This window comes from Agathobaculum sp. LCP25S3_E8 (genome assembly GCF_052117165.1).
Taxonomy (GTDB): Bacteria; Bacillota; Clostridia; order Oscillospirales; family Butyricicoccaceae; genus Agathobaculum.
This window is the reverse complement of record NZ_JBQKJR010000007.1, coordinates 1-99,774: the sequence shown is the minus strand read 5'-3', so window position 1 is coordinate 99,774 and position 99,774 is coordinate 1. Positions and strand designations below refer to the sequence as shown.

At 53.8% G+C, this 99,774-nt stretch carries 103 protein-coding genes, 6 tRNA genes and 1 rRNA gene; 74 read left to right on the top strand and 36 right to left on the bottom strand.

Going from position 1 to position 99,774, the window contains the following annotated elements; translation table 11 throughout:
* Window positions 1-117 precede the first annotated feature (117 nt).
* From ACTQ34_RS04735 to ACTQ34_RS04705, 7 genes are all read left to right on the top strand, one after another.
* A tRNA-Lys gene (locus tag ACTQ34_RS04735) sits at window positions 118-193 on the top strand.
* Between the two features lie 76 nt (window positions 194-269).
* Window positions 270-344 (top strand) — tRNA-Glu (locus ACTQ34_RS04730).
* Between the two features lie 74 nt (window positions 345-418).
* Window positions 419-535 (top strand): 5S ribosomal RNA (rrf, locus tag ACTQ34_RS04725).
* Window positions 536-565: 30 nt separating this feature from the next.
* Window positions 566-641 (top strand) — tRNA-Asn (locus ACTQ34_RS04720).
* A 62-nt stretch (window positions 642-703) separates the two neighbouring features.
* A tRNA-Ile gene (locus tag ACTQ34_RS04715) sits at window positions 704-780 on the top strand.
* A gap of 12 nt (window positions 781-792) precedes the next feature.
* Window positions 793-869: transfer RNA gene (locus ACTQ34_RS04710), tRNA-Asp, on the top strand.
* A gap of 33 nt (window positions 870-902) precedes the next feature.
* Window positions 903-978, top strand: a tRNA-Thr gene (locus tag ACTQ34_RS04705).
* 134 nt (window positions 979-1,112) lie between these two features.
* Here the strand turns inward: ACTQ34_RS04705 and ACTQ34_RS04700 are convergent.
* From ACTQ34_RS04700 to cysK (ACTQ34_RS04690), 3 genes are all read right to left on the bottom strand, one after another.
* Window positions 1,113-1,424, bottom strand: a complete 312-nt coding sequence (locus ACTQ34_RS04700) for a GRAM domain-containing protein (RefSeq protein ID WP_441362738.1) — start codon at window positions 1,422-1,424, stop codon at window positions 1,113-1,115.
* A 166-nt stretch (window positions 1,425-1,590) separates the two neighbouring features.
* Window positions 1,591-2,187, bottom strand: a complete 597-nt coding sequence (locus ACTQ34_RS04695) for a hypothetical protein (protein ID WP_441362737.1) — start codon at window positions 2,185-2,187, stop codon at window positions 1,591-1,593.
* A gap of 139 nt (window positions 2,188-2,326) precedes the next feature.
* Window positions 2,327-3,259, bottom strand: coding sequence for a cysteine synthase A (gene cysK / locus ACTQ34_RS04690; RefSeq protein WP_441362736.1), 933 nt, complete (start codon window positions 3,257-3,259; stop codon window positions 2,327-2,329).
* A gap of 322 nt (window positions 3,260-3,581) precedes the next feature.
* Between cysK (ACTQ34_RS04690) and ACTQ34_RS04685 the strand changes: the two genes are divergently transcribed.
* Window positions 3,582-3,881 carry a DUF6809 family protein gene (locus ACTQ34_RS04685; protein ID WP_441362735.1) on the top strand — a complete coding sequence of 100 codons (300 nt, stop codon included), beginning with the start codon at window positions 3,582-3,584 and terminating at the stop codon, window positions 3,879-3,881.
* A gap of 26 nt (window positions 3,882-3,907) precedes the next feature.
* Here ACTQ34_RS04685 and ACTQ34_RS04680 read toward each other — a convergent pair whose 3' ends face one another.
* From ACTQ34_RS04680 to ACTQ34_RS04650, 7 genes are all read right to left on the bottom strand, one after another.
* Entirely contained in the window at window positions 3,908-4,588 is a 681-nt protein-coding gene (locus tag ACTQ34_RS04680) for a hypothetical protein (RefSeq protein ID WP_441362734.1), read from the bottom strand.
* An 85-nt stretch (window positions 4,589-4,673) separates the two neighbouring features.
* On the bottom strand, window positions 4,674-5,306 hold the full coding sequence (locus ACTQ34_RS04675; RefSeq protein ID WP_441362733.1) for a hypothetical protein: 633 nt from the start codon (window positions 5,304-5,306) through the stop codon (window positions 4,674-4,676).
* A gap of 45 nt (window positions 5,307-5,351) precedes the next feature.
* Complete coding sequence (locus ACTQ34_RS04670; RefSeq protein WP_441362732.1) at window positions 5,352-5,810, bottom strand: hypothetical protein; 459 nt, start codon at window positions 5,808-5,810, stop codon at window positions 5,352-5,354.
* A 30-nt stretch (window positions 5,811-5,840) separates the two neighbouring features.
* On the bottom strand, window positions 5,841-6,407 hold the full coding sequence (locus tag ACTQ34_RS04665) for a hypothetical protein (RefSeq protein WP_441362731.1): 567 nt from the start codon (window positions 6,405-6,407) through the stop codon (window positions 5,841-5,843).
* A 110-nt stretch (window positions 6,408-6,517) separates the two neighbouring features.
* Window positions 6,518-7,621 (bottom strand): hypothetical protein, encoded by a 1,104-nt coding sequence (locus tag ACTQ34_RS04660; protein WP_441362730.1) that lies wholly within the window; start codon window positions 7,619-7,621, stop codon window positions 6,518-6,520.
* A gap of 159 nt (window positions 7,622-7,780) precedes the next feature.
* Window positions 7,781-8,347 carry a hypothetical protein gene (locus tag ACTQ34_RS04655; protein WP_441362729.1) on the bottom strand — a complete coding sequence of 189 codons (567 nt, stop codon included), beginning with the start codon at window positions 8,345-8,347 and terminating at the stop codon, window positions 7,781-7,783.
* A gap of 85 nt (window positions 8,348-8,432) precedes the next feature.
* Window positions 8,433-8,999, bottom strand: a complete 567-nt coding sequence (locus ACTQ34_RS04650) for a hypothetical protein (RefSeq protein WP_441362728.1) — start codon at window positions 8,997-8,999, stop codon at window positions 8,433-8,435.
* Window positions 9,000-9,197: 198 nt separating this feature from the next.
* Between ACTQ34_RS04650 and istA the strand changes: the two genes are divergently transcribed.
* From istA to ACTQ34_RS04635, 3 genes are read left to right on the top strand one after another with little or no spacing between them, the layout of a single operon-like run.
* On the top strand, window positions 9,198-10,814 hold the full coding sequence (gene istA, locus ACTQ34_RS04645; RefSeq protein ID WP_441362727.1) for an IS21 family transposase: 1,617 nt from the start codon (window positions 9,198-9,200) through the stop codon (window positions 10,812-10,814).
* A complete protein-coding gene (locus tag ACTQ34_RS04640; RefSeq protein WP_441362726.1) occupies window positions 10,814-11,560 on the top strand; it encodes an ATP-binding protein in 747 nt (248 codons plus the stop codon). Before istA ends, ACTQ34_RS04640 begins: the two co-directional genes overlap by 1 nt.
* A gap of 35 nt (window positions 11,561-11,595) precedes the next feature.
* Window positions 11,596-11,808: a hypothetical protein gene (locus tag ACTQ34_RS04635; RefSeq protein WP_441362725.1), complete on the top strand. Its 213-nt coding sequence runs from the start codon at window positions 11,596-11,598 to the stop codon at window positions 11,806-11,808.
* Window positions 11,809-11,915: 107 nt separating this feature from the next.
* On the opposite strand, the gene ACTQ34_RS04630 is transcribed toward ACTQ34_RS04635, so the two are convergent.
* Both ACTQ34_RS04630 and ACTQ34_RS04625 read right to left on the bottom strand, forming a co-directional pair.
* Window positions 11,916-12,794 (bottom strand): hypothetical protein, encoded by an 879-nt coding sequence (locus ACTQ34_RS04630; protein ID WP_441362724.1) that lies wholly within the window; start codon window positions 12,792-12,794, stop codon window positions 11,916-11,918.
* Window positions 12,784-15,813 (bottom strand): RNA dependent RNA polymerase, encoded by a 3,030-nt coding sequence (locus tag ACTQ34_RS04625; RefSeq protein WP_441362723.1) that lies wholly within the window; start codon window positions 15,811-15,813, stop codon window positions 12,784-12,786. Before ACTQ34_RS04625 ends, ACTQ34_RS04630 begins: the two co-directional genes overlap by 11 nt.
* 122 nt (window positions 15,814-15,935) lie before the next feature.
* Here ACTQ34_RS04625 and ACTQ34_RS04620 point away from each other — a divergent pair, with 122 nt between their 5' ends.
* The 5 genes from ACTQ34_RS04620 to ACTQ34_RS04600 all read left to right on the top strand — a co-directional run bounded on the left by ACTQ34_RS04620 (window position 15,936) and on the right by ACTQ34_RS04600 (window position 19,672).
* Window positions 15,936-17,012 (top strand): AAA family ATPase, encoded by a 1,077-nt coding sequence (locus tag ACTQ34_RS04620; protein WP_441362722.1) that lies wholly within the window; start codon window positions 15,936-15,938, stop codon window positions 17,010-17,012.
* A gap of 201 nt (window positions 17,013-17,213) precedes the next feature.
* A complete protein-coding gene (locus tag ACTQ34_RS04615) occupies window positions 17,214-17,525 on the top strand; it encodes a plasmid mobilization protein (protein WP_441362721.1) in 312 nt (103 codons plus the stop codon).
* Between the two features lie 3 nt (window positions 17,526-17,528).
* Window positions 17,529-18,896, top strand: a complete 1,368-nt coding sequence (locus ACTQ34_RS04610) for a relaxase/mobilization nuclease domain-containing protein (RefSeq protein ID WP_441362720.1) — start codon at window positions 17,529-17,531, stop codon at window positions 18,894-18,896.
* A 49-nt stretch (window positions 18,897-18,945) separates the two neighbouring features.
* A complete protein-coding gene (locus tag ACTQ34_RS04605; RefSeq protein WP_441362719.1) occupies window positions 18,946-19,230 on the top strand; it encodes a hypothetical protein in 285 nt (94 codons plus the stop codon).
* An 85-nt stretch (window positions 19,231-19,315) separates the two neighbouring features.
* A complete protein-coding gene (locus ACTQ34_RS04600) occupies window positions 19,316-19,672 on the top strand; it encodes a recombinase family protein (protein WP_441362718.1) in 357 nt (118 codons plus the stop codon).
* A gap of 479 nt (window positions 19,673-20,151) precedes the next feature.
* On the opposite strand, the gene ACTQ34_RS04595 is transcribed toward ACTQ34_RS04600, so the two are convergent.
* The 4 genes from ACTQ34_RS04595 to ACTQ34_RS04580 all read right to left on the bottom strand — a co-directional run bounded on the left by ACTQ34_RS04595 (window position 20,152) and on the right by ACTQ34_RS04580 (window position 23,006).
* Entirely contained in the window at window positions 20,152-20,802 is a 651-nt protein-coding gene (locus ACTQ34_RS04595; protein WP_195279874.1) for a WG repeat-containing protein, read from the bottom strand.
* Entirely contained in the window at window positions 20,799-21,521 is a 723-nt protein-coding gene (locus tag ACTQ34_RS04590) for a hypothetical protein (RefSeq protein WP_441362717.1), read from the bottom strand. The genes ACTQ34_RS04595 and ACTQ34_RS04590 overlap by 4 nt, the downstream gene beginning before the upstream one ends.
* 17 nt (window positions 21,522-21,538) lie before the next feature.
* The gene (locus ACTQ34_RS04585) at window positions 21,539-22,120 is read right to left on the bottom strand and encodes an HTH domain-containing protein (RefSeq protein ID WP_195279872.1); all 582 of its coding nucleotides are present in this window, start codon (window positions 22,118-22,120) and stop codon (window positions 21,539-21,541) included.
* A gap of 82 nt (window positions 22,121-22,202) precedes the next feature.
* Window positions 22,203-23,006: a helix-turn-helix domain-containing protein gene (locus tag ACTQ34_RS04580; protein ID WP_195279871.1), complete on the bottom strand. Its 804-nt coding sequence runs from the start codon at window positions 23,004-23,006 to the stop codon at window positions 22,203-22,205.
* Window positions 23,007-23,367: 361 nt separating this feature from the next.
* Between ACTQ34_RS04580 and ACTQ34_RS04575 the strand changes: the two genes are divergently transcribed.
* The 6 genes from ACTQ34_RS04575 to ACTQ34_RS04550 all read left to right on the top strand — a co-directional run bounded on the left by ACTQ34_RS04575 (window position 23,368) and on the right by ACTQ34_RS04550 (window position 28,671).
* Entirely contained in the window at window positions 23,368-23,781 is a 414-nt protein-coding gene (locus tag ACTQ34_RS04575) for a cysteine-rich VLP domain-containing protein (RefSeq protein ID WP_195279870.1), read from the top strand.
* 111 nt (window positions 23,782-23,892) lie between these two features.
* Entirely contained in the window at window positions 23,893-24,288 is a 396-nt protein-coding gene (locus tag ACTQ34_RS04570) for a replication initiator protein A (protein WP_195279869.1), read from the top strand.
* Between the two features lie 184 nt (window positions 24,289-24,472).
* Entirely contained in the window at window positions 24,473-25,417 is a 945-nt protein-coding gene (gene mobV, locus ACTQ34_RS04565) for a MobV family relaxase (protein ID WP_195279868.1), read from the top strand.
* The gene (locus ACTQ34_RS04560) at window positions 25,401-25,616 is read left to right on the top strand and encodes a hypothetical protein (RefSeq protein ID WP_195279867.1); all 216 of its coding nucleotides are present in this window, start codon (window positions 25,401-25,403) and stop codon (window positions 25,614-25,616) included. Before mobV ends, ACTQ34_RS04560 begins: the two co-directional genes overlap by 17 nt.
* Window positions 25,617-25,710: 94 nt before the next feature.
* Window positions 25,711-27,222, top strand: a complete 1,512-nt coding sequence (locus tag ACTQ34_RS04555; RefSeq protein WP_195279866.1) for a recombinase family protein — start codon at window positions 25,711-25,713, stop codon at window positions 27,220-27,222.
* Window positions 27,223-27,336: 114 nt separating this feature from the next.
* On the top strand, window positions 27,337-28,671 hold the full coding sequence (locus ACTQ34_RS04550; RefSeq protein ID WP_441362716.1) for a recombinase family protein: 1,335 nt from the start codon (window positions 27,337-27,339) through the stop codon (window positions 28,669-28,671).
* A gap of 109 nt (window positions 28,672-28,780) precedes the next feature.
* Here the strand turns inward: ACTQ34_RS04550 and ACTQ34_RS04545 are convergent, their stop codons facing one another.
* Window positions 28,781-29,011, bottom strand: coding sequence for a hypothetical protein (locus ACTQ34_RS04545; protein ID WP_441362715.1), 231 nt, complete (start codon window positions 29,009-29,011; stop codon window positions 28,781-28,783).
* A 73-nt stretch (window positions 29,012-29,084) separates the two neighbouring features.
* On the bottom strand, window positions 29,085-30,224 hold the full coding sequence (locus ACTQ34_RS04540; RefSeq protein WP_441362714.1) for a glycoside hydrolase family 3 N-terminal domain-containing protein: 1,140 nt from the start codon (window positions 30,222-30,224) through the stop codon (window positions 29,085-29,087).
* A 105-nt stretch (window positions 30,225-30,329) separates the two neighbouring features.
* Between ACTQ34_RS04540 and gluQRS the strand changes: the two genes are divergently transcribed.
* From gluQRS to ACTQ34_RS04515, 5 genes are all read left to right on the top strand, one after another.
* Window positions 30,330-31,250 (top strand): tRNA glutamyl-Q(34) synthetase GluQRS, encoded by a 921-nt coding sequence (gene gluQRS, locus ACTQ34_RS04535; RefSeq protein WP_441362713.1) that lies wholly within the window; start codon window positions 30,330-30,332, stop codon window positions 31,248-31,250.
* A 106-nt stretch (window positions 31,251-31,356) separates the two neighbouring features.
* On the top strand, window positions 31,357-32,382 hold the full coding sequence (locus tag ACTQ34_RS04530) for an SPFH domain-containing protein (RefSeq protein WP_441362712.1): 1,026 nt from the start codon (window positions 31,357-31,359) through the stop codon (window positions 32,380-32,382).
* Between the two features lie 28 nt (window positions 32,383-32,410).
* Complete coding sequence (locus tag ACTQ34_RS04525) at window positions 32,411-32,671, top strand: hypothetical protein (RefSeq protein ID WP_441362711.1); 261 nt, start codon at window positions 32,411-32,413, stop codon at window positions 32,669-32,671.
* A gap of 25 nt (window positions 32,672-32,696) precedes the next feature.
* Window positions 32,697-32,867, top strand: coding sequence for a TA system antitoxin ParD family protein (locus ACTQ34_RS04520; protein ID WP_441362710.1), 171 nt, complete (start codon window positions 32,697-32,699; stop codon window positions 32,865-32,867).
* Window positions 32,868-32,972: 105 nt separating this feature from the next.
* Window positions 32,973-33,572: a GerMN domain-containing protein gene (locus tag ACTQ34_RS04515; RefSeq protein ID WP_441362709.1), complete on the top strand. Its 600-nt coding sequence runs from the start codon at window positions 32,973-32,975 to the stop codon at window positions 33,570-33,572.
* A 62-nt stretch (window positions 33,573-33,634) separates the two neighbouring features.
* Here ACTQ34_RS04515 and rbr read toward each other — a convergent pair whose 3' ends face one another.
* From rbr to ACTQ34_RS04495, 4 genes are all read right to left on the bottom strand, one after another.
* The gene (gene rbr / locus ACTQ34_RS04510) at window positions 33,635-34,171 is read right to left on the bottom strand and encodes a rubrerythrin (RefSeq protein WP_297275803.1); all 537 of its coding nucleotides are present in this window, start codon (window positions 34,169-34,171) and stop codon (window positions 33,635-33,637) included.
* A 54-nt stretch (window positions 34,172-34,225) separates the two neighbouring features.
* The gene (locus ACTQ34_RS04505; RefSeq protein ID WP_441362708.1) at window positions 34,226-34,615 is read right to left on the bottom strand and encodes a Fur family transcriptional regulator; all 390 of its coding nucleotides are present in this window, start codon (window positions 34,613-34,615) and stop codon (window positions 34,226-34,228) included.
* A 98-nt stretch (window positions 34,616-34,713) separates the two neighbouring features.
* Complete coding sequence (gene trhA, locus ACTQ34_RS04500; RefSeq protein WP_441362707.1) at window positions 34,714-35,367, bottom strand: PAQR family membrane homeostasis protein TrhA; 654 nt, start codon at window positions 35,365-35,367, stop codon at window positions 34,714-34,716.
* 159 nt (window positions 35,368-35,526) lie between these two features.
* Window positions 35,527-36,741, bottom strand: coding sequence for a polysaccharide deacetylase family protein (locus ACTQ34_RS04495; RefSeq protein WP_441362706.1), 1,215 nt, complete (start codon window positions 36,739-36,741; stop codon window positions 35,527-35,529).
* A 151-nt stretch (window positions 36,742-36,892) separates the two neighbouring features.
* On the opposite strand from ACTQ34_RS04495, the gene ACTQ34_RS04490 reads away from it, so the two are divergent.
* The 4 genes from ACTQ34_RS04490 to thiE are packed head-to-tail and all read left to right on the top strand — an operon-like array spanning window position 36,893 to window position 39,257.
* Window positions 36,893-37,423, top strand: a complete 531-nt coding sequence (locus tag ACTQ34_RS04490; RefSeq protein ID WP_441362705.1) for a DUF1836 domain-containing protein — start codon at window positions 36,893-36,895, stop codon at window positions 37,421-37,423.
* A gap of 2 nt (window positions 37,424-37,425) precedes the next feature.
* Complete coding sequence (locus ACTQ34_RS04485) at window positions 37,426-37,899, top strand: YbaK/EbsC family protein (protein WP_441362704.1); 474 nt, start codon at window positions 37,426-37,428, stop codon at window positions 37,897-37,899.
* Complete coding sequence (locus ACTQ34_RS04480) at window positions 37,887-38,612, top strand: nitrilase-related carbon-nitrogen hydrolase (RefSeq protein WP_441362703.1); 726 nt, start codon at window positions 37,887-37,889, stop codon at window positions 38,610-38,612. The genes ACTQ34_RS04485 and ACTQ34_RS04480 overlap by 13 nt, the downstream gene beginning before the upstream one ends.
* A gap of 12 nt (window positions 38,613-38,624) precedes the next feature.
* Window positions 38,625-39,257, top strand: coding sequence for a thiamine phosphate synthase (gene thiE / locus ACTQ34_RS04475; RefSeq protein WP_441362702.1), 633 nt, complete (start codon window positions 38,625-38,627; stop codon window positions 39,255-39,257).
* A gap of 70 nt (window positions 39,258-39,327) precedes the next feature.
* On the opposite strand, the gene cysK (ACTQ34_RS04470) is transcribed toward thiE, so the two are convergent.
* On the bottom strand, window positions 39,328-40,257 hold the full coding sequence (gene cysK / locus ACTQ34_RS04470; protein WP_441362701.1) for a cysteine synthase A: 930 nt from the start codon (window positions 40,255-40,257) through the stop codon (window positions 39,328-39,330).
* A 135-nt stretch (window positions 40,258-40,392) separates the two neighbouring features.
* On the opposite strand from cysK (ACTQ34_RS04470), the gene ACTQ34_RS04465 reads away from it, so the two are divergent.
* Window positions 40,393-41,112, top strand: a complete 720-nt coding sequence (locus tag ACTQ34_RS04465; RefSeq protein ID WP_441362700.1) for a peptidoglycan recognition protein family protein — start codon at window positions 40,393-40,395, stop codon at window positions 41,110-41,112.
* A gap of 64 nt (window positions 41,113-41,176) precedes the next feature.
* Here ACTQ34_RS04465 and ACTQ34_RS04460 read toward each other — a convergent pair whose 3' ends face one another.
* A complete protein-coding gene (locus tag ACTQ34_RS04460; protein ID WP_441362699.1) occupies window positions 41,177-42,268 on the bottom strand; it encodes a dipeptide epimerase in 1,092 nt (363 codons plus the stop codon).
* Window positions 42,269-42,303: 35 nt separating this feature from the next.
* On the bottom strand, window positions 42,304-43,668 hold the full coding sequence (gene pepV, locus ACTQ34_RS04455) for a dipeptidase PepV (protein WP_441362698.1): 1,365 nt from the start codon (window positions 43,666-43,668) through the stop codon (window positions 42,304-42,306).
* 205 nt (window positions 43,669-43,873) lie between these two features.
* On the opposite strand from pepV, the gene ACTQ34_RS04450 reads away from it, so the two are divergent.
* The 5 genes from ACTQ34_RS04450 to ACTQ34_RS04430 all read left to right on the top strand — a co-directional run bounded on the left by ACTQ34_RS04450 (window position 43,874) and on the right by ACTQ34_RS04430 (window position 47,348).
* Complete coding sequence (locus tag ACTQ34_RS04450) at window positions 43,874-45,061, top strand: DUF819 family protein (RefSeq protein ID WP_441362697.1); 1,188 nt, start codon at window positions 43,874-43,876, stop codon at window positions 45,059-45,061.
* 149 nt (window positions 45,062-45,210) lie between these two features.
* Complete coding sequence (locus ACTQ34_RS04445) at window positions 45,211-45,918, top strand: 4Fe-4S binding protein (protein ID WP_441362696.1); 708 nt, start codon at window positions 45,211-45,213, stop codon at window positions 45,916-45,918.
* A 60-nt stretch (window positions 45,919-45,978) separates the two neighbouring features.
* On the top strand, window positions 45,979-46,527 hold the full coding sequence (locus ACTQ34_RS04440; RefSeq protein ID WP_441362695.1) for a tRNA (mnm(5)s(2)U34)-methyltransferase: 549 nt from the start codon (window positions 45,979-45,981) through the stop codon (window positions 46,525-46,527).
* Between the two features lie 40 nt (window positions 46,528-46,567).
* A complete protein-coding gene (locus tag ACTQ34_RS04435) occupies window positions 46,568-47,095 on the top strand; it encodes a hypothetical protein (RefSeq protein ID WP_441362694.1) in 528 nt (175 codons plus the stop codon).
* A 13-nt stretch (window positions 47,096-47,108) separates the two neighbouring features.
* Window positions 47,109-47,348, top strand: a complete 240-nt coding sequence (locus ACTQ34_RS04430) for a hypothetical protein (protein WP_441362693.1) — start codon at window positions 47,109-47,111, stop codon at window positions 47,346-47,348.
* A gap of 52 nt (window positions 47,349-47,400) precedes the next feature.
* Here ACTQ34_RS04430 and ACTQ34_RS04425 read toward each other — a convergent pair whose 3' ends face one another.
* The 8 genes from ACTQ34_RS04425 to proB form a co-directional block, all read right to left on the bottom strand.
* The gene (locus tag ACTQ34_RS04425; protein WP_441362692.1) at window positions 47,401-48,666 is read right to left on the bottom strand and encodes a diaminopimelate decarboxylase; all 1,266 of its coding nucleotides are present in this window, start codon (window positions 48,664-48,666) and stop codon (window positions 47,401-47,403) included.
* Between the two features lie 28 nt (window positions 48,667-48,694).
* The gene (locus ACTQ34_RS04420) at window positions 48,695-48,928 is read right to left on the bottom strand and encodes a DUF3006 domain-containing protein (protein WP_441362691.1); all 234 of its coding nucleotides are present in this window, start codon (window positions 48,926-48,928) and stop codon (window positions 48,695-48,697) included.
* A complete protein-coding gene (locus ACTQ34_RS04415; protein ID WP_441362690.1) occupies window positions 48,925-49,797 on the bottom strand; it encodes a ComEC/Rec2 family competence protein in 873 nt (290 codons plus the stop codon). Before ACTQ34_RS04415 ends, ACTQ34_RS04420 begins: the two co-directional genes overlap by 4 nt.
* Window positions 49,797-51,293 carry a sodium/proline symporter PutP gene (putP, locus tag ACTQ34_RS04410; protein ID WP_373163549.1) on the bottom strand — a complete coding sequence of 499 codons (1,497 nt, stop codon included), beginning with the start codon at window positions 51,291-51,293 and terminating at the stop codon, window positions 49,797-49,799. The genes ACTQ34_RS04415 and putP overlap by 1 nt, the downstream gene beginning before the upstream one ends.
* Window positions 51,294-51,509: 216 nt before the next feature.
* A complete protein-coding gene (locus ACTQ34_RS04405; protein ID WP_441362689.1) occupies window positions 51,510-52,115 on the bottom strand; it encodes a CYTH domain-containing protein in 606 nt (201 codons plus the stop codon).
* Window positions 52,115-53,362 (bottom strand): glutamate-5-semialdehyde dehydrogenase, encoded by a 1,248-nt coding sequence (locus ACTQ34_RS04400; RefSeq protein ID WP_441362688.1) that lies wholly within the window; start codon window positions 53,360-53,362, stop codon window positions 52,115-52,117. Before ACTQ34_RS04400 ends, ACTQ34_RS04405 begins: the two co-directional genes overlap by 1 nt.
* A gap of 50 nt (window positions 53,363-53,412) precedes the next feature.
* Entirely contained in the window at window positions 53,413-53,565 is a 153-nt protein-coding gene (locus ACTQ34_RS04395; protein ID WP_441362687.1) for a hypothetical protein, read from the bottom strand.
* On the bottom strand, window positions 53,562-54,371 hold the full coding sequence (gene proB / locus ACTQ34_RS04390; RefSeq protein ID WP_373163545.1) for a glutamate 5-kinase: 810 nt from the start codon (window positions 54,369-54,371) through the stop codon (window positions 53,562-53,564). The genes ACTQ34_RS04395 and proB overlap by 4 nt, the downstream gene beginning before the upstream one ends.
* A 258-nt stretch (window positions 54,372-54,629) precedes the next feature.
* On the opposite strand from proB, the gene ACTQ34_RS04385 reads away from it, so the two are divergent.
* The 13 genes from ACTQ34_RS04385 (at window position 54,630) to ACTQ34_RS04325 (ending at window position 70,606) form a co-directional block, all read left to right on the top strand.
* Window positions 54,630-54,941, top strand: coding sequence for a cell division protein ZapA (locus ACTQ34_RS04385; RefSeq protein WP_441362686.1), 312 nt, complete (start codon window positions 54,630-54,632; stop codon window positions 54,939-54,941).
* Window positions 54,938-56,968 carry a DUF3656 domain-containing U32 family peptidase gene (locus tag ACTQ34_RS04380; RefSeq protein ID WP_441362685.1) on the top strand — a complete coding sequence of 677 codons (2,031 nt, stop codon included), beginning with the start codon at window positions 54,938-54,940 and terminating at the stop codon, window positions 56,966-56,968. The genes ACTQ34_RS04385 and ACTQ34_RS04380 overlap by 4 nt, the downstream gene beginning before the upstream one ends.
* Window positions 56,968-57,537 (top strand): Maf family protein, encoded by a 570-nt coding sequence (locus tag ACTQ34_RS04375; RefSeq protein ID WP_441362684.1) that lies wholly within the window; start codon window positions 56,968-56,970, stop codon window positions 57,535-57,537. Before ACTQ34_RS04380 ends, ACTQ34_RS04375 begins: the two co-directional genes overlap by 1 nt.
* A 40-nt stretch (window positions 57,538-57,577) precedes the next feature.
* Window positions 57,578-58,423 carry a rod shape-determining protein MreC gene (mreC, locus tag ACTQ34_RS04370; RefSeq protein WP_373163541.1) on the top strand — a complete coding sequence of 282 codons (846 nt, stop codon included), beginning with the start codon at window positions 57,578-57,580 and terminating at the stop codon, window positions 58,421-58,423.
* Window positions 58,424-58,427: 4 nt separating this feature from the next.
* Window positions 58,428-58,937 (top strand): rod shape-determining protein MreD, encoded by a 510-nt coding sequence (gene mreD / locus ACTQ34_RS04365; protein WP_441362683.1) that lies wholly within the window; start codon window positions 58,428-58,430, stop codon window positions 58,935-58,937.
* A gap of 21 nt (window positions 58,938-58,958) precedes the next feature.
* Window positions 58,959-61,256, top strand: a complete 2,298-nt coding sequence (locus ACTQ34_RS04360; protein WP_441362682.1) for a penicillin-binding transpeptidase domain-containing protein — start codon at window positions 58,959-58,961, stop codon at window positions 61,254-61,256.
* A 100-nt stretch (window positions 61,257-61,356) separates the two neighbouring features.
* Window positions 61,357-62,100, top strand: coding sequence for a nucleotide-binding protein (locus ACTQ34_RS04355; RefSeq protein WP_441362681.1), 744 nt, complete (start codon window positions 61,357-61,359; stop codon window positions 62,098-62,100).
* Window positions 62,101-62,224: 124 nt separating this feature from the next.
* Window positions 62,225-62,635, top strand: coding sequence for a methylglyoxal synthase (locus ACTQ34_RS04350; RefSeq protein ID WP_441362680.1), 411 nt, complete (start codon window positions 62,225-62,227; stop codon window positions 62,633-62,635).
* 77 nt (window positions 62,636-62,712) lie between these two features.
* Complete coding sequence (gene hisS / locus ACTQ34_RS04345) at window positions 62,713-64,071, top strand: histidine--tRNA ligase (RefSeq protein WP_441362679.1); 1,359 nt, start codon at window positions 62,713-62,715, stop codon at window positions 64,069-64,071.
* A gap of 37 nt (window positions 64,072-64,108) precedes the next feature.
* Entirely contained in the window at window positions 64,109-65,920 is a 1,812-nt protein-coding gene (gene aspS / locus ACTQ34_RS04340) for an aspartate--tRNA ligase (protein ID WP_441362678.1), read from the top strand.
* Window positions 65,921-65,992: 72 nt separating this feature from the next.
* Window positions 65,993-67,936 (top strand): LTA synthase family protein, encoded by a 1,944-nt coding sequence (locus tag ACTQ34_RS04335; RefSeq protein ID WP_441362677.1) that lies wholly within the window; start codon window positions 65,993-65,995, stop codon window positions 67,934-67,936.
* A gap of 415 nt (window positions 67,937-68,351) precedes the next feature.
* Window positions 68,352-70,073: a solute:sodium symporter family transporter gene (locus ACTQ34_RS04330; RefSeq protein WP_441362676.1), complete on the top strand. Its 1,722-nt coding sequence runs from the start codon at window positions 68,352-68,354 to the stop codon at window positions 70,071-70,073.
* 128 nt (window positions 70,074-70,201) lie between these two features.
* Window positions 70,202-70,606 (top strand): VOC family protein, encoded by a 405-nt coding sequence (locus ACTQ34_RS04325; protein ID WP_441362675.1) that lies wholly within the window; start codon window positions 70,202-70,204, stop codon window positions 70,604-70,606.
* Window positions 70,607-70,699: 93 nt separating this feature from the next.
* Here ACTQ34_RS04325 and iolD read toward each other — a convergent pair whose 3' ends face one another.
* Together iolD and ACTQ34_RS04315 are read right to left on the bottom strand one after the other, a co-directional pair.
* A complete protein-coding gene (gene iolD / locus ACTQ34_RS04320; RefSeq protein WP_441362740.1) occupies window positions 70,700-72,661 on the bottom strand; it encodes a 3D-(3,5/4)-trihydroxycyclohexane-1,2-dione acylhydrolase (decyclizing) in 1,962 nt (653 codons plus the stop codon).
* Window positions 72,662-72,726: 65 nt separating this feature from the next.
* Window positions 72,727-73,533 (bottom strand): 5-deoxy-glucuronate isomerase, encoded by an 807-nt coding sequence (locus ACTQ34_RS04315; RefSeq protein ID WP_441362674.1) that lies wholly within the window; start codon window positions 73,531-73,533, stop codon window positions 72,727-72,729.
* Window positions 73,534-73,871: 338 nt separating this feature from the next.
* On the opposite strand from ACTQ34_RS04315, the gene ACTQ34_RS04310 reads away from it, so the two are divergent.
* Window positions 73,872-74,753 carry an AraC family transcriptional regulator gene (locus ACTQ34_RS04310; RefSeq protein WP_441362673.1) on the top strand — a complete coding sequence of 294 codons (882 nt, stop codon included), beginning with the start codon at window positions 73,872-73,874 and terminating at the stop codon, window positions 74,751-74,753.
* Between the two features lie 88 nt (window positions 74,754-74,841).
* Here ACTQ34_RS04310 and ACTQ34_RS04305 read toward each other — a convergent pair whose 3' ends face one another.
* Window positions 74,842-75,597, bottom strand: coding sequence for a DeoR/GlpR family DNA-binding transcription regulator (locus ACTQ34_RS04305; protein WP_441362672.1), 756 nt, complete (start codon window positions 75,595-75,597; stop codon window positions 74,842-74,844).
* A gap of 547 nt (window positions 75,598-76,144) precedes the next feature.
* Here ACTQ34_RS04305 and ACTQ34_RS04300 point away from each other — a divergent pair.
* From ACTQ34_RS04300 to ACTQ34_RS04190, 23 genes are all read left to right on the top strand, one after another.
* Window positions 76,145-76,996: a transketolase gene (locus tag ACTQ34_RS04300; protein ID WP_441362671.1), complete on the top strand. Its 852-nt coding sequence runs from the start codon at window positions 76,145-76,147 to the stop codon at window positions 76,994-76,996.
* A gap of 14 nt (window positions 76,997-77,010) precedes the next feature.
* Complete coding sequence (locus tag ACTQ34_RS04295) at window positions 77,011-77,976, top strand: transketolase family protein (protein WP_441362670.1); 966 nt, start codon at window positions 77,011-77,013, stop codon at window positions 77,974-77,976.
* Window positions 77,977-78,121: 145 nt separating this feature from the next.
* Window positions 78,122-79,294 (top strand): NAD(P)-dependent malic enzyme, encoded by a 1,173-nt coding sequence (locus ACTQ34_RS04290; protein WP_441362669.1) that lies wholly within the window; start codon window positions 78,122-78,124, stop codon window positions 79,292-79,294.
* Window positions 79,295-79,490: 196 nt separating this feature from the next.
* Window positions 79,491-80,426, top strand: a complete 936-nt coding sequence (gene iolE / locus ACTQ34_RS04285) for a myo-inosose-2 dehydratase (RefSeq protein WP_441362668.1) — start codon at window positions 79,491-79,493, stop codon at window positions 80,424-80,426.
* Between the two features lie 206 nt (window positions 80,427-80,632).
* Entirely contained in the window at window positions 80,633-81,358 is a 726-nt protein-coding gene (pyrH, locus tag ACTQ34_RS04280; protein ID WP_441362667.1) for a UMP kinase, read from the top strand.
* Window positions 81,352-81,909: a ribosome recycling factor gene (gene frr / locus ACTQ34_RS04275; RefSeq protein ID WP_441362739.1), complete on the top strand. Its 558-nt coding sequence runs from the start codon at window positions 81,352-81,354 to the stop codon at window positions 81,907-81,909. The genes pyrH and frr overlap by 7 nt, the downstream gene beginning before the upstream one ends.
* Before the next feature lie 83 nt (window positions 81,910-81,992).
* Entirely contained in the window at window positions 81,993-82,742 is a 750-nt protein-coding gene (locus tag ACTQ34_RS04270; RefSeq protein WP_441362666.1) for an isoprenyl transferase, read from the top strand.
* Between the two features lie 24 nt (window positions 82,743-82,766).
* On the top strand, window positions 82,767-83,609 hold the full coding sequence (locus ACTQ34_RS04265; RefSeq protein ID WP_441362665.1) for a phosphatidate cytidylyltransferase: 843 nt from the start codon (window positions 82,767-82,769) through the stop codon (window positions 83,607-83,609).
* A gap of 11 nt (window positions 83,610-83,620) precedes the next feature.
* Window positions 83,621-84,754: a 1-deoxy-D-xylulose-5-phosphate reductoisomerase gene (locus ACTQ34_RS04260; RefSeq protein ID WP_441362664.1), complete on the top strand. Its 1,134-nt coding sequence runs from the start codon at window positions 83,621-83,623 to the stop codon at window positions 84,752-84,754.
* Window positions 84,755-84,790: 36 nt separating this feature from the next.
* Window positions 84,791-85,831 (top strand): RIP metalloprotease RseP, encoded by a 1,041-nt coding sequence (rseP, locus tag ACTQ34_RS04255; RefSeq protein WP_441362663.1) that lies wholly within the window; start codon window positions 84,791-84,793, stop codon window positions 85,829-85,831.
* A complete protein-coding gene (ispG, locus tag ACTQ34_RS04250; RefSeq protein ID WP_441362662.1) occupies window positions 85,828-86,886 on the top strand; it encodes a flavodoxin-dependent (E)-4-hydroxy-3-methylbut-2-enyl-diphosphate synthase in 1,059 nt (352 codons plus the stop codon). The genes rseP and ispG overlap by 4 nt, the downstream gene beginning before the upstream one ends.
* Window positions 86,887-86,904: 18 nt before the next feature.
* Window positions 86,905-91,281 (top strand): PolC-type DNA polymerase III, encoded by a 4,377-nt coding sequence (locus ACTQ34_RS04245; RefSeq protein WP_441362661.1) that lies wholly within the window; start codon window positions 86,905-86,907, stop codon window positions 91,279-91,281.
* A gap of 30 nt (window positions 91,282-91,311) precedes the next feature.
* A complete protein-coding gene (locus ACTQ34_RS04240) occupies window positions 91,312-91,656 on the top strand; it encodes a DUF6054 family protein (protein WP_441362660.1) in 345 nt (114 codons plus the stop codon).
* A gap of 2 nt (window positions 91,657-91,658) precedes the next feature.
* A complete protein-coding gene (locus tag ACTQ34_RS04235) occupies window positions 91,659-92,624 on the top strand; it encodes a DUF1835 domain-containing protein (RefSeq protein WP_441362659.1) in 966 nt (321 codons plus the stop codon).
* A 62-nt stretch (window positions 92,625-92,686) separates the two neighbouring features.
* Window positions 92,687-94,321: an ATP phosphoribosyltransferase regulatory subunit gene (hisZ, locus tag ACTQ34_RS04230; RefSeq protein WP_441362658.1), complete on the top strand. Its 1,635-nt coding sequence runs from the start codon at window positions 92,687-92,689 to the stop codon at window positions 94,319-94,321.
* Window position 94,322: 1 nt separating this feature from the next.
* The gene (gene hisD / locus ACTQ34_RS04225; protein ID WP_441362657.1) at window positions 94,323-95,624 is read left to right on the top strand and encodes a histidinol dehydrogenase; all 1,302 of its coding nucleotides are present in this window, start codon (window positions 94,323-94,325) and stop codon (window positions 95,622-95,624) included.
* Window positions 95,611-96,186, top strand: a complete 576-nt coding sequence (gene hisB / locus ACTQ34_RS04220) for an imidazoleglycerol-phosphate dehydratase HisB (protein WP_441362656.1) — start codon at window positions 95,611-95,613, stop codon at window positions 96,184-96,186. The genes hisD and hisB overlap by 14 nt, the downstream gene beginning before the upstream one ends.
* Window positions 96,186-96,803 carry an imidazole glycerol phosphate synthase subunit HisH gene (gene hisH, locus ACTQ34_RS04215; RefSeq protein WP_441362655.1) on the top strand — a complete coding sequence of 206 codons (618 nt, stop codon included), beginning with the start codon at window positions 96,186-96,188 and terminating at the stop codon, window positions 96,801-96,803. Before hisB ends, hisH begins: the two co-directional genes overlap by 1 nt.
* Complete coding sequence (hisA, locus tag ACTQ34_RS04210; RefSeq protein ID WP_441362654.1) at window positions 96,800-97,513, top strand: 1-(5-phosphoribosyl)-5-[(5-phosphoribosylamino)methylideneamino]imidazole-4-carboxamide isomerase; 714 nt, start codon at window positions 96,800-96,802, stop codon at window positions 97,511-97,513. The genes hisH and hisA overlap by 4 nt, the downstream gene beginning before the upstream one ends.
* Entirely contained in the window at window positions 97,513-98,277 is a 765-nt protein-coding gene (hisF, locus tag ACTQ34_RS04205) for an imidazole glycerol phosphate synthase subunit HisF (RefSeq protein WP_441362653.1), read from the top strand. The genes hisA and hisF overlap by 1 nt, the downstream gene beginning before the upstream one ends.
* A 3-nt stretch (window positions 98,278-98,280) precedes the next feature.
* Window positions 98,281-98,613: a phosphoribosyl-AMP cyclohydrolase gene (hisI, locus tag ACTQ34_RS04200; RefSeq protein WP_441362652.1), complete on the top strand. Its 333-nt coding sequence runs from the start codon at window positions 98,281-98,283 to the stop codon at window positions 98,611-98,613.
* A gap of 132 nt (window positions 98,614-98,745) precedes the next feature.
* Window positions 98,746-99,069: a phosphoribosyl-ATP diphosphatase gene (gene hisE, locus ACTQ34_RS04195; protein ID WP_441362651.1), complete on the top strand. Its 324-nt coding sequence runs from the start codon at window positions 98,746-98,748 to the stop codon at window positions 99,067-99,069.
* Between the two features lie 76 nt (window positions 99,070-99,145).
* Window positions 99,146-99,625, top strand: a complete 480-nt coding sequence (locus tag ACTQ34_RS04190) for a pyridoxamine 5'-phosphate oxidase family protein (protein WP_441362650.1) — start codon at window positions 99,146-99,148, stop codon at window positions 99,623-99,625.
* The last annotated feature ends 149 nt before the right edge of the window (window positions 99,626-99,774 follow it).

Here is a 99,774-nt window from a genome sequence, read left to right as displayed (position 1 = left end):
GCGGACTGATACTAATAGGCCGAGGGCTTGACCTAAAAAATTAGAGGCAATCTCAGAACATACTCTTAGCTTGCCGGTAGTTATTGTTCAGTTTTGAAGGTGTAAATCTTCAAAGAAGCACCATTAGCTCAGTTGGTAGAGCAACTGACTCTTAATCAGTGGGTCCACGGTTCGAGCCCGTGATGGTGTACCAGAATGGTGCGCTGTGGGATTGGACGGAAAGTGCAGTCCCGCAGTGGTGCCAGGCATACCGGGAAGCCGGCTGTAATGGCCCGTTGGTCAAGCGGTTAAGACGGCGGCCTCTCACGCCGCAAACGGGGGTTCGATTCCCCCACGGGTCACCATCTTTTCCTTGACAAGATGGTATGCGGTATGGTATGTTAATAAAGCGAGTAAGCGCAAAAGCGTTTCTCATATAGTGCGTGTCAATGGTGACGAGGGTACACCTGTTCCCATTCCGAACACAGTAGTTAAGCTCGTTTACGGTGACAATACTTGGCTGGCGACGGCCCGGGAAGATAACTCGACGCGCACATCAAGCGAATCACTTCGGTTCGCTCGATATTCCTCAATAGCTCAGTTGGTAGAGCATGCGGCTGTTAACCGCAGGGTCGTTGGTTCGAGTCCAACTTGAGGAGCCATTAGATAAGGCTTTGCCGCCACTATATATCGTGGCGGCAAAGTACTGTCAATCCCTTGATATGGGCCTTTAGCTCAGTTGGTTAGAGCAACCGGCTCATAACCGGTCGGTCCCGGGTTCGAGTCCCCGAAGGCCCACCAAATTTCATATTCGGCCCGGTAGCTCAGTTGGTTAGAGCGCCAGCCTGTCACGCTGGAGGCCGTGGGTTCAAGTCCCATCCGGGTCGCCAATACAACGGCGACATTGTTCGCCGTTTGTTTTTGCTGCTGTAGCTCAGTAGGTAGAGTGCATCCTTGGTAAGGATGAGGTCACCGGTTCAAATCCGGTCAGCAGCTCCACAAAACCGCTTTTTTCTTTTGAAAAGGGCGGTTTTTTACTTTTTGCTTTGGTGAGAATAAGGTGACTAGTTTAAATCTGATTTGCTGTTATATAAAACCTCGAAAACCAAAGTTTCCGAGGTTTTGTAGTGATGTTACGCTTTGTTTAGTCCAGCCTGCTCCAAAGCTCGACTGAGTTTTTTATTGAACATGCCTGTGATTTTGTGGGTCTTGCCATCCGTCGTCATCAACGTGATGGTGTTGGCCATTCCTACAGAGAACGAGCTTATCTGAGCCAGCGGATATTCAAAGAAGAGAGTCAGAGCATCGGTAAATATGACGCGATGGTTGGTAATATGCAGCTTACCAGGATTGGGCTTGGGTAGAACCCCCATACGCTTGGTCACATAAGATGCGGATGCTTCTTCCAGTATCTGTTCATTTTCGTGTAAGTTCCATTTTGCCATTTTTCTATCTCTCGGTTTCATCTAGTCTATTTTGTATTGTATTGATTTGTTTTACTGAAATATAACACTAAATGCATCACAGGATTTCCAGAAAGGAAGATAAGCATTTGCCAGGGAACAGCAGTTTTCTGGATAAGGTGAAACGGTGCAGCACCGTGCAGTTATCTCACTCTTCAGCATCCCATACAAAACTGTCCACTATGGTTTGGGCAGCCTGATATGCACTGTCAGAACCAGTGAAATTGGTAAGCTGCACTAAGCAAAATTCGTAATCCTTTACAATGTAATATTGCTTTGTTACAGCGGCACCATCATCGATGGTGAAGGTGTAAACGACGTCACCCTGTTCTGTATTGCTGCCGCTCCCTTCCAGCTGGGCATCCGTACCGTTTAATTGCATCTGAAGCTGCTTCATGATGGCATCTTTGAACTTTGTGTGTTCTTCTGCGCTGTATCGATTTGCACCGACGCTGATGGAAATATTATCAGGCAATTCATCCTCCTCGTGCCCTTCTTCTACATAGAAAACCATATTTGCCGAAGAATGTTCATCAGATTTCACCCATCCGTCCGGCACAGTATAGCTGCCCGGAATGGCAGTTTCCTGCTCGGGTTTTGCTGTATTGGCCTGACTGTTCTCCTGCTGGTTCACCGAAGCGCTTTCTGAAGAATTGTCCACATCGTTCTTCTGTTCGGCTTTGCCACTGCTGCAGCCAGCCAGCAATAACATTACCATCAACACAGCCCCTATTTCTTTTCGCATTTCTCTTGCCTCCTTTGTTCCAATAATAGGATACTAAAAATTTGCATTTCCGTCAATGCGATGTCATGACGACATTTCTGACTGACATCTGTCCAAAACAGAAAAGCCTGTCGTGAGACAGGCTTTCCAAAAGATTGATTTAGTCGCTGACGAGCGGAGTGGATAGATAGCGGTCGCCAGTATCGGGCAGCAGTGCCACAATGGTTTTGCCCTTGTTTTCCGGACGCTGAGACAGCGCAACAGCAGCATGAAGCGCTGCACCGGAGGAAATACCGATAAACAGACCTTCACTGTGTGTGAAAGTGCGTGCGGTAGAAAAGGCATCTTCGCCCTTTACGCGGATAACTTCGTCGAATACGCCGGTATTGAGAACCTCCGGTACGAAACCGGCGCCAATGCCCTGAATCTTGTGCGGACCGCCCTTGCCGGTAGACAGCACAGGGGATTCGTCCGGCTCCACGGCAATGACCTTGATATTGGGGTTCTGCTCTTTCAGGTAGGAGCCAACACCGGTAATCGTGCCGCCTGTGCCAACACCTGCAACAAAAATGTCGATTTTGCCGTCGGTCTGGGACCAGAGCTCAGGACCTGTTGTTGCATAGTGTGCTGCGGGATTGGCGGGATTGACAAACTGTCCCGGAATAAAGCTGTTCTCAATTTCTGCCGCCAGTTCGTCAGCCTTTGCAATCGCGCCGGACATGCCCTTGGTGCCGTCAGTGAGCACCAGTTCCGCACCGTATGCCTTGAGCATATTGCGGCGCTCGACACTCATGGTCTCAGGCATGGTGAGGATGATGCGATAGCCCTTGGCCGCGGCAACCGCCGCAAGGCCGATGCCGGTGTTGCCACTGGTCGGCTCAATGATGGTCGCGCCCGGCTTGAGCGCGCCGCTCTCCTCGGCCTTGGTAATCATTGCGTTGGCAACGCGGTCCTTGACCGAGCCTGCCGGATTGAAGTATTCGAGCTTGGCAAGAATTTGCGCCTGCGCGCCGGATTTTTCTGCAAATTTATCTGCCGCGTACAGCGGGGTGTTGCCGATTAAATCGGCAAAGCTATGCTTGATATCTGACATGTGGTGTGCCACCTTTCATATTCCCTTAATTCATAGGTGTTTTATATGAATTAAGCATACAGGGAAAAAACGGATTTGTCAAGAGGAAATTAAAAAAACGCCCATGTGACGGGTTAAGCCCCATAGGTACACAATGTGAACCTATGGGGCTTAATGCCGTGTATGGGGAAAATTAGGGCATGTGGAGCACCACATGCCCTAATTTTATATTCTGTGCTCCCTTTCCCGATATCCTCTTTTGCAGATTACAGAAGCTCAAATATTATAGTGGCTTTTTCAGATGACCTGTGGTATGGTGTCTTGCTACGAGGAGGTAGGACACATGAATGACATACTGAAACAGCTCTACAACAGATTTTACACGCCACTGCCCATGACGGAGGCTGAGCAGGAAATTGAAGATTGTCACAAGCAGCTCATCGAGCGATTGGAAAAACCAGAGAGAAAACTGGTGCTGCGGATCATGGATACCCAGAATCTAATGGCAGAGGAACGCTCTATGGACAGTTTCCTCTGTGGATTTCACCTGGCTTTAAAAATGGCAAACGAATTGAATTACTATAAACAAAACAGGCAGCCATCGTCAGCTGAAGAAGCTGAGGCAGATGCCTGTTCTGTATGATTGTAACAGGATGCATTCCGCACATCTCACCTGTGCGACACCATCTCTTGTAGGATGGCGTCAAGCCGCTGGAACGCCTGCGCCTTACGGGTCGGAAGCCATTCCGAGCGTTCCTGATCATAATAGCGAAATGCTGCCTCCCACGCAGATATTGCAAGCACATCGCAATACGCCTTACTGGAGGAAAAGCCAACAGGCTGTCCCCCAGGAAAATCGGTGTTGTTGGTCAGCGATGCAATGCAATGGCCACTCAGCAGCTCCGGGGATACCGGCGAAAGATGGATGCCGCCTATATTTGTGCAAGAGGAATGTCTATCCTCGCAAACGGAGAGCAGTTCCAACTTCTCATCGTTGAGCAGACCTGCGTCGTGCAATTCATTCAGAAGCGCAGTATATTCCTGCTGTGTCATGTTGGACGGATCATACTTCTGGTTAAGGCTCTCCCATTCCTCATCTGTCAATACAGTGGAAAGGTCAGGCATGGGCTGATTGTTCTCGGAGGAAAGCGCAGGAGCGCTCGAAAAAACATTGGAGAAATACGCCTGCATGGCAGTTCGATCCTCCGAACTGCTGCACACTACAAAGCTGGCGCTTGGAACGGTACCAGCCATAACATCCGCCCAGCTGACGGTGGGAACGCTGGATGCCCTTGCCCTTTTGGCATGATTGGTTACAGCCTTTTCAGCGTATTGGACTCCACAAACCATAGAAATCCTCTATCCTTTCACAAACTAAGCGATATCGTAACCTGTGTAATAACTTAACTGTCTGTTCTGCCAGCAATCAGGGCCATTATACGGTCTGGATTCGCTCGTTCTTGACGCGGTCAATGGTCAGTTGAATACTGCTTAAATCCATCATCAAAGGCGATGTAGTTGCCCCGCTCCCTGTGGTCCCTCTCACCGCATTCATTTGGTTTAGGATCTCCAGCACTTTGGAATAGGTGCCTTGCCTGATTTGCAAACTGCTGTCAGGCACTGCCCACTGGGACATGATCTGCGCAAACTGAAGTGCGTTTCCACTCACATCACGCAGGGAACGGACACTGGATCCCATACTGGAAGATGAGGTCCAGATGTAGGCAGGCTCAAAATACCCCGGCACAATCGTGATACGGGACATTCCCAAGTCACTGGTTTCCAATCGGCTCAGGACGCCTTTTTTCTCCAAGTATCGGATGAATTCGTCATACTCCGTTTGTGACATGTTTTGCGGATCATACTTTTCCGCAAGCGCTTGGATTTCCGCCTCCGACAGCGTTTGATTGCCCAACTCAGGTGGATTCCCTTGTGCTTGCTCGACCTGTTTTTGAAATTTTTCCATGAGAGCCGTGTAGTTATAAGTACCAATCTCCGCTTTTTGGGTCGTGGGATTCAGCCAAATGCAGGGCAAATAAATCGCCTCAGCTCCTCCTGTCACATTCACACAAACATCTCCTTCACAAACAGTACGCTGTTCAAGACAAAACCGTTACGCCTTTACATCAATTCCCCGCTGGTATTCCTCCAAAATGCTGGTATCGAATGCCTGCCCCGGCTGCCAGCCGGGAACACGGGATTTGACAAAGGCATTGATTTTGTCCACTTCATCAAAGTGGATCTGGTCTATTGTGTAGGCCGCATCCCTCCGGTCTTTGGAAGGGATGGACATTAGATAGCTATGCACCATTTCTCCATATTCATTGCCTGTCCCAGTCATGCCATAGCGGTACTTCATATTCTCAAATACTCTGTCTCGCACCTTCTGTTCGATCTCCTTGGATACAGGGATGGTATGAAAGTCTGCCGCAGTCATCCCGGTAATATCCATCCCGTCATCCGGCGTATCAGGGTGCGCTACCGCAGCGCCGTTTGGATATTTCGGCTGTTTGACTCCACGCTGATACTGATCTGAGGTCATCATCATACGGGCAATATCTGTGATCGTCATTGTGTTACACCCTTTCCTAAAAATTTGCTGTCATGCCCGAATATCCACGGTAGCTGCGTCGGCAGGTGACTGCCCCTGGGCAGCAGCCTTCATTTCTGCACGAGCTTCTTTATAGGCATGGTAATATATCATGGTTGTCTCGCCTTTGAATGCTAATTCTGCCTTGGTCTGTATTTTTGTCCATCCGCCGCCAAAGCTGTTATAGCTTGCAATGACCTCTCCATCTGGAGAGTAAATCTCGGATGTTTGACCAATAGAATCACTCTGGACTTTGGCTGAACAATTCCCCATTAAACGCTCCAGAAATACCTTTACTCGTTCCTGCTCCTTAGCAAGATCCCGCATTATGGAGTTGACCTGAGACATTGGGCCAGCGCGATCCGGTGACACATACTGCTCCATACGAGCACGCCGCATCTGCAGAAATTCTGTATCCATGTAGATGCCCTTTTCCGCATCCTCTCGGGCCAGTGTTTGAATCTGCTTTACAAAGCCATCTGTGATCGCATTTTCAACAGTCTTTTTTGCTGTTTTTTGGATTTGCGAAGTTCCACCCAGCGTAGCGGTATTGTTGGTTCCTAAACCACCAATTTGCATGGATACTCCCTCCCAACATCATTTGGAATGCGGTACACTTTCCGTCCAGGGATCGTAATTTTTCGAGTATTCGAAATCAGCGTTCGTCCAACCATCCAGCTTGGGGACCATTATACCTTAAAGTCTACCCCTCTACGCCCGTACATCGAATCTGTGCTATGTCGCTGAAAGTATCCATTAGAATACAGTTGTAGTGTGTTCAAAAAATCATTTAGCTTATCTGCCTGCTCTGAATCTTGTGTAGTAAATTTGAGCAAATCAGAAACTGTGAATAAATCATCCCTGCTACCATTAAACCGAAAATCTTTACTGATGAAAGCCTCTTTCCCATCTGCATCTTTATAGCGTACCCATGTTGTGCCTTTCGTTGGGTCGGTTGGGTCAAATTCATCTGTTTTGTACTTAATGACCTCTTCAGTACCATCAGGATTTCGGATGGTTAAAGAGTCCATTGTCAAAACACCATGGTTTCTGTTACCGCCCTGCTCAAAAAACCATTCAAAATTTTCCGGGGGAACAGCGTCATAATCAGTGATATACTGCTGGGAAGTATCAAAATTATTGCTCCAAGCCGAATTGAAATTATAGTACAAATTCAATCCCTCGGCCTTATAGTCTGGAACCTCAAAAGAAAATCCTCGTTCTTGTGCTGCGCTTTCTGCCCCATCTGTAATTGCAGCAATCGCTTTTTCGCTGGCATAATAGTAATCAGAGTTATAATACTTCCAGCTTCGCTGCGAATTCATTTCGCCCGTAATATACTGCTCACCCTCTGCATTGTTGCGCTGAACCGCTACGTTCAACAACTTCTGCCGAAAGGTATTGTAGAACTTGTCCGCCGCTACCTTTTGGCTTTCAGCAGATGCGCCTGACTCGCAAACCTGGTTCAGATAATCACCTAACAGGCATTCGTACTCTGCCTGTAGATCATCCTCCGACAGACTTCCGTCAAAAAACTGATTAGCACAGCGCTCCATTTCAGTCAAAACAGAATCCCTGACAGCTCGATTACCTTCCAGAACAGGCGCACTTGTGCCTGTAAGAAGTTTTTCCTCTTGGATTGAGCCTTTGGTATCCTCATATCGTACGAACCGATCCATCTGTATCTGATCGGCAGAAGTACGTTTTACCATACCCTCGGTTTTCAACACATCCTTGGAATTAATCCTATCATAAATCCATGCCGGGCTTTTTCCGGCGGAAAAAACATTCATTTTCTACTCCACCTTGTTATTCTTGTGCAAGTATCGGAAAGCTATAGAATAAACACATGAAATATTGACGGGATAGTGAGCGATTGTCTGTCAAATTCTTGTGTTACTTTACGATATGAGTATCTGCAGGGGATATTAAATTATCGTATTCTTCTATCTTTACGCCTTTACATCAACGCCCCGCTGATGTTTCTCTAAAATGCTGATATCCAATGCCTGCTCCGGCTGCCAGGGGAGGGACGTCGCCCCGTCGCACGCCTCCTGCTCTGTGCCCTCCGGCCTCTGCCCAGCTTTGCAGGCGGGCTGCATCCGCTGGACGGCGGCCAGCACGGCAAGCCCGGAGGAATCTTTTTGGGCAAACCGGGTGAGCGCCTGCGTCCGCACTTGCTCGTACACCTGCTCGGCCTCCTCCTGGGTGTCACAGGTGCGGAGTTGCTCCTCGACTATTTCAATCTCCCGCTGGATCCGCTCCGCCTTGGCCGCAGCTTCCGGGTAATGCTGGCGCAGAAAGCGCATTTCCGCCGTAGTCAGTCGCCTGCCTGTATGCATCTTGCGGATGATCTCCTCATACTTCCGATAACGTGCCCGGCTCTCTTCCATTTCCCGGACCTCCTCTTCGGGAAAGAGGGACGTGGCCGTCAGCTCCACTTTACGCTTTTCTCCGATTGGAAGAGCCTGCTTTTGGAGACTGAAAGGGTGACTGCCGCCAATGCCATTCATCGCCATAGAAGGAACCTCCTTACCTTAATGGTTTTGTGGCCGCTGCCAGCTCTGGCCATCCATGCCAGCGGAAATTGCTTATCTTTTGCAGTTATGCACGGATATTCAGGGTAGCTGTGTCAGCAGGAGCTTGTCCTTGGACAGCAGCATTCATCTCCGCACGAGCTTCTCGAAATGCCTGCAAATAAATCATATCCGTCTCGGTAATAAAATTGAATTCCGCTTTCGTCTGATGCATAGTCCATTGGCCATAAAAGCTGCTATAGCTTGCAATCAGTTCTCCCTCTGGTGAATAGACTTCGGCTGTCCGAAATGTCGAATCACCTTTGATTTTGGCAGAATAGTCGCCGAAAAGACGCTCCAAATAGACCTTGATCCGCTCCTGTTCTTTTTCCAATGTTTTCATAACAGAATTTATTTTGGCCATTGGGCCAGCACGATCAGGAGAGACGTACTGCTCCATTCGAGCACGCCGAAGTTGACTAAATTCCTTGTCCATATAGATGCCTTTTTCCGCATCCTCTCGGGCCAGTGTTTGAATCTGCTTTACAAAGCCATCTGTGATCGCGTTCTTAACGGCCTTTTTTGCCGATGTTTGAATATTCGACGCACCGCCCAACTTGGCCGTATTGCTGGCTCCCAAGCCGCCAATTTGCATGGATACTCCCTCCCAACATCAATAAAATAGATTCTGTGTGCATACGGCGGTGGCCAGCGGCCACGGTTGCGGAGCACAGCGGCCGCTGTGCGGCCTAACGGCCACCCCAATATAGACAGCTAATTGAAGTAGTCCGGAAATTCTCCATAATGATGGTATCCGCAACAGCGGAAATCTACATTTTATGGAGGGTAATGTATGTTGGACTATAAAGACATCATTATCAAGCATTACGCTCTCGGCATGAGTGGTCGAGAGATTGCCAGGACACTCTCGGTCAGCAAAACTGGTGTCAACAGCTTTCTGAATGCATTCAAAGAGTGCAAAACGCTCAGCTATCCTCTGCCGGAAGGCATCACCAACTACGGCATTGCTTCAGCAGTTTACGGTTCGCACACCACGGTAAGCGGACGTGATCTTACCTATGAATTGCCGGACTATGAGGCAGTTGCCAAGGATATGTCGTCTCGGAAGAACATGACCCTTGTGGTTCTCTGGAACCGGTACGCCAAGAATTGCCGGGATTGTGGGCTGAAGTTTTACTCGTATCGGCAGTTCTGTGAAAACTATACCAAATGGTGCGAGGAAAATAAGGAGACGCTGCATTTCAACGCCGTCATTGGCCAGAAGATGGAAGTGGATTTCGCCGGCAAGACCTTTCAGATGGTAGATCCGCTCACCGGTGAGGTTTTGGAGATCGTTGTCTTCGTAGCTGTTCTTCCTTATTCCCAGTACATTTACGCAGAAGGAATGCTCTCCACCAAGGAACCACAGTGGATCGCTGTAAACAACAATGCTCTGGCGTATTTTGGTGGTGTACCAGCGCTGGTCGTCTGCGATAACTGCAAGCAGGCTGTCATTGCCAACCGGGACTGGATCGCCCCGGAACTGAACAAGGATTATGCGGAATGGGCCGAGCACAACCATACGGTCATTCTTCCGGCCAGGGTCAGGAAGCCTAAGTACAAGAGTTCTGTAGAGAATGCCGTTGGTATCTTGGAAAAGGGCCTCTTCCATGACATGGAGGAAATGGACTATTTCAGCCTGGAACAATTCAATCGTGACCTTTGGAAGCATCTGGACAAGCTCAACAATGCACCGTTTACCAAGAAGCCGCACAGTCGGCGCTACTACTGGGATGAGGAGCGCCGGGAACTTATGCCGCTGCCTCCTGTTCCGTATGAATACATGGAGCGCCGGACAGCCAAGGTGTCCTCGGATTACCATGTTCGCTTCGACAACGCCTATTACAGTGTGGACCGGGCATATCTGCATAAAGAGGTGCTTATCCGGGCTTCTGCCTCTACCGTGAAGATTTTCTCCAAAGAGGGGATCTTTATCTGTGAATGGCCCAGAGCCACTGCAAAGAGCCAGTGGTCTACGGATCCGAACCATCTTCCGGCAAGCTACAGGGAAATGTCGGAATGGAACGGTACATACTTCACCCGAAAAGCTATGACCATTGGCCCCAACACCGGAGAGGTTATTAAGCGCATCCTTTCCAGCCGCAAACTGGAGGTGCAGACCTACCGAATGTGCCAGGGAGTCCTGAACTTTACCAGGAAATACAGCAAACAGGCGCTGGAAGAGACCTGCCGCCAGGCTTTGGAGCTGGGAAAGGTAAATTACACGTTCATTAAAAACACGATCCCGGTGGTTGCGGAAGATTTGGGGACCTCTGGCTACAACACCGCTGCTAACGAAGAACGCAACAAAGGCGCTTTCGTTATGGACGCGGAATCCATGGACATTAACAGACTTCTCTCACGCAGCAAAAGCCTGGCCCAGAGCAAGGGGAAAGGCGGTGATAAATAATGCTCACCGGAAAAGCTCTTTTTAACACCCTTCTGGCTGAACTGAACGAAATGGGTCTGCCCGGGATGTCTGCCACACTGGATGATATGTACCGATCTCCGAATTTCCTGGAGCTGGATCCATTGATGGCAATAGCAAATCTTGTGGAGCCGGAATACCAGAAGAAGATGAACAAACGCATCCTGAGCCGTTTGCGCAGCGCACATCTGCGTGGGTGTCCGCAGGAGCTTTCCAATTGCGTTGATTCAGTCGAGCGTGAGTACCTGCCCCGGGGGATTACCGAAACGCTGTCTACGCTGGACTTCATTGACTCTGGCCTTAATGTGTGTATCCTGGGTCCGTCTGACAGTGGCAAGTCCTATCTGGCAAAGGCTATTGGCATTGTTGCCTGCAACAACTACAAGGTAGAGTACCACCACTGTGAGACCCTTCTGGAGGAGCTGGTGGCACTCAAGGCCGCAGACTACTCCAAGTACCAGAAGCGGCTGAAGAAAACCTGTGGTGCAGCCCTACTCATCTTGGATGACTTCCTGCTGCACACAATTACTGATGAGCGTGAGGTAAAAATCCTTTTTGAGATGTTGGAAAAGCGATGCGAAATTAGCCTGAGCACCATTATCTGTTCACAGCGGGAACCGGCCAGCTGGAGCTCCATGATTCTCAATGACGAGGTCTCCGCTAACGCCATCCTGAAGCGTGCCACAAAGCACTACACCGTGGTGATTAAACCTAAAATGACCACCTAATTACGGGTGGCCGCTGCGCCGCAAGGTGGCCGCTGGTGACCGCACCGGTGGCCGCCGAGCGCCGCAGAATGCATTCTGTGTTAAACCATAAAATCCATATTGCGGGAAACCGTCAGGAAACGGTCAAAATACCAAGCTGCTGGAACAAATATCCTTTATTATTTTATCGACCATCTGGCGAGGAAAATTTAGATTGTTCTCCCGGCATGATGAAAGAAATGTGTGAAAGACTTCGAAACGGTGCGTAACCACCCGGAATAAATGGTTTAATATCTTGCCACATTCTTTTGGATAGGATGCCAATGGATCCATTTATCTTGAGAAAAGAAAAATGAAATGTATGGATCATCTTCATTTATATTTGTTTGCCATTCAATCCTGGGTCCAACCGATATCGGCAAAGTCCAAAGCCGGTCTCCGAGCGTTCCATGATGGCCTCTGGGATCTGTTTGAGATACTTCCGCCCAAAGCTGGTGGTGCCAAAGTACGCGTCAAAGTTGGCCACCGGCAGCACTACCCAGTCGGAGTCCTGCGGCTTGTTGGCAAGATAGTAGGCCACCAGCGTCTCAACCACCTCCACAGGAACGCCCTTGGGCGTGAGGCTGCGAAGTCGCTCCACCAGCGCAGGCGAAAGTTCCGGATCTTCGCTGCGAAGCGGCCCAAGTTCCAGCGCCTGGGCCAGAAAACTGTCAAACCGCAGGCCCCACTGCCCCTTGGTGGTGGGGGCGAACAGGGGAATCTGCATCTGGATCACCTTGTCCTGCCAGGTATGGTCAAAGCCTTTCTCAATGGCAGCACACTTCTTCTGGGCGCTGCTGGATACCTGCTCGGGATTTTCCCGCACGAAATCCACCACTCGATGTACATGGCGGTGAAACCATCCGCTGCCGTTTTCCTCCACAAGGCCGGGAAAATCCCTATGGAGTTTCCCAAAATCACTGCCAAACTGCCACGCCTCCCGGGGCGTGGCTTTTTTGCTGTCCGGCACACTGCACCAGGCGCATAAGCCCCGCTTGGCATAGTCGATGCGTTCCCGGGGTGCTTCGGCGGGGCTGCCATTCTCGTTATGAAACAGAAACCCTCTTGCCAGGATGGTCAATACCCGGTTGAGTCCCTCGAAATCCAGGATGGTGTCGAAGGTAAAACGGCCCAGGTAGGTGGTGTCCTGCTTGTTCCGGGCAGTGTAGTTTACCACACCGGTGTAGTCCTGAAACTCCTTCCACTCATTCAGCATGGTCCACCTCCAGAACATGTTCCTCGATGTGGTCCGGCAGCAGATCCCACAGCAGGTTCCGCTTGCCAATGGCCACCACATAGGGTGCCGCCAGGCTGGGACGGATAATCTTATTCAACAGCTTGCGGCAGACCTTGGACACCACGGCCCGCTCATTGCCGCTGAAAGGGGCAGCCAGATAGGTCTCCATCATCTTCTGGAAGGCCGGGGAATCTGCCGGGCGGCGGAGCTGCTTCCGCTCCCGGGCAGACTCCAGATCATCGATGTCGCAGACCAGATCCCCCAACATGCGGAATCCGCCGTGGCGGAAGTCGGTCAGCAGATCGTAGTAGTACGCCGCCTCCGGCAGATGCTCCCGCAGAAATGTTTCTCTCTGTTTTTCTGTCATCAGGTGCCACTGCTGTTCTACGATTTCCTTTCGCAGAGCGGTGATACGCTCCGTGGAAAGCTGCTGGAAGAAGGCGTACAGCTCGTCGCTGTCGTAGAGTTCCTCTTGTCCTCTGGCATAGAGAATACGGTCAATGTCCGTTTTCCGCTGCTGTCCCTTGGCGGGGGCGCGGCAGGCCCGAATGCGGGAGAGGCAGTGCTCGTAGTCCCACAGCAAGGCAGAGACAGAAGAAAGAATGTTCTCATTCAGCTGTTTCTTCCAACTTCGTTCCTGGGCGAAGGTGAATAGTTCGCTATCCTTCGCTGGTTTCTCCTGAATCTTGGGTGTGTTGCGCTCCAGCTGGCGGGCCAGCCAGGGCAATCGCTCCACCGGGGAGTCCACCGTGTCCCAGTCGATCCCAGCAAAGAAGGTCTCCAGTCGCTCTCGGTGGGTGGGCTCGTACCAGGCGCGGCGGCGCTCCTCCGCACGCTCCAACAGATATTTGTACTGCAGGAAGGGAGTGCGTTTCACCTTTCGTCCGCCCAGAAATTCATCCAAGTTAGGACGCACACCGGTCTTGGCCGCGTCAATTTCCAACCCGCTGTAGATGGCCAGGGCTTCCAAGTCACAGCGGCACCGCTTGCGCTCCTCCGGGTCGGCGTGGTCGTTGTAGGCGATGACGCTGCGGTCCAGGGCGGCGTTGCAGATCTGTCCGATGCGGGCGGCAAAGGTGTTCTCCACCGTCTGGAAACGAGCCTGCCAGTCGTTGGCGTCGGACTTGGGTGCGGAGAGGGCGGGGATCTTCAGCAGAGGCAGATTGGCGTTGTTGGAGAGCTGCTGGTGGACATCGTAGTCATAGTTCCGCTTGACGCAGCGGTTCAGAATGGGATCGGCGATGGTCTTGATGAGGTCGCCGTCGTAGTCCGCTCCGCCCAGCCGCTCCGCCGCCAGACTGTCAGCAGACACCATAACCACATCGGTGAGGTGGCCCAGGTAGTGCTGGCGCAGTGCATCTCCCCCCGGATACACCGACAGCTGTAATTCCTCGTTCCGGGCGATGTGGGGATTGCGGAGAAGGGTGCAGCTGTCCTCATGGTCATAGGCCGCACCGGGTGCAAAGAAGCTGTCCTCCGCAAAGAAGGCTCCCATCACCTGATTGCAGAAGTCCCGCTCACCGGGCAATTGGAACACACGGGGCGCGATCAGCTGCCGCAGCAGTTCCAGCAGGTCACCTGAGAGGAAACGGTTGTCCCCTGGCACCAGAAGTCGCCCAACGGCGTAACCTCGGAGAATCTTCCGGGCCTGTCCGTCCAGCTGTTCCGCATAGATAGATTCCCGAATAAACTTCGGGTTCTTCTCCAGCACCCGGGCCATGATGTTCGCCCGGCTTCCTCTGGGTTGGCTTAGTCCCTGATGGAAATACGCCAGACGGTAGCGTTCGTTGGCTCGAAAGTTGAAATAGGTTGTCTCAGTGGCCTTGGTCAGCCACTGGCGAGGATCATCCTGCGGACTGTGGTCCCAGCCTTCCGGTAGATCGGCGGGGCGGAACTCCTCTGGCTGAATGAAGAGGGTGGAGAGGAATTGGTAGTTTAGTTCCACCAGCTCCTCCGGCTCCGTCTTGCTCAGATTGGTGATGTACAGGGCGTGGTTGTAGTCCCGAAAGGCGTCCCAGTAGTCCTCCCAGGTCATACCGTTCTCCCGCAGCCATCCGTATGCCTTGAACTGACTGCGGGTGAGGATAATGTCTACACTGCGGACGGGGTGTGCCTTGCCAAAGATGTCCACGATAGTCTGGGTGCCGCTTCTCTTCAAGAAGTCCTTGAAATCCACCTGATGGAGCATCCCCTTGATGTAGGGCATACGGATCTGGAAGGAGGTGTGGGTGTGGCTGCCGCTACAGGCCTTGTCCACCACCTGGGCGTACTCTTTGGAGATGAGGCCCACGCCGTCAAAGCAGGTGATGTCCAGATCTTCCAGTGTATCTGTCCGGTAAAAGGTTCCCGGCTCTCTGCCTTCCCGCAGGGTGATGACAGGGGCTCGCTCCACTCTCTTAGATGGATTGTCTATGACGATGACCCGGTGAGGTTTGTCAATGCGGATGCCGTCCACCCGGGTTCCGCTGGAGAACATGAGACCGTTGTAGGCGTAGAGTTTACTGAGCTGGCAGCGATCCAGTTCCATGTTCAGCATGATACGATGGCGCATGGGCTCATACAGATCTGCCCGGATAAAGGAGAGACGAGATTGACGGCTCATACTGGCTGAGCGCTCAAAAGCCACATAGCGGTGTGGGCCGCTGCCGAAGTCCAGAGTGATTCCCTTGGGACGGAACATGTCTCTGGCCTTCTCCCGGCGGGCCTGCTGCGTCCTTCCGGTTCCACGTCGGTCAAAGATCCCGGCGAAGTCCATATAGAACAGCACATCGGAAAGCGCTGTGACTTTCTCCTCACCACGCTCCCGCCAGCCCTTCCCGTGGAGTTGGTACATCAGCTGGTGGAACATGGCGCAGCTGTCCTGCTCGTGCCTGGCACCCGGTACCTTGCAGTGTTCGGTGGCGCTGCGGTTCAGGGTAAAGGTGTAAACGCCGTCTTGCTCCGCGGCATAACTCATCACCGCCCGGGCAGAGAGTTCGTAGATCTGATAGGTCGCCATTGGCTCACCTCCGTTTGCTCTATTCTACCACAAACCATTTCAAAATCAAAATGAATACTACTCCCACTTCTTTTGAGGTGGGAGTTTTTTGTATTCAAATTCTTGAAATGGAGGTACCAAACATGAACAACAAAATGAACCATCCCCTGATCACAGTAGACGGCAGAACCCTGATGGACCGTCCGCTGGAGCCGCCCAATTTTGTGGTGGACACCCTGATCTCTCAGGGCCTGCACATCCTGGCAGGCTCCCCGAAAGTGGGCAAGTCCTGGCTTGCTCTATGGCTGGCGGTGACAGTTGCCAAGGGAGAACCGGTCTGGAACATGACCACCAAGCAGGGCACCACACTGTACCTCTGTCTGGAGGATTCCGTCCTCCGCATCCAGAATCGACTCTTTGAAATCACTGAGGACGCACCAGACAGCGTCCACTTCTGCACGGAGTGCGCCCTCATCGGCCAAGGGTTGGAGGAACAGGTGGACGCATTTGTCGCCGCACACCCCGACACCGTGCTGGTCATCATTGACACCCTGCAGATGGTTCGTCCGATCCACGACGCCACCTACGCCAATGACTACCGGGATCTGTCTGTGCTTAAGCGGCTGGCGGACAAGCACGGCATTGCCATCCTGCTCATCCATCATCTGCGGAAAGAAAAGGCGGAAGATGTGTTCCACCGGATCTCCGGGACCACTGCCATCAGCGGCGCAGTGGATTCCAGCTTCACACTGGTGGAAGAAAAGCGGGGCAGCGGCAGAGCCAGACTGACCTGCGTGGGCCGGGACATCGAATACCGGGAGCTGGAGCTTCGACGCAGCGAGGAAAATGTGTGGGAGTTGGTTTCGGACAGCAGAGAAGAACCCGTGCTGCGTGAGGATCGGATCGTCGTTCTCCTCTCTGCATTTATGAGCACAAGAACAATATTTATCGGCACTCCCACGGAACTCTCCGAAAAGATCGACCCTGATAAGTCTGAAGGGGTAACGCCCAAAAAGATTTCAAGGATGATCCTGCAAAGCGTTGAGGCCCTAAGGAAGAACGGAATTGCTGCAGTGATCCGCCGAAGCAACGGAAAGCGAGTGATTGAGCTGCGCCGTGCCGATAGTGTCGATTTGGAGGGTGCCGGAGAAATCGTCCCTATCGACCCTGTCGAGGCGCTGTGCGGTGATTTGCGAGCGGTTTCCAGGTGCGGCGAGTAAACTCCCGCAAAGCAAAAGAAACGCCGTGTTGGGCCGCTTGTGGCCGAAGGAGGAGCGCGGGTGTTCGGCGCGGGAGAATCACCTCCTTGGAGGTGGCCAGCATCGCGTTTGTCTGGTCACCGGCAAAGCCGCCGCCCGCCTTCCGCATAATTTCCGGGCAGAAGCCCGGACCCACTTTATCTGTGATTTGGAGGAAACGACATGAAAAAAGATATCAAGTTCAGTACCCGGATGGCATCCAAAGACCGGGAGGACATCAAGGAATTAGCAAAACGCTCCGGGATGTCCATGAGCGATTATGTGACAGCCTGCTGTCTGGGAAAGCAGGTTGTGGTCGTCGATGGACTAAAAGAAGTGCTCAAGGAGCTGAAGTCCATCGGCAGAAATCTGAATCAGCTTGTCACCCTGGCGCACATGGGACGCGCCACGGTGATCAACCTGGACGGTGTACGCCAGGCGTTCTCTGAACTCTGCGCTGCTGTCCGGCTGATCCTGGAACGAAAGCGGTGGTGAAAAATGGCGATCATCAGCTTCACTAACTACAAGTGTGGTCAGAGCACCGGATGCATGGGAGCCGTGATGCGGTACACCATGCAGAACAAGAAAACCGAGTGTGACGGTCAACAGTTGGTCACAGGCATCAACTGCCAGCCGGAATCTGTCTATGCGGACTTCATGACCACCAAGCGGCTGCATCACAAAACCGACGGCGTGCTGTTCTACCACATGGTGCAGAGCTTTCCGAAAGGCGAAGCAGTCGATCCGCTCACCGCCCATGCAGCGGCACTGAAGCTGGCTGAGTACTATGAGGGATATGAAGTCTTGGTCTGCACCCATACAGACCGGGAACACATCCATTCCCACTTCCTCATCAACTCCGTCAACTTCGATACGGGAAAGAAACTGCACATCGCAAAGGAGCAGCTCCAGGAATTGCGGCAGCGCAACGATCAGGTATGTATGGAGTTTTCTCTCCCTGTGTTCCAGCCCAAGGATAGGAAGCAGAAAACGAAAACTATGATGGTTGGCGAGTATCATACGGCCGCCCGTGGCCAGAGCAAAAAACTGCAGCTCATGAATATCATCAACGACTGTATGCGCCACGCCTCTAATCGTGCGGAGTTTATTGCGCTGATGGAGAGCGAGGGCTACAAGGTGCGCTGGGAAGCGTCCCGGCGGAATATCACCTACACCACACCCAGCGGCTGGCAGTGCCGCGACCGTCTGCTGTTCGGGGACAAATACCTAAAGGAGAATATGGAATATGAATTCAGGATCAGAGAAGAAGTTATCTATGGACGAGCTGTTGGAGAAGAACCGACCTGCGCAGATGGTACAGACCACGCCGCAGCCTCCGGCGCAGGAACTGACACCGCCTCCCGGAGTGCATCCCACAAGAGCGGAATGGGAGGAACTGCTGAGCAGCCTCTACACACTGGGGTACCACACCGAGAGACAGACTGGCTATCTGAAGAAAGTCAGCGAACTGCTGGCGCAGCTCCCGACGCGGACGCAGATGGAGGAGCTGCTGAAAGCGGTGAAGCATCTGGAGCAGATGAGCGAACAGGCTGGGAAACAGAAAGAGAAGCGTTTTTCTCCGCCCAGCATCAGGCTGCCCAGACCGAGTCTGTCGTACATTCCATGGACCAGTTTGCTGTTGGGACTGGTGGCCCTGGCGCTGACTGGGCTGGTGCTGTGGGTGGTGTGGTCCAGCTTGGACACGCTCTGGAGCGCGGCCAGGGGCCTGCTCCTGTGATGGACGCTACCACTACGCACCACCACACCGACAGCAAGGCCCTCCGGAAAGAACGACAAAAGAAAATCGCCCAAGGCCACGCCGAGGACGATCACGAAGAAGAACAGACTTGGCAGCAGACTATGTGACGGTCTGCTATTTTTGTTATCTGGATTATGTCTGGAGGAAAGGAGTTCTATGAGAAGAGAATACGAGAAATACCGTGACACCGGCATGCTGGGCGGATACGATCCAGGCAGAGCACTGCTGCAGGAAACAGAAAGCGGAGAGGTGCTGACCAGTTTTCGTGACACCTGCTACCAGTACCAGGGCGATCACAATATCAATCAAAGGGAGATGCTTATTGGAGGGAAGGTCTTTCATGTGACCTCTGTGTTCCCGATGGATGCCACAGCGACCCCCACAGACAAGCTGCTCTCGCTCATTGACACAGACCTAAAGAAGGAAGCCCACAGCGCGTAAGGTTTCCGTGGACTTGTGCAGGCCGGTGGGGTATACTGTCCGTACCCCATACCGGCTTGCCCCAGTAAAAGGAGGTTACAGAGATATGGCAAGCCAAAAATACAACATCTTATACGGAAGACTCAGTCAGGAGGATGAGCGGCAGAGGGATGACCGGCAGAAAGAGTCCAATTCCATCCACAATCAGAAACTCTTCCTGGAGCAGTACGCGGCGGATCATGGATTTGAAAACACACTGTTCCTGGCGGACGATGGCTACTCCGGTACAAACTTTGACCGTCCGGCTTGGAAGAAAATCATAGAAATGGTAGAACGGGACGAGGTGGAGACCATCATCGTCAAGGATCTCAGCCGCCTGGGACGAGAATACCTTCAGGTGGGACAGTACACGGAAACATTATGGACAAGGACACAAAAGGCAGACCGTGAAACGGGCTGCTGACAACAAATAAAGGCTGAATATCAGGCACCGGGAAAGTGCGGGATATTCAGCCTGTTTTGTTGTCCGGGGTTTCCAAAGGGGCTTGCCCCTTGGCACACGACTTTGCTTGCAAAGTGTAGTGTGTTATACCTGTCGGCGCGGCTGACGGGGGAAACGGGGGGCGGTGCTTTTTGCGCCCCGTTTGCTCCGGCAGGAAAACAGGCGGAGATTTTGCGAATGGCGATAAGCAAAAAATCAGGCTGTTTTCAGAAAGCGGCGGCAGGTATATGGAAGCCCCCGTCCCTCGTCCTGCGCTCCCGTTTGTGGCCGCACTCCCGTAAAAATGGAAATGGGCGGGAAGCCATTTTGTGGCTTTCCCGCCTTGATTACCCATCAGCAAGGACGGGCGGGGCTGTCAACGGCGGCGCATGAAATGCGCCGTTCATTTTAACCGTTGACCGGCTCGACCGGCTTTGCTATCGCCCACGCATGATATTATCTCATTTCTCCATCATGGATAGTTTTACAATCCCCCACTTGCCGTCTTTTTTAACGCAAATCACCCCAGTATCGCTTTCCTTCATATCGGAGTAAATAGGTGGTAAAATCTCATATCCACTGTGGTGTAACAATCCCCATCTTCCTTTTAGCTTTATTCTTATCAGCTTACCATAAATCGGATAGGCTTGTTGATAGCTTATATCGACAAGGAGTTCACCTGTTATTTCGGAAACAACGCCCCATTTTCCGGAGACCCTCACAGCACATAAATCGTCATAGCCGCACCATATTTCATCAAACCAATCTTCGGTGATATGCGTTCCGGTCATATTCAGCAAGCAGTATTTTCCGTCTTTTTTACCCCATAAATTCTTTGAGCGAAAATGAAATTCTTCTTCATAAATGCAGGGGATAAGAACATTTCCTTTTATATCAAGAAGTCCATACAGTCCGTTTTTCTCAACGCATATCAGGCCATTATTGGACAGAGATACTGTATCATATTCAATAGGAATTGCAATCGTTCCATTTTCGCTTATAAAGCCCCACATTCCATCCTTTGAAACTTTAATCAGTCCGTTTTCGCTGTGCCAGACCTCATCATAATCCAATTCACATGGAACTTGAATAGCAGCTTCAATACAAGTCACTTTGAACACACTCCTTTGCTTTGACATATAAGTGCTTGCTGATAACTTCCTATCAGCCCGTAATAATTCATTATATCTGGATAACGATTTGACGGATGATAATAGTCCAGCACAATGACATCGTGACCATTCAGCCGTGTGAAATAGTAAAGGTTAGAGTTTTGTCTATCTTTAATGTTATATCCCATAATGACATTGAGAGATGTTATGGTATATCCGCACACAATAATAGTTGGGTCAATCAATTCGATTTCACGGCGCAATTCTGTGCGATCATACTCTGCATATTGCAAAATATTGTCTTTCTCGGAGTCTTTCGCTCCGTCACTTTTCTTCACATTGACAACGGCAATCTGGCGGAGCTGCTCATTTCCAAAATAGTGCATAGCCACTTCATCTCTAAACGGGCATAAATCGGTGGCTGATGTATGTAGTAGTCCTTGCGTCCATTGAGATACCCTTTTCCATGTAATGTGCTTTCCCATTTTTGCTTCGGTTAGAAGGTGCTCCTTTATTAAATCCCAGTCACTTGTTCCGTGATATGCTTCTTTGAGCAGATATAGGGGCCGCACTTTTTGGGAAAACCACTGCTCCGGGCATACAATACCATCTCGAATGAACACATTTGGACTGTGGTTAATATCATCAGATGGTGCTTTATTTTTCCATTCTTGAAATAGCAATTCAATATCGTTTATATATTTATCTGCACGTTCCATTCTAATCCTCCTGATTTTTAGAAATCATCCCATAAAACTGATTTGCCAACACTCAATTTCCAGCCCTTTGATGCTGCGTCGTACTCAATCCATTCTCCCGCAATCCGAAGTGTTTCAATGTATCGTTGCACAGAACGTTCTGATACCTCCAACTTTTCAGCCAATTTCTTTGTGGAAATCCCCGGTGTTTTTCTGATTGCGCTCAACACAAACAGGGTATTTGCCACAACAACGCTGAAATTTTGGTGCTTTTTCTGTTTGCGCTGTGCGTCCATAAATATAAATCGGATTTGCTGCTTCATCAATTCAAAGCAGGAAAACACCTTGATTTTATGGCGCAAATTGACTGGCAGGGAGATTTCTCCTATTAGAATTACCACCTCGGAAAAATCTCCAATTTCGCGGAAAAAATCAAGGAGCATATCTCGTTCATTGACAGACAGTTTGCCAATCCTTACTACAATTCCACTAACAGGCGTTGCAATTATGTCGGTAAAACATTCTGTGACAAATGCAGAATAATTTAGCGGGATATTTTTTTGTAGCTGATTTGTTTCCTCAGCGGTCAATCCGTATGTTAAAATATCATAACTCTGCATTTGTTCCACCACCTTATTTCATTTTATTGCATTACGGCGACAACAGTATGGCACCGAATGATAATTTTTTCGGTAGCTTGTCTTATCGCCTTTTACCTCTCTGTTGAATATGCGACTTCATAAAATCTGATTTTGAGCCTATCCGTATCAACCACTGCTTTTCTTCTTCCGTCAGCTTGTGATAAGGCAGTCTGTTTTGCTTACAGTAAATCAGCAGCCATTGTTCCAGTCTGCTTCCCTTGAAGTTTGCTACTTCATCCAAATCTTTCTTCAGTTCGGTGACAACGGAGTTTTTAGGGGCACTTTCTGCCCGTCCCCGGTGGGCTTCCTTAATGTCCTCCATAATGCCATCTATATCGTCATGCACCCGGCGGCTGAAATACTCGCCCTCCTGCACATGGCTTGCTTTCAGCAGATAGGCGGTTTTGTCATGCTCTCCCGGCTGATATTTCTCCATGATTTCCGCCCTTGCTACGTCAACCCATGCGTTCAGGTTTTGGATTTGCCCAGCGGCAACACCGTTCACGTAGATTTCTATATCTGCCAACAGTTTCACAAAGTCCCTGTGCGTGGCTAACTCACAAAACAAGGCAGTATCAATCCGCCCGTTTTTCAACAGGTCTATCATATCATCACTCAAACGCAGGTCTGCAAGATCGGCGTTTGGGTGATTTTTTGTTTCGGTCAATCCCAGCAAATAATCGGCGGTCACTCCGTAAAACTTCGCCAGCTTGATAAGGGCATAGTGGCTGATGTCCTTATACTCATCCGCTTCGTAGCTGCCCAGCGCAGACTTGGAGAGGTGCGTCTGCTCCGCAAGCTGTTCCAGCGTCAAACCACGCTCTACACGCAGGTCTTTTAGGCGTTCTTGAATGGTTAAGGCCACTATCCAGCCCCCCTTTTCTCTATGATAGTTTCATTTTACCACAATTCCGAGAGCGTGGAAATAGGGAGTTTTTCAGTCGGATTTCCCACCTTTCGGATATACGGGACGGGCGGTCATTTAGGTGTAGACTTATCTTAGTTCATCGATGGACAGTACCTTGACAATCGAATGACCGTCCGAAAAGGAATATCCGGCGGGGGAAGCACCGCAAGGAGCCAACTTCTGGACAAAGTGTCCAGAGGTCGCTTCGGGACAAGTTGGCCCGAAGCTGTGGGGAGCGTGCCAACGCCGGAACACGCCGCAGGAATGGGGCAGGAAAACTTTTCGGGGAGAACGGCAAAATCGGAAAACGGAGGGACGCATGATAGAAAATCCATATAAACGCTTGCCGCCCATAGAGCGCAGGCCGGACAATTCCCTTTACCGCATGACCCCGGCACAGCGAAAACAGGCCAATGCCTTGATACGGCGGGAGTGCTGTAACTGTGAGGACGGCAACTGTATTGTCCTTGACGATGGGGACGCCTGCACCTGCCCGCAGACAATTTCTTTCTCAGTCTGCTGCAAGTGGTTCCGCTGGGCGGTCTTGCCGCTGGACGGGGCATTGGAAGCAGAGTTTTTCCGGGATAAGGACTTGAAACGCTGTGCAGTCTGCGGCGGCGTATTCGTCCCCAAATCCAACCGGGCTAAATACTGCCCCGGCTGTGCCGCCAAAGTTCACAGGCGGCAGAAAACAGAAAGCGAACGGAAAAGGAGGTCTTGTGTGGACAGTTAGGAGTGAAAAAAGCCTTGATTTATCAGGCTTTGCAAGCCCCAAACCGGGGCGGGTAGTATAAATTATCGCCCACCCCGGAAAACGGGCTTCTAACCGTCCACAAAACACGCTATGACAAACACGATTTACATTCATCAGCCGGAACAGGCGTTCAGCTTCACCCGGCTCCCCAATTTTCTCTTTGAAGCCCCTACATTCCAGCCCCTGTCCAACGAGGCAAAGCTGCTGTATGCCTTTATCCTGCGCCGGACGGAGTTATCCCGGAAAAACGGGTGGGCGGACGAGTACGGGCGCATTTACCTGTACTATCCCATCTGCGAGGTGGTGGACTTGCTCCACTGTGGGCGGCAAAAGGCGGTGAATACCCTGCGGGAACTGCAATACGCCGGGCTGGTGGAGATCCAGAAGCAGGGCTGTGGAAAACCCAACCGCATTTACCCAAAATCCTATGAAGCGGTTTCAAACACCGACTTCAAGAAATCCGGTTATGGTACGCCGGAGGATTGAAAACCGTACCCATGAAGTACGGAAATCACCCCTCTGAAGTACGGAAACCGGACGGTATATAGAAATACAAAGATTAAGAGACTGATTTAGATTCTATCCATTCCAATCCTATCCGAGCTATTTTCTGCGGGATTTTCCCTGTGGAAAACCCGCCGGAAAGGAATGGAACGGGGAAAGGAGCAGAATGGCACAACACGCAATTTTGCGTTTTGAGAAGCACAAGGGCAACCCGGCAAGACCGCTGGAAGCCCATCACGAAAGGCAGAAAGAGCAATACGCCAGTAATCCCGATATTGACACGGCAAAGAGCAAATACAACTTCCACATTGTCAAGCCGGAGGGCAGGTACTACCACTTCATTCAAAACCGCATTGAACAGGCAGGGTGCCGCACCCGCAAGGACAGCACCCGGTTTGTGGATACGCTCATCACCGCCAGCCCGGAGTTTTTCAAGAAGAAGTCCCCAAAGGAGATACAGGCGTTTTTCCAGAGGGCGGCGGACTTCCTCATCGGGCGGGTAGGCCGGGAGAATATCGTGTCGGCGGTGGTACACATGGACGAGAAAACGCCCCACCTGCACTTGACCTTTGTGCCGCTGACAAAAGACAACCGCCTGTGCGCAAAGGAGATTATCGGGAACAGAGCCAACCTCACAAAATGGCAGGACGATTTTCACGCCTATATGGTGGAGAAATATCCCGACTTGGAGCGTGGCGAAAGCGCAAGCAAGACAGGCCGGAAGCATATCCCCACCCGGCTGTTCAAGCAGGCGGTCAATCTCTCCAAACAGGCCAGAGCCATTGAAGCCGCCCTTGACGGCATTAACCCGCTGAACGCCGGAAAGAAGAAAGAGGAAGCCCTCTCTATGCTGAAAAAGTGGTTTCCGCAGATGGAGAATTTCTCCGGGCAACTGAAAAAGTACAAGGTCACAATCAATGACCTGTTAGCGGAAAATGAGAAGCTGGAAACCAGGGCAAAGGCCAGCGAAAAAGGCAAGATGAAAGATACCATGGAACGGGCAAAGCTGAAAAGCGAACTGGACGATATGCGGCGGCTGGTTGACCGTATCCCGCCGGAGATTTTGGCGGAACTGAAACGGCAGCAGCGGCAGCATGGAAAGGAAAGGTGATTTTATAAGTACGAATATCAGATACAAAAAGGAAACAGAGGTCGTGACTTTTCAGGGGAAAGAAATCATGCTGGAAAACCTCTCTCCGGTGTTCACGCCGGAGCAGGAAGCGGCCAAACGCCGGGAACTGGAACAGCAGCTTTATGAGGTGTTCCGCAAGTACGCCGAAAAGCGGAAAAGCGAGGACGCCGGGGCGTAAGGTTTCCCAAAGCCACCATTGATTTGCGGGGCTGCTGGCGGTATAATAAAGCTGTCAGCAGCTCCGTTTCTTTTTTAAGAAAAGGAGCGACAATATGAATAACAGGATAGACGCAATCTATGCAAGGCAATCGGTAGACAAAAAGGACAGCATTTCCATTGAAAGCCAGATTGAGTTTTGCAAATACGAACTGAAAGGCGGGAACTGTAAAGAGTACAAAGACAAAGGGTATTCCGGGAAAAATACGGAGCGTCCAGAGTTTCAGCAGCTTATGCGTGATATTGAAAGCGGCCTTGTGCGAAAAGTAGTTGTCTACAAACTTGACCGTATCAGCCGTTCCATACTGGACTTTGCGAAGATGATGGACTTCTTCCAAAAGTACGAAGTGGAGTTTGTGTCCTCTACGGAAAAGTTTGATACCTCCACTCCGATGGGGCGTGCTATGCTGAACATCTGTATCGTGTTCGCCCAGCTGGAACGGGAAACGATACAGAAGCGGGTGCAGGACGCATGGCACTCCCGCTGCCAGCGTGGTTTCAAGATGGGCGGCAAAACGCCCTATGGTTTTCGGACAGAGCCGTATGTGATGGACGGGGTGCGCACAAAGAAGCTGGTGGTTGAGCCAACCGAAGCGGCCTTTGTCCGGCAGATGTATGAGATGTACGCTGACCCGCAGGTATCGCTGCACGACATCACAAGAAAGCTGACAGCGGACGGTATGCGCACTTATCACGGCAGGCCGCTGTCAAGGGCGACTTTGAGCGTCATTCTCCGCAACCCGATTTATGTTATGGCTGACCTTGATATATACGAGTTTTTCAAGAGCCAGGGGACGGATATTTACAATGACGCCGCCGACTTTGCGGGGACAAACGGCTGCTATTACTATCAGGGCAAGGGCAACACGGAGGACAAGCATAAGCACCTGCAAGGGCAGACGCTGGTGCTTGCGCCCAGCGAGGGGTTTATCCCGTCTGAACTGTGGCTGAAATGCAGAAAGAAGCTGCTTGCCAGCCATACTTACCAGCCCGCAAGGAAAGCCCGGAATACATGGATGGCGGGAAAAATCAAATGCGGGAAATGCGGCTATGCGCTCATGTCGGCGCACTCCAACGGTATTTTTTATATGCGCTGCACCGTCCATGCGGACAGCGGGGCCTGTCCCGGCTGCGGCTGTGTAAAGCTGCACGAACTGGAAGCGGTGGTCTATGGGGCTATGGTAAAGAAGCTGAAAGATTTTAAGACGCTGACAGGCCGGAAAAAAGCGGCGAAAATCTCCCCGAAGCTGGCGGCAAAGCGGCTGGAACTGGCGCAGGTGGAAAGCGAGATTGAAAAGCTGCTTGACACGCTGACGGGCGCAACCCCGGTCTTGCTCTCCTACGCAAACAGCCGGATTGAGGAACTGGACGCAAGGCGGCAGGACATTTCCAATGAGATTGCGAAGCTGTCTGCGGACGCTGTGCCAGCCGAAAGGATAGAAAGCATTTCCGGCTATCTGGATGACTGGGAGAATATCGGCTTCGAGGACAAGCGGCAGGTGGTGGACGCATTGATAACCGTTATCCGGGCGACAAACGAAAAGGTAGAAATCGAATGGAAAATCTGACGGGCTGCCCCCGTCATACGCTATCCCTTTTGTGCCCTTGTCTATATTAGTGAGATCTACTTTCCGGAAAAGGGTGTCCGCTTTATCGCGGTCAATGATGGCGTGGATTCCCTGGTGGAGAGCAGCAACGACTTCAACCCCATCCGAAACTGGGCCAACGAACTCCACGCCAAGGACACCAGCAAGAAGGTGCGTGCTATCAAGAAAATGCAGGCGGAGCGCGGAGAACGACTGGGCGGCAAACCGCCTTATGGCTACAAGAAGAAGGACAAGGACTCCAAGGAGATCATTCCCGATGAGGAAACCGCTCCCATCGTGCGTCGGATCTTTGACCTGTGCGCTGCGGGGAAAGGACCGAACCAGATCGCCAGAATTTTGACCAGAGAGCAGGTACTGAATCCCACCAACCAGTACTACCAGGCCACCGGCACTGCCTGCACCAATCTGGATACCACCCGTCCCTACACCTGGTCCGGCAGAACCGTGGCTAAAATCCTGGAAAACAAGGTTTACATCGGGCACACGCTTAACATGAGGAAAACAACGCTCTCCTATAAAAACAAAAAGCAGATCCAGAAACCGGAGAGCGAGCAGATCCTTGTGGAGAACACCCATGAGCCACTCATCTCAATGGAAATCTGGGAGATCGTGCAGGATGTGCGGGAGCACAAGCGGCGACCGCCCAAGCACATGGAGGAACCCAATCTGTTCTCTGGATTGGTCTACTGTGCTGACTGTGGCAAATACATGGTGCTCTGCCGGACTGAGAAGATGCGGGAGGATCAGTACTATTTCCGGTGCTCTACTTACAGCAAGCGAGGGAAAAACGCCTGCTCACCTCATCAGATCCGTGAGGCGGACCTGAAAGCCATTGTGCTGGATGACCTGCGCAGGGTCACGCACTTCGCACGGATGAAGGAGCGGCAGTTTGCCCAGTACATCAACCAGAGGAACACCGCAGAACTGCGCCGGGAAATCAACCGCCTGCAGAGGGAACTGGATTCCATGCATCGGAGATACAATGAGTTGTCCGCACTGTTCAAGCGACTCTATGAGGACAATGTCCTGGGGCGAGTGAGCGATGAACAGTTCCGCATGCTGTCCGCAGACTACAACGCCGAGCAAAAAAATCTGTCTGCAACCATTCCGGCCAAGGAGGAGCAGCTGGAGAAACTGAAAGCCTCAGCCGCCAATGTGGACGCCTTCATTGAGAAAGCCAAACGGTATACTACCATTGACCAACTGACGCCGGAACTGCTGCGGCTCTTCATCCAGCGGATCGAGGTAGGTGAACGGAGCCAAAAGTATTCCCGCTCTGCGGGACAGAGTGTCAAGATCGTATACAGGGACATCGGCAGAGTGGACAGCCCTATGCAGGAGGGAGAGCACACACCGCATATTACAAAACAGATTACAGATATTGAAGAAATCAAGCGATTGCTGGCATAAAACACAACAGGCGGACAGCTTCCGCTGTCCGCCTGTGTGCCTGACAATTCAGTGGGTTCAAAAAGTGTACCTGTGGGAACTATCAGACAGCACGGGCGCTTTTTTCATATTATGGAGCGACAATCCAAATGCGATTGGTATGGCCTTTATCAAATTTCCATTCATCATTCCGGCGTATCCGCGTGGCGCACAGTCGAATATCCAGCGCACGCTGCAATGACCGAATCAGCTTTTTCTCATTCATATCGCATTCGTCAACCTTTCTCTCTATTGATACGGCCGCTGCGCGCTGCCCCGTACATTCATAGATATGGGGAGAAGCGGACTTTGGTTGCACCAATATGAAAAAATCTCCCGTAAGGGAGATTTTTTACAGCGCTTTCAGAAAAGCATGGCGACATCTCTACAAAGGATTACGAATCAATCAATCCCAGCGCAATTTTCCATCGCAATACCCGCACGGCGGAATCGCGGATGGCAGTTTCACGGATGGTTCCGTTTTGCACGGCGGCCAGTACCGCATTATACTGTGTGACAAAATCTGACGAAATCAGCATGTCATTTCCTGCCTGCACGGCGAGTACGGCTGCATCCGCGTCGCCTGTGTAGTCTGTAATCGCCTGCATGACCAGGTCGTCGGTCATTATCACGCCGTCAAAGCCAAGCTCATCACGCAGTACTTCATGTACTGCCGGAGAGAGGGAGGCGGGTAGTGTACCATCCATGCAGGAAACAATATTGTGGCAGACGAGAATCGCCTGTGCGCCGGCTTCAATGCCCGCAGTAAAGGGCAGGAAATCCGACGAGCGGAATTGTTCGAGTGGTCGATTGTCCTGCGCGATGCCGGTGTGTGTGTCGACGTTATTGCCGTAGCCGGGAAAGTGCTTGAGCACCATGCCCATGCCGTCCGTTTGCATCTGTTCTACCACGGTGCGGACATAGTCGCTGGTGGCTTGCGCGTCTTGTCCGAATGCACGGGCATTGATGAAGTCAGACGGGCTGGTCGATACATCGCATACGGGCGCGAGATTGACGTTGATGCCAAGTGAAGAAAGCAGGGTATCTTTTTCCTTGGTGTCGCTTTGGATGCGCTCCAGACCGCCCTCAGCGAAAAGCGCCTGTGGGGACTGGAACCGATCCGCGCGGAAGGCGGGATATGCACTGACGCGCACGACTGTGCCGCCCTCCTCGTCTACGCCGATGAGCATAGGCGTTGCGGCGGCTTGCTGGTAGGATGCAATCGTCTCGCGCAGACTGTCCGGTGTTTGATTTTCAAAGTCGCGGCCGAACAGGATATAGCCGCCGATATCATACTGCGCGGCGAGTTCCGCGGCTTGCACATCGGGACAACGCGCAAAGAACAACTGCGCGACCTGTTGCTCCAGTGTGAGGGAATCCGCATATACTTCGGCGGGATCGGGCTGTGGAGGTTCGGGAGTGGGTTCGGACGCAGTTTGCGCAGTCGTCGTATCTGCGCTGGGCTTCTCGTTACAGGCAGTCAACCCAAGCGGCAAGACGAGTGTAAGCAGCAGGCAGAGCAGGCGTTTTTTCATAGTCAGCACCTTCCTTCTTTGATTCCATTATACAGGAGTGAGCGGGTCGTTGCAAAGCCTATTGTGTTTGTGGTAAGATAAGGAGACGGAAAGGGGAGAGACAGGATGCAGACCATCGGACGCTTCGCGCCCAGCCCGAGCGGGCGCATGCATCTGGGCAATGTGTTGTGTGCACTGCTGGCCTATTTGAGTGCGCGGCGGCAGAATGGACAATTCCTGCTGCGCATTGAGGATTTGGATGCGATGCGTTGTCCGCGGAGCTTCGCCGACCTGATTATGGATGATTTGCGCTGGCTGGGATTGGAGTGGGACGGCGAGGTGCCGTATCAGTCCGCACGTGCGGCGATTTATGAGCGGTATGAGGCCATTTTGCGCGACAAGGGGTTGCTCTATCCTTGCTTTTGCTCACGTGCGGCGCTGCATGCGGCATCTGCGCCGCATCTGTCGGATGGGCGTGTGATCTATGCGGGCACCTGCCGCGATCTGACACCCGAACAGGTAGAGGAAAAACGGAAAACACGTGCACCAGCCACGCGTGTGCGTGTACCGGATGCGGTTGTGCGGTTTACCGATGCGGTTTGGGGTGAGTACGCAGAAAATCTTGCAGACGAGTGCGGGGATTTCATCGTTCGGCGTTCGGACGGCGTGTTTGCTTATCAGCTTGCGGTTGTAGTGGACGATGCGCTGACCGGTGTCAATGAGGTGGTGCGCGGCGCGGATCTGATTTCCAGCACACCGCGCCAAATCTGGCTGTACCGTCAGTTTGGCTTTACGCCGCCGCGGTTTGCCCATCTGCCGCTGTTGTGCGATCATGATGGTCGCCGCCTGTCCAAGCGGGACGAGGATCTCGACCTCGGTCTGTTGCGTGAACGTTTCACGCCGGAGCAGGTGACCGGCGCGTTGGCCTGCGCTGCGGGTCTGATCGACCGACCCGAGCCGGTTTCGGCGCGCGAATTGGTTTCCTCCTTCGATTGGGGCAAAGTTCCGCGGCATGATTTGTTTTTACCAGATATATTTCGCTCATGAAGCGCCCAAACGGGCGCTTCTCTTTTTGTCAAAAATTCTCTTGACAGAGCGGTGCACCGGTTGTATTATAATGATATCAAATTGATATGATTGTGAGGGATAGGATATGAACACAAATCAAATGGAGTATCAGGAGAAAATCCTGCGCGCACCGAACGGTCTGGGGATTCTGCTGCTCAACATCGTGCTGATGCTTGCGGCTGTAGCCGGAATCGTGTATAGCGCGGTGCAGCTGGACAATGGTGCTGGTGGTGCAATGGTCGCGTTGCTGGTTGTGTGCATCTTTTACTGGTGTCTGCCGTGCTGGCTGCTGTTTGCGGGTGTGAAGGTGCTGCGTCCAAACGAAGCGCTTGTGCTGACGCTGTTCGGCCAGTACATCGGCACGCTCAAAGGGGAGGGCATCTTCTTTGTCAATCCGTTCTGCTCCGCGGTTAATCCAGCGGCTGAGCTCGCGTTTGTTAAAGCGGCCGAGGACGCGGCGGACTCGGCTAAGGCGGGCAGCAAGCTGTCATCCGGCCGTATTTCAGCTGGTTCGGGTCGCGGCAAGCGGCTGTCGCTTAAGACCATGACGCTCAACAACGACAAGCAGAAAATAAACGATCTGCTCGGTAATCCGATCATCATTGGCATTGCGGTCATTTGGCACATTGAGGATACGGCCAAGGCAGTGTTCGCGGTGGACAATTATCAGGAATTCCTGTCCATCCAGTCGGATGCAGCGCTGCGCAACACTGTGCGTCTGTATCCATATGACGTGTCCGAAGGCGGCGACGAAAAGAGCCTGCGCGGCTCTTCGCAGGAGATTGCGGGCGTGCTGGCCGAGGAGATCCAGAAACGCGTGGAATGCGCTGGTTTGAAGATCGAGGAAGCGCGCATCACCACGCTGGCTTACGCACCGGAAATTGCGGCGGCAATGCTCCAGCGTCAGCAGGCCAGCGCGGTTGTGGACGCACGAAAGATGATCGTTGAAGGTGCGGTCGGTATGGTGGAGATGGCGCTGGACGAACTGAGCCGCAAGCAAGTGGTCGAGCTGGATGATGAGCGCAAGGCGCAGATGGTTTCCAACCTGATGGTGGTTTTGTGCGCAGGGAAAGACGCGCAGCCAGTTGTCAATTCCGGTTCGATCTATTAAAATAGAAGCAGGTAAGGCGGTGGGAGCAATGATTGTTGATTTTTTGCTCAGCCTAATAGCGGATGGCGCGGTAGCTGGTGCGCAGTCCCGGCGCGTCCCCAAACCGCTTCGGGTGATTTTTGCGGTGCTGATCACGCTGTTTCTATGTGCGGTAGGCGGGTTTATGCTGCTGTGTGCGGTGGCGATGGACGCCGGGCTTGATCTGCGGCTGGTTTGTGGGGCACTTGCTGCGGGGTGTTTGGGTTATCTGGTGTTTTTTATCCGTAAAGTGTGGCGTGCCATGCGGTAACAAATCGGGAGAAGGAGGTGCAGTCGTGGCAGACAAGGAAAAAGCAAAAAAGCAGGTGCCGCTGCGGCTGTCTGCCTCGCTTTATGATGAGATTGCCCGCTGGGCGGAGGATGAGTTTCGCTCTGTCAATGGACAAATTGAGTATCTGCTGACCGAGGCGGTGCGCCGTCGGAAAAAACAAGATCCGAAGGAATGAACTTGCCGCCGCATAGGTATTCCCACTTGCGCTTCAGTGTGGTATAATGACGGCAAACCAGCCGCATTCTTTATGAAACTGCGGCGGAAGAAAGGAGAATATGCCATGAGCAAACGGACAAAAACGGTTGTGGCAGCGGTCATTGTGATTATTGTGCTGATTGCTGCTGCGTGCATTTACGGATATATGTCCGGACGGCAGACACCGGAGCAGAATGGGCAGCCGAATCAGACAGTCGAGCCGGATACGCCGAATGAACAAGACACGCCGGATGACCAGCAGACTCCGGACGAAACCAAGGAAAACCCGGTGCAGCCGGAAAATCCCAATCCGTCGGGCGGGGAATCCGTAGTCGTATACGTGCCGGATGAGCAGGGAGAAACGCTGACACCAGTTGGAACCGATGCGGTGGACGACTCGGATCAGGCGCTGGTTGATGCGCTGATCACAGCGGGATCGCTTCCTGAAGGGGCAGCAGTGCAGTCCTCCTCAACGGCGGACGGCGTTCTGACGCTGGATATGAATGCGGTATATGGCGATGCCGTGCGCTCTTCCGGTACCACGGGGGAGAGCCTGCTCATCTATTCGCTTGTCAATACTTTCGTGCAGGCACGCGGCGTAAATAGTGTGCTTATCACAGTGGATGGTGCTCCGCTTGAAAGCGGGCATGAAATTTACGATTATCCGCTGGAACCGACAAATTAAGAATGCAAAAAGGCTTCGGAACTTTCGTTCCGAAGCCTTTTTTAGGGTGGTAATGGAATGAATCAATAGTTTTCGGCCTTAATTTCAAAGTAAGCCTGCGGATGTGCGCATACCGGGCATACTTCGGGGGCCTGCTTGCCAACAACGATGTGGCCGCAGTTAGAGCACTGCCAGATGCAGTCGCCGTCGCGGGAGAAGACCAGATTGCCTTCCACATTGGAGAGCAGCTTGAGGTAACGAGCTTCATGCTCCTTCTCAATCGCACCGACCTTTTCAAAGAGGAATGCAATGTCCTCGAAGCCCTCTTCGTGCGCTTCCTTGGCAAAGGTCGCGTACATATCCGTCCACTCGTAATTTTCGCCGGCTGCCGCTGCCTTGAGGTTTTCCGCCGTGCTGCCGATACCTTCCAGCAGTTTGAACCAGATTTTTGCGTGTTCCTTTTCGTTATTCGCCGTCTCCTCGAAGATCTTGGAGATCTGCACATAGCCATCTTTCTTGGCTTTGGAGGCGTAGTAGGTATACTTATTGCGTGCCATAGATTCGCCTGCAAATGCGGTCTGGAGGTTTGCTTCCGTCTTGCTTCCCTTCAAATTTGCCATAATCACATACTCCTCACATTGTAATATTTTTCAGACAGCTCCTGCTGTCGGAAATCACGCTTCTTGTGCTTGACAATTCTGGCAGATACCCTCGAACAGAATATCATATCGCCGTACTTCCACGCCGGAGGAATCCTCAACCTGCTCGATCAGGTTATTAATGTGCGGCATATGCACGTCATATACCGCGCCGCATTTCTCGCAACGCACATGATAATGCTCACTGGTGTTAAAATCAAACCGATCGGCACCATTCGGCACAGGCACACGGCGAATTTCACCTTGTGAAGCCAGCTGGTTCAGATTGCGGTATACAGTAGCCTTGCTGATAGAAGGATGTTCCGCCGCGACGGCAGCATACACGTTGTCCGCAGTGGGATGATCGTGCATGTGCAGAACGGTTTGCAAAACGATTTGACGCTGCACTGTATTTCTGGTCTGCATGCTGTCACCTACTCCCTAATAGTATAAATTATTATTTAGAGTATATACCTGATTTATGGAGTTGTCAAGCATTTTGCGGAAAATCCTACAGGATTATCTCACAGAACATAGAGAAAAACCATCAGATAGTGGCATATACTGCCTGCTATAACGAACAAATGAAAGATTTCATGAAACCCAAACAACGCAGTAGGGTTCGGATGTTTGGCAATATAGATCACACCGCCAATTGTGTAGAAGATGCCGCCTGCGGCTAGAAGGGCAATTGCGTGTGCGGGCATAGAGAGGACAACATCAAAATCCAATACGATTGCCCAACCCAGTGCCAGATACAAGGCGGTTCCTAAAAAGCGTGGTGCATCGATCCAGATCAGCTTGACAGCGATACCTGCTGCGGCAATCAACCAGATAAAGGTAAGGAAAATATAATTTTGTGGCGGGCGCATGTAACAAAGCACAATAGGGGTATAGCTGCCTGCAATGAGCACGTAAATCATGCTGTGGTCAAGTTTTTTGAGCTTGCGCAGGATTGGTTCATCCCGGCAGGAATAATGGTATACGCTGCTGGCAGAATACAGTCCGATGAGGGAAAGACAAAAAATAATGACCGAAGCCGATATTTGACCGTTGGCGGCATCGGTGGTCAGCATACGGAGCAGCATGGCAAACAGTCCGATTCCGCTCAGTACCGCTCCAATAAAATGTGAATAGCTGGAAAATGGTTCCCGTGCCTTGAGGAAAACACGCGGCATATAGATTCCTCCCTACTTTAATATAGTATTTATAACTACGTTGCATTTAATATAATACTACATATGCGAGAAAATGCAATAGTCTTTCTGTGAATTTATTGTGTCCTAGGGACAAAAAAATACACCTGCAATCCTGCAGGTGTATTGATATGATGTAACTTATGCGGTTATCATAACGGTCTGGGAGGCACCGTCCCAATCGACCACAAATCCACACAAATCGCCCAAACTTCTGAGCTTATAGTAGGTATACCCATCTACATTGTATGCTGCAATCATATGCAGTGTGCCATCAGCAGCAGTCGGCTCAGTCAGAGATTGCACGGTGCGTCTCTCGCTGGACATCGGTTTGTTTTCCGTTCCGTTCGGCGTGTAGGGCGAAAAAGATTTAAGCTCGACTTGTTGCAAATCCTTATTCCACTGTACGTCAAAACTGCTTGGTGTATCCTTGAGTAAAACAGCGACATCTCGTACGCGCACATAGTTGTTGCCGCCAATATTATACGCCGGCAGCACAGTAGTGTGGCCGTTGACCGACACATTGGCAACCGCAGGATAGGCAACAGATGTTTGCCGCAGCAGGGAGGAGACCGACTGCTGCATGGTGATGCGATAGCGTGGCATCTTATGGAGAGAGACAAAGGGATTGGCTTTTCCAGCGTTGGTCAGCGTGCTGACCAATATGCCGTTTTCATTCAAAAGCGTTTGCATCCAACTGTCGTAGGCTCCAAAGGGATAGGAAAAATAAAGCACTTTCTGCTGCCCGGTGTGCTGCGTTATCAACTGGATGCTGGTTTGCAGGTCGCTGCCGACACGCAGGCGATAGGCGGCTTCCGATTCTCCGGCTAGACGCATGACACCGTTGATACCGTTCGGTGCGCTATTGCCGAGGTACTGGGGATTATGCAGATTATAGGTATGCGAACCGATTTCCACGATACCGCTGGAGACCATTTCTTCAATCTCTTCCCAGGTTAGAGAAGTAGACAGCGCATCGGTTGTGGTTGCCAAATGAATGTTGTTAGCAACCACGGCAATGGCCGCTTTCATGCCGGTGCTTTGTAAAATCGGATAGGCATATTCGTAATTGGAGTGATAGCCATCATCAAAAGTAATCATAATGGGCTTTTCCGGTAGGGACTGCTTGCTCTGCGTAATTGCGACCAGTTCGGCCGGAAGCAACGGCGTAAACCCGAATTCTTGAAGGAATTCCATATCCAGCCGGAAACGATCTGCCGTAATGGTCATGCTGTTGGTGCGTCCAGGATCGGTTGTTAGATCATGGTACATTAAAATAGTTAAACTGTTATTGGCCGGTGCGGCACCAGCCGTTCCCAGCGTAGACATGGTCACCATGCAAATGCATGCAATCATTATTGCAGCTCTTTTGATAAACGCCATTCTCATCTTATCCGCCTACCCTTTCCACAGCATTATACCATTTTTTTTCAATGCTGTCCACTTTTCCGCCCCTTGCATGCTGATGCTGGAAGGATTATAATGAGGAGGAAATGAGGTGAATATCATGCCTGATTTTGGAAATATCATTGCTCGGGTCTTTTCCGATCAGGATATTATGCCTGCGGATGTGCCGCAGCTTGATTTATATATGGATCAGGTTTTATCGCTGTTTGATCAGCATCTGTTTGCGGATAAGCGGAATCCTTCTGATAAGCTGCTGACTAAAACGATGGTGAATAATTATGTAAAAGAGGGGTTGATGACCCCGGTTCGCGGCAAAAAATATACCCGGCAGCAAATTATGCAGCTGCTTTGTGTATATCATTTGAAGCAAAATCTGCGCCTGAGCGATGTAAAGGCACTGACCGGACTCGATGACGTCGATTTTGGGGCCTGTTATGCGCATCTGCTGGAGGACAAAATGAAGATACGCGAAAGCGTTCCGCCGATGCTGGATGCGTTCCTGCCTTATGATTCAGACGATCCCAACGGAAGGCTGATGCTGTGTCTTGCGCTCAGTGAAATTGCTTCTTATTTGCGTCGTTTATGCGAAAGTGTAATTGATGCAATTGACGAACAGACCGGAGGAAAATGAAAATGTCCATTGAAAAAGCAAAAAATTGGCTGCGGCAATTTGGGGTAGAGGGCCGTGTACGGGAATTTGATACCTCTTCAGCTACGGTTGAACTGGCAGCACAGGCGGTCGGTTGTGCGCCGGCGCGAATTGCAAAAACCCTGTCCTTTCGCACTGGAGACGGCGTCATTCTGATTGTTGCTGCGGGCGACGCCAAAATTGACAATCCGAAATATAAAGCTCGTTTTGGTTGTAAGGCGAAAATGCTTGCCTTTGAAGAAGTCGAGCCGGAAATCGGTCATGCAGTCGGTGGGGTGTGCCCCTTTGGTATCAATGAAGGCGTAACGGTTTTTTTGGATGAATCGCTTCACCGTTTTGAGACCGTGTTTCCTGCCTGCGGTTCTGACAATTCCGCAATTGAATTGACTATTCCGGAACTGGAGAAATTTTCCGGATACAAAGCATGGGTGGATGTGTGCAAGGGATGGCGGGAGTAACCGTTTCGCTGGCGCAGTTCGGTGCCTGTGAGGACAAGCAAAACAATTTGCGCAGGATACAAGACTTCGTACAGGAAGCAAAAGAATTTGGAGCATCCATGCTGTTTCTGCCAGAATACAGCATGTTTTATGCAAAAATGAACAGGCGGTCACTAAATATTCGGGCGGCGGAGTCTCTGGATGGTCCGTTCGTTTCTGCGCTGTCACAGATGGCCCGGCAGTACGGCCTGTGGATCACCGCAGGCATGTATGAGCGGTCGGACGGCCTGCCGTACAATGCCGTTGTGGTCATGGATAAAGACGGTACCCTGCGTGGCGTACATCGTAAGCAGCGGCTGTATGATGCCTTCGGCTATCGGGAGTCGGACGAATGCCGGGCAGGGGAAAGTCCATTCTGTCCAGTGGATACGCCGGTTGGTAGGCTGGGGCTGATTACCTGCTATGAGCTGCGTTTTCCGGCGTTGGCCGCTGCGCAGAAGCAGGGCGGAGCAGAGGTGCTGCTGGTTCCTGCGGGTTGGGCGGCCGGTGCAAATAAGGTGCTGCATTGGCGCACGCTGCTTTGCGCGCGCGCGATTGAAAACAGCATGGCTGTGTTCGGTGTGGACCAGTATGCGCATGATTGCTTTATCGGCTACAGCGCAGCGTTCGCATCGGACGGCAGTACGCTCGGCGCGCTGGAAGACGGAGACGGCCTGCTGACCATCACAATTTAAAGGAGAACGATTATGCAATTTGATCCTACGTTATATGTTATTACGGACAGCACTTACCATACGACAGAGACTTTGCTGCACGCGGTTGATCAAGCCTGTGCGGGCGGCGCAACGCTCATCCAGCTGCGCGAAAAGGACACAGGCGGACGGGACTATCTGTCGCTTGCGCAGCAGGTAAAGGCAGTCACTGACCGCTGGAATGTGCCGCTTATCATTGATGACCGCGTGGATGTGGCCATTGCCTGCGATGCAGCAGGGGTGCATGTCGGTGCAAGCGACCTGCCGGTGGCCGTGTGCCGCAAGCTGCTGGGGCCGGATAAAATCGTCGGTGCGACCGCAAAAACCGTGGAGGCCGCACAGACGGCCTATGCGGACGGTGCGGATTACCTTGGTACAGGTGCGATTTATCCGACTACCACGCATGTCACGACCAAGCTCACGCCAGTCTCTACGCTGAATGAAATTTGCCGAGCTGTACCTATTCCAGTGGTTGCGATTGGTGGTTTGAATGCGGACAATATGGATGTGCTGGCAAACAGCCCGATTGCAGGCATTGCAGTGGTTTCCGCAGTGATGAAAGCCGAGGACCCGCGCGCGGCGACGGCACACATCAAAGAAAAGTTTTTGGCGATGCAGAATCATTGATTAGATGGTATAGTAAAAGGCTTCGGAACGAATGTTCCGAAGCCTTTTTTGCGTATGGAGGAAATGGAATTCAATCTTCAAACAGCGGCGTAGAGAAATAGCGCTCAGCTGTATCGGGAAGGACGGTGACCACGGTTTTGCCGGGACCAAGTTTTTTTGCAAGCTGGATAGCGGCAGCAACATTGGTACCGCTCGAAATGCCACACATAAGCCCTTCCATGCGCGCAAGATCTTTGGCGGTTTGAATCGCTTCGTCATCAGTTACGATGTAAAGGTGGTCGTAAATCTTGGTGTTCAGGTTTTTGGGGATGATACCGTCACCAATACCCATCTGCAGATGGGTGCCGATCGAACCACCCGACAGGATGGCCGCGTTTTCCGGTTCAACCGCCCAGATTTCCAACTGGGGATTTTGTGCCTTGAGCACTTCACCGATGCCGCTGATCGTGCCGCCGGTGCCAAAACCGGAGCAGAAGCCGTCGATTGGGCCGCCGACCTGCTCGAGAATTTCGGTGGCGGTGTGGTGGCGATGAACAGAGGGATTCGCCGGGTTGTCGAACTGTCCCGGAACAAAGACCTTAGGGTCATTTTTAGCCATTTCGTCTGCAATTCGCTGGCATTCTGCAATACAATCGCCAATATTGCCGGCATCGTGTACCAGAATTACTTCAGCACCATAATGCTTCACCAGTTTGCGACGCTCCTCGGAAACGGAATCCGGCATAATGATTTTAACCTTGTAGCCCTTGACCGCACCGCAAAGCGCAAGGCCAATACCCTGATTGCCGCTGGTGGGTTCCACAATAATGGTGTCCGGTCCGATTAGGCCGCGCTGCTCAGCGTCCTCCACCATATTGAGCGCCGTACGCGTTTTGATAGAGCCGCCGACGTTTAAGCCCTCAAATTTGACGAGCACCTCGGCGCAGCCTGCGGGAACCATGCGGTTCAGACGTACCATCGGCGTATGGCCGACTGCTTCCAGGATGTTGCTGCATATCATCGAAAAATCTTCCTCTCAAACGTGTCTGACATACATTATAGCACAACTTTTTGCATAAGGATAGAACAGATTGACCAAATTGTGTCAATCTAACCTTCTTTTTTTGGAGTTTATGCAGGGAGGAGGTGAAATGTGATGGAAATTCGTTTTCAGCAGGCCAATGCGGGTAATTATCTATCCGCTGCACGCGGGAAGGAGCAAATCAGCTATCTGGTAATCCATTTCACAGCAAATGACGGTGATACTGCCAAAAACAATGTGGATTACTTCACAAATTCCAATATTTCGACCTCAGCACATTATTTTGTGGATGAAAAAGAAGTATGGCAGTCTGTGCGTGAAGCGGATATTGCGTGGCATTGCGGCACCAAAGGTACTTACTTTCATCCGTATTGCCGTAATGCCAACAGCATCGGTATCGAGTTGTGCAGCTGCATCAAGAACGGCAAATACTATTTTCAGCCGGGAACGGTGGAAAACGCGGTACAGCTGGTGCGTATGTTGATGCAGAAGTATGATATTGCACCGGACCATGTGGTGCGGCACTATGATGTGACGCATAAAAACTGTCCGGCGCCGTTTGTAGAAAATGCAGCGGCATGGCAGGACTTCAAGCGCAGATTGACAGAGGAGGTGGATGATATGACAGCAGATGAGGTAAAGAATCTGATTGCACAAAGCAAAACGGTATACAACACCGTAGCGTCTGTACCCGAGTGGGGCCGTGCGACGGTGGAAAAGCTGGAGCAAAAAGGGTGGCTCAAAGGTGAAGGCGGCAGCGCGGGACTCAACCTTCCGGAAGAAATGCTGCGTGTGCTTGTGATAAATGACCGGGCAGGCATTTATGGAGATTAAGTGACAAAAAACGGCGAAAGCACTTTGCTTTCGCCGTTTTTCTCTTCTGTTTGTAAAAGTTAGCTTAATCCAGATAAATGACTTTTTCAATGCCCTTGATGCCGAGACCCGGCTCGTCGGATACAGTAATGTCCTTTTCGTGGAATACTGCACCGCCGAGAATGGGGTCCTCAGTGCAAAGCACTGGTCCGTCCAAATCAATCTTGGTGATGATTTGCTTAGCGCAGGCAAGGTGAATGGCTGCGTTAACGCTGATTTTTGCTTCAAGCATGCAGCCGAGCATGCATTCAACACCGTATACCTCGGCGGCCGAGGCGATTTTCAGTGCATTGTACAAGCCGCCTGCCTTCATGAGTTTGATGTTGACCAGATCGGCTGCACGCATCTGCATGATGGTCAGCGCGTCCGCCGCATTCTGCACGCTTTCATCCGCCATGACCGGAATCGTCACATTATCGGTGACATATTTTAGGCCGGTCAAATCGTGCTGCGCAACCGGCTGCTCGACAAACTCAATGTCCAGCCCCGCATCCTCCATCTGGCTGAGAATGCGCACCGCTTCCTTGGGCTTCCAGCCCTGATTGGCGTCAATGCGGATTTTCACATCGTGACCGACTTCAGCGCGGATGGCCTGCAGGCGGCGCAAGTCGAGCGGCGCGTCCTTACCCACTTTGCACTTGAGACAGTCGTAGCCGCGGTCAATGGCATTGCGCGCGTCGCGCGCCATCTCTTCCGGATCGTTGACGCTGATGGTGATGTCGGTCACAATCTTGCTTCGACTGCCACCGAGCATTTTGTACACCGGAATACGGTAAAGCTGACCGTACAGGTCCCAAAGCGCCATATCGACCGCCGCTTTGGCGCTGGTATTCTTGAGGATACAGCCCTGCAAGGAGAGCATCAGGTTTTCAAAGTCATCCACCTCGCGGCCAAGGAGGGTCGGAGCAATGTGGTCTTGAATGGCGCCAATGATTGCGCCTGCGGTGTCTCCCGTGACCGCGCCGGTCGGGGGCGCTTCGCTGTAGCCGATTGCGCCGGTGTCGGTGTGAATTTCTACAATTACGTCCTCGACAGAAGAAACCGAGCGCACCGCGGTCTTAAACGGTACACGCAGCGGCACGGAAATGCGGCCCAGACGGATTTGAGTAATTTTCATCAGTTGTCAGCTCCTTGTTGCAAGATGCGTTACGATTATTTTGCCAGTTCGTAAATTGCCGCCGCCAGAATTTCCGCGTTCTGCAGCAGCCGCTCCACTTCCATATATTCATCCGGCTTGTGTTCGCGGATTTCGTCGCCTGGAAAGACCGGGCCGAATGCGACCAGATTCGGGATGGATTTGGCATAGGTGCCGCCGCCAATAGATTTGAGCACCGCTTTTTCGCCGGTCTGCTCCTCGTACACTTTGGACAGCTTGCGGATGAGTTCGCTCTCAGGCGGCATATAGATGGCAGCCTTGTGCTTCATCTGGGTTTCTTGGAAGCCGCCGAGCGAGAACGCGCGCTCCAGGCGCGGATGGGCTTCGTCATAGGCCTTGGTGACGGGGTATCGCACAGACAGGGTGAGGGAAAGCGTGTCCTCTGCAAATGCCGCAACGCCAAGATTGACCGTCAGGTCGCCCGAAAGGTCATCGCGCATGGCAAGGCCCAGCGATTCGCCGCGCGTCTCCAATCCGATTCGGTCAGCAAGGAACGCCATGCAGTCGGCAAGCTCGCCCTCCAGAGGAAGCTGGGTCAGCGCGAGTGCCAGTCGGCCAATTGCGTTTTCGCCCTGTTCTGGAGTGGAGCCGTGCGCGGATACGCCTTCCGCCTCCACGCGGATGCCGCCGTCAATTGGCGTGGCCGTGACCTTGTCCAGCGTGATGCGATCCGCAGCCTCTGCGGGGCATGCAAGTTCCGCCACGGCATACGCGGGGGAGACATTGGAGGCAGTGCCGCCTTCAAAACGGGTCAGGCGGTACGCACCGGTTTGGTTCAGTTTGCGGGCATATACGCAGTTCATAATGCCTTTTTCACCGTTAATGATGGGGTATTCACCGTCCGGCGTGAAGCCCATGACCGGCACTTCGCCGCCGTGTTCGAGATACCATACCATATCCTGACAGCCGGTTTCCTCATTCGTGCCGAACAGGATGCGGATGCGGCGGGACGGAGCAAAACCTGCGTCCTTGAGTGCGGCCAGTGCGTACAGCGCCGCAACCGTCGGTCCTTTGTCATCCATCGTGCCGCGGCCATAGATGCGGCCGTCCTTGACATCGCCCGAAAACGGCTCAGCGGCCTGCCAGCCGTCGCCTGCGGGCACAACATCCAGATGGCCGAGTACGGCAACCATTTCGTCGCCCTCGCCGTATTCGCACCAGCCCACCCGGTTATCCATGTTGACCGTGCGGAAGCCCAGCTTTTCGCACAGCGCAAGCGTTTCATGCAGACAGCGCGCGACCTCACTTCCATAAGGCGCGTCCGGTGTGGGTTCGCCCTCCACACTTGGGATCTGAATCAGTGATGCTAAATCTTTGAGTAAATCATCCGCGTGTGCGCGGATATAGGTTTTTAATTCCATCGTAGTCCCTCCTTAACGGGTTCTGAACATTCCCATATCATATTGTACAGGATGAACGACCGATTTGCAAACCATTCTGTGCAAATTGCTTGCAAGACCTTGCAAAAAAATTGGTATTCCTGTATACTAAAAAGCAGCCCGATGTTGCGGCATACGGGAACCGGGACAGAGGGAAAGAGAATGAAAAAGTGAGGGATGAAAACACATGATTACCAATGGCTTTACCTATATTGCGGTGCTGGTATTTCTGGCCGGTATTCTGGTAGGTGCGGAAAAGCTGACCAAATGGAAGTTTTTCAAGTTCGTGCCGCCGGTGGTGCTGCTGTACCTGCTGACCATGCTGCTTTGCACCGTGGGAGCATGGGATATGGAGGCGACCAAGGGCGCATACAGTGCTTTGAAAAATAATATTCTGTACGCGATGCTCTGCCTGATGCTGCTGCGCTGCGATATTCGCAAGGTGCTTAAGCTCGGCCCGCGTATGCTGGGCGGCTTCTTTGCGGCCAGCATTTCGATTGCTATCGGCTTTATCGCAACCTATGCGATCATGAATGGTGTGCTCGGTTCCGATGCATGGAAGGCGCTTGGCGCTCTGTGCGGCAGCTGGATGGGTGGATCGGGCAATATGGTCGCGGTGCAGGAAGCGCTCCATATTTCGGAAGCGGATATGGGCTATGCGCTTGTGATCGATTCGATCGACTATTCGATTTGGGTTATGTTCCTGCTCTGGGCGATTTCGTTTGCACCGCAGTTTAACAAATGGACCAAGGCATCCACGACTACGCTGGATGAGGTTTGCGCTCGTCTGGAGAAGGAGATGCAGGAGGAAGACAAGCACATGACTTTCCCCGGTCTGCTGTTCCTGGTCGGTGGTGCGCTGCTGGTTTCCGCCCTGTCGCAGAATGCGGGCAATGCGATTTTTGAATGGACGAAGACGCTGATCGGCGGCAATACGCCGTGGGTCGATTCCGCGACGTGGACGGTGCTGGTTGTTACGATTATTGCGCTGGTCGCAGCGGTCACGCCGATCGGCAAGATCGCCGGTGCGGCAGAGTTGTCTAACGTCATGCTTTATATCGTCATCGCGTTGCTTGCTTCCCGTGCAAGCCTTCTGGAGATGACCGATGCTCCGGCGTGGATCGTTTCCGGCTTTATGATTCTGGCAATCCACGGCATTATTCTGGTCATCATTGCAAAGCTCTTCAAGCTCGATATGTTCACTTGTGGCGTGGCATCGCTGGCGAACATCGGAGGTACGGCGTCTGCGCCGGTGCTTGCGGCATCCTATTCGGGCGCACTGGTTCCGGTTGGTGTGCTGATGGCGCTGATGGGCTATATCATCGGTACCGGCGGCGGTATCCTCACAGCGAATATCATGCGATTGTTTGCGTGAGTATGTTTGGATAAAAAAGGCTGTCTCTCACAGAGAGGCAGCCTTTTTTCGTACATAGGAAAATTTGTGGTTATGTTGTTGCAACAACATACAGCGGATGAGGATTTCGTTATACTGAGGACAATTGAAATACATGGGAGGATACCGCGATGATGCGTAAAATTATTGAGATTGATGAAGCAAAGTGCAACGGCTGCGGCCTGTGTGCAAATGCATGCCACGAGGGCGCAATCGGCATGGTAGACGGCAAGGCCAAGCTGCTGCGTGACGACTACTGTGATGGACTGGGTAACTGCTTGCCGGTGTGCCCGACCGGAGCGATCACCTTTGTCGAGCGGGAGGCAGCGGCTTACGACGAAGCGGCGGTGCAGGCCAACATGCGCGCCAAGCAGCAGGCACAGCAGCCGCTGGCTTGTGGTTGTCCGGGCAGTCAGGCGCGCGCAATTGAGCGCACGGCAGCCGCACCGGTCGCTTCGGCTGCGCCGGCAGCATCTGAGCTGCGTCAGTGGCCGGTACAGATCAAGCTGGTTCCGGTGAATGCGCCGTATTTTGATGGGGCGCACCTGCTTGTTGCGGCGGATTGCACAGCTTACGCTTATGCAGGCTTTCATCAGGATTTTATCCGGAATAAGATAACGCTTATCGGCTGTCCCAAGCTGGACGAGGGCGATTACAGCGAAAAGCTAACCGAAATCATCCGGAACAACAACATTAAAAGCGTCACGGTGGTGCGCATGGAGGTGCCGTGCTGCGGCGGTATCGAGCATGCGGTGCGCACGGCGTTGCAGGCGAGCGGTAAGTTCCTGCCGTGGCAGGTGGTTGTCATCTCGACCGACGGAAAGATTCTCGAACAGTAAGCAGGTAGGCAAACCCCTCCGTTTGTGGTACAATGGGTAACACAAACGGAGGGGTTATGTATGAATACACTGGATGTGGTGCATGATTTTCTGCGGCGGCAGGTCAAGCCCGGTGCGTTCTGCATCGACGCGACCGCAGGCAAGGGACGCGATACGGCGTTGCTTTGCCGTCTTGCCGGAACGGAGGGGTGTGTGCTTGCGTTCGATGTGCAGCAGGAGGCGGTCGCACAGACGCGCGCGCTGCTGGACACGGAGGGACTGACTGCTGAGGTTGTGTTGGACAGCCACGCGAACATGGCGCGCTATGCCGCGCCGGGAAGCGTGGACTGCATCGTGTTCAACTTCGGCCGGCTGCCGGGCGGCGATCCGAAAATCTTCACTACCGCAGCGTCCTCTATCCCGGCAATAGACGCGGGGCTGTCGTTGCTGCGCTCAGGCGGTGTCATGGCGCTTGCGCTCTATTACGGAAAAGAAAACGGATATGAGGAGAAAAATGCGGTTTTACAGCACTTGAAGACGCTAGATGACCGAGTATTTACTGTTCTGGCCTGTGACTGGCTCAACCGGAAGCATGATCCGCCGCTGCCGATTTTTATCTGGAAAGACTAGTCCGGATATGCTATAATCGGCAGGTAAGGAGGGATGCATCATGCCTTGGTGTCCCAAGTGTAAAGCAGAATACCGGGAAGGATTCGCAGAGTGCAGCACTTGTCAAGTGCCGCTGGTGGATAGCTTGCCTGAAGAAAATGAAGTGTCGGAGCGTGAGAAGTTTGTTTTGCCGGACGGCATGGAAAAGCCAATCGTGGTGTACACCGCAAAAAACCGTTTGGAGGCCACGACGATCTGTGATATGTTGCATGAAAACGATGTGGTGGCGTACGACCGTCCGGCATCCTTCGGTCAAATTGTAGATTATACCGGCGCAGATTCCCGCTTTGGTTTGTCAATTATCGTGGATGTGAGCCAAACCGCCCGGGCGCGGGAACTGATCGACGAGATGCACCGTAATCTTTCGGAAACGCCAATTGATGAGAACGAGCTGGCGCGTCTGGCCGAGGAACAGGCAATGGAAACGCCCGAGCAGCCGATGGAGGACAATGCTTCGTTTAAGCTGCTGCCGGTGGTGGCGGGCATCATCGTGGTGGCGTTGGTGCTGCTGTATTTTGTGAGCAACTGAAGGAGGCGAATCTATGCCGTGGTGCCCAAAGTGCGGGGCAGAGTTTCGTAAGGGGTTTACTGCCTGCAATACCTGTCATGTCAAGCTAATCGATCATAAGCCGGACGGCACGGAGACGATAGAAGAGATTTCGCCGCCGCCTCAAGGCTGGGAACGTGAAAGCCCGAAAAAGCAGCGTATATTACGCATTCTGCGTGCGCTGACCGTTGTCCTGCTGGCGCTTGCGGCGGCTTTGCTGCTGCAAAATCTGTGAATGCAGAAAAAAGCGTGTACTCATTAGAGTACACGCTTTTTGTTTGGTGGAATTAAAGGATGCCATCGAACAGGCCGGTGAAGTCCAGCGTAGCGAAGTAATCCTTGGGAGTTTCCGCGCGGCGGATCAGTTCCACCGAGCCGTCTTCGTGCAGCAGAAGTTCTGCCGAGCGCAGCTTGCCGTTGTAGTTATAGCCCATCGAGAAGCCGTGCGCACCTGTATCGTGGATGTAGATATAATCACCGATATCAATGCGGGGCAGATTGCGGTCGATGGCAAACTTATCGTTGTTTTCGCACAGGCCGCCGGTCACATCATAGGTGCGGTCGTGCAGGGCGTTTTCCTTGCCCAGTACGGTGATGTGGTGGTATGCGCCGTACATCGCAGGACGCATCAGGTTGGCCGCGCATGCATCCAGACCGGCATATTCCTTATAAGTGTGCTTGTGGTGGATGCACTTGGCAACCAGCGCGCCGTACGGCCCAAGAATGAAGCGTCCCATCTCGGTGTAAATGGAAACGTCGTCCATGCCTGCCGGGCACAGGACTTCCTCATACGCGCGACGTACACCTTCGCCGATGGCCATGATGTCGTTCGGCTCCTGCCACGGCTTGTAGGGGATGCCAACACCGCCGGACAAGTTGATAAACGCGATGTGTACGCCGGTTTCCTTGCGAACCTCAACCGCCAGCTTGAACAGGATGCGGGCAAGGGCGGGATAATACTCATTGGCTACCGTGTTGGAAGCGAGGAACGCATGAATGCCGAAGTGCTTAACGCCCTTGGCTTTCATGTACTTAAATGCCTCGATGAGCTGCTCGCGGGTCATGCCGTACTTGGCTTCCTGCGGGGTGTCCATGATTTCGTTCTCCAGCACGAAGTCGCCGCCGGGATTAAAGCGGCAGGACATGGTTTCCTTCCACTCACCGACCTTATCGTAATAGTCGAGGTGGGTGATGTCATCAAAATTGACGATGGCATCCAAGTCGCTGGCCAGCTTGAAATCCTCGTTCGGGGTGACGTTGGAGGAGAACATAATGTCGTGGCCGGTGATGCCGCAAGCCTTGCTCAGCAGCAGCTCAGTGTAGCTTGAGCAGTCGCAGCCGAAGCCTTCCTCGTGCAGCAGCTGTACCAGACGGGGATTGGGCGTGGCCTTGACGGCAAAGTACTCCTTAAAGCCCGGATTCCATGCAAATGCCTCCTTGACCTTGCGCGCATTTTCGCGGATGGCCTTCTCGTCATAGATGTGGAACGGGGTGGGGTAAGTCTTTGCAATCTCCTGTACCTGTTCGAGTGTCAAAAAGGGTTTCTTTTCCATTGGTTTTGTTCGCCTTTCCTTTTAGGGTTTATTCATCGGATTGTTTGCCGAGGATGCGCTCAAAACGGCGGCGCATATCGTCCTCGAGACGTTGGGTTTCAATTTGGTCGATTTCTGCAATACGGCCATCACGTATGATGACGACCATGCCTTCGCCCAGCATAGCGGGAGCATCGGCGCGAGAAAAATTGACCATCTTTCCACCGATTTCAACAACCACATCATCGCCTTCAAAGCGATCGACAATACCGGTCTGTTTCATGCAGCATTCTCCTTGCTTGATGACGGTGGGTGAAGCGGGAGGATTACGGTGCCGCATTCCGCTGTAATGCGGACATCGTTTACTCCCGCAAGGGACAGATTTTGCAGCGTTTGCGGGTCGGGGTGGCCGTAGTCGTTGTCTACGCCGCAGGAGATGACGGCAACGGATGGTTGAACGGTTTGCAGAAAGGGCAGAGAGGACGAGGTCGCTCCGCCGTGGTGTCCTACCTTGAGTACATCACAGCGTAAGGATGGATAGTGCGTCAAAAGCGACTGTTCGGCGGCAGCTTCCGCATCGCCCATCAACAGCACTTTCTGCTCATCGGCCTGAAACAGCGTGATGAGCGAGCGGTCGTTTAGGTTACTGCTCGGTACATCGTCCGCAGGGCCGAGGAAGGTGAGCGAAGCGCCGGAGTCAAACGCCAGCGTATCGCCCGGTGCGGGAATGGTAGGCTGAACATCCTGTGTTTGCAGTGCGTCCAGCAGTTCTGAAAAAGAAGAAGTGTTCTGCGTTTCCGGCCCCATGTAGAAATGATCGACCGGAAACGTCTGGAGAACCTGTGCCATGCCGCCGATATGGTCGGCATGCGGATGGGTAACAACCGCGGCATATAGTCGGGTTACACCCAAATCCTCCAGATAGCGAACCACCGCCGCGCCGCTTTCCGCAGTGCCTGCGTCTATCAGCACGGCCTGCCCGCCGGAAAGCAAGAGCACAGAATCGCCCTGACCGACGTCAATAAAATGTACGGCAGTTTCATCTGTCAGCTTCTGATGCGGGAGTAAGTGATCGGCGGTTTGGAGGATGCCGCTCAGCACGAATGCAACGGCAGCCGCGCACCAGAGGAACAGCCGAAGTTTTCGTTTCATTATTCCTCACAGGTGCGGTAGGAATCGAACTGGTCGGTGACTTCCTTGGACGGTGCGGGGGTCAGCAAGCTGACCACGAAAATGGCGATCATGCCACAGACAAAGCCGGGAACAATCTCATACAGTTCGAAGATGCCGCCGGACAGCTGCGCCCATACCAGATCAACCACGCCGCCGACGATGATGCCGGCATATGCACCGTACTTATTGGTGCGGCGCCAGAACAGCGAGCAGAGTACGAGCGGACCGAAGGCGGAGCCAAAGCCGGCCCATGCGTATTCTACCAGACCGAGCACGGTGCTGTTCTGATTGGTGGCGATGAAAACCGCGATCAGCGCGACCGCGATAACGCAGATGCGGGAAACCCACATCAGCTCGGACGGAGAAGCGTTCGGACGGATCTTGTTATGATAAAAGTCCTCGGTGATGGCCGAAGCGGTAACCAGCAGCTGGCTGTCCGCCGTGGACATGATGGCTGCCAGAATTGCAGACAGAAAAATGCCTGCGATAAACACCGGGAAGATGCGGCTGACCATGTTGATGTAAATGGTTTCCTCGTTGCCGGCGGTGACCAGCAGGCCGTCGCCCAGGAACATGCGGCCGGAAACACCGATGAGCACGGCGGCCGTCAGCGAAATGAGCACCCAGATAGAGGCGATGCGGCGGGATTTTTTAATCGCGCCGGGCGAAGAGATGCCCATGAAGCGCACCAGAATATGCGGCTGGCCGAAGTAGCCCAGACCCCAGGCGAGCAGAGAAGCAATGCCGAGCGCCGTGTAAGGGGTGTTGGTTTCGCCGTCGACGAACATGTTCAGGAAGTTGGGATTAAAGGCTTCCACCTGTGCCAAAAAGTCGGACGGGCCGCCGAGCGAGCCAATCGCAATTGAGGGTACGGCGATAACGCAGAAGAACATCAGCAGGCCCTGGAAAAAGTCGGTCCAGCACACGGCAAAGAAGCCGCCTGCGAAGGTATAGGAAATGACGACAACTGCACCCACCAGCAGCGACACCATATACGGGATGCCGAACACGGAGGAGAACAGCTTGGCGCAGGACACAAAGCCGGAAGCGGTATAAAACAGGAAAAATACCAGAATAAATACGGCTGCAATGACCGAGATCATGCCGCTTTCATCATGGAAGCGGTTTTTAAAAAATTGCGGAAGCGTGATGGCATCGTTTGCAACCTTGGTATACTGGCGCAGAGGCTTAGCAACCAGCAGCCAGTTCAGATAAGTACCCACGGCAAGGCCGATGGCGATCCAGCCGGCGGAAATGCCGGACAGATAAGCGGCGCCGGGCAGGCCCATCAGCAGCCAGCCGGACATATCTGACGCCTGAGCGCTCATCGAGGTGACCCAGGAGCCGAGCTTGCGGCCGCCAAGGAAATAATCGGTCGTCGTTCGGCTTTTGCCCATGAAGTACATGCCGATACAGATCATGAAGATCAGGTATACGCCAAAAGCGGCGATCGTAATGATGCTGTCAAAGTTCATGTGTATTTACCCTCCCAAAATTCATGTTTATTATACATGGAAACTGCTTTTTTTGCAAGAACACGGGGAGAGAATTGCGCGGTTGGATAAAAATATACGCTTTGCACAATTTTATGCATATTTCTCTTGCACCAGTTATTAGAAACGTCTGCCTGCAGGCTGCAAGGTAAAAGGAAAGAGGCTGCGTGTACGCAGCCTCTTTGCAGCAAAGTTCCGTTATAATTGCATGGCCCGTGCCAGCTTGCTTTCCGGTTCCGGCACAAGCGAAAGATGCTCGGCAAGTTCGGCGGCAAGCGCATGGAACGCATCCTCGCTGCCGGCGACATATTCCAGCTCAATTTCGCACAGTGGCGCGGTTTTGTCTCCGTGCCGCAGCGTGCCTTGGTCGAGCGCCAGCTCACATACGGTGTTGCCCTGCTGCAGCAGAATGGCGCAGCGCCGGAAATTCACCGTGCAGATGACCTCCAGCGGGGCGGCGAGCGCCTGCGCGCAAAGCGTCAGCGGCGCGCCCTTTTTGGGCAGGATGGAAAGTCCCTCGGCAACCGTCTGCGCCATGCACTCGTATTCCTCATGCGCGCGCATACCATCCGGTGAGTTTTCGTTGCGCAGTTTCAAGCAGCAGACACTGCGGTCGTTTTCTTTTCGCATGCGCAGCGCGGCTTGCTGCCCGCGCAGCAAACCGTCCGCCGTGTCGAAATACTGCGACTGCATATGCAGCGTTCGGCTTTGCGTGCCGATGCGGGAGGAGGCCCATAAAAGCGCCTGCCCCAATAGACCTTCACTCGCGCGCCACTTATATTCCTTCTCCATGGTTTTGTTCATCAGCGCACCTGTCCGTTTCCGTAAATGATATATTTGGTGGTGGTCAGCGCGGTCAGGCCCATCGGACCGCGCGCATGCAGTTTTTGGGTAGAAATACCGATTTCCGCACCAAAACCGAATTCAAAGCCGTCGGTGAAGCGAGTGGAGGCGTTGACGTAGACCGCTGCCGCGTCCACTTCATCGAGGAAACGCTGCGAAGCGGCATAATCGCGGGTGACAATGCATTCGGAGTGGCCGGTGTTGAAGCGGTTGATGTGGTCGATGGCCTCGCCCAGCGAGTCCACTACCTTACAGGAAATTTCATATCCGAGATATTCGCGGCCGTAGTCCTCGTCGGTTGCGGGCAGCACCGCGTTTCCGAGGATTTCCATGGTGCGCGGGCAACCGTGTAATACGACGCCGTCGGGCGCGAGGCCCTCGGCCGCCATGGGTAGGAACTGCGCGGCCACATCCTTGTGCACCAGAAGGCTTTCGGCGGCGTTGCACACGCTCGGCCGCTGGCACTTGGCGTTGACCAGAATGCGCTGCGCCATGTCGAGGTCGGCGGAGGCATCGACATACACGTGGCAGTTGCCCGTGCCGGTTTCAATGACCGGAACGGTCGCGTTCTGCACGACCGCGCGAATCAGCCCCGCGCCGCCGCGCGGGATGAGCACATCCAGATAACCGTTCAGTTTCATCATCTGGTTTGCACTCTCGCGCGAGGTGTCCTCAACCAGATTGATTGCGTCTGCAGGTAGCCCCTCGGCTTCGAGCGCCGCACGCATGAGCTGAGTCAGGCGCATCGAGGAATGAAACGCTTCTTTGCCGCCGCGCAGGATACAGGCCGAACCTGCCTTGAAGCACAGTGCGGCGGCATCAACGGTGACGTTGGGACGCGCCTCGTAAATGATGCCGATGACACCCATCGGCACACGCTTCTGTCCGATCAGCAGGCCGTTGGGACGCTTGTGCATGCCCAGCACCTCACCGACCGGGTCGGGCAGCGCGGCAACCTGACGGCAGCCTTCCGCGATGCCTGCGATGCGCTTTTCGTCCAGCATCAAACGGTCGATTAACCCGTCCGCCAGACCGGCGGCACGGCCGTTGTCGATGTCGATGCGGTTGGCGGCGATGATTTCGTCTGCGTGTGCGCACAGCGCGTCCGCAATGGCGAGCAGGCCGCGATTTTTATCGTTTGTGCCGAGTTTTGCCACCGCGTGCTTGACGCGTCGTGCATCCTCAGCGATTTCCAGCAGTTGCCGCATGGTGTTTCACTCCGTTTATCTAAAATATCGGTATCGGGAACCGGTAAGCCTCAACCCAGCCAGCCGTTGCAGTATGCCTGCACACCAAGAAACGCGCCGATGGCTGCGCCAATGAGCGCCGCGATAACCTGCGCTTTGGAAAAAACGCGCAGATTTCCACCGCAGAGTACATCAGTCAGCCGGTGAAAGTGAAATTTTGTCATACGCGTTCCTCCTCCCGTGCAAACAGCGTGCCAACCGGTCTGCCGTCCACAATGTCATACAGGATATCGTCCTTGTCGCCGTTGGCCACCAGCATGGGAATGCCGGCATCCATGCACAATTCGGCGGCGGTGATTTTGGTGGCCATGCCGCCCGTGCCGTGTGCCGAGCCTGCGCCGCCCGCCATGCGGCGGATTTTTGCATCGATTTTGGCCACGTGTCCGATGAGTTTGGCCTGTGGGTTTTTGCGCGGGTCAGAATCATACAGCCCGTCGATGTCCGAGAAGATGACCAAAAGGTCTGCGTCGCACATGCGCGCAACCACAGCGGACAGGGTGTCGTTGTCACCGAAGTTTTCGATGTGCTTGAGCTCCGCGGTGGCGACTGTGTCATTTTCGTTGACAATCGGTACAACGCCCGTGCGCATGAGCGCGGTGAAGGTGTTGTGAATGTTTTCGCGCTGGTCGTCGTCGATGATGTTTTCGCGCGTGAGCAGAATCTGCGCGACGTTGATGCCGTATTCGAGGAACATTTTGTCGTAAATATGCATCAGCTCGCACTGGCCGACCGCGGCGGCGGCCTGCTTCATCGCAAGCTCGCGGGGCCGCCCGCCAAGCCCCAGCTTGGCAGCGCCCACGCCCACCGCGCCTGAGGAGACGAGCACCATGTCGAACCCGCGGTTTTGCAGGTCGCTGATGGTGCGTACCAGCCGTTCAATGCGGCGGATATTGAGCTTTCCGTTTTCGTATGTCAGCGTCGAGGTACCCACCTTGACCACGATGCGGCGGACCTCGTTGATATGCAGCATAAATCTCACCTGATGTCTGTCCGGCGTCTTATCCGGACGGAATAATTCATTTTTATTTTAGCACAGTGCAGCGTATCACACAAGGCAAACAAAAATCTTTTACAAATTTATGCACCGGTATCGTTGTGTACAAAAAACGGAAAGCAGAGTGCGCATCTTTGCACAGATTTTTTGTTCCAAAAGGGAATGGGTTGTGGTATACTATATTTTATCAAATTATGCCTTTTGAGCGACTATTTTGCGAAAGGAAGGATTTGCATGGCAAACCGTGTAACCATACAGATTGCAGGACAGCAGTACACCATGCTGGCGGATGAATCTGTAGAATATATGAATGAGGTGGCGGATCTGGCGCAGCAGACCATCGCGCAGTGCGGCGGTTCAGCGTCGTTTGCGTCCACGCGGGCGCTGGCGTTGGCAACGGTCAACCTTGCTGACGAGTATATCAAGGCCAAGACGGCTGCCGAGGCTGCCGAAGCCAAGTGCCGCGCGCTCGAAGCGGAAAACACTGCGCTGCGGCAGCAGGTCAATCGCAACAGCACGAGCCATCCGGGGAATCGTCATAAATGAGTAAGATAGAATTGCTTGCGCCTGCCGGTTCGCCGGAGGGGGTGCGCGCGGCTGTGCAGTCGGGTGCGGGCGCGGTGTATATGGGCTTTGGTACGTTCAATGCGCGTCGTAATGCACAGGGCTTTTCGGCCGACGAGATGGCTGACGCTATTGCTTACTGCCGCGCACGAGGGGTTAAAACCAATATCACGCTGAATATCCTTGCAGGCGACCGCGAACTGGACACCGCGCTGCATGACGCAAAGTTTTTGTACGAGGCAGGTGCGGATGCGCTCATTGTGCAGGATTTGGGACTGGCGCGCCTGATTCATGCGCACGCGCCGGATTTTGCGCTGCACGCCTCCACACAGATGACCATTCATACGCTTGACGGCGCAAAACAGGCGCGTGACCTTGGCTTTTCGCGCGTGGTGCTCAGTCGTGAGTGCACGCGGGACGAGGTGCGCCTGATTACCGAGCAGGCAGGCGTCGAAACCGAGGTATTTGTGCACGGCGCGCTGTGCATGTGCTATTCGGGACAGTGCTACCTGTCCGCGGTCATCGGGCAGCGCTCGGGCAACCGCGGCTTGTGCGCGCAGCCCTGCCGCCTGCCGTATAACGGGGGTTATCCGCTCTCGCTCAAGGATTTGGCGCTGGCGGGTCATGTGGCGGAGCTTGCCGACCTTGGCGTGTCCTCGCTCAAGATTGAAGGCCGTATGAAGCGGCCGGAATACACCGCAATCGTTACGAAGATTTACGCTGATTTGCTGCGCGAACATCGGAACCCGACACCGGAGGAGCGCGACACGCTGCGGCGCGTCTTTTCGCGCGACGGATTTACCGACGGTTACTACACCGGGAAAAAGGGCGATGCGATGTTCGGCACCAAGACCGATGTGCCGCTGCATGAGGTGCAGTCGCTGTACGACGAGGCAGCGCATCGTTTTGCCGAGGGAAAAGAAGCACCGCTTGTGCCGGTTTCGCTGTGCTTTACCGCACGCGAGGACACGGGCGCGGTGCTCAGCGCGGACGGGGTTTCGTCTGCCGCAGCCGTCGAGCGGGCGCGTACCCGCCCGACCACACCGGAAATGGTGGAAAAATCTCTGCGTAAGACGGGCGGTACGCCATTTTATATCAAAAACTTACGCATTGAGATGGAGGACGGCTTGGCGTTGCCTGCATCTACCGTCAACGCGATGCGGCGCGATGCGCTCGCACTGCTGCTGGCCAAACGCGCGGCCCCGCCGTCGCGGGACTGGCTGGAAGGCCCGCTGCTTGCGCGTGACGATGACAGCCGCCCGCGCACCGGTTTTTGCGGGTATACCGCGTCTGTCCGGACCAAAGCGCAGGCGGACGCGCTGCGTGACTTGGGACTGGAAACCATCTATGTGCCGCTGGATGTTGCAGCGCAGACCGGTCTGCCTGCCGTACTGCCGCGCATCTTTTCGGATGCGGAGCAGCCCGAAATTGAAATGCTGCTGGGCGAGGCGATGAGCCGTGGCACGAAAACCGTGTTGGCGGGCAATCTCGGCCATATCGCGCTGGCGCGGCGTCTTGGCTTTGCCGTGCATGGCGACTTTGGCTTGAATGCATTCAACAGCAAAACGCTGTATGCACTGGCTGAAATGGGCGTGCAGCGGCAGACGCTGTCGTTTGAGGCGCGGCTGGCGCAGATTCGAGACATGCGCGGACCACTGGAAACCGAAATGATTGTTTACGGCCATCTGCCGCTGATGATTTTTGAAAACTGTGCGATTCGCCGTCAGCACGGCGGTAAGTGCAGCTGCGAAAACGGCGTCACTTATCTGACCGACCGCCGAGGTGAGCGCTTTGCGCTGCTGCCTGAATACGGCTGCCGCAATACGCTGCTGGGCAACTGGGCGCTTTGCCTGCGCGAGGATGTGCGGCCGCTCGGAGTACAGACTGCGCGGCTGCTGTTTACGATTGAAACGCCCGAAGAGTGTGCACGCATTACCTGCGCGTTTCTGGAAGGCAACCCCATGGAGGGGGAATTCACCAACGGACTGTACAAAAGAGGAGTCGAATAATGCAAATCGTTCTGGCGTCCGCATCGCCGCGCAGGCGTGAGCTGCTGGCGCTGATTACCGAGAATTTTACCGTCTGTCCGGCGGATGCAGATGAAACGCTGCGTCCCGGCGCGCCGCTGGAAGAGGAGGTTGTGCGTCTGTCGCAGCTCAAAGCGCAGGCAGCGCAACAGCTGCATCCGGATGCGGTGTGCATCGGGTCGGACACGATGGTCACGATAGACGGCCTGCCGCTGGGCAAGCCTGCGGATGAGGCACAGGCAGCGGATATGCTGCGCCGCTTGCGTGGGCGCACCCATGAGGTGCTGACCGGGCTGGCCGTGCTGCCGCCTGCGGGAGAGGCACGCACGTTGTGCACTCGCACGCGGGTGACCTTCCGCGCGTTCGATGAGGATGAGCTTGCCGCCTATCTTGCCACGGGCGAACCGCTGGATAAGGCGGGCGCCTATGGCATACAGGGGCACGGCGCGCTGCTCATCGAAGGAATCGAGGGCGATTATTACAGCGTGATGGGCCTGCCGGTGGCTGGACTGCATGTGATTCTGCGGGAAATGACGCAGGAAATGTGCTGAAATCGGCGCGTTTTGGAATATTGAAAGGAGTTTAGAGCTTTTGCGAAGACGTAACAGAGTGGGGTCGCGTTTTGTGGTCGGCGTGGTGATTGTGATTGTGCTGTGCATCCTGTCCGCGCTGTACAGCGGCGTGACCGGCAAACCGTCTCCGGTGACCCGTTTGGTCAGCTTTGTGACCACGCCTGTCCAGCGGCTGGCTTCCGGTGTGACCGGTGCGCTGGGGAAGGGCTTTGGATACTTCACCGAATTTGATGACCTGAAAGCAGAAAACGAGGAACTGAAAAAGCAGATTCGCGATATGGAGCAGACTGTGCGCGATGCGGAGCTGGCGATTGAGGAAAACAACCAGCTGCGTGCCGCGGCGGGTCAGCCCGAACGCACGCGCGAGTTGACGACTATTAACGCCGAGGTTATTGCCCGCAATCCGGGCGACTGGGCGATGACGCTGAGCTTGGACAAGGGTTCTTCCCACGGCGTGGAAGTGGGCGATTTGGTTACCACGGTGGACGGTATGGTGGGATACGTCAGCGAGGTGTATTCCAACACTTGTGAGGTTACGACCGTAATCGATGTTGAGATGCAATGCGGCGCCCTGATCACCCGCACCCGCGAAACCGCTATTGCCGAGGGCAATTATGACCTGATGGCGGAAGGAAATCTGCGGCTGAGCTACCTGACCGAGGATTCGAGCGTTGTCATTGGCGATACGGTGGAGACCTCCGGCCGCGGCGGTTTGTTCCCCAAGGGCGTGATGATTGGCACGGTCGAGAGTGTGCTGCCCGAGGAAAACGGCATTTCCTATTATGCGGTCATCAAGCCTTTTGCGAATGTGGATACGGTATCGAGCGTTTCCATTGTCACCGACTTTACGGATACTACGGAGTGAGTACATGCAGAGAGAACAATTATCCATCCCGAAGGTCGTGCTGTACATCCTGTTTGCACTGCTGATTTATGTGCTACAGACCAGTTTGTTCGGCACATGGTCCATTCGCGGCTATCACCTGGATCTGCTGCCCGCGCTTGTGGCCGCGGCTGCGCTGCTGGATGGTCCGGTGGAAGGCGTGATTATCGGTATCACGGTAGGCCTGTTTTATGATTTGGGCTTTATCGGCATTGACGGCCTGTATCCGCTGTTTTTCCTGATATTCGGTTTTATTGCGGGTGAGATGAGTCGTCTGACGCTCAGCGGAAGCTACGTATCGATGGTGCTCATGACGGCGTTTGAAATGATCGTGCTGGGACTGCTGCGGTATTTTGCCTATCTGCTGCCGCAGGCCGGTGCATCCTTTGGCCTGGTTCTGCGTCAGATTATCGGCGGGACCCTGCTGGCCTGCCTGTTTTGCTTTATCGTATACTGGCCGATGCAGAAAATCAGCCGTAAATTCGCCAACCGATGAGAAGCGAAAAGAGGAACCCCTATGGTAAATAAAACACAACTGCTGCGCCGTCTGCTGGTATTGGGCTGTCTGCTGCTGCTTTGCGTGGGACTCGCGGGCGGGCAGTTGCTTCAGCTGCAGCTGATTAACGGAGAAAGCTATGTGCGTCGTTCGGCGAGCTTCTTGACGACAACGTCCACCGTATCGGCTGCGCGCGGCGAAATCCTGGACCGCTATGGTCGGGCAATGGTGACCAACCAGACCGGTTTTTCCCTAGTGCTGATCTATTCCTCCTTTTGGGAGGACAAGGAAGACCGCTTTGAGGTCTTGCTGGACTTGGCTAATCGGGTTAAGGCGGACGGAACTGCGGCCGCAGCCGCGAACACAGATGGCGGCGGTGAGACCGGGGACGGCACCGAAACCAATACGGATACAACGGAAGAAACAAGCGCTGCGGTGCTCAATGATGTAATACCTATTACAGATACTGCACCGTATGAATATGTCGGCGCAGAGGGAGATTCCGAGCGCAAAGCGTTGTCTGATTATATTAAGCAAAGTGCGGATACGCTTGGCCTAAAGGCCGTGCAGGATGCCAAAGCGGCTGCAAATACAGCGAATGAGGAAAACCCGCAGTATGATGCGGACGGCAATAAAATCGATCAGGTGTCGCAGATTGATGCGACCACACTGGTATCTGCCTCCGAGTTTATCAGCGCTATGCGCACCTATATGGAGAATAATCTGGGGATGCAGACCGGGTTGTCCGATGCGGATGCGCGCACACTGGTCGGCCTGTATTACAGCATGCGGCGTGTTGGCTTTAACAATAACGCGACCTTTACGCTGGCGGATAATGTTTCCATGGATTTGATTGCCTATATCAAGGAGCACCACCAGCAATATACCGGTGTTGATGTGCAGAGCGAAGCCATCCGCAAGTATGACACGACGTATGCTGCGCATTTGTTGGGAACAGTTGGCCCGATGTTCACAGAGGAATGGACGGGCACGAAAAACGGTGGTCCGTATCAGAATAAGGCGGGCTATACCATGAATGACACCATCGGCAAAAGCGGATTAGAGTCTGCGCTGGAGTCCTATCTGCACGGCACAGCTGGATCGCGCACGGTGGAAACTGATTTGGGCGGCGACAGCATAACCGATCATGCCAATTCGTATGCGCCGCAACCGGGCGACAATGTCATCACTACCATTGATCTGGAATTGCAGGAAGTCGCAGAAAAGTCGCTGGCAAATTACCTTTCCGACTATCAGCGCGGCGGCGCGGCAGTTGCGCTCGACCCGGATACGGGTGAGGTGCTGGTTATGGCGTCCTACCCGACCTATAATCTGGAGAATTACAACAAGGATTACGACCAGATTTCCAGTGATTCGAGAAGTCCGGAGTTGAACCGTGCCACGCTGGGTTTGTATCCGCCTGGTTCGACCTTTAAGGTGCTGACAGCGATTGCGGCACTTGAGGAAGGGATTATTGACGCCAACACCACGTATGTTTGCGACGGCAAGTTCGAATATGGCGGTGTGACATTTCCCTGTAACAACCACGATCAGCCCATGACGTTGGACGTAACACAGGCCATCAAATATTCCTGCAACGTATTTTTCTACAATGTTGGTCAGCAGCTCACCGGCGCGCATCTGGAAAACTGGTGCGATAAATTCGGTTTGGGCAATGTGACCGGCGTAGAGATTGCAGAATATGCCGGTCAGGCGGCCGGCCCGACCGAGCGTGAGGCAAATCGCAAAAACGACCCCACGCTGCGCGAGTGGCAGGGCGGCGACGATGTTAACGCTGCGATTGGTCAGTCTGATAATTTGTTTACCCCGTTGCAGCTGGCAAACTATATGGCGGCGGTGGTCAACGGCGGTACGCTGTATCAGCCGACGATGGTCAAGAGCATCAAAACCTATGATTATTCCGATGTGGTCGAGGAAGAGCAGCCGAAGGTCATCGATACCATTGAGTTTTCGGATGCAACGCGCGATTTGGTGATGAAGGGCATGAGCGAGGTTACTGCCGAGGGCGGTACCGCAGCGACTACCTTTGCCGATTATCCGATTAAGGTCGGCGGCAAAACCGGTTCTGCCGAAATGACCGAAAGGAAGAACGGCGTTGAGACCAACTACACCAATGGCTTGTTTGTCGCTTTTGCACCGTTTGACGACCCGGAAATTGTTGTTTGCGTGGTTGGTGAAGGTGCGGGACATGGTTCCGCGGTTGCGCCGATTGTGCGGGATATCCTTGACGCGTACTTCGCGGAGGAGGAGCCGGATACGGTGGAGTCGGTGCAGAGCGAAAACACCATGGTTCCCTGACGGAATGTTTCAGCGCAATAAAAACTTTGCACAAATGCTTGTAAATTGACGGTTGGTAGTTTATAATACAATATATAAGTTTTTCTATTTCGGAGGCGGTATGTTGAAGGTGATTCTGGTTGCGTCCGGTAAGGGCGGCACAGGGAAAACCTCCTTTACGGCGGGCGTGGGCGCTGCGTTGGCGCAGATTGGCCACCGCGTGCTCCTGATCGACGGCGACTGCGGCCTTCGGAATCTGGATATCGTGCTGGGCATGTCGGACAGGGTAGTTTACTCCTTTGCAGATGTGGCGGGCGGCGCTGTGCCGCTCGGAGACGCCATGGCGCGGCATCCGGAGTATCAGAGCCTGTACTTACTGACAGCGCCGGTGGCACTGCCTGCGCTCAGCGAGCGTGGCATGGAGCAGCTGGCCGTACAGGCGGAGGAAGCTGCGTTTGATTACCTGCTGATAGACGGTCCTGCCGGACTGCCTGCGGAGCTTTCTTTTCTGGCGCATATTGCGACGCAGGCGGTTGTCGTTACGGCAACCGACCGTGCCTGCATCCGCGGGGCGGAGCGGTGTGCGCGCAAACTGGAGGAAGAATATTGTATCCAGCGCATTCGTATGGTACTCAATCGGGTGCGTCCGCAGCTCATCTGCCGCGGCAAGTCGGGCAATATCGATGACGCGATGGATGAAGCGGGTCTGCCGCTTTTGGGCGTTGTGCCGGAGGATGAGGATTTGATATCCTGCGGTAACAGCGGCAAGAGCATTTTGTCTGTTAAGCATGCGGGTGCTGCGCGCGCCTTTCAAAACATTGCGCGCCGGCTGGACGGCGAACGGGTACCGCTCATTCGTATTTAAACAGCGCAAATATAATCGCAAAGCATCTTCTCTGCAAAACATCAGCAACCAAGCAGCGTTGCTTGACGCAACAAGAGAGTGGAAACAGCATATATGTGGTACGTGGAAAGGGGATGTTTCGGAAATGAACATAGCACTTATCGCACACGACCGGAAAAAGGAGCTGATGGTTCAGTTCTGTATGGCGTATTGTGGTATTTTGGCAAAGCATGATATTTGTGCAACCGGCACAACGGGAAAATTCGTGGAAGAGGCAACTGGCCTGAAGATTGATAAGTGTCTTGCAGGCATGCAGGGCGGCGAGGAGCAGATAGCGTCCCGCGTTGCGTATAACGAAATCGACCTTGTTTTGTTTTTCCGTGATCCCATGTCCAATTCACAGTACGAGCCGGATGTGCATGCCATTGTCCGTCTGTGCGATATGCATAATATCCCGATTGCAACCAATTCCGCAACGGCCGAAATGCTCATCCTTGGTCTTGACCGCGGTGATCTGGATTGGCGTAATATCGTCAACCCCAAGAATAAAAAATAAATGACAGGAAGCAATGCACCGGATGGGCAGATGGGCCTATTCGGTGCAATCGTCTGTCTTGAGGAGAATCAAAAAGTATGGAAAAAGTGAAACCCAGAACCCTGTCCGGCTTTATGGAGCTGCTGCCCGCTCCGCAGGTGCAGATGGAGCGGATCATGCAGGTGCTGCGTGAAACCTATGCCTTGTACGGCTTTTATCCGTTGGACACGCCGCTGATTGAATCCTCCGAAGTGCTGCTTGCCAAGGGCGGTGGAGAGACGGAGAAGCAGATTTATCGCTTTACAAAAGGAGACAGCGACCTGTCGCTGCGCTTTGATCTCACGGTGCCGCTGGCAAAATATGTCGCGCAGCATTATGGCGAGCTGACTTTCCCGTTCCGTCGCTTCCAGATTGGCAAGGTGTACCGCGGTGAGCGCGCACAGCGCGGCCGTTTCCGTGAGTTTTATCAGGCGGATATCGACGTTATCGGCGATGGCAAGCTGGACATCATCAACGAAGCTGAAGTGCCCAGCATCATCTATAAAACTTTCACTTCCCTCGGCTTGGAACGTTTCAAGATTCGCATCAATAACCGCAAGGTGCTGAATGGCTTTTTTGACATCCTTGGCCTGACCGAAAAGGCGGGCGATGTGATGCGCACGATTGATAAGCTGGAAAAAATCGGCGCGGAAAAGGTAAAAGCCATTCTGGTGGATGATTTTGGTGTGGCTGCGGACACGGCAGATGAGCTGCTGGCGTTTATTGCAACACCGGGCGGTACGCAGGGGATTCTTGCAGCGCTGGAAGGCTATAAGGGCAAAAACGATGTATTCGATCAGGGGGCGGACGAACTCAAAACGGTCGCACAGTATATGACCGCTTTTGGTGTGCCGGACGATCACTTCGAAATCGATCTGACGATTGCGCGCGGTCTGGATTATTACACCGGCACAGTATATGAGACGGCGATGCTGGATCATCCGGAGATTGGCTCCATCTGTTCGGGCGGCCGGTATGATAACCTTGCAGAGTATTATACCGATAAGCAGCTGCCGGGTGTCGGCATTTCGATTGGTCTGACTCGTCTGTTCTATGTGCTGGGAGAGCAGGGCTATCTGAATGACAGACAGAATTGCGCGCCTGCCGATGTGCTCATCCTGCCGATGACGGACGATATGGGGGCGGCCATTACGCTCGCGACCAGCCTGCGTGAGGCAGGTATCCGCACGCAGCTTTATAGTGAGCAGAAGAAGTTTAAGCATAAGATTGGCTATGCCGACAAGTTGGGTATCCCGTATGTCATCTTCCTCGGTGAGGATGAGATTCAGGAAAACGTTGTTACAGTCAAGGATATGGACTCCGGCGAGCAAGTTAAGGTGTCACTTGCCGATGCGATTACCCGCATCCGGGACGGCCTTGCGGCCAAAAATCAGGGCAAGGTCATCTGTGATAAGTGAATAGTATTTGAAAAATCATAAATGAGGACTGATACACATGAATAACACATCGATTGCGGGCATGAAGCGCACGCATATGTGCGGCGACCTGCGCCTTTCCGACGCGGGCCAGACGGTCACGATCAACGGCTGGGTGGACCGTGTGCGCGATAACGGCGGCGTACTGTTCCTGCTGGTGCGTGACCGCGCGGGCATCGTGCAGTGCACGTTCGATAAGTCGGTCAACGCCGGGCTGTTCAATATTGCGTTTACCTGCCGCACGGAGTTTGTCGTTGCGGTGCGCGGCAAGCTGGTTGCGCGCGACGAGGCCGCCATCAACAAAAAGATGCCGACCGGTGAGGTCGAAATCATTGCCGAGGACATCCGCATCCTGTCCAAGGCGGAGACCACGCCGTTTGAGATTGACGATACCAAGGAGGTCGGCGATCAGGTGCGCCTGAAGTACCGCTACCTCGATCTGCGTCGTCCTTCCATGCAGAAGAATCTGATGCTGCGCCATCGTGTGACCCAGGTGGCTCGCAATTATTTTGACGAGCAAGGCTTCATCGAGATTGAAACCCCGATGCTCACCAAGTCCACGCCCGAGGGCGCGCGAGATTACCTTGTGCCGTCCCGTGTGCATCCGGGCAAGTTCTATGCGCTGCCGCAGTCTCCGCAGCAGTATAAGCAGCTCCTGATGCTGTCGGGTATGGACCGTTATATCCAGATCACCCGCTGTTTCCGCGACGAGGATCTGCGTGCCGACCGTCAGCCTGAGTTTACCCAAATCGACCTCGAGATGAGCTTTGTCGAGCAGGATGATGTTATCGCGGTCAATGAGGGCTTCCTAAAGCGGGTGTTTAAGGAAGTGCTGGATATTGATATTCAGCTGCCGCTGCCGCGCCTGACCTGGCGCGAGGCAATGGACCGCTTCGGTTCGGATAAGCCGGATACCCGCTTTGGCTTTGAGATCAAGGATATCTCGGATATTGCGGCAAACTGCGGCTTCGGTGTGTTTAAGGGCGCAGTTGAGGCCGGCGGCACCGTACGGCTGATTAACATCAACGGCTATGCCGACAAGTTCCCGCGCAAGGAAATTGACAAGCTGGCAGATTTCGTCAAGACCTATCGTGCAAAGGGCCTTGCGTGGATGAAGGTTGCCGCAGACGGTTCGATGACCTCGTCCTTTGCCAAGTTCCTGACCGAGGAAGAAATCGCAGCCATCAAGGAGCGCGCGGACATGCATGAGAATGACGTGCTGTTTGTGGTTGCAGACGCCTCCGAGGAAACGGCGCTCGTTTCGCTGGGTGCGCTGCGCTGCGAGTTGGCAAAGCGTCTGGGCCTTGCCAAGAAGGATGACTTCAAGCTCCTGTGGGTCACTGAGTTCCCGCAGTTTGAGTACAGCGAGGAAGAGGACCGTCTGGTTGCCAAGCATCATCCCTTTACCGCGCCGATGGACGAGGACATTCCGCTGCTGGATACCGATCCGGCCAAGGTGCGCGCCAAGGCGTATGATATCATCCTCAACGGCTGCGAGTTGGGCGGAGGTTCAATTCGTATTCATGACCCGGAACTGCAGACCAAGATGTTCGAGGCACTCGGCTTTACAGAGGAGCGTGCCAAGGAGCAGTTCGGACACCTGATCACGGCGTTCTCGTATGGTGCGCCCCCGCACGGCGGCCTTGCCTATGGCTTGGATCGTCTGTGCATGCTGCTGGCAGGACTGGACTCCATCCGTGACGTGATTGCTTTCCCCAAGGTGCAGAATGCGTCCGATTTGATGATGAGCTGTCCGGATACGGTGGATCCCAAGCAGTTGGACGATTTGTCCATTGCCGTCACTCGTGTCGAGAGCGAACCGGAAGCATAACAGCAGAAGAAACAAAGCCGCTGCGGCAGGCCCGTAGCGGCTTTTCTACTTTTCAGAAGGAGAAAAGCAAACGTGCGCCCCAAATGTAAAGAACAAGCAAAAGGCAGGATAATTTTAGGTCATATCGTTAATACAGTGCTGGCGGTGCTGCTCATTTATGCAGCGGTGTATCTGCTCTGCAAGGGTACGATTTTTTACCGTCCGGAAAGTCAGAAGCCGTTGGGGGTTCTAGCGGTGTTGCCGCTGCTGCTTCGTCCTCGCAGACGGGCAACAGTATTTGAACTGGCCGTACATGACGTTCTGGTGTTGCTGGCAGCCAGTTCGTTTGCGCTGTTGCTGACCGAGTATGTGGTCAAGGGCGGTATTCTGGTGGGGAATACGGCGATTTGGCAGGGGTATCTTGCTCATGCAGCCGTGTTTGGGCTTGTCTATGTGTTTGTCGGTAATATTCGCTGGACGACTAATATCGGCATGGGATTGACGTTGTTATATGCGCTCATTGACCATTATGTGACAGTATTTCGCGGCACGCCGGTGCTGCTGAGTGATATTTTTGCCATTGGCACCGCCAAAAATGTCGCAGCGAACTATTCGGTGCCGATGGAGCTTTCCGTACTGCAGACTGTGGGGATTGCTGTGCTGTTTTGCGTTGCCGTCTGGCGGATGCGCCGTGTGGCGACACCAAGGCGCTGGCAGTTTATCACGGCCTCGTTGCTGCTTTGCTGCTGGCTGTATGGCTTACAGCTTGCGGGCAGTAGCTTTGGCTTTTGGCAGGGCAATCTGGAATACAGCGAGTGGTACTATTTCTGCCGGACGGCGGGCAATGCCATTGTAGAGCAGCCGGCAGGGTATTCTGCTGAGGCATTGACGCAAATTACCGAGGAATATGATGGAGTACAGGAAGAAATCCGCCCGAATATCATCATGATTATGAATGAATCCTTTGCGGATTTGCATGATGTAGGGGAGTTTGAGACAAACGAAGATTATCTGCCGTTTTTGCATTCGCTGAAAGGGCAGGAGAATACGATTACCGGGGATTTGCTGGTGTCTGTCTTCGGCGGCGGCACGGCGGCGACCGAGTTTGAAGTGCTGACGGGGGACACGATGGCATTCTTGCCGTACGGCTGCTCACCGTATCAGATGTACGTCAAGCGGGCGACGCCGGGGTTGGTATCCGGTTTATCTGAGCAAGGTTATCAAACGGTATCGCTGCATCCGTATCGTGCAACTTCGTGGAACCGACAGCAGGTATATGAACGGTTTGGCTTTGATACACAGTTGTATGAGGATGCTTTTGGGGCAGATGCCGAACGGGTACGCAGTTTTATCAGCGATAGCGAGGATTATCGTAAAATCTTTGAGGTATTCGAAAGCAAGCAGCCGGATACACCGCTGTTCCTGTTCAATGTAACCACGCAGAATCACGGCGGCTATGTGCCGAATGAGAGCGATAACTTCGAGCAGACCATCCATTTGACAGGAGAATATGCGGGGAAATATCCTGAGGTAGACGAATATTTGTCGCTGGTAAAGCGCAGCGATGCGGCGATTGAAGAACTGATTGCTTACTTTTCTGCGGTAGATGAGCCAACGGCTATCATCTTTTTTGGTGATCATCAGCCGAATTTGCCGAGCGCGTTTTATGAAGAACTAATGGAAACTCCGAATGAGGAGCAGAGCACCGAAGAAAAGCAGAAGAAAAAGCTTGCTTCGTTTTTTATCTGGGCCAATTATGACATTGAAGAACAGCAGGATGTGCAAATCAGCGCCAATTACTTAACCGCTTTTGCGTTGGATGCGTTGGGCTGTACGACATCCGGATATGATGCACTTCGCTTGGCAGCGCGAGAGCAGATACCGCGCATCAATAATGCTGGCTATTACTTACCGGACGGGAGCTGGTTTGCGATGGAAAATGTTGAGTCAGATACGTTGCTGGCTGATTACCAGATGGCGCAGTATGCGCATCTGTTTGATGAGAAAAAGCGAGACGATGCATGGTATGAGCCATGAGGTCAAAAGCGCTCCGCGCCATTGGCGCGAAGCGCTTTTGACACTTTTTTGTGAAAAATAAACAATATATTTTGGGTACAAAAATGGTGAAGAAATGAGCAATTTATTGTCATAATAAAAAATAATTAGTGCGAATTCGACAAAAACGAGAAATAGATTATGTGCAATTAAACAAAGTACTAAAAACGGCTCAAAAATGTTTTGCCAATATAGGAATATGGTGCTAAAATGAATGACGGGAAATGAGGCGCGGCTATCGTGCACGTCAGGATCTTCAGTGAAAACTGGTGATCTGTTTTTTTTGGGCGCTTGCGTGCGCGCGCCCGCAAAACAGCTGCTTCGCATTACTGGGGAGTATGTGAAGCGGAATGCCTCTGAACCGGGAAAGAAAGAAAAACAAGAAGGGGAGAAAAACATGCAGTTTTTTAATTCCTTGGCGTTCACCGCGATTTCCTTTGTGGCATTCACGGCGCTCGTCGCAGTTATCTCGTGGTGGAAAACCCGCGGCGATAATTTGGATACGCAGGACGGCTATTATCTGGCCGGTCGAGGCTTAACCGGTCCGGTTATTGCAGGTTCTCTGCTGATGACCAACCTGTCCGCTGAGCAGCTGGTCGGCAACAACGGTCAGGCGGTTCGCGTTGGTATGAGTACGATGGGCTGGGAGGTTACCTCTGCTATCGCGCTGGTTATTTTGGCCTTCGTGCTGATGCCGAAATACCTCAAAACCGGTTTGACTACCATTCCGCAGTTCTTTGAGCAGCGCTATGATGCCGGCACACGTCGCTTGGTTTCGATTATCGTGCTGCTGAGTTATGTTGTCATCATGCTGCCGAACATCCTGTATGCCGGTGCGCAGGTGTTTGTGAACATCTTCGGTCTGGATAAAATGCTCGGCATTTCGGATTTTGCAGCTATCGCCATCGTGTGTGTGGCTACTGCGATCGTCGGTTCGATTTACGCGATTTTCGGAGGCCTGAAGGCAATTGCCTTGTCTGACTCCATCAACGGCTTGGGCCTGATTGTCGGCGGCCTGCTGGTGCCGGTGTTCGGCTTCATGTTCCTGTCCGGACAGTTGGGCGGCGACGGCAGCTTTATGGATGGCTTTGACAAGTTCCTGCATACCGACCCGGCGTATCTGAACGCGATTAACGAGGCAAATTCTCCCGAGCCGTGGCTCCCGTGGCCGCTGCTGCTGACCGGTCTGCTGGTCAATAACATGTACTACTGGGCAACCAACCAGTCCATCATCCAGCGTGCTTTCGGCGCAAAGAACCTGAAGGAAGCACAGAAGGGTGCGGTATTCGCGGGCTTCCTCAAAATCATGACTCCGCTGATTATCGTTGTGCCGGGCGTTATCTGTGCGCTGGCATATCCCGGTCAGGACTGGGGCAGCGGTGACTCGGCCTATCCGATGCTGGTTGCGCAGGTTATGCCCAAGCCGGTGCTTGGTTTCTTCGCGGCTGTTATGTTCGGTGCGATTCTCTCGTCCTTTAACTCGGTGCTTAACTCCGCATCCACCATTTATGCGCTGGATATTCATCGTCCGATTTTCAATCCGACTGCATCCGATGCACATATGGTAAAGGTCGGCCAGAATTTTGGCACAATTGTTGCAATCGTATCTACCATCATGAGCCCGTTCATGCTGTATATGGGCGGTATCACGAGCTTTGTAAACTCGGCGTTTGCTGCGTTTAATACCCCGATTTTTGTCTGCCTGCTGTGCGGTTTCTTCTGGAAGAAGGTACCCGCCATCGCAGCGAAAATCGTTATTCCGGTTCATGTGGTGCTGTATTTCACCTTGCAGTTCGGTCTGCGCAATGTTATTCCGTGGCTGAAGGATATCCACTATCTGTACTTTACTGCGATTCTGTTCGTGTTCGATATGCTGCTGATGTGGATTATCGTCAAGAAGAATCCGCGTCCGGAAGACTTTATCCTGCATGACGCCAAGGCGGTTGATATGACGCCGTGGAAGAATGGCAAGGTTTGGGCGACGGTTACGCTGCTCATCATGGTTATCGCGTACGTCATCTTTTCTCCTCTTGGTTTTGGCAAGAGTGAGACCTCTACCTTTGAACGCTATCAGGCGAATCAGGCATCGACCTCGGTTACCGAGACGGTGCAGGAATGAAAGTTACATAAAGAAAAGGGCTGTCCCGTTTGGGACGCCCTTTTTCTTTGCACGATATGGCGGGAAAGGCTTTGCACAAGCGCTGGAATGTGGTAAAATGGTAACGATATAAAGGAGGCTTGTCAGGTATGAAGGAATTATACAAAGGCTTGGGCCATGTCGCAATCTATACTGCTGATATGGAAGAAAGCATTGCGTTTTATGAGAAGATTGGCGGCAGCGTTTATAAGCGGGACAGTGTACAGGTGCCGGAGGGAGAAAAGAAACTCACGCTGGTGGAATTCGGAGGTTTTCTGCTCGAACTCATCGAGCCGCCGGAAGGCGAACTGGTGCCCGCGGGAGAGGGCAGCATTCCGCATTTTGCGGTTTATGTGGATGATTTGGACAAAGCAGCCGCTGCGATCAAGGCCGCAGGGGTAATCTCGTTTATGACACCAGAGAAAAAGGTGATGCCGGAGACCTTCGGTGGACTGCAGAACTGGTTTTTTACCGGCCCGTCCGGCGAACAGATTGAGCTGCTGCAAATGCTTTGAGTGGGCAGCTGATTCTCTATAAGACATGCCATAATGGAAGAGCGCCTTCGGGGAATTCCCCGAAGGCGCTCTTTATTGAGAGTAAGAGAGAGATCAATAGTGACGAGCTTCGTACAGATGCTCTTCGATTGCCTTGCGCGCAGCCTGGACTTCCGGCTTGGTGGAAACTTCCGCTACGCCGACGCGCCACCAGTTCTCATAACCGGCAGACATCGTCTTGGGCAGAACCTTCATATCAATAACAGTGGAAACGGTCTGCTTCTTGGCATCTTCAATGGCAGCTTTCAGCTCATCCATCGTCTTGACGGTGTAGGTCTTGCAGCCGTATGCTGCACCAATTGCCGCATAGTCAATCTGGATGACCTTGCCCTTATGGATGCCGTTGGTCACGCCCGGCTCGAGCATGTTCTTCTCAGTGCAGATGCAGGCGTTGCCCTGACCAACTTCAAGGTTGTTGATGCAGCCGAAGGAAGCGTTATCAAACAGCATGACGTTGATCTTCTTGCCGATCTGAACGGAAGTGATCAGCTCGGAGTGCAGCATATCAAACGACCCGTCGCCGCACATTGCATAGACTTCCTTGTCCGGGCAAGCAAGTTTTGCACCCAGTGCAGAAGCAATTTCGTAACCCATGCAGGAATAGCCGTATTCCATGTGATAGGTGTTGATCTTGGAGGCACGCCACAGACCCTGCATGTCGCCCGGGAGGGAGCCGGCAGCCGCGCAGACGATGGCGTCGTCATCAATCAGATGGTTGATAGCGCCGAGTACCGCGGTCTGGCACAGCTTGCAGCCGGTATCCTCGATGTACTTTTCAACACACTGACGGTTTGCGTCGTTGATTTCCGGAACAAAGGAATCCTTGTCGGTGTAGACGCAGTTGTCCAGACGCTCTACTTCGGTGAACCACTCCTTGCGCAGTGCGGCAACTTCTTCCGCATAAGCCGCATCGGTGTGGTAGCCGATCTTCTTAAGCTCTTCGCCGATGGCGGTCAGCGCCTCGTTGGCGTCCGCCACAACCGGGGTAGCGTCCATCTTGTATGCCTGGAACTCGGACGGATTGATGTTGACAAACTTGGCATCCGTACGGTACAGCCACTTGGAAGCGGTGGTGAAATCGGTGTAGCGGGTGCCGACGCCGATGACAACGTCTGCTTCACGAGCCAGCTTGTTGGCTGCGATGCCGCCGGTGGTGCCAAGACCACCGAGGTTCAGCTCGTGGGTCCACTCTACCGCGCTCTTGCCTGCCTGCGTCTCGCCGAACGCAATGCCGAAGTCCTCTGCGAACTTCTTGAACACCTTGTGTGCTTCTGCATAGCGAACGCCGCCGCCGCAGATAAGGAGCGGCTTCTTGGCGGTCTTGATGACCTCGACAGCCTTCTCCAGTGCGTACTTGGTGATCGGACGGCGGTCGATGCGCCATACGCGCTTCTTGAAGAAATCAACCGGATAGTCATAGGCTTCCGCCTGTACGTCCTGCGGCAGAGAGATTGCAACCGCACCGGTGTTGGCGGTATCGGTCAGCACGCGCATCGCGGAAATCATGTCGGTCATGACCTGCTCCGGACGGTTGATGCGGCCCCAGTACTTGGTGACGGCCTGGAATGCGTCGTGCGCGGAAATGGTCAGGTTCTGCGGCTGCTCCATCTGCTGGAGAACCGGGTCAGGCTGACGGGAAGCGTAAATATCGCCCGGCAGAATGAGAACCGGGATGTTGTTGGCGGTAGCGGTCGCAGCGGCAGTTACCATGTTGCATGCGCCGGGGCCGACGGAAGAGGTTGCAGCGAAAATCTGCTTGCGGCGCATCTGCTTGGCGTAGCCCACAGCGGCCAGCGCCATGCCCTGCTCGTTCTTGCCCTGATAGACAACCATGTCCTTCAGTTCCTGCTCAACGCCGTTGGCAAAGCCGACAACGTTGCCGTGACCGGGCAGCATGAAGATGCCCTTGACAAACTTGTGCTCCTGCTCGTTGCCATCCATGTCAATGTAGCTGACATACTGGTTCTCGAGGAAGCGAACGAGTGCCTGAGAAGCGGTCAGGCGTACCGTTTCCATATGCTTCATAGGTTTATGTTCCTCCTAAAAAAGATTCTGTTTCTTCGGTCGGGATTAGGAAAGGTTCAGTTGCCGGTCGGGCAGTGCCAGATGTGATCGTTGGCATCATCCGCGAGCAGCCACAGATGCTCCTCATCATCGATGCGGGTCTTATCCCACGGATTGCCCGGCAGATGACGGATGCCCCAAGCATAGCAGCAAGAGTAGCCCGGTGCGGTAACCTGAGAGTGCATCTTGTCGGTGATGATGGCAAGGCCGTTGTGATGGGTTTCATAGATTTCGCCGTTGCCCCAGCCTGCGCCGAAGCCCATCGGCTTGTCATAGCGATAGAAGTAGCACTCCGGCTGCGGATGATGATGCGGCGGATAGCTCGACCACTTGCCCGGCAGGTTGACAACCTCGCCCAGCACCATGTTGGAGTAGGGGGCGTTGTCCAGATCGAAGCAGGTGCGCACGTCGCGCTTGATGCAGCCCATCAGCTCGCCCTGATTGCCGCGCGCCCAGGTGTCGGTGTCTTCCGGCTTATACATTTTGTTCGGGAAGGTCTTGTCGTTTAAGGTCTTCTGAATATAGATATTGCAGGGGCCGTGTGCGGTAATCTTGACCTTGGTACCCTTGCAGACATGCAGGCAGGACGGGTTGTAGTCAAACGGATTGGGACGGTCGACGTCATAGGACTGGTCATCCCATTCGAGCGTGCACTTGCCGTCAAAAACCAGAGCAGCCAGTTCCTTTTCCGGCTCCTCGAAAGAGTAGGTGTCGCCATCCTCCATTACGAGCAGGGCAACGTCCATCATGGCGTCCTTGCCGATGCCCTCGTCCAGACGGATATATTCGTTGTATCCGCGCTTGACTTGCTTATCAATGTACATAACTGTTTCCCTCCAAAAAAAGATTTTTTTGGTACAGCGTCCGGCGGTTTTGGCCGGGCGGTTGGCGGTCAGCTGTGAAAGGCTGTCCAACCTTTATTATAGCATGCGGCAGCAAATGCTTTCAACGCATTCGCTGCTGCGCGGGAACTCTTTGTCATTTAGCACAAAAACCGGATCGGTTCTTCTGTCAAATGATACAACAAAAATACGATTTTTTGATTTCGTTGTCTTGCGTTTGTTCCCGCTTGTGAGTATAATTATAGCAGATAGCGACAAAAATGCTTGCAATATCTTCATGAACAATAACACTATTTTAGGGAAAAATGCGGAGGGATGAGATGGACGCGGCAAGACGGGAAAAACGGGAACACGGTACGCAGGCATTTCCGTTTCAGATTTATCCCGCGCTGGATGGCAGCGAGGCGGACGACAGCGATTTTATCCCGTATCATTGGCATCCGGAATTGGAAATTATCACCGTGGATGCGGGCCATGTGTCGCTGACCATTGCTGATCATGTGTACGAGGGAGAGCATGGGGATGTGTTCTTCGCCGCGGGAGAAGAACTGCATGAAATCCGCGCGGCGGGACGGGAAAATCAGTTTCGATCTTTTGTGTTTGCGGCGGATTTTTTGCAGTTTGCGCGTGCAGATCAGGCGGAAACCGAGCTGCTTGCACCGCTTGCAGAAGGTCGTTTGCGGTTTGCAACCAGCTTGCGTGCAGGCGAGGCCGGACAGCGCGAAGTGCGAGCCTTGCTGGCACAGATTGTGCGCGCCTGCCTGGGGCGGGCGCCGGGATACCAGCTCGCGGTCAAGGCGGCGCTGCTTGGCATCGTGGCGGTATGCGCGCAGGCTGGGCTGTTGACCGGCAAGAGGGTGCGTCCGGGTGCGGATTATAAAGCGAGGCAGCTCAAGGAGATTGTGGGGTATCTGGGTGCGCACTTCACCGAGCCTTTGTCGCTGACCGCGGTAGCGGCGCATTTCGGGCTGTCACCACAGTATTTCAGCAGTTTCTTTCGGGAGAATTTCGGACGGACGTTCACCCAGCATATTAACTCCCTGCGCATCGAGCAGGCGGCCCGGCTGCTGCGCGAGAGCGACCTGCCGGTGATGGAGATTGGCTTTAACGTCGGATTTGATAATTTCAGCTATTTCATCAAGCGATTTCGCGCAGTTTATGGTGTTTCGCCTTCCAACTATCGGAAAAACAGTCTGGCATAATATCGGGAAAAGAAAAACGGGCGGCCTCGGATGATATCCGAAGCCGCCCGCTCATTATGATGCCTAATGAGAAAGCAGTACACTGCAATTATTCGAACCGGAGTTTGACGTTTTCCTGCCGGCACAGGTCGACATATTCCTTCGGCGGTTCACGGTCGGTGATAAAGGCGGTCAAATCCTTCAGATGACAGAACGTGACAATGGCCTCCTTGCCGATTTTGGAGGAATCGACCATACCGTAAATCATGTCTGCACGATGAACGACCGCACGCTTGATTTCCGCCTCCAGAAAGGTAGTGTTGGTCATGCCTGCGGTCAGAGACACACCGGTGGCGCCCATGAAGGCTTTATTGATGCGCATCGCACTGAGCGATTCAATCGTGGACAGACCGACGAACGAGTCGGTTGTCGGGCTATAGATGCCGCCAAGCGAGATAATGTTGAGATTATCGTATTTGGAGGCTTCGCTGAGCGCACCAAGCGAATGAGTGATGATGGTGATGCGCTTTTTAGCGACCAGAAAACGCAGCAGACACAGTGTCGTTGTGCCGGAATCAATAAAAATGGTGTCGCCGTCGGAAACCTCTTCCGCAGCCAGACGACCGATGAGAGATTTGTCAATCGGATTGAGTCCGGAACGAATGGGTGTCGGCACAGCACCAGAGGGGACGGTGGCGGTAACGCCGCCGTATACCTTTGTGATATGTCCGCGCTCCTCAAGCTCGTTCAAATCGCGGCGGATAGTGTTCTTGGAAACACCGAAAACCTCGCATAATTCATCAATGCTGACGGTTTCGCGTGAGATAACATATTGTTCAATTGAATTGAGACGGCTGACTTTCATCTTCCCTTTTCCCCATTCTTACCCGAAAATTAACCAGAACAATTTTTTATAGTTTATCAAAAAATGCATAAAATGTCTACTGGTTAAAAAAATGGTGAAAATGGGCGAATGTGTTCAATAATTACAAACTATTGCGTGCGGGGGCGTGAACGCAGCAATATTTTTTGGTTTAAAAAGAGAAATTTGGGTTTAAAAATATTTCTTTGTGGAGATAAGGTGGTTGTTTTTTGGTCATATCTGTTAAGCGGCTTTACAGCCAATAAAATGAGAAATGCAGCAAGAATGCTGCAAGTAAGATACTCAAAAAAGTACAGCAATGCAACCAATACATAACAAACAAATTTCGAAAAAATACCAGCGATTTTTTATAAAATATTCCGAAGAGTACAAAACAAGGGGTGGAATTTTTGTGAACAAATGTGTGAATTCTGGTTGAAATTTGGGTAGCTTGGTGATACACTGTAATCGATATACAGCGGCCAGCCGCCGCTGTTGCCGGAACCTGTTCCGTGGAGAGAAAATATTTTGAATTAGGCAGGTGTATGCAATGCAGAAAGCAGAAAAGATGCAGGAGCTTCGCGTATTTGCGCAGGAAATCCGTTTGGAAACCCTGAAAACCATCGGCTCGCTCGGCTTTGGTCATGTGGGCGGTTCGATGTCCATCATTGACGCGCTGGCCGTTCTGTATGGTGAGGTAATGAAGATTGATCCGAAGAATCCCCGCTGGGAGGATCGTGACTGGTGCGTGCTGTCCAAGGGACATGCCGGCCCGGCAATGTACGCAACCCTCGGCCTGAAGAGGTTCTATCCGATTGAGGATGCTTATACGCTCAACCAGCCGCACACCAACTTCCCGTCCCATACCGACCGCACTAAGACTCCCGGTGTCGATCTGACCACCGGCTCGCTCGGTCAGGGCATGTCCACTGCTACGGGCGCAGCGCTCGGCAACAAGATTGACGGCCGCGACAACCATGTATTTGTGTTTGTCGGCGACGGCGAGGCGGACGAGGGCCAGATTTGGGAAGGCGCTCAGTTTGCGGTACATTATCAGCTGGACAATCTGGTTTGCTTTGTCGATGATAACAAGTATCAGCTCGACGGCGCATGCGAGAAGGTGATGAAGCATGCCAAGGGCATCGGCGCCAAGTTTGCTGCGTTCGGCTGGAACGTAGTCGAGTGCGAAGACGGCAACGATGTCGAGCAGATTTACGACGCGATTCAGAATGCTTACGCCACCAAGGGCGTGCCGACCTGCATTGTGCTGAATACGGTCAAGGGCAAGGGCGCTACCTTTGCCGACGGTACGGGCGCGCATTCTTCTCAGCCGTCCAAGGAGCAGTGGGACGAAGCCATTGCCTATGCTGAGAAGCAGCTCGCTGAGATCAAGGCACAGTAAGGGAGGGTACGAACATGAGCTTTACTTTGATTGGCAAACACGAAAAGGATTCTCGTGCAAACCGCGACGGTTATGTTACCGCGATGCTCGAGATGATGGAGAAGGACCCCACGGTCATGCATGTTGACTGTGACCTAGAAAACTGCATTAACACCGGAAAGCTGGCTAAGGCTTATCCGGAGCGCACCATTAATGCGGGCATTGCAGAAGCAAACGCTGTAGGCGTATCTGCCGGCCTGTGCGCAACGGGCAAGACCGTATTCGTGCACTCTTTCGGCTGCTTTGCTTCCCGCCGTGCATTTGATCAGGCGTTCATGTCTGCGGCTTATGCAAAGCTGCCGGTACATATCGTCGGCTCCGACCCCGGTGTATGTGCAGCATACAACGGCGGCACCCATATGCCGTTTGAGGACTGTGCGCTGTATCTGTCTATCCCGGATGCGGTTGTCGTCGATCCGGTTGACTATGCACAGATCAATTGCCTGACCAAGAAGCTGGCCGCTTCCGGCAAGTTCTCTTACATGCGCATGATTCGTAAAACCTTTACCACCGTTTATGCAGACGGCTCGGACTTCGAGATCGGCAAGGGCGTTACCCTGAAGGAAGGCAAAGATGTTGCTATCATCGCTTCCGGCATCATGGTAGACGAGGCGCTCAAGGCACAGGAGCAGCTGGCCGCTGAGGGTATTTCTGCGAAGGTAATCGACATGTTCACTTGGAAGCCGCTTGACGAGCAGCTCATCATCGACTCTGCCAAGGAGTGCGGTGCAATCGTAACCGCCGAGAACCATCAGGTCAAGTGCGGCCTTGGTTCTGCGATTGCCAATGTTGTTATCCAGAACTGCCCGGTTCCGATGGAGATGGTCGGCGTTGAGGATCGCTTCGGCCAGGTTGGCGCGGAGAGCTTCCTGCGTGAGGAGTACGGCCTGACCGCAGCACACATCGTTGAGGCTGCCAAGAAGGCAATTTCCCGCAAGTAATTCGAACAGAACGCAGGCGCGCTGCATTGGCAGCGCGCCTTTTCTGTTTGATGGGTTTGTCCATTCTGCCTCTATGCAGAAAGGGGATTTTGCGGTAAACTGATACTAATAAAATTTTGTGTGGAAAGCCAATGGAGGAAACAATATGGATTTAAAAGAGCGCGCTCTGAAGGCGCATGAGCAGTGGGGCGGCAAAATCGAGGTAATTGCACGCTGCGAGGTCAACAGCAAAGAGGATCTTTCGATTGCCTATACGCCGGGTGTTGCTGAGCCGTGTCTGAAAATTAAGGATGATCCGTCCCTCAGCTACACCTATACCCGCCGGCACAATCTGGTTGCCGTTATTACGGACGGTACGGCGGTGCTGGGCCTCGGTGACATCGGTCCGGAGGCCGGTATGCCGGTTATGGAGGGGAAGTGCGCGCTGTTCAAGGCGTTTGCGGACGTGGATGCGTTCCCGCTTTGCGTCAAGAGCAAGGATGTGGACGAGATTGTGCGCACGATCCAGCTGATTTCCGGCTCGTTCGGCGGCATCAATCTGGAGGACATCGCTGCGCCGCGCTGCTTTGAGATTGAGCGCAAGCTCAAGGAGGTCTGTGATATTCCGGTGTTCCACGATGACCAGCACGGCACCGCAGTCTGCTGCGGGGCGGCGCTCATTAACGCCTGCCGCCTGACCGGTCGCAAGGTAGAGGATATCAAGATGGTGGTCAATGGCTGCGGCGCGGCCGCGATTGCAGTGACCAAGTTCCTGATGTTCCTCGGGATTCGTGATGTGACTATGGTCGAGCGGTTCGGCATTGTCTGTGAGGGTGACGAGCGTTTGAATCCTGCGCAGGCCGAGATGGCAAAGGTCACCAACCGCAGCCACATGACCGGTACGCTGGCGGACGCCATGAAGGGGGCGGATGTGTTCTTCGGCATGTCGGCGCCTCAGGTGCTGACCAGCGAAATGGTTGCCACCATGGCGGCAAATCCAATGGTGTTTGCCATGGCAAATCCGGTGCCGGAAATCTGGCCGGAGGATGCGAAAAAGGGCGGCGCGGCGGTCGTCGGCACCGGCCGGTCGGATTATCCCAACCAGATTAACAACGTGCTTGCGTTCCCGGGAATTTTCCGTGGTGCGCTGGATGTGCGCGCAAGCGACATCAACGAGGAGATGAAGCTCGCCGCTGCCAAGGCAATCGCCTACTGCGTATCGGACGAGGAGCTGACACCGGAATATATCATGCCGATGGCGTTTGACAAAAAGGTCATCCGCGCGGTTGCGGATGCGGTTGCACAGGCGGCACGCGACTCGGGTGTAGCGCGCATTTAAGAGGCGGAACGGCGGGAAAAAAGGGCGTTGCGTGCCTGCGCACGTCAGTACTGTGCAATTTGCTGAAAAAGTTTTTTGCACAGGGCATTTCTGTGCAAAAATGCGTTTGACTTTTAGGATATAGTTGAGTACAATAAGGATAGTAACGGCGCATGCAGAAGCATGCGGTATGAGATGAAAATGGAGGGAATAACACATGTTAGATCCGAAGAAAGTAAAGCTGGGCATCTGCCCGATTGGCTGGTCCAATGACGATATGTGGGATCTGGGCGATGAGAATACGTTCCAGCAGTGCATTTCCGAGATGAAGCTCGCGGGCTTCGACGGCTGCGAAGTCGGCCATAAGTATCCGGAGGATAAGGAAGTTCTCAAGCACATGCTCGACGTGCGCAACATGACCATCGCGTCCAAGTGGTTCTCCTCTTTCTTGGTTGACAAGCCGTACGAAGAGGTTGAGGCCGAGTTCATCAAGGAACTGGATTACCTCTCCTATGTCGGTGCAACCGCCATCAACGTATCCGAGCAGTCCGGCTCCATTCAGGGCAAGCTGGATACCGCTATCCTCGACATGGAAAACAAGCGCGTGCTGACCGACGAAGAGTGGACCCGTTTCACCGAGGGTCTGAACAAGCTGGGCAAGCTGTCCATGGAGAAGTACGGCATCCGCACCTGCTTCCATCATCACATGGGCACTGTTTGCCAGACGGTGGAGGAGACCACCCGCCTGATGGAGAACACCGATCCCAAGTATGTATTCCTGTGCTTTGACACCGGTCACTTCACCTTCGCAGGCGAGGACCCGGTCAAGATGCTCGAGAAGTTTGCAGACCGCGTCGGTCACGTTCATCTGAAGAACATGCGCATGCCGATGGTGGAAAAGGCTCGTGCAGAGCACTGGTCCTTCCTCGATGCGGTTCGCGCCGGCGCGTTCACTGTTCCGGGCGATCCGGACGGCTGCGTTGAGTTCGACAAGGTATTCGACCTGCTTGACAAGGCTGGTTACACCGGCTGGATCATGGTTGAGGCTGAGCAGGACCCGGCTAAGGCTAATCCGTACGAGTATGCCAAGATGGGCCGCGAGTACATCACCGCGCACACCGGTCTGGGCGGCGAAGTCGTTCTCAAGAAGTAAAAGCGATACATAAACAGAAAAATCCCGCTCTGTTTGGAGCGGGATTTTTTTACATCGGAAAGGATACGGACAGAGGAAGGGTGCAAACTTGTACAATGCGTGGTGCAGTTGTGCATAAATTGTAAAATCCATAGCGAAACCCTTTGCAAAAAAGGCGTTTATAGGGTAGAATAGAAAACGGGAAAATGAAGCAAGGAGTGTGGAGCATGGAAACACAGAGATATAAGCGAGTTCTCATAAAAATCAGCGGCGAAGCGCTGGCTGGTGATAAGCATTTCGGCCTGAATTTTGACGTGATTGGTCCGGTATGTGATGTGATAAAAAAATGCAACGAACAGGGCTGCGAGATCGGCATAGTAGTCGGCGGCGGTAACTTCTGGCGCGGCGTCAAGGATGGCGGCGGTAAGATGGAGCGTACCCGCGCAGACCATATGGGCATGCTGGCGACGACTATCAATGCGCTGGCGCTGGCTGATGCGCTGGAGCAGCGCGGCGTGCCGGTACGTGTGCAGACTGCAATCGAGATGAACCGTATTGCCGAGCCGTACATCCGGCAGCGTGCAACGCGCCATCTGGAAAAGGGCCGCGTGGTCATCTTCGGGTGTGGCACGGGTAATCCCTTCTTCTCGACCGATACTGCGGCGGTGCTGCGTGCGGCGGAAATAGGCGCGGAGGTCATTCTGCTGGCCAAAAACGTCGACGGCGTATACGATTCCGATCCGGCGAAAAATCCCGATGCGAAAAAGTATGACCGCCTGACCTATATGGACGTGCTCAATCAGGGCCTTGGCGTTATGGACACAACGGCGACTTCGCTCTCCATGGATAACCACATTCCGATTTTGGTATTTGCACTTTCCGATCCGGAAAATATTTATCGTGCGGTCAACGGTAAAAAGATTGGCACGATTGTAGAGGAGGACAAATCATGAAGGCTCAGCTCAATGCTTATGAGGAAAAAATGAAGAAGACACTCGACGTGCTCGCCAAGGAACTGGCGGCTGTTCGCGCAGGCCGCGCAAATCCGGCCGTGCTCGATAAGATTACGGTCGAGTATTATGGTGCACCGACGCCGCTCAATCAGGTGGCTGCGATTTCTTCGCCCGATCCTCGTTCACTTGCGATTCAGCCGTGGGACGGTTCGATTCTCAAGGCGATAGAAAAGGCAATTCAGGTATCCGATTTGGGTATCAATCCGCAGAACGACGGCAAGCAGATTCGTTTGAGCTTCCCGCCGCTGACGGAGGAACGCCGTAAAGAACTGATTAAGGGCGTTTCCAAGACGGGCGAGGAATCCAAGGTTGCGCTGCGCAATATTCGCCGCGATGCGATTGATAAGTTCAAGGCTGCGCAGAAGAAGAGCGAAATGACCGAGGACGAGCTGCACGAGGGCGAAGAGAAAATGCAGAAGCTGACGGATAAGTATGTCAAGGAAGTTGACGCCATGGTTGCCAAGAAATCCAAGGAGCTGGCCGAGGTGTGACGCTCCGTGCATCGCTCTGAAGAAAAAACAAACAACATTGGGGGGCGGCGGCATGGCCGCCCCTTTGCATGGGGGAAGTATTTGTGGGTCTGTTTACACGGAAAAAGAAAATAGCCATACCGGAGAACCGTCCCGTGCCGCGGCATATCGCGGTCATTATGGACGGCAACGGCCGCTGGGCGAAAAAGCGCGGCCTGCCGAGGCAGGCTGGGCATAAGGTTGGCGCAGAAACCTTCCGCACCATTGCAACTTACTGCAAGGATATTGGCGTGCAGTATTTTACAGTGTATGCCTTTTCAACGGAAAATTGGAAACGGCCGCAGGAGGAAGTGAACGCGCTGATGAACCTGTTCCGCACCTACTTGAAGGAAGCGGCGGAAACCATGTTTCAGCGCGGGGTCGCGGTGCGAGTGCTGGGCGATTTGACGCCTCTGCCCGAGGATATCCGTGCGCAGATCCGCGAGGTGGATGAGATTGCCGACCGGCTGGGACCGGACGCGGCGACTGCTTCCCTGTGCATCAACTACGGCGGACGCGATGAAATCAAAAACGCAGTCCGGGCTATCGCAGAGCAGGTGAAAAACGGTGTGCTGGCACCTGAGGACATCACCGAGGAGACGATTGGTGCGCATTTGTACACCGCGCATATGCCCGATCCGGATTTGATTATCCGGCCGTCCGGGGAGATTCGCACCTCGAATTTCCTGTTATGGCAGTCGGCCTATGCCGAGTATTATTTTACCGATGTATTATGGCCGGACTTTAAGACTGCCGATATGGATGCGGCGATTGATGCGTTTAATAAACGCAATCGCCGGTTCGGCGGCGTATAAACGGACGGAGCGAGGTGTAAAGATATGAAAGCAAGAGTGTTGTTCGGCGTGGTCGGCTTTGTGTTGGTGCTGCTTGCGCTGTATGTGTTTCCGTCGATCGTGCTGGAGCTGGCGGTCGCGGCACTGTGTGTGCTGGCGACGTATGAGGTGCTCGGCTCCACCAAGCTGGTGCATAACCGGCTCGAGCTGCTGCTGTGCATGCTGGTTTCACTGGGGCTGGCAATCGGCCATTTTGACATTTTGCCGCTCGATTTGCAGGACGTGGTGCAGGGCTTGATTTTCGTGCTGCTGATAGGCTCGTTCGCAATCGAATTGAAATTTCATCACGGTATGAACACTTCGCAGGTCGCATGGGGCTTTTTCGGCGCTCTGCTTGTGCCGTATCTGATGCTCAGCCTGCTGCGCATTTATCAAATGGATTTCAAGCCGATTGGGCAGGCCGATTTTCGCGCGGGGCAGTTCATTGTGCTGCTGCCGCTGCTTGCTGCATGGGGCGCGGATACCTGCGCGCTGTTCGCCGGTATGTTTTTTGGCAAACACAAACTCGCGCCGGTTGTCAGCCCGAAAAAAACCGTAGAAGGCGCGATTGGCGGGGTGATTGGCGGCGCGGTGCTGGTGCTGCTTGTCGCACTGTTGATGAATGCGACGCTTGGTTTCAAAATGCCGCTGTGGTCGGCGGTCGTGCTGGGCGCAGTCGGCGCAGTGCTGGGCGAAATAGGCGACCTGTCGTTCTCGGTCATTAAGCGGCAGACTGGCATCAAGGATTACGGCCATATCTTTCCGGGACACGGTGGTGTGCTCGACCGGTTTGACAGCGTGCTGTTTGTCGCGCCGTTCGCAGAAATCCTGTTCCGGATCATCTGGTAAGGGTGTGTTTTATGAAAAAAATTGCGATTTTAGGCTCAACCGGGTCGATCGGCACGCAAACGGTCGATATTTTGCCCTCGATTGACGCTGAAGTTGTCGCATTGACGACAAACCGGCGCATAGACTTACTCGAAGAGCAGGCGCGCGCGCTGCATCCGAAGATGGTGTGCGCGTTTGACAAAGCGGCTGCCCGCGACCTCAAGGTTAAGCTCGCGGACACAGATATTTGCGTGCTCAGCGGTATGGATGGTTTGACGGCCTGTGCGGCGGAGAGCGGCGCGGATATCGTCGTGACCGCAGTCGTCGGCATGGTCGGCTTGCTGCCGACACTGGCCGCCATCGATGCGGGTAAGGACATTGCGCTGGCCAACAAGGAGACGCTGGTGTGCGCGGGCGAGCTGGTCATGCGCGCGGCGCAGAAAAAGGGCGTCAAAATTCTGCCGGTCGATTCCGAGCATTCGGCGATTTTTCAGTGCGCGCAGGCCGCGCAGGGCAATCCGCTTGCCAAAATTATTCTGACCGCGTCGGGTGGCCCGTTTTTTGGGAAAACGGCTGCGGAAATGCGCTCGGTCACGCGCGAGCAGGCGCTTGCGCACCCGAATTGGTCGATGGGTGCCAAGATTACAATTGATTCGGCAACCATGATGAACAAGGGGCTGGAGCTGATTGAAGCAATGTGGCTGTACGGCATGCCACCCGAGGATATCGAAATCGTCATCCATCGGGAGAGCATTGTGCATTCCGCGGTTGAGTTTGCCGACGGCGCCATGATTGCGCAGCTCGGTCTGCCCGATATGCGTCTGCCGATTCAGTATGCGTTAACTTATCCTTCGCGGGTGCCTTGCAAGGTACCGCGGCTGTCGCTGGCGGAAGCGGCGAAGCTGACCTTTTATGCACCCGATTATGAGGCGTTCCCCGCGCTGAACCTTGCACGGCAGGCCGCAGCGCAAAAGGGCGACCGCGGTGCGGTGCTCAACGGTGCAAACGAAGCGGCGGTCGGCCTGTTTTTAGAGGGCCGTATCGGCTTTGCCGAGATTGCCGAGCGGGTGGCGCAGGCGCTGGATGCGATTCCGTATCGCAGCAGTATCACACTGGAGGATGTACTGGCGGCAGACCGCGCCGCACGGGAGATTGTTTTAGCGTAAAGCGGGTTTATTCTGTCCTGTGAGAGGAGAAGTATTTTGCTGCAAATCATACTTGCGATTCTGGCGTTTGGCATGCTGGTTATTGTGCATGAGTTTGGACATTTTATTACGGCCAAGCGCGGCGGGGTACAGGTCAATGAATTCTGGATCGGTATGGGGCCGACGCTGCTGAAAAAGCAGTATCATGGCACGCTGTATTGTCTTAAGGTGCTGCCGTTTGGTGGCGCGTGCGTGATGGAAGGCGAGGACAGCGAGAGCGAAAACGAGCATGCATTCGGCAAGGCAAGTCTGCCGCGGCGCATGCTTATCGTGGCCGCAGGAGCACTGATGAACTTCCTTGTCGGTTTCCTGATTGTGCTGGCGGTCATGCGGCCAAACGGACCGGATGGCGGCTATATCATCTCCACGCTCGCGTCGGTCGATCCGGCCAGCACGGCTGCGGCAGAGGGAGGTTTGATGGCAGGAGATGAAATCCTCAAGGTGGACGGCTATAAAATCCTGTTGCGCAGTGATTTTGAGGTCGCGCTTGCACGCGGCGAGGATACGACCTACGAGATTGTCGTGCGGCGAAACGGAGAGAAAATTACGCTTCCCGCAGTCAAGCTGGAGGCGACCATCGATGCAGGAAACGGACAAAAGATGATTGGCTTGACCTTTGCCGAGCAGCCGGACAGCATCGGCCTGCATTTGAGCATGGCGGTGCGCACTTCTGTCAGCTATGCGCGTATGGTTTGGGCGAGTCTCGGCATGTTGGTGAGCGGACAGGTCGGCGTAGACCAGCTTTCCGGGCCGGTCGGCGTTGCCGAGGTGATGGCGGACACAGCGAAATACAGCATGATTTCCTTTTTCCAGCTGGTTGCGTTTATTTCCATCAACTTGGGTGTGATGAATTTGCTGCCGCTGCCCGCGCTGGACGGCGGACGGCTGTTGTTTCTTATTATAGAGGCGGTGCGCCGCAAGCCGGTGCCGCCCAAATATGAAGGATATATCCATGCGGCGGGGCTGGTGCTGCTGCTGGCGCTGATGGTGTATGTGACAGGACAGGATATTTTGCGCATTGTTGCGGGAGGTTCATGAACATGAAACAGACCAAACAGATTATGGTGCGGGACGTACCCATCGGCGGCGGCGCGCCGATCGCGGTGCAGTCCATGACCAATACGGATACGCGCGACGCGAAAGCTACGCTGGGGCAGATTCGCGCGCTGACGGAAGCGGGCTGTGATATTGTGCGCTGCGCCGTGCCGGACGCGCAGGCGGCGGAAGCACTCAAAGAAATCTGTGCGGGTTCGCCGATTCCAGTGGTAGCGGATATCCATTTTGATTATCGGCTTGCGCTTGCGTCCATCGAGGCGGGCGTGGATAAAATCCGTCTTAATCCCGGCAATATTGGTGGGGCGGATCGCGTGCATGCGGTCGTGCAGGCGGCAAAGGAACGAAAGATTCCGATTCGCATCGGCGTCAATTCGGGTTCGGTGGAAAAGCATATTTTAGAGAAATTCGGCGGCCCCACGCCCGAAGCGATGGTAGAATCCGCGCTGTATCATGTCGGTCTGTTAAACGACTGCGGGTTTGATGATATTTGTATTTCGATTAAGTCGTCTTCCGTGCCGTATACCATGCAGGCGTATCTGCTGGCGCACGAAAAGACAAATTATCCGCTGCATCTCGGTGTGACCGAGGCGGGCACCGAGTACATGGGTACCATTAAATCCGCGGCAGGTATCGGCGGTCTGCTCGCGCTCGGCGTAGGCGATACCATCCGCGTATCGCTGACCGACGATCCAGTTAAGGAAATCTATGCGGCAAAGGCGATTTTGAAGGCGGTCGGCTGTGCCGAGGACGGCATCAACGTTGTTTCCTGTCCGACCTGCGGACGCACCCGTATTGACCTTATCGATATTGCCAAAGAGGTCGAGCAGCGCTGTATGAATATCCACGGCAAAAAGCTCAAGGTCGCGGTGATGGGCTGTGCGGTCAACGGTCCGGGCGAGGCGCGTGAGGCGGATCTCGGCATCGCAGGCGGCGACGGCGTCGGTCTGATTTTCCGCAAAGGAGAAATCATCAAAAAGGTGCCGCAGGATCAGTTGGTGGACGAGCTGATGAGCATGATCGAGCATTTTGAAGCATAATTCGGAGGAACGGTCAAATTGGCTGGTAAACTGATAGATTTATTTCAAAACTGTAAATTGTTGACGGAAGAACAGCATCTCGCCTCAGGCGAGGTGCGTTCTCTCGCGTTTGGAGATAATAACACGGTGATGGTGGTCGAGCTGGATCTGAAGCAGGTTGTCAGCCGAAAGACGCTTGCCAAGGCGGAAAAGCAGATTGCAAAGCAGTACGGCCTTAGCCGCGTGTGTATTGAGCCGCGTTATACTATGCCGAACGGCTTGACAGATGCATATATCCGTTCGCTTTATGAGGATATGGCGTTCCGCATGCCGTCTGCGCGCGGTTTGCTTGATTGCGGCAAGTGGCAGTATACGGACGGCGTGCTGCAAATCCCGATGGATGAGGTCAGCGAACGGCACTTTGCAAACGCGCTGCGCCATTTGGAAGCACGTATCCTGCGCGAACTGGGCGCACCCTGTCCGGTGCATGCCGTGCGGGCGGAAGTCTGTGATTTTGTGCCGGCCTCCGACGCGCCGCAGCGCGAGGAAATTTTGCAGAAAGCAATCGAGCAGGCGGCGGCAGAGGCTCCTGCCGAGCCAAAACCCAAAAAGCCGCGTCCGGCACCGCGGCAGGAGCATGCCGGTTATCAGCGTCCGCGCGCGGAAAAGGTGCGCGAGGATGATTTGATTTTCGGCAAGCTGATGCAGGACCCCATTATTTCGGTCAACGAAGCGATTGCGGCGTACGATATGGTTACCATTCAGGGCGAGGTATTCTTTACCGACAACAAGGATATCCACAGCAAAAAGACCGGCAAGGACTATGTCAAAATTGCCTTTGATATGACCGACCGCACCAATTCCGTGCGCGTGTCCAAGTTCCTCGCTGCGGACAAAGCGGGCGATACGGCATCCAAGATTAAAAATGGCCTGTACTGCACGGTGCAGGGCAAGATGGTCTACGATTCCTACGCGAAAGAGATGGTTTTGGAGCCGACCGGCATCGTCAAGGCAAAAAAGCCGGTGCGGCAGGACAAGGCCGAAGGCATGAAGCGCGTCGAGCTGCATCTGCACACCAACATGAGCGCGATGGACGGCATGACCTCGACTGCGGCGCTGTTGTGCCGCGCGGCACAGTGGGGCCACCGCGCGATGGCGATTACCGACCACGGCGTGGCGCAGGCGTTTCCCGAAGCGCTGCACGCACAGGAGGGCAAACAGAAAAGCATCATCGGGGATATGAAGATTATCTACGGCATCGAGGCGTATTACATCAACGATGAGGACACGCTTTCGGTGGTGCGTGGCAAGTCGGCCGAACCGCTGACCGGTACATTCATTGTTTTTGACTTGGAAACCACGGGGCTGAATCCCGCGAGCGAGGAAATCACCGAGATTGCGGCGGTACGTATCGTGGACGGCGCGATTCAGGACAGCTTTCAGACCTATGTCAACCCGCATAAGCCCATTCCCGAGGAAATCACTAAGCTGACCGGTATTTCGGACGAGACGGTTGCAGACGCGCCCGAACTTGCCGAGGCTGTGCCGAAATTCCTTGCATGGGCGGGCGAGGGAAAATATCCGCTCGTCGCGCATAACGCGGGCTTTGATATGGGCTTTTTGCGCACGGCCTGCAAGCGGCTCGCCATCGAGCGGGACTTCACCGCCATCGACACGCTGGAAATGAGCCGTCTGATGCTGCCGCATCTGCATAAGTTTAAGCTCAATATTCTGGCGAAGGAGCTGGCAGTCGGTCCGTTTGAGCATCACCGCGCAAGTGAGGATGCGGCCGTGCTGGGGCGCATTTTTGTAAAGCTGCTCGCGCGGCTCAAAGACGAGCTGCATGCGGTGACCACAGCGGACATCAACCCGGTTCTCGCCGCAACAACCGACCGTAAAAACAAGCTGAAAAACCTGCCGCGTTATCACTTTATCATTCTGGTGAAAAATCAGGCGGGACTGCGCAACCTATATCAGCTCATTTCCAAGAGTTTTCTGGAATACTACAATAAGCGCCCGATTATGCCGCGCAGTGAGCTGATTCGCCATCGTGAAGGGCTGATTTTCGGCTCGGCGTGCGAGGCGGGCGAGGTATTCCGCGCGCTGACGAATGGCGCGGAATGGGACGAGCTCAAGCGGCTCGCATCTTTCTATGATTATCTGGAAATCCAGCCAATCGGCAACAACCAGTTTATGATTGCCAAAGGCATGGCAAAGGATGACGAGCAGCTGCGCGACTGGAACCGGGATATCCTGCGGCTGGCCGACGAGCTGGGCAAACCCTGCTGCGCGACCGGTGACGTGCATTTCCTCGAGCCTGAGGATGAGGCGTTTCGCCGCATCCTGATGGCGGGACAGGGCTTCGGTGACGCGGACAATCAGGCGCCGCTGTATTTCAAATCCACAGATGAGATGCTCAAGGAGTTTTCCTATCTCGGTGAGGACCGCGCGTATGAGGTTGTAGTCAAGAACACGAATATGATTGCGGACCTGTGTGATGTCATCCGTCCTGTGCCGCGCGAAAACTACCCGCCGCATATCGACGGCTGCGAGGACGACTTGCGCAACATGTGTTATGAAAAGGCCAAGCGTATTTACGGCGACCCGCTGCCCGAAATGGTGCAGGCGCGGCTCGACCGTGAGCTGAATTCCATCATCGGCAACGGCTATGCGGTCATGTACATCATCGCGCAAAAGCTGGTGACGAAATCGCTTGCAGACGGTTATCTCGTTGGCTCACGTGGTTCGGTCGGCTCGTCTCTGGCGGCATTTATGTCGGACATCACTGAGGTAAATTCACTCGCGCCGCACTATCTGTGCCCGGACGATAAATACGTTGAGTGGCATGAGGAATACTCCTGTGGTGTCGACCTGCCGGACAAAATCTGCCCGAATTGCGGCAAGCCGTTGACCAAACAGGGTTTTAATATTCCATTTGAGACGTTTCTGGGGTTTGAAGGCGATAAAGTCCCCGATATCGACCTGAACTTTGCAGGTGAATATCAGTCGCGCATCCATTATTACACGGGTGAGATTTTCGGGCATGACCATGTATTCCGCGCGGGTACAATTGGTACGGTTGCGGAAAAAACCGCTTACGGCTACGTCAAAAAGTACATGGACGAGCGCGGTATCGAGTGCTCGCGCGCGGAGGAAAACCGTCTTGCGGCAGGCTGCACGGGCGTGCGACGCACTTCAGGCCAGCATCCTGGCGGTGTGGTTGTGGTACCCAAGGAAATCGAGATTTACGATGTCTGTCCGGTGCAGCATCCGGCAGACGATCCGGATTCGGACATTATCACCACCCATTTTGAATATCACTCCATCGACGCGAACCTTTTGAAGCTCGACGAGCTGGGACACGATGATCCGACCATGATTAAACATCTGGAGAACCTGACCGGCGTCAATGCGCAGGAGATTCCGCTTGATGACCCGGACACGATGAGCCTGTTCCATTCTTGCAAGGCGCTCAAGTACACGGGCGAAAACCCGGACACCGACCCGATTCTGGGCGACCTCGGCTGTCTGGCGGTGCCGGAGTTCGGCACCAAGTTTGTGCGCGGCATGGTCAAGGAGACGCATCCCTCGACCTTTGCCGAGCTGGTTTCGATTTCCGGTCTGTCGCACGGCACGGACGTATGGCTGGGCAACGCGGCGGAATTGGTTCGTAAGGGCATCCCACTGTCCGGCTGTATCTGCTGCCGCGACGATATCATGAACTATCTGATTTTGCAGGGCGTGCAGCCCAAGCTGTCGTTTAAGACGATGGAATCGGTTCGTAAGGGGAAAGGCTTGACCGAGGAAATGGAAGGCGCGATGCGCGAACAGAACGTGCCGGACTGGTACATTGACTCTTGTAAAAAAATCAAGTACATGTTCCCCAAAGCGCACGCGGTGGCCTATGTGATGATGGCGTTCCGCATCGCGTGGTTTAAGGTGCACCGACCGCTTGCGTTCTATTCGGCGTACTTTTCGGTGCGTGCCAAGGGCTTCGATGCCTCGTGCATGATTAAGGGGGACAAAGTTGTGCAGGACAAGCTGCGCGAGCTGGCGGTCAAGGAAAAGGAAAAGACCATCACCGCAGCAGAAAAGGAAATGTCCACTACGCTCGAGGTTTGTCACGAGTTTTACCGCCGCGGCTTCATTTTTGAGCCGATGGATATTTACGCATCAGATGCGACCACTTTTTTGGTAACCGAAAACGGGCTGATTCCACCGTTCACCTCGATGCCCGGCATTGGTGAACAGGCGGCGCAGAACATTGTGGAGGAGCGCAAAAACGGCAAATTCCTCTCGGCGGAAGAGTTGACCGTACGCTGCCCCAAGGCGTCCAAGGCGGTTGTCGAGCTGCTTGATCAGATTGGCGCACTCGGCTCGATGCCCAAGACTACCCAGATTTCTCTGTTTGCATAAAACTGCGGACAATAAAAGGAGGATACCACCATGGCCAAGTATGAAAAACATCTCACCGGTGACTTTGATGCAGTTCTCGATTACTTATTTGACGGTATCATGAACGGCAGTGCATCCGCTTCTTATGAGGATGGCAGCGATTGGGCAGCGGATGGTGTACGTGTGGCGGTGCGCGTGTTTGAGCGGTACAGCTGGACAGGCAGCAATCGCGTGAGCCTCAATCTAACGCTCACGGGCAGCGGGAACCGTCTGTTTTTGTCTGCCATCACCTCAGGCGGCAGTCAGGCAGTATTCTGGAAAATCAACACCATGGGTGAGGAGAGTTTTCTGGACAAGGTCATCGAACTGGCCGAAAGTTACGGCGGAGGTGCATGACCGTGTACTGGATTTGCTTCGGAGACAGTGCGAAGGGCTGCCTCGCAATGGCGCGTAAAGCCATGGAACCCTCTTTGAATGTGGAGCAGATTCTTGCGCTTTCGGATGACTATTCACAGGGCGATATTCGTGACGTGACCGACCGCGCGGCACGCGCGGATATCCTCACGCCGTGGTGCGGCGACCCCGAACTGGATGGCAAGTGGCAGGCCGAGTATCAGGCGCAGCACTGGAAGGTGCTCGAGCAGCTGGACGAGGTGGATGAGGCGGTTATCTGGTATGCGGCCGGCAACGCTTTGGAGCAATGTGGTCTGCGGTATGTGGTCAGCCGCTTGTACGGAAAGCATATTCCGGTGTGGGTGGTCGAGGTGGACTGGATGCCGGTACAGGAATTTTCCAAAGCGACGCCGATTGACCGGAATGCAGGCGCGTGTGGGATTGTTACTGACAGTCGATTGATGAACGCTGTATTTCGTCTGATGCCGCAGTTCATGCGCCGACGATATGCGGCGCGGATAGACCGGCGCAGCCGGGAGGCGAGGCAAAAGGCATCGCCGCGTGCAGGCATGGTTTATTATTCAACGGTGGGGGAAGCCGAGCCTGAAATTCTGCCCTACTTCTACAAGCGCCGCCGTCAGCTGACTGAGACCGAGCAGGCCGCGCTGCTGACCGAATGGACACGCATGCGGGAGGAAAACACGCCGCTTCGCACGATTGTGAACGGCAAGGTGCAGTCGGTATCCGAAGATTATTATGATGAAATCATTTTGTCCTGTGCGCCGGAGGAAGAAAGCCGTGCCGCCATGACGGTTGGCAAAGCGCTGGCCAAGCTCGCCGAGACAGGCAACTGGGTCAGCGATATGCTGATTTTTTCCCGCATCCGCGCGCTGGGTGCGGCGGGACGGCTGGAGATTGTACAGGACGGCGCGACATACCGCGATATGACCATCCGCAAAATCAGGGGTTGACAGATGACATACAGGTATGGTATTATTTTAGCGCGATAAAGTAATAAAGGGGTTTTGCGGTTATGAACCGTTTTCGTATTTCCACTCCCGAAGGGACACGCGATTTGCTGTTTGCTTCCTGCCGCGCACTGCGGCAGACCGAGCGCGCGATTCGTACCGCGCTGGAGGGCTGTGGATACAGTGAAGTGATTACGCCTGCGGTCGAGTATTTCGATGTGTTTGCACAGGCAAACCCGGAGCTGGATCAGGAGAATATGCTCAAGATTATTGACCGATCGGGGCGTATCTGCGTGGCGCGGCCGGATAACACTACACCGATTGCCCGCATTGCGGCAACTCGGCTGGATGACGCGGCGCTGCCCGTACGGCTGTATTACAGTCAGAAAGTGTTTCGCTCGGTCGTCGGCGGACACGGGCACAAGGGGGAGTTTCTGCAGGTCGGTGCGGAGTTTATCGGAGCGGATGGTCTGGAAGCCGACAAGGATATTCTGTCGGCAGCCTTTGGTGCGCTGACCGGCACGGGTGCGGACAGTTTCCGTATCGAGCTGGGCCACGCGGAGATTTACAAAGCACTTATCGAAGAACTGGGCGTGGATGAGCAGACGGCGGAGAGCATTCGCCGGTTGATTGAAAACAAGTCCTTTGCAGCACTGGGGGATGCGCTTGCGCCTTACGGTGAGCGGCCCGCGGCCAAGGCGCTGGGCGCAATGCCGCAGTTGTTCGGCGGCATCGAGGTGCTTGACCAGGTTGAGGCCCTGACCGGCAATGTGCGTGTGCTCGGCGCGGTTTCCTACCTGCGTCGGCTGTACAAGGCTCTGGATGCAGCTGGCTATGGCAGTCGCATCATGATCGACCTCGGTCTGGTGCATGAGATGGATTATTATACCGGTGTGATGTTCCGCGGCTATATCGGCGGCGCGGGCGCGGCCATTCTGTCGGGCGGACGATACAATGCGCTGTGCGCCAAATTCGGCAAGGATCTGCCCGCGGGCGGCTTTGGTATCGACGTGGAGAGCGTCGCGGAGAGCTTGCAAGGAGCGGCACGCCCGGAGGCAGCGACCCGTCGCGATACCGTACGCATCGCACTGACCAAGGGGCGGCTGGAAAAGAAAACGCTTTCGCTGCTCAAAGCGGCGGGCTATGATATCTCCGAGCTGGAAGCCGGCTCACGCAAGCTGATTTTCGCTCTGCCGGACGCAGGCGTAGAGATTGTGTTGGCCAAGGCGGCAGACGTTATCACCTATGTCGAACATGGCGTATGCGACATGGGTGTAGTCGGTAAGGATACAATCATGGAAAAGGGCGGCAGCTTCTACGAGATGGTCGACCTTGGTTTCGGCAAGTGCCGATTTGCACTGGCGACCAAAAAGGGCAAGGACGTGTATGGCGGCTACAAAACGCCAATCATTGCAACCAAGTATCCGGCGGTGACCAAGGCCTTCTTCAACAAGAAGAATATGGACGTGGAAACCATTAAAATCGAAGGTTCGGTGGAGCTTGCACCGCTGCTGGAGCTGGCTGATGCAATCGTCGATATCGTCGAGACCGGAACGACGCTCAAGGAGAACGGCCTTGAGGTCATTGAGGATGTCGCGCCCATCTCAGCGCGCGTTATCGTCAATCTGGCGAGTGCAAAGATGAAAAAAGCCGCCATCCAGCAGGTGATTTCCGATCTGGAAAGCGGTTTGGAGGGATAATATGTTTTTAAAAACCGTGCTCGCGGACGGGCAGGCCGAGCAGACCGTTATCCGCGAGATGAAGGCGCGCGCGGCTGGTGCGCGGGGGGATATCGAGCAGACTGTTCGCACTATTATGGACGATGTACAGGCGCGCGGCTGGGACGCGGTTTGTGAATACGCGAAGAAATTCGATAAGCGCGAGCCGTACATTATCACGCCGGAGCAGCTCGATGCGGCTTATGCTGCCTGTTCGCCCGCGCTGATTACCGCGCTTGAGAAGGCAGCGGCCAATATCCGAGATTATCATGAGCAAATGCTCGCCAAGTCGTGGGAATGGAAACGCAGTGCGGGAGAAACCCTTGGTCAGACCGTGCGCGGACTTGCGCGCGTCGGCCTGTATGTGCCGGGCGGCACGGCGGCTTATCCGTCGAGCGTATTGATGAACGCAGTGCCTGCTAAGGTCGCGGGCGTGGGTGAGTTGATTATGGTGACTCCGCCGACCGAAAACCTTTCGAATGAAGTGCTGGCAGCGGCGAAAATCGCGGGCGTGGATACCGTTATCGCGATTGGCGGCGTGCAGGCAATTGCCGCACTGACCTACGGCGCTGGCTTTATCCCGCAGGTGGATAAGATTGTCGGCCCGGGCAATGCCTTTGTTGCGGCGGCGAAAAAGCTGGCTTTCGGCACGGTGGATATCGACATGATTGCGGGGCCGAGTGAGGTGCTGGTGATTGCCGACCATACGGCCAATCCCACTTGGGTCGCGGCCGATCTTTTGAGTCAGGCTGAACACGATAAGCTCGCTTCCGCCGTGCTGCTGACCGATTCGATGGCACAGGCGCAGGCGATTTCGTGCGAGATGGAGCGGCAGGCAAAGCTGCTGCCGCGTTATGACATCATCAAGGAAAGCGTACAAAATTACGGCTGCGCAATTGTGTTTGATGATTTGAAGGATGCCTGCAAAATGGCGGATGTCGTCGCGCCCGAGCATCTGGAGGTCGTGACGGCAAATCCGCGTGAATGGTTGCCATATCTGCACAATGCAGGCGCAATTTTCCTCGGTCAGTACGCGCCCGAGCCGCTTGGCGACTATATGGCAGGCCCCTGCCATGTGCTGCCGACCTCGGGGACGGCGCGGTTTTTCTCGCCGCTTTCGACCGATACGTTTTTGAAGAAAACCAGCGTGATTGAGTATACGCGCGACGCACTTGCGGGTTATGCACAGGATATCATCGTGCTGGCGCAGAGCGAACATCTGGACGCGCATGCGAACTCCATTGCAGTGCGTTTTTCGGAGGAGGACGAGAATGAGAAAGGCTGAAATCACGCGCAAAACCAAAGAAACCGATATTACACTTTCGCTTGCTCTGGAGGGCGGCGAGCGTAAGATTGACACCGGCATCGGCTTTTTTGACCATATGCTGAACAGCTTTGCCGTGCACGGTGGCTTTGGCCTGACGCTTATCTGCAAGGGCGACCTCGAGGTCGATGGACATCATACGGTCGAGGACTGCGGCATTGTGCTCGGACAGGCGCTCGCGCAGTGCTTGGGAGACAAAGCGGGTATCGCGCGTTTCGGGCAGGCGTTTGTGCCAATGGACGAGGCGCTCGGCTTCTGCGCGCTGGACATTTCAGGTCGTCCGTATCTGGTGTTTGACGCGCCTATGCCGCAGTCGATGTGCGGGACATATGATACCTGCCTGACGGTGGAATTCATGCGCGCGCTCGCTGTGAACGCAGGACTGACGCTGCATCTTAAGGCCGAATACGGTGATAATGCGCACCATATCACGGAAGCGCTGTACAAGGCGCTTGCGCGCGCGCTCAAACAGGCGGTGACGGTGACGGGCGGCGGCGTGCTGAGCGCAAAAGGAGTGCTGTAATGAGCTATATCGCAATTGTGGACTACGGTGCGGGAAATCTGATGAGCGTACATAATACGCTGGATTTTCTGGGCTATGAGAACAAAGTCGCGGACACGCCTGCGGTGATTGAGCAGGCTTCCGGCGTGATATTACCGGGCGTGGGCGCATTTCCGGACGCAATGGACGCACTGCACGCTTCAGGACTGACCGACGCAGTGCTGCGCGCGGCGGAAGAAAAGCCGTTTTTGGGCATTTGTCTCGGTATGCAGATGCTGTTCGAGGAGTCGGATGAGGTGCGGCTCTGTAAAGGCCTTGGGTTGCTGCCCGGACGCATCGAGCGTATCCGAACCGAACTCAAGCTGCCGCAGATTGGCTGGAACGCGTTGGAGGTGCTGCGTCCGAATGCGATGACCGAGGGCGTTGCAAGCGGGGACTATGTATATTTCGTGCATAGCTTCATGGCGTGCCCGGCAAAGGAAAGCGATTTGGCCGCGGTAACCGACTACGGTGCGCAGGTACCTGCAATGGTGGCGCGCGGCAATCTGTTCGGTTGCCAGTTTCACCCGGAAAAAAGCGGAAAAGTAGGACTGTTGATGCTTCAAAACTTTGCAAAACTGACGGAGGTGGGGAAATGAAGTTTATCCCGGCGATTGATTTGAAGGACGGACAGTGTGTGCGTCTGAAAAAGGGCGATTATGATACTGTACACAAGGTGGCTGAGGACCCGGTCGAGACCGCGCGAAAGTTTATGGCGGCGGGCGCAACCATGATCCACATGGTTGATTTGGACGCAGCCAAAGACGGTTCGCATGCCAATTATGGCGTGGTTGAGCGCGTCATTCGTGAAACCGGCGCAACCGTTGAGCTGGGTGGCGGCGTTCGCTCCATGCAGGATGTCGAGGCTGTTCTTGCGCTGGGCGTGAAGCGCGTCATCATTGGCTCAGCGGCGGTGCGTAACCCGCAGTTTGTGGCGGAAGCTGTCAAAAAATATGGAGATAAGATTGCGGTTGGCATCGATGCGAAGTCCGAAACCGTGCGCACGGATGGCTGGCTGGGTGACAGCGGCGAGAACTACATTTCGTTTGCCGAGCGTATGGAATCCTACGGCGTCAAGACGATTATTTTTACCGACATCGACAAGGATGGCATGCTGGCGGGGCCGAACTTCGACCAGCTGGCTGCACTGCGCGCGACCGTATCCTGCCGCATCGCAGCGTCGGGCGGTGTGTCCACGCTGGAGGATATTCGCCAGCTCAAGCGGCTGGGAATTGATGCGGCGGTTGCGGGCAAGGCGGTTTACACGGGAAAACTGGATCTGTCGGCGGCGATTAAGGAGGCCGAATAATGCTGGCCAAACGCATCATTCCCTGTCTGGATGTGAAGGATGGACGGGTGGTTAAGGGCGTCAACTTTGTCGGCCTGCGCGATGCAGGCGATCCGGTGGAGCTGGCGAAATTTTACTCGGCGGAGGGCGCGGACGAGATCGTATTCCTTGATATTACGGCGACGAGCGACGGCCGCGATACGATTGCGGACGTGGTACGCCGGACCTGCCGTGAAGTATTTGTGCCAGTCACCGTGGGCGGCGGCATCCGCACGGTGGATGATTTCCGCGACATTCTGCGCGCGGGCGCGGACAAGATTTCGGTTAACTCCGCGGCAGTCAAAAATCCCGGCTTAGTGGATGCTGCTGCGGAAAAATACGGCAGCCAGTGTGTGGTCGTTGCGATCGACGGTCGCCGAACGGGAAAAACGCCGTCGGGCTTTGAGGTGTATGTCACAGGCGGTCGCACGCCGACCGGTATAGATGCAGTCGCATGGGCGCGCGAAGTGTATGAGCGCGGCGCAGGTGAGATCTTGCTCACTTCGATGGACAAGGATGGAACGAAAAGCGGCTTTGACCTTGAACTGACGCGCGCGGTGGTGGATGCGGTCGGCATCCCGGTGATTGCATCGGGCGGCTGCGGTGCGCTCGATCATTTTTCCGAGGTATTCGAGCAAACAGGCTGCGATGCAGCACTGGCCGCCAGCCTGTTTCACTACGGTGAGTTGACTGTGGGCAAGGTCAAGGCCCATCTGCGCGAAAAAAACATTCCGGTGAGGTTATAAATCATGGATTTGAGCAAGTTTTTTGTGAAGGCGCCGCTGATTCCGGTTATCTGTCAGGATGAGCGAAACGGCGAGGTACTCATGCTGGGCTATGCCAACGAGGAAGCCCTCAAGCTGACCATGGACACCGGTACAGCGTGGTTTTTCTCGCGCTCACGACAGAAGCTGTGGAATAAGGGCGAAACTTCGGGCAACTTCATTTTTGTGCGCAAAATTCTGTCCGATTGCGACGATGACACGCTGATTTACGTCGGCACCCCCAAGGGGCCGGTCTGCCACACGGGCAACCGTACCTGCTTCTATACCACTCTGTGGGAGAAAGGGGAGCAGGCGTAATGGCGTTCCCTTTGGTAAGCGTGACGGGTTTTGTGGTCGGCGCCGTCGTGGTGATTGCGCTGATTGCGGTACTCGTGCTGCTGGTGACCAAGCGGCAGTGAGCAGAGAAAAACGATAAGGAGGACGAATAACATGAATTCGTTTGAACAGATGGAGGCGGTTATTGCACAGCGCCGTGCAGAGCCGCAGGAGAATTCCTATACTTGCTACCTGTTTGAAAAAGGATTGGATAAAATCCTTAAAAAGGTGGGTGAGGAGTGCGCGGAGACTATCATCGCCGCAAAAAACGGCAACAAGGAGGAGTTGGTCGGTGAGATCAACGACGTGTTCTACCACATGATGGTGATGATGAACGAATGCGGCGTCACGCTCGCGGACGTGTGCGCAGAGATGGATGTACGCGCGCAGAAGATCGGCAACCTCAAGCAGTTCCACGTATCCGATCATAATACCTGACTGTACAACCGAACGAATCCCTTTTGCTTGCCTGTTGCCGGGAAACATGGTATGCTTGTGTGGAGGTGAAAGAATCATGCGCAGAAAAGACAGAGAAATTACAGGACGGGAGAATATCGAGCCGGTTTTACAGGCGTGCAAAACTTGTCGCTTGGCAATGATTGCGGACGGCGCGCCGTATGTGATTCCGCTCAATTTTGGTTATACATGGGATGAAAGCGGACTGACCATCTATTTCCACAGCGGCATCAAGGGAAAGAAAATCGACGCATTGCGTGCCGACCCGCGTGTGTGCTTTGAGATGGATACTGAAATGGGCGTGACCGGCGAAGGGGATTTGGCCTGTCGGTACAGTTATGCGTTTTCCTCGGTTGTGGGCTATGGCAGTGTGCAGTTTGCGCAGAATAACGAGGAGAAGCGGTGCGGATTTGATGTGATTATGAAGCATCAGACCGGACGCGACGGCTGGAGCTATACCGATGCTGCTCTGTCTGTGGCAGAGGTGTTCTGGGTGCATGCGGATTCGTTTGAGGGTTCGCAAAAGCTGCCCAAATGATATAATATATTGTGCAAACGCGAAACGCCGGAGGCCAGTGAACTGCACCCCATTTGTTAGACAGTATGATATACTGGATAACAAGTGGGGTGCTTTATTATGCCAAAAGGAATACCAAACAAACGCTACACACCAGAATTCAAGAAGAT

Bases quoted from the DNA above. Each gene is read 5' to 3' on its own strand.
- trhA (WP_441362707.1), bottom strand. From the start codon at position 35,367: ATGCCGCGTGTTTTCCTCAAGGCACGGGAACCATTTTCCAGCTATTCA.
- ACTQ34_RS04315 (WP_441362674.1), bottom strand. From the start codon at position 73,533: ATGTACATTGATAAGCAAGTCAAGCGCGGATACAACGAATATATCCGT.
- cysK (WP_441362736.1), bottom strand. From the start codon at position 3,259: ATGTCAGATATCAAGCATAGCTTTGCCGATTTAATCGGCAACACCCCG.
- hisZ (WP_441362658.1), top strand. From the start codon at position 92,687: ATGAACCGTTTTCGTATTTCCACTCCCGAAGGGACACGCGATTTGCTG.
- ACTQ34_RS04435 (WP_441362694.1), top strand. From the start codon at position 46,568: ATGCCTTGGTGTCCCAAGTGTAAAGCAGAATACCGGGAAGGATTCGCA.
- ACTQ34_RS04190 (WP_441362650.1), top strand. From the start codon at position 99,146: ATGCGCAGAAAAGACAGAGAAATTACAGGACGGGAGAATATCGAGCCG.
- ACTQ34_RS04325 (WP_441362675.1), top strand. From the start codon at position 70,202: ATGAAGGAATTATACAAAGGCTTGGGCCATGTCGCAATCTATACTGCT.
- gluQRS (WP_441362713.1), top strand. From the start codon at position 30,330: ATGCAGACCATCGGACGCTTCGCGCCCAGCCCGAGCGGGCGCATGCAT.
- ACTQ34_RS04525 (WP_441362711.1), top strand. From the start codon at position 32,411: ATGATTGTTGATTTTTTGCTCAGCCTAATAGCGGATGGCGCGGTAGCT.
- ACTQ34_RS04375 (WP_441362684.1), top strand. From the start codon at position 56,968: ATGCAAATCGTTCTGGCGTCCGCATCGCCGCGCAGGCGTGAGCTGCTG.
- ispG (WP_441362662.1), top strand. From the start codon at position 85,828: ATGAACATGAAACAGACCAAACAGATTATGGTGCGGGACGTACCCATC.
- ACTQ34_RS04640 (WP_441362726.1), top strand. From the start codon at position 10,814: ATGCTCACCGGAAAAGCTCTTTTTAACACCCTTCTGGCTGAACTGAAC.
- ACTQ34_RS04585 (WP_195279872.1), bottom strand. From the start codon at position 22,120: ATGCAGAGTTATGATATTTTAACATACGGATTGACCGCTGAGGAAACA.
- ACTQ34_RS04305 (WP_441362672.1), bottom strand. From the start codon at position 75,597: ATGAAAGTCAGCCGTCTCAATTCAATTGAACAATATGTTATCTCACGC.
- ACTQ34_RS04300 (WP_441362671.1), top strand. From the start codon at position 76,145: ATGCAGAAAGCAGAAAAGATGCAGGAGCTTCGCGTATTTGCGCAGGAA.
- ACTQ34_RS04330 (WP_441362676.1), top strand. From the start codon at position 68,352: ATGCAGTTTTTTAATTCCTTGGCGTTCACCGCGATTTCCTTTGTGGCA.
- ACTQ34_RS04625 (WP_441362723.1), bottom strand. From the start codon at position 15,813: ATGGCGACCTATCAGATCTACGAACTCTCTGCCCGGGCGGTGATGAGT.
- ACTQ34_RS04260 (WP_441362664.1), top strand. From the start codon at position 83,621: ATGAAAAAAATTGCGATTTTAGGCTCAACCGGGTCGATCGGCACGCAA.
- mobV (WP_195279868.1), top strand. From the start codon at position 24,473: ATGGCACAACACGCAATTTTGCGTTTTGAGAAGCACAAGGGCAACCCG.
- ACTQ34_RS04655 (WP_441362729.1), bottom strand. From the start codon at position 8,347: ATGGCGATGAATGGCATTGGCGGCAGTCACCCTTTCAGTCTCCAAAAG.
- ACTQ34_RS04560 (WP_195279867.1), top strand. From the start codon at position 25,401: ATGGAAAGGAAAGGTGATTTTATAAGTACGAATATCAGATACAAAAAG.
- ACTQ34_RS04240 (WP_441362660.1), top strand. From the start codon at position 91,312: ATGGCCAAGTATGAAAAACATCTCACCGGTGACTTTGATGCAGTTCTC.
- hisD (WP_441362657.1), top strand. From the start codon at position 94,323: ATGTTTTTAAAAACCGTGCTCGCGGACGGGCAGGCCGAGCAGACCGTT.
- ACTQ34_RS04465 (WP_441362700.1), top strand. From the start codon at position 40,393: ATGGAAATTCGTTTTCAGCAGGCCAATGCGGGTAATTATCTATCCGCT.
- proB (WP_373163545.1), bottom strand. From the start codon at position 54,371: ATGCTGCATATCAACGAGGTCCGCCGCATCGTGGTCAAGGTGGGTACC.
- mreD (WP_441362683.1), top strand. From the start codon at position 58,428: ATGCAGAGAGAACAATTATCCATCCCGAAGGTCGTGCTGTACATCCTG.
- ACTQ34_RS04660 (WP_441362730.1), bottom strand. From the start codon at position 7,621: ATGAATGTTTTTTCCGCCGGAAAAAGCCCGGCATGGATTTATGATAGG.
- ACTQ34_RS04290 (WP_441362669.1), top strand. From the start codon at position 78,122: ATGGATTTAAAAGAGCGCGCTCTGAAGGCGCATGAGCAGTGGGGCGGC.
- ACTQ34_RS04480 (WP_441362703.1), top strand. From the start codon at position 37,887: ATGGCGGGAGTAACCGTTTCGCTGGCGCAGTTCGGTGCCTGTGAGGAC.
- ACTQ34_RS04395 (WP_441362687.1), bottom strand. From the start codon at position 53,565: ATGACAAAATTTCACTTTCACCGGCTGACTGATGTACTCTGCGGTGGA.
- ACTQ34_RS04485 (WP_441362704.1), top strand. From the start codon at position 37,426: ATGTCCATTGAAAAAGCAAAAAATTGGCTGCGGCAATTTGGGGTAGAG.
- ACTQ34_RS04620 (WP_441362722.1), top strand. From the start codon at position 15,936: ATGAACAACAAAATGAACCATCCCCTGATCACAGTAGACGGCAGAACC.
- ACTQ34_RS04650 (WP_441362728.1), bottom strand. From the start codon at position 8,999: ATGCAAATTGGCGGCTTGGGAGCCAGCAATACGGCCAAGTTGGGCGGT.
- ACTQ34_RS04610 (WP_441362720.1), top strand. From the start codon at position 17,529: ATGGCGATCATCAGCTTCACTAACTACAAGTGTGGTCAGAGCACCGGA.
- ACTQ34_RS04495 (WP_441362706.1), bottom strand. From the start codon at position 36,741: ATGATTGCATGCATTTGCATGGTGACCATGTCTACGCTGGGAACGGCT.
- ACTQ34_RS04400 (WP_441362688.1), bottom strand. From the start codon at position 53,362: ATGCGGCAACTGCTGGAAATCGCTGAGGATGCACGACGCGTCAAGCAC.
- ACTQ34_RS04265 (WP_441362665.1), top strand. From the start codon at position 82,767: ATGAAAGCAAGAGTGTTGTTCGGCGTGGTCGGCTTTGTGTTGGTGCTG.
- ACTQ34_RS04445 (WP_441362696.1), top strand. From the start codon at position 45,211: ATGATGCGTAAAATTATTGAGATTGATGAAGCAAAGTGCAACGGCTGC.
- hisA (WP_441362654.1), top strand. From the start codon at position 96,800: ATGAAGTTTATCCCGGCGATTGATTTGAAGGACGGACAGTGTGTGCGT.
- putP (WP_373163549.1), bottom strand. From the start codon at position 51,293: ATGAACTTTGACAGCATCATTACGATCGCCGCTTTTGGCGTATACCTG.
- thiE (WP_441362702.1), top strand. From the start codon at position 38,625: ATGCAATTTGATCCTACGTTATATGTTATTACGGACAGCACTTACCAT.
- ACTQ34_RS04600 (WP_441362718.1), top strand. From the start codon at position 19,316: ATGGCAAGCCAAAAATACAACATCTTATACGGAAGACTCAGTCAGGAG.
- ACTQ34_RS04670 (WP_441362732.1), bottom strand. From the start codon at position 5,810: ATGACGATCACAGATATTGCCCGTATGATGATGACCTCAGATCAGTAT.
- pepV (WP_441362698.1), bottom strand. From the start codon at position 43,668: ATGGAATTAAAAACCTATATCCGCGCACACGCGGATGATTTACTCAAA.
- ACTQ34_RS04350 (WP_441362680.1), top strand. From the start codon at position 62,225: ATGAACATAGCACTTATCGCACACGACCGGAAAAAGGAGCTGATGGTT.
- ACTQ34_RS04665 (WP_441362731.1), bottom strand. From the start codon at position 6,407: ATGCAAATTGGTGGTTTAGGAACCAACAATACCGCTACGCTGGGTGGA.
- cysK (WP_441362701.1), bottom strand. From the start codon at position 40,257: ATGATATGCAGCAACATCCTGGAAGCAGTCGGCCATACGCCGATGGTA.
- ACTQ34_RS04355 (WP_441362681.1), top strand. From the start codon at position 61,357: ATGTTGAAGGTGATTCTGGTTGCGTCCGGTAAGGGCGGCACAGGGAAA.
- ACTQ34_RS04310 (WP_441362673.1), top strand. From the start codon at position 73,872: ATGGACGCGGCAAGACGGGAAAAACGGGAACACGGTACGCAGGCATTT.
- ACTQ34_RS04405 (WP_441362689.1), bottom strand. From the start codon at position 52,115: ATGAACAAAACCATGGAGAAGGAATATAAGTGGCGCGCGAGTGAAGGT.
- hisB (WP_441362656.1), top strand. From the start codon at position 95,611: ATGAGAAAGGCTGAAATCACGCGCAAAACCAAAGAAACCGATATTACA.
- ACTQ34_RS04425 (WP_441362692.1), bottom strand. From the start codon at position 48,666: ATGGAAAAGAAACCCTTTTTGACACTCGAACAGGTACAGGAGATTGCA.
- pyrH (WP_441362667.1), top strand. From the start codon at position 80,633: ATGGAAACACAGAGATATAAGCGAGTTCTCATAAAAATCAGCGGCGAA.
- ACTQ34_RS04450 (WP_441362697.1), top strand. From the start codon at position 43,874: ATGATTACCAATGGCTTTACCTATATTGCGGTGCTGGTATTTCTGGCC.
- ACTQ34_RS04680 (WP_441362734.1), bottom strand. From the start codon at position 4,588: ATGGTTTGTGGAGTCCAATACGCTGAAAAGGCTGTAACCAATCATGCC.
- hisF (WP_441362653.1), top strand. From the start codon at position 97,513: ATGCTGGCCAAACGCATCATTCCCTGTCTGGATGTGAAGGATGGACGG.
- ACTQ34_RS04460 (WP_441362699.1), bottom strand. From the start codon at position 42,268: ATGAAAATTACTCAAATCCGTCTGGGCCGCATTTCCGTGCCGCTGCGT.
- ACTQ34_RS04590 (WP_441362717.1), bottom strand. From the start codon at position 21,521: ATGGAACGTGCAGATAAATATATAAACGATATTGAATTGCTATTTCAA.
- hisS (WP_441362679.1), top strand. From the start codon at position 62,713: ATGGAAAAAGTGAAACCCAGAACCCTGTCCGGCTTTATGGAGCTGCTG.
- hisI (WP_441362652.1), top strand. From the start codon at position 98,281: ATGGATTTGAGCAAGTTTTTTGTGAAGGCGCCGCTGATTCCGGTTATC.
- ACTQ34_RS04700 (WP_441362738.1), bottom strand. From the start codon at position 1,424: ATGGCAAAATGGAACTTACACGAAAATGAACAGATACTGGAAGAAGCA.
- aspS (WP_441362678.1), top strand. From the start codon at position 64,109: ATGAATAACACATCGATTGCGGGCATGAAGCGCACGCATATGTGCGGC.
- iolE (WP_441362668.1), top strand. From the start codon at position 79,491: ATGTTAGATCCGAAGAAAGTAAAGCTGGGCATCTGCCCGATTGGCTGG.
- ACTQ34_RS04555 (WP_195279866.1), top strand. From the start codon at position 25,711: ATGAATAACAGGATAGACGCAATCTATGCAAGGCAATCGGTAGACAAA.
- ACTQ34_RS04430 (WP_441362693.1), top strand. From the start codon at position 47,109: ATGCCGTGGTGCCCAAAGTGCGGGGCAGAGTTTCGTAAGGGGTTTACT.
- ACTQ34_RS04515 (WP_441362709.1), top strand. From the start codon at position 32,973: ATGAGCAAACGGACAAAAACGGTTGTGGCAGCGGTCATTGTGATTATT.
- istA (WP_441362727.1), top strand. From the start codon at position 9,198: ATGTTGGACTATAAAGACATCATTATCAAGCATTACGCTCTCGGCATG.
- iolD (WP_441362740.1), bottom strand. From the start codon at position 72,661: ATGGAAACGGTACGCCTGACCGCTTCTCAGGCACTCGTTCGCTTCCTC.
- rbr (WP_297275803.1), bottom strand. From the start codon at position 34,171: ATGGCAAATTTGAAGGGAAGCAAGACGGAAGCAAACCTCCAGACCGCA.
- ACTQ34_RS04505 (WP_441362708.1), bottom strand. From the start codon at position 34,615: ATGCAGACCAGAAATACAGTGCAGCGTCAAATCGTTTTGCAAACCGTT.
- ACTQ34_RS04630 (WP_441362724.1), bottom strand. From the start codon at position 12,794: ATGCTGAATGAGTGGAAGGAGTTTCAGGACTACACCGGTGTGGTAAAC.
- hisE (WP_441362651.1), top strand. From the start codon at position 98,746: ATGAATTCGTTTGAACAGATGGAGGCGGTTATTGCACAGCGCCGTGCA.
- ACTQ34_RS04490 (WP_441362705.1), top strand. From the start codon at position 36,893: ATGCCTGATTTTGGAAATATCATTGCTCGGGTCTTTTCCGATCAGGAT.
- ACTQ34_RS04440 (WP_441362695.1), top strand. From the start codon at position 45,979: ATGAATACACTGGATGTGGTGCATGATTTTCTGCGGCGGCAGGTCAAG.
- ACTQ34_RS04540 (WP_441362714.1), bottom strand. From the start codon at position 30,224: ATGAAAAAACGCCTGCTCTGCCTGCTGCTTACACTCGTCTTGCCGCTT.
- ACTQ34_RS04685 (WP_441362735.1), top strand. From the start codon at position 3,582: ATGAATGACATACTGAAACAGCTCTACAACAGATTTTACACGCCACTG.
- ACTQ34_RS04420 (WP_441362691.1), bottom strand. From the start codon at position 48,928: ATGAAACAGACCGGTATTGTCGATCGCTTTGAAGGCGATGATGTGGTT.
- ACTQ34_RS04360 (WP_441362682.1), top strand. From the start codon at position 58,959: ATGGTAAATAAAACACAACTGCTGCGCCGTCTGCTGGTATTGGGCTGT.
- ACTQ34_RS04695 (WP_441362737.1), bottom strand. From the start codon at position 2,187: ATGCGAAAAGAAATAGGGGCTGTGTTGATGGTAATGTTATTGCTGGCT.
- ACTQ34_RS04295 (WP_441362670.1), top strand. From the start codon at position 77,011: ATGAGCTTTACTTTGATTGGCAAACACGAAAAGGATTCTCGTGCAAAC.
- ACTQ34_RS04385 (WP_441362686.1), top strand. From the start codon at position 54,630: ATGGCAAACCGTGTAACCATACAGATTGCAGGACAGCAGTACACCATG.
- ACTQ34_RS04570 (WP_195279869.1), top strand. From the start codon at position 23,893: ATGACAAACACGATTTACATTCATCAGCCGGAACAGGCGTTCAGCTTC.
- ACTQ34_RS04575 (WP_195279870.1), top strand. From the start codon at position 23,368: ATGATAGAAAATCCATATAAACGCTTGCCGCCCATAGAGCGCAGGCCG.
- hisH (WP_441362655.1), top strand. From the start codon at position 96,186: ATGAGCTATATCGCAATTGTGGACTACGGTGCGGGAAATCTGATGAGC.
- ACTQ34_RS04380 (WP_441362685.1), top strand. From the start codon at position 54,938: ATGAGTAAGATAGAATTGCTTGCGCCTGCCGGTTCGCCGGAGGGGGTG.
- ACTQ34_RS04415 (WP_441362690.1), bottom strand. From the start codon at position 49,797: ATGAAACGAAAACTTCGGCTGTTCCTCTGGTGCGCGGCTGCCGTTGCA.
- ACTQ34_RS04615 (WP_441362721.1), top strand. From the start codon at position 17,214: ATGAAAAAAGATATCAAGTTCAGTACCCGGATGGCATCCAAAGACCGG.
- ACTQ34_RS04530 (WP_441362712.1), top strand. From the start codon at position 31,357: ATGAACACAAATCAAATGGAGTATCAGGAGAAAATCCTGCGCGCACCG.
- ACTQ34_RS04605 (WP_441362719.1), top strand. From the start codon at position 18,946: ATGAGAAGAGAATACGAGAAATACCGTGACACCGGCATGCTGGGCGGA.